This is a genomic window from Pantoea sp. SGAir0175 (assembly GCF_043547855.1).
This window is the reverse complement of the sequence record NZ_CP028081.1, coordinates 3,718,551-3,833,893: the sequence shown is the minus strand read 5'-3', so window position 1 is coordinate 3,833,893 and position 115,343 is coordinate 3,718,551. Positions and strand designations below refer to the sequence as shown.

General features: G+C 57.8%; 96 protein-coding genes, 1 tRNA gene, 3 rRNA genes and 2 riboswitches (2 of these 102 cut by a window edge). Of the genes, 64 read left to right on the top strand and 36 right to left on the bottom strand.

What is annotated here, in order from left to right; translation table 11 throughout:
- Positions 1 to 3,833, top strand: partial view of a DNA-directed RNA polymerase subunit beta' gene (gene rpoC, locus C1N56_RS17910; RefSeq protein WP_021508204.1) — the 3' portion only. 391 nt of this gene lie to the left of the window's left edge; the window shows 3,833 of its 4,224 coding nt (coding positions 392–4,224); its start codon lies off the left edge, out of view; it ends in the stop codon at positions 3,831 to 3,833.
- A 66-nt stretch (positions 3,834 to 3,899) separates the two neighbouring features.
- Here rpoC and C1N56_RS17905 read toward each other — a convergent pair whose 3' ends face one another.
- Complete coding sequence (locus C1N56_RS17905; RefSeq protein WP_058769981.1) at positions 3,900 to 4,085, bottom strand: DUF1127 domain-containing protein; 186 nt, start codon at positions 4,083 to 4,085, stop codon at positions 3,900 to 3,902.
- A 175-nt stretch (positions 4,086 to 4,260) separates the two neighbouring features.
- Here C1N56_RS17905 and C1N56_RS17900 point away from each other — a divergent pair, with 175 nt between their 5' ends.
- Positions 4,261 to 5,718 carry an aminotransferase-like domain-containing protein gene (locus C1N56_RS17900; RefSeq protein WP_283341909.1) on the top strand — a complete coding sequence of 486 codons (1,458 nt, stop codon included), beginning with the start codon at positions 4,261 to 4,263 and terminating at the stop codon, positions 5,716 to 5,718.
- A 162-nt stretch (positions 5,719 to 5,880) separates the two neighbouring features.
- Here C1N56_RS17900 and thiE read toward each other — a convergent pair whose 3' ends face one another.
- The 3 genes from thiE to C1N56_RS17885 form a co-directional block, all read right to left on the bottom strand.
- Entirely contained in the window at positions 5,881 to 6,528 is a 648-nt protein-coding gene (gene thiE / locus C1N56_RS17895; protein ID WP_021508201.1) for a thiamine phosphate synthase, read from the bottom strand.
- Positions 6,528 to 8,450, bottom strand: a complete 1,923-nt coding sequence (gene thiC / locus C1N56_RS17890; RefSeq protein WP_104189827.1) for a phosphomethylpyrimidine synthase ThiC — start codon at positions 8,448 to 8,450, stop codon at positions 6,528 to 6,530. The genes thiE and thiC overlap by 1 nt, the downstream gene beginning before the upstream one ends.
- A gap of 90 nt (positions 8,451 to 8,540) precedes the next feature.
- Positions 8,541 to 8,641: riboswitch (TPP riboswitch) on the bottom strand.
- 152 nt (positions 8,642 to 8,793) lie between these two features.
- On the bottom strand, positions 8,794 to 9,300 hold the full coding sequence (locus C1N56_RS17885; RefSeq protein ID WP_021508199.1) for an Rsd/AlgQ family anti-sigma factor: 507 nt from the start codon (positions 9,298 to 9,300) through the stop codon (positions 8,794 to 8,796).
- Positions 9,301 to 9,388: 88 nt separating this feature from the next.
- Here C1N56_RS17885 and nudC point away from each other — a divergent pair, with 88 nt between their 5' ends.
- The 6 genes from nudC (at position 9,389) to C1N56_RS17855 (ending at position 13,788) form a co-directional block, all read left to right on the top strand.
- On the top strand, positions 9,389 to 10,162 hold the full coding sequence (gene nudC / locus C1N56_RS17880) for an NAD(+) diphosphatase (RefSeq protein WP_021508198.1): 774 nt from the start codon (positions 9,389 to 9,391) through the stop codon (positions 10,160 to 10,162).
- A 39-nt stretch (positions 10,163 to 10,201) separates the two neighbouring features.
- Entirely contained in the window at positions 10,202 to 11,269 is a 1,068-nt protein-coding gene (gene hemE, locus C1N56_RS17875; protein ID WP_141497172.1) for a uroporphyrinogen decarboxylase, read from the top strand.
- Between the two features lie 2 nt (positions 11,270 to 11,271).
- Positions 11,272 to 11,940 (top strand): deoxyribonuclease V, encoded by a 669-nt coding sequence (nfi, locus tag C1N56_RS17870; RefSeq protein ID WP_058781855.1) that lies wholly within the window; start codon positions 11,272 to 11,274, stop codon positions 11,938 to 11,940.
- A 62-nt stretch (positions 11,941 to 12,002) separates the two neighbouring features.
- Entirely contained in the window at positions 12,003 to 12,593 is a 591-nt protein-coding gene (locus C1N56_RS17865) for a YjaG family protein (protein ID WP_031279834.1), read from the top strand.
- A gap of 188 nt (positions 12,594 to 12,781) precedes the next feature.
- Positions 12,782 to 13,054 (top strand): nucleoid-associated protein HU-alpha, encoded by a 273-nt coding sequence (gene hupA / locus C1N56_RS17860; RefSeq protein WP_006121511.1) that lies wholly within the window; start codon positions 12,782 to 12,784, stop codon positions 13,052 to 13,054.
- 68 nt (positions 13,055 to 13,122) lie between these two features.
- Positions 13,123 to 13,788, top strand: coding sequence for a DUF1481 domain-containing protein (locus tag C1N56_RS17855; protein ID WP_241799001.1), 666 nt, complete (start codon positions 13,123 to 13,125; stop codon positions 13,786 to 13,788).
- Between the two features lie 28 nt (positions 13,789 to 13,816).
- Here the strand turns inward: C1N56_RS17855 and purD are convergent, their stop codons facing one another.
- Entirely contained in the window at positions 13,817 to 15,097 is a 1,281-nt protein-coding gene (gene purD, locus C1N56_RS17850; protein ID WP_021508193.1) for a phosphoribosylamine--glycine ligase, read from the bottom strand.
- 18 nt (positions 15,098 to 15,115) lie between these two features.
- Positions 15,116 to 16,705, bottom strand: a complete 1,590-nt coding sequence (gene purH / locus C1N56_RS17845; protein WP_021508192.1) for a bifunctional phosphoribosylaminoimidazolecarboxamide formyltransferase/IMP cyclohydrolase — start codon at positions 16,703 to 16,705, stop codon at positions 15,116 to 15,118.
- Positions 16,706 to 17,334: 629 nt separating this feature from the next.
- Here purH and C1N56_RS17840 point away from each other — a divergent pair.
- The 8 genes from C1N56_RS17840 (at position 17,335) to aceK (ending at position 28,819) form a co-directional block, all read left to right on the top strand.
- Positions 17,335 to 18,876 (top strand): 16S ribosomal RNA (locus C1N56_RS17840).
- Between the two features lie 86 nt (positions 18,877 to 18,962).
- Positions 18,963 to 19,038, top strand: a tRNA-Glu gene (locus C1N56_RS17835).
- A 342-nt stretch (positions 19,039 to 19,380) separates the two neighbouring features.
- Positions 19,381 to 22,284 (top strand): 23S ribosomal RNA (locus tag C1N56_RS17830).
- Between the two features lie 197 nt (positions 22,285 to 22,481).
- Positions 22,482 to 22,597 (top strand): 5S ribosomal RNA (gene rrf / locus C1N56_RS17825).
- Together the 16S, 23S and 5S rRNA genes with 1 tRNA gene alongside form the textbook arrangement of a ribosomal RNA operon.
- Before the next feature lie 299 nt (positions 22,598 to 22,896).
- On the top strand, positions 22,897 to 23,826 hold the full coding sequence (metA, locus tag C1N56_RS17820; protein ID WP_031279798.1) for a homoserine O-acetyltransferase MetA: 930 nt from the start codon (positions 22,897 to 22,899) through the stop codon (positions 23,824 to 23,826).
- A 270-nt stretch (positions 23,827 to 24,096) separates the two neighbouring features.
- Complete coding sequence (aceB, locus tag C1N56_RS17815; RefSeq protein ID WP_394516936.1) at positions 24,097 to 25,695, top strand: malate synthase A; 1,599 nt, start codon at positions 24,097 to 24,099, stop codon at positions 25,693 to 25,695.
- A gap of 16 nt (positions 25,696 to 25,711) precedes the next feature.
- On the top strand, positions 25,712 to 27,016 hold the full coding sequence (aceA, locus tag C1N56_RS17810; protein ID WP_394516935.1) for an isocitrate lyase: 1,305 nt from the start codon (positions 25,712 to 25,714) through the stop codon (positions 27,014 to 27,016).
- Between the two features lie 66 nt (positions 27,017 to 27,082).
- A complete protein-coding gene (aceK, locus tag C1N56_RS17805) occupies positions 27,083 to 28,819 on the top strand; it encodes a bifunctional isocitrate dehydrogenase kinase/phosphatase (RefSeq protein WP_394516934.1) in 1,737 nt (578 codons plus the stop codon).
- Here the strand turns inward: aceK and iclR are convergent.
- Positions 28,816 to 29,646: a glyoxylate bypass operon transcriptional repressor IclR gene (gene iclR, locus C1N56_RS17800; protein WP_059012756.1), complete on the bottom strand. Its 831-nt coding sequence runs from the start codon at positions 29,644 to 29,646 to the stop codon at positions 28,816 to 28,818. The genes aceK and iclR overlap by 4 nt on opposite strands.
- 244 nt (positions 29,647 to 29,890) lie before the next feature.
- Here iclR and metH point away from each other — a divergent pair, with 244 nt between their 5' ends.
- Positions 29,891 to 33,526: a methionine synthase gene (gene metH, locus C1N56_RS17795; protein ID WP_370586271.1), complete on the top strand. Its 3,636-nt coding sequence runs from the start codon at positions 29,891 to 29,893 to the stop codon at positions 33,524 to 33,526.
- A gap of 134 nt (positions 33,527 to 33,660) precedes the next feature.
- Here metH and C1N56_RS17790 read toward each other — a convergent pair whose 3' ends face one another.
- From C1N56_RS17790 to pgi, 5 genes are all read right to left on the bottom strand, one after another.
- On the bottom strand, positions 33,661 to 35,751 hold the full coding sequence (locus C1N56_RS17790; RefSeq protein WP_394516933.1) for a YjbH domain-containing protein: 2,091 nt from the start codon (positions 35,749 to 35,751) through the stop codon (positions 33,661 to 33,663).
- Complete coding sequence (locus C1N56_RS17785) at positions 35,751 to 36,488, bottom strand: capsule biosynthesis GfcC family protein (protein ID WP_394516932.1); 738 nt, start codon at positions 36,486 to 36,488, stop codon at positions 35,751 to 35,753. The genes C1N56_RS17790 and C1N56_RS17785 overlap by 1 nt, the downstream gene beginning before the upstream one ends.
- Positions 36,485 to 37,132: a YjbF family lipoprotein gene (locus tag C1N56_RS17780; protein ID WP_058757594.1), complete on the bottom strand. Its 648-nt coding sequence runs from the start codon at positions 37,130 to 37,132 to the stop codon at positions 36,485 to 36,487. Before C1N56_RS17780 ends, C1N56_RS17785 begins: the two co-directional genes overlap by 4 nt.
- A gap of 78 nt (positions 37,133 to 37,210) precedes the next feature.
- On the bottom strand, positions 37,211 to 37,459 hold the full coding sequence (gene yjbE / locus C1N56_RS17775) for an exopolysaccharide production protein YjbE (protein ID WP_021508031.1): 249 nt from the start codon (positions 37,457 to 37,459) through the stop codon (positions 37,211 to 37,213).
- A 640-nt stretch (positions 37,460 to 38,099) separates the two neighbouring features.
- Positions 38,100 to 39,746 carry a glucose-6-phosphate isomerase gene (pgi, locus tag C1N56_RS17770; protein ID WP_021508030.1) on the bottom strand — a complete coding sequence of 549 codons (1,647 nt, stop codon included), beginning with the start codon at positions 39,744 to 39,746 and terminating at the stop codon, positions 38,100 to 38,102.
- Positions 39,747 to 39,845: 99 nt separating this feature from the next.
- Between pgi and C1N56_RS17765 the strand changes: the two genes are divergently transcribed.
- From C1N56_RS17765 to panS, 3 genes are all read left to right on the top strand, one after another.
- Entirely contained in the window at positions 39,846 to 40,091 is a 246-nt protein-coding gene (locus C1N56_RS17765; RefSeq protein WP_125309290.1) for a hypothetical protein, read from the top strand.
- Between the two features lie 36 nt (positions 40,092 to 40,127).
- Positions 40,128 to 40,322, top strand: a riboswitch (Lysine riboswitch).
- A 110-nt stretch (positions 40,323 to 40,432) separates the two neighbouring features.
- A complete protein-coding gene (lysC, locus tag C1N56_RS17760; protein WP_394516931.1) occupies positions 40,433 to 41,788 on the top strand; it encodes a lysine-sensitive aspartokinase 3 in 1,356 nt (451 codons plus the stop codon).
- A gap of 262 nt (positions 41,789 to 42,050) precedes the next feature.
- Positions 42,051 to 42,974 carry a ketopantoate/pantoate/pantothenate transporter PanS gene (panS, locus tag C1N56_RS17755; protein WP_021508027.1) on the top strand — a complete coding sequence of 308 codons (924 nt, stop codon included), beginning with the start codon at positions 42,051 to 42,053 and terminating at the stop codon, positions 42,972 to 42,974.
- Between the two features lie 301 nt (positions 42,975 to 43,275).
- Here panS and C1N56_RS17750 read toward each other — a convergent pair whose 3' ends face one another.
- From C1N56_RS17750 to C1N56_RS17735, 4 genes are all read right to left on the bottom strand, one after another.
- Positions 43,276 to 43,500 carry a DUF805 domain-containing protein gene (locus tag C1N56_RS17750; RefSeq protein ID WP_230857098.1) on the bottom strand — a complete coding sequence of 75 codons (225 nt, stop codon included), beginning with the start codon at positions 43,498 to 43,500 and terminating at the stop codon, positions 43,276 to 43,278.
- 89 nt (positions 43,501 to 43,589) lie between these two features.
- A complete protein-coding gene (locus tag C1N56_RS17745) occupies positions 43,590 to 44,009 on the bottom strand; it encodes a hypothetical protein (RefSeq protein ID WP_394516930.1) in 420 nt (139 codons plus the stop codon).
- Between the two features lie 14 nt (positions 44,010 to 44,023).
- Positions 44,024 to 44,599, bottom strand: coding sequence for a hypothetical protein (locus C1N56_RS17740; protein ID WP_222985904.1), 576 nt, complete (start codon positions 44,597 to 44,599; stop codon positions 44,024 to 44,026).
- Between the two features lie 334 nt (positions 44,600 to 44,933).
- Entirely contained in the window at positions 44,934 to 45,527 is a 594-nt protein-coding gene (locus tag C1N56_RS17735) for a YhgN family NAAT transporter (protein WP_031279795.1), read from the bottom strand.
- A 218-nt stretch (positions 45,528 to 45,745) separates the two neighbouring features.
- On the opposite strand from C1N56_RS17735, the gene asd reads away from it, so the two are divergent.
- From asd to glgP, 6 genes are all read left to right on the top strand, one after another.
- Positions 45,746 to 46,855 carry an aspartate-semialdehyde dehydrogenase gene (gene asd / locus C1N56_RS17730; RefSeq protein WP_031279794.1) on the top strand — a complete coding sequence of 370 codons (1,110 nt, stop codon included), beginning with the start codon at positions 45,746 to 45,748 and terminating at the stop codon, positions 46,853 to 46,855.
- 358 nt (positions 46,856 to 47,213) lie between these two features.
- Positions 47,214 to 49,400, top strand: a complete 2,187-nt coding sequence (gene glgB / locus C1N56_RS17725; protein WP_059009876.1) for a 1,4-alpha-glucan branching enzyme — start codon at positions 47,214 to 47,216, stop codon at positions 49,398 to 49,400.
- Positions 49,400 to 51,379, top strand: a complete 1,980-nt coding sequence (glgX, locus tag C1N56_RS17720; protein ID WP_394516929.1) for a glycogen debranching protein GlgX — start codon at positions 49,400 to 49,402, stop codon at positions 51,377 to 51,379. Before glgB ends, glgX begins: the two co-directional genes overlap by 1 nt.
- A 10-nt stretch (positions 51,380 to 51,389) precedes the next feature.
- Positions 51,390 to 52,682, top strand: a complete 1,293-nt coding sequence (glgC, locus tag C1N56_RS17715; protein WP_058757590.1) for a glucose-1-phosphate adenylyltransferase — start codon at positions 51,390 to 51,392, stop codon at positions 52,680 to 52,682.
- A 62-nt stretch (positions 52,683 to 52,744) separates the two neighbouring features.
- Entirely contained in the window at positions 52,745 to 54,178 is a 1,434-nt protein-coding gene (gene glgA, locus C1N56_RS17710; protein ID WP_058757589.1) for a glycogen synthase GlgA, read from the top strand.
- Between the two features lie 21 nt (positions 54,179 to 54,199).
- On the top strand, positions 54,200 to 56,647 hold the full coding sequence (glgP, locus tag C1N56_RS17705; RefSeq protein ID WP_394516928.1) for a glycogen phosphorylase: 2,448 nt from the start codon (positions 54,200 to 54,202) through the stop codon (positions 56,645 to 56,647).
- Positions 56,648 to 56,731: 84 nt separating this feature from the next.
- Here glgP and C1N56_RS17700 read toward each other — a convergent pair whose 3' ends face one another.
- Entirely contained in the window at positions 56,732 to 57,289 is a 558-nt protein-coding gene (locus C1N56_RS17700) for a DcrB family lipoprotein (RefSeq protein WP_021508019.1), read from the bottom strand.
- 115 nt (positions 57,290 to 57,404) lie between these two features.
- A complete protein-coding gene (locus C1N56_RS17695) occupies positions 57,405 to 58,070 on the bottom strand; it encodes a 7-cyano-7-deazaguanine/7-aminomethyl-7-deazaguanine transporter (protein ID WP_021508018.1) in 666 nt (221 codons plus the stop codon).
- Between the two features lie 303 nt (positions 58,071 to 58,373).
- Between C1N56_RS17695 and tusA the strand changes: the two genes are divergently transcribed.
- A complete protein-coding gene (gene tusA / locus C1N56_RS17690) occupies positions 58,374 to 58,625 on the top strand; it encodes a sulfurtransferase TusA (protein WP_021508017.1) in 252 nt (83 codons plus the stop codon).
- Between the two features lie 18 nt (positions 58,626 to 58,643).
- On the opposite strand, the gene C1N56_RS17685 is transcribed toward tusA, so the two are convergent.
- The gene (locus C1N56_RS17685) at positions 58,644 to 60,911 is read right to left on the bottom strand and encodes a zinc/cadmium/mercury/lead-transporting ATPase (protein WP_394516927.1); all 2,268 of its coding nucleotides are present in this window, start codon (positions 60,909 to 60,911) and stop codon (positions 58,644 to 58,646) included.
- A gap of 92 nt (positions 60,912 to 61,003) precedes the next feature.
- The gene (locus C1N56_RS17680; RefSeq protein ID WP_021508015.1) at positions 61,004 to 61,633 is read right to left on the bottom strand and encodes a lysoplasmalogenase; all 630 of its coding nucleotides are present in this window, start codon (positions 61,631 to 61,633) and stop codon (positions 61,004 to 61,006) included.
- A 162-nt stretch (positions 61,634 to 61,795) separates the two neighbouring features.
- On the opposite strand from C1N56_RS17680, the gene C1N56_RS17675 reads away from it, so the two are divergent.
- Positions 61,796 to 62,152, top strand: a complete 357-nt coding sequence (locus tag C1N56_RS17675) for a DUF2500 domain-containing protein (RefSeq protein WP_021508014.1) — start codon at positions 61,796 to 61,798, stop codon at positions 62,150 to 62,152.
- 43 nt (positions 62,153 to 62,195) lie between these two features.
- On the opposite strand, the gene C1N56_RS17670 is transcribed toward C1N56_RS17675, so the two are convergent.
- Together C1N56_RS17670 and rsmD are read right to left on the bottom strand one after the other, a co-directional pair.
- Positions 62,196 to 62,462, bottom strand: coding sequence for a DUF1145 family protein (locus C1N56_RS17670; RefSeq protein WP_021313674.1), 267 nt, complete (start codon positions 62,460 to 62,462; stop codon positions 62,196 to 62,198).
- Positions 62,452 to 63,051 carry a 16S rRNA (guanine(966)-N(2))-methyltransferase gene (gene rsmD, locus C1N56_RS17665; protein WP_125309276.1) on the bottom strand — a complete coding sequence of 200 codons (600 nt, stop codon included), beginning with the start codon at positions 63,049 to 63,051 and terminating at the stop codon, positions 62,452 to 62,454. Before rsmD ends, C1N56_RS17670 begins: the two co-directional genes overlap by 11 nt.
- A 231-nt stretch (positions 63,052 to 63,282) precedes the next feature.
- On the opposite strand from rsmD, the gene ftsY reads away from it, so the two are divergent.
- The 4 genes from ftsY to rpoH all read left to right on the top strand — a co-directional run bounded on the left by ftsY (position 63,283) and on the right by rpoH (position 67,557).
- Positions 63,283 to 64,809: a signal recognition particle-docking protein FtsY gene (gene ftsY, locus C1N56_RS17660; protein ID WP_394516926.1), complete on the top strand. Its 1,527-nt coding sequence runs from the start codon at positions 63,283 to 63,285 to the stop codon at positions 64,807 to 64,809.
- A gap of 5 nt (positions 64,810 to 64,814) precedes the next feature.
- Complete coding sequence (ftsE, locus tag C1N56_RS17655) at positions 64,815 to 65,483, top strand: cell division ATP-binding protein FtsE (protein WP_021508011.1); 669 nt, start codon at positions 64,815 to 64,817, stop codon at positions 65,481 to 65,483.
- Entirely contained in the window at positions 65,473 to 66,459 is a 987-nt protein-coding gene (ftsX, locus tag C1N56_RS17650) for a permease-like cell division protein FtsX (RefSeq protein WP_058770000.1), read from the top strand. The genes ftsE and ftsX overlap by 11 nt, the downstream gene beginning before the upstream one ends.
- A 240-nt stretch (positions 66,460 to 66,699) precedes the next feature.
- A complete protein-coding gene (gene rpoH, locus C1N56_RS17645) occupies positions 66,700 to 67,557 on the top strand; it encodes an RNA polymerase sigma factor RpoH (protein WP_021508009.1) in 858 nt (285 codons plus the stop codon).
- A 276-nt stretch (positions 67,558 to 67,833) separates the two neighbouring features.
- On the opposite strand, the gene panM is transcribed toward rpoH, so the two are convergent.
- A complete protein-coding gene (gene panM, locus C1N56_RS17640; protein WP_021508008.1) occupies positions 67,834 to 68,220 on the bottom strand; it encodes an aspartate 1-decarboxylase autocleavage activator PanM in 387 nt (128 codons plus the stop codon).
- 403 nt (positions 68,221 to 68,623) lie between these two features.
- Between panM and C1N56_RS17635 the strand changes: the two genes are divergently transcribed.
- From C1N56_RS17635 to ugpQ, 10 genes are all read left to right on the top strand, one after another.
- Positions 68,624 to 69,751 carry a branched-chain amino acid ABC transporter substrate-binding protein gene (locus C1N56_RS17635; protein ID WP_021508007.1) on the top strand — a complete coding sequence of 376 codons (1,128 nt, stop codon included), beginning with the start codon at positions 68,624 to 68,626 and terminating at the stop codon, positions 69,749 to 69,751.
- 150 nt (positions 69,752 to 69,901) lie between these two features.
- Complete coding sequence (gene livH, locus C1N56_RS17630; protein WP_010615899.1) at positions 69,902 to 70,828, top strand: high-affinity branched-chain amino acid ABC transporter permease LivH; 927 nt, start codon at positions 69,902 to 69,904, stop codon at positions 70,826 to 70,828.
- Positions 70,825 to 72,096 carry a high-affinity branched-chain amino acid ABC transporter permease LivM gene (locus tag C1N56_RS17625; RefSeq protein WP_058770002.1) on the top strand — a complete coding sequence of 424 codons (1,272 nt, stop codon included), beginning with the start codon at positions 70,825 to 70,827 and terminating at the stop codon, positions 72,094 to 72,096. Before livH ends, C1N56_RS17625 begins: the two co-directional genes overlap by 4 nt.
- A complete protein-coding gene (gene livG, locus C1N56_RS17620) occupies positions 72,093 to 72,860 on the top strand; it encodes a high-affinity branched-chain amino acid ABC transporter ATP-binding protein LivG (RefSeq protein ID WP_136546639.1) in 768 nt (255 codons plus the stop codon). Before C1N56_RS17625 ends, livG begins: the two co-directional genes overlap by 4 nt.
- A gap of 1 nt (position 72,861) precedes the next feature.
- The gene (gene livF, locus C1N56_RS17615) at positions 72,862 to 73,575 is read left to right on the top strand and encodes a high-affinity branched-chain amino acid ABC transporter ATP-binding protein LivF (protein WP_010615896.1); all 714 of its coding nucleotides are present in this window, start codon (positions 72,862 to 72,864) and stop codon (positions 73,573 to 73,575) included.
- A gap of 392 nt (positions 73,576 to 73,967) precedes the next feature.
- Positions 73,968 to 75,284, top strand: a complete 1,317-nt coding sequence (gene ugpB, locus C1N56_RS17610) for a sn-glycerol-3-phosphate ABC transporter substrate-binding protein UgpB (protein ID WP_058757579.1) — start codon at positions 73,968 to 73,970, stop codon at positions 75,282 to 75,284.
- A 61-nt stretch (positions 75,285 to 75,345) separates the two neighbouring features.
- A complete protein-coding gene (gene ugpA, locus C1N56_RS17605) occupies positions 75,346 to 76,236 on the top strand; it encodes a sn-glycerol-3-phosphate ABC transporter permease UgpA (RefSeq protein ID WP_058774944.1) in 891 nt (296 codons plus the stop codon).
- Positions 76,233 to 77,075 (top strand): sn-glycerol-3-phosphate ABC transporter permease UgpE, encoded by an 843-nt coding sequence (ugpE, locus tag C1N56_RS17600; protein ID WP_021508002.1) that lies wholly within the window; start codon positions 76,233 to 76,235, stop codon positions 77,073 to 77,075. Before ugpA ends, ugpE begins: the two co-directional genes overlap by 4 nt.
- Complete coding sequence (locus C1N56_RS17595; protein WP_021508001.1) at positions 77,076 to 78,149, top strand: sn-glycerol-3-phosphate import ATP-binding protein UgpC; 1,074 nt, start codon at positions 77,076 to 77,078, stop codon at positions 78,147 to 78,149.
- Positions 78,146 to 78,889 carry a glycerophosphodiester phosphodiesterase gene (gene ugpQ, locus C1N56_RS17590; protein ID WP_394516925.1) on the top strand — a complete coding sequence of 248 codons (744 nt, stop codon included), beginning with the start codon at positions 78,146 to 78,148 and terminating at the stop codon, positions 78,887 to 78,889. The genes C1N56_RS17595 and ugpQ overlap by 4 nt, the downstream gene beginning before the upstream one ends.
- Here the strand turns inward: ugpQ and C1N56_RS17585 are convergent.
- Positions 78,886 to 79,182, bottom strand: coding sequence for a DUF2756 domain-containing protein (locus C1N56_RS17585; RefSeq protein ID WP_058780901.1), 297 nt, complete (start codon positions 79,180 to 79,182; stop codon positions 78,886 to 78,888). The two genes, ugpQ and C1N56_RS17585, sit on opposite strands and share 4 nt — an antisense overlap.
- 203 nt (positions 79,183 to 79,385) lie before the next feature.
- Here C1N56_RS17585 and ggt point away from each other — a divergent pair, with 203 nt between their 5' ends.
- Entirely contained in the window at positions 79,386 to 81,137 is a 1,752-nt protein-coding gene (gene ggt / locus C1N56_RS17580) for a gamma-glutamyltransferase (protein ID WP_021507998.1), read from the top strand.
- Between the two features lie 57 nt (positions 81,138 to 81,194).
- Here ggt and C1N56_RS17575 read toward each other — a convergent pair whose 3' ends face one another.
- Complete coding sequence (locus C1N56_RS17575; protein WP_058770006.1) at positions 81,195 to 81,698, bottom strand: GNAT family N-acetyltransferase; 504 nt, start codon at positions 81,696 to 81,698, stop codon at positions 81,195 to 81,197.
- A 347-nt stretch (positions 81,699 to 82,045) separates the two neighbouring features.
- Here C1N56_RS17575 and gntR point away from each other — a divergent pair, with 347 nt between their 5' ends.
- The 3 genes from gntR (at position 82,046) to gntU (ending at position 85,062) form a co-directional block, all read left to right on the top strand.
- Entirely contained in the window at positions 82,046 to 83,041 is a 996-nt protein-coding gene (gene gntR / locus C1N56_RS17570; RefSeq protein WP_021507996.1) for a gluconate operon transcriptional repressor GntR, read from the top strand.
- A 141-nt stretch (positions 83,042 to 83,182) separates the two neighbouring features.
- On the top strand, positions 83,183 to 83,719 hold the full coding sequence (gntK, locus tag C1N56_RS17565) for a gluconokinase (protein WP_010615889.1): 537 nt from the start codon (positions 83,183 to 83,185) through the stop codon (positions 83,717 to 83,719).
- Positions 83,720 to 83,721: 2 nt separating this feature from the next.
- Positions 83,722 to 85,062: a gluconate transporter gene (gene gntU, locus C1N56_RS17560; protein ID WP_394516924.1), complete on the top strand. Its 1,341-nt coding sequence runs from the start codon at positions 83,722 to 83,724 to the stop codon at positions 85,060 to 85,062.
- 81 nt (positions 85,063 to 85,143) lie between these two features.
- Here gntU and C1N56_RS17555 read toward each other — a convergent pair whose 3' ends face one another.
- The 6 genes from C1N56_RS17555 to C1N56_RS17530 form a co-directional block, all read right to left on the bottom strand.
- On the bottom strand, positions 85,144 to 86,769 hold the full coding sequence (locus tag C1N56_RS17555; protein ID WP_031279764.1) for a Na/Pi cotransporter family protein: 1,626 nt from the start codon (positions 86,767 to 86,769) through the stop codon (positions 85,144 to 85,146).
- Positions 86,770 to 86,877: 108 nt separating this feature from the next.
- The gene (locus tag C1N56_RS17550) at positions 86,878 to 87,870 is read right to left on the bottom strand and encodes an ABC transporter ATP-binding protein (protein WP_021507867.1); all 993 of its coding nucleotides are present in this window, start codon (positions 87,868 to 87,870) and stop codon (positions 86,878 to 86,880) included.
- A 2-nt stretch (positions 87,871 to 87,872) separates the two neighbouring features.
- Positions 87,873 to 88,658 (bottom strand): ABC transporter permease, encoded by a 786-nt coding sequence (locus C1N56_RS17545; RefSeq protein ID WP_058757571.1) that lies wholly within the window; start codon positions 88,656 to 88,658, stop codon positions 87,873 to 87,875.
- Position 88,659: 1 nt separating this feature from the next.
- Entirely contained in the window at positions 88,660 to 89,511 is an 852-nt protein-coding gene (locus C1N56_RS17540) for an ABC transporter permease (RefSeq protein ID WP_394516923.1), read from the bottom strand.
- Positions 89,511 to 90,320: an alkaline phosphatase family protein gene (locus tag C1N56_RS17535; RefSeq protein ID WP_058770008.1), complete on the bottom strand. Its 810-nt coding sequence runs from the start codon at positions 90,318 to 90,320 to the stop codon at positions 89,511 to 89,513. Before C1N56_RS17535 ends, C1N56_RS17540 begins: the two co-directional genes overlap by 1 nt.
- A 141-nt stretch (positions 90,321 to 90,461) precedes the next feature.
- Positions 90,462 to 91,523: an ABC transporter substrate-binding protein gene (locus C1N56_RS17530; protein ID WP_394516922.1), complete on the bottom strand. Its 1,062-nt coding sequence runs from the start codon at positions 91,521 to 91,523 to the stop codon at positions 90,462 to 90,464.
- A 225-nt stretch (positions 91,524 to 91,748) separates the two neighbouring features.
- Between C1N56_RS17530 and C1N56_RS17525 the strand changes: the two genes are divergently transcribed.
- The 4 genes from C1N56_RS17525 (at position 91,749) to ubiA (ending at position 94,430) form a co-directional block, all read left to right on the top strand.
- On the top strand, positions 91,749 to 92,447 hold the full coding sequence (locus tag C1N56_RS17525) for a UTRA domain-containing protein (protein ID WP_394516921.1): 699 nt from the start codon (positions 91,749 to 91,751) through the stop codon (positions 92,445 to 92,447).
- Between the two features lie 70 nt (positions 92,448 to 92,517).
- Positions 92,518 to 92,928, top strand: coding sequence for a phosphate-starvation-inducible protein PsiE (gene psiE / locus C1N56_RS17520; protein ID WP_010616618.1), 411 nt, complete (start codon positions 92,518 to 92,520; stop codon positions 92,926 to 92,928).
- 92 nt (positions 92,929 to 93,020) lie between these two features.
- Positions 93,021 to 93,539, top strand: a complete 519-nt coding sequence (ubiC, locus tag C1N56_RS17515; RefSeq protein ID WP_010616617.1) for a chorismate lyase — start codon at positions 93,021 to 93,023, stop codon at positions 93,537 to 93,539.
- Between the two features lie 24 nt (positions 93,540 to 93,563).
- The gene (gene ubiA / locus C1N56_RS17510) at positions 93,564 to 94,430 is read left to right on the top strand and encodes a 4-hydroxybenzoate octaprenyltransferase (RefSeq protein WP_394517487.1); all 867 of its coding nucleotides are present in this window, start codon (positions 93,564 to 93,566) and stop codon (positions 94,428 to 94,430) included.
- Between the two features lie 135 nt (positions 94,431 to 94,565).
- Here the strand turns inward: ubiA and plsB are convergent, their stop codons facing one another.
- Positions 94,566 to 96,989 (bottom strand): glycerol-3-phosphate 1-O-acyltransferase PlsB, encoded by a 2,424-nt coding sequence (gene plsB, locus C1N56_RS17505; RefSeq protein WP_031279763.1) that lies wholly within the window; start codon positions 96,987 to 96,989, stop codon positions 94,566 to 94,568.
- A 125-nt stretch (positions 96,990 to 97,114) separates the two neighbouring features.
- Here plsB and C1N56_RS17500 point away from each other — a divergent pair, with 125 nt between their 5' ends.
- The 4 genes from C1N56_RS17500 to C1N56_RS17485 all read left to right on the top strand — a co-directional run bounded on the left by C1N56_RS17500 (position 97,115) and on the right by C1N56_RS17485 (position 100,029).
- A complete protein-coding gene (locus C1N56_RS17500) occupies positions 97,115 to 97,483 on the top strand; it encodes a diacylglycerol kinase (protein WP_166719754.1) in 369 nt (122 codons plus the stop codon).
- Between the two features lie 105 nt (positions 97,484 to 97,588).
- Entirely contained in the window at positions 97,589 to 98,203 is a 615-nt protein-coding gene (gene lexA / locus C1N56_RS17495) for a transcriptional repressor LexA (protein WP_031279762.1), read from the top strand.
- 128 nt (positions 98,204 to 98,331) lie between these two features.
- Positions 98,332 to 99,657: an MATE family efflux transporter DinF gene (gene dinF / locus C1N56_RS17490; protein WP_088515746.1), complete on the top strand. Its 1,326-nt coding sequence runs from the start codon at positions 98,332 to 98,334 to the stop codon at positions 99,655 to 99,657.
- A gap of 159 nt (positions 99,658 to 99,816) precedes the next feature.
- The gene (locus tag C1N56_RS17485) at positions 99,817 to 100,029 is read left to right on the top strand and encodes a CsbD family protein (RefSeq protein WP_021507857.1); all 213 of its coding nucleotides are present in this window, start codon (positions 99,817 to 99,819) and stop codon (positions 100,027 to 100,029) included.
- Positions 100,030 to 100,099: 70 nt separating this feature from the next.
- Here C1N56_RS17485 and zur read toward each other — a convergent pair whose 3' ends face one another.
- Positions 100,100 to 100,621: a zinc uptake transcriptional repressor Zur gene (gene zur, locus C1N56_RS17480; RefSeq protein ID WP_058780894.1), complete on the bottom strand. Its 522-nt coding sequence runs from the start codon at positions 100,619 to 100,621 to the stop codon at positions 100,100 to 100,102.
- 448 nt (positions 100,622 to 101,069) lie between these two features.
- Between zur and C1N56_RS17475 the strand changes: the two genes are divergently transcribed.
- The 3 genes from C1N56_RS17475 to pspG all read left to right on the top strand — a co-directional run bounded on the left by C1N56_RS17475 (position 101,070) and on the right by pspG (position 103,879).
- Entirely contained in the window at positions 101,070 to 102,317 is a 1,248-nt protein-coding gene (locus tag C1N56_RS17475) for a conjugal transfer protein TraF (RefSeq protein WP_262264525.1), read from the top strand.
- Between the two features lie 90 nt (positions 102,318 to 102,407).
- Positions 102,408 to 103,403, top strand: coding sequence for a tRNA dihydrouridine(20/20a) synthase DusA (dusA, locus tag C1N56_RS17470; protein ID WP_132465722.1), 996 nt, complete (start codon positions 102,408 to 102,410; stop codon positions 103,401 to 103,403).
- 209 nt (positions 103,404 to 103,612) lie between these two features.
- Positions 103,613 to 103,879 carry an envelope stress response protein PspG gene (gene pspG, locus C1N56_RS17465; RefSeq protein WP_058770016.1) on the top strand — a complete coding sequence of 89 codons (267 nt, stop codon included), beginning with the start codon at positions 103,613 to 103,615 and terminating at the stop codon, positions 103,877 to 103,879.
- A 191-nt stretch (positions 103,880 to 104,070) separates the two neighbouring features.
- Here the strand turns inward: pspG and C1N56_RS17460 are convergent, their stop codons facing one another.
- On the bottom strand, positions 104,071 to 105,054 hold the full coding sequence (locus C1N56_RS17460; RefSeq protein ID WP_348879883.1) for a quinone oxidoreductase: 984 nt from the start codon (positions 105,052 to 105,054) through the stop codon (positions 104,071 to 104,073).
- Positions 105,055 to 105,127: 73 nt separating this feature from the next.
- Between C1N56_RS17460 and dnaB the strand changes: the two genes are divergently transcribed.
- The 7 genes from dnaB (at position 105,128) to C1N56_RS17425 (ending at position 111,923) form a co-directional block, all read left to right on the top strand.
- Positions 105,128 to 106,534: a replicative DNA helicase gene (gene dnaB / locus C1N56_RS17455; RefSeq protein ID WP_021507851.1), complete on the top strand. Its 1,407-nt coding sequence runs from the start codon at positions 105,128 to 105,130 to the stop codon at positions 106,532 to 106,534.
- 128 nt (positions 106,535 to 106,662) lie between these two features.
- Entirely contained in the window at positions 106,663 to 107,154 is a 492-nt protein-coding gene (locus C1N56_RS17450; protein ID WP_058757562.1) for an Lrp/AsnC family transcriptional regulator, read from the top strand.
- Between the two features lie 229 nt (positions 107,155 to 107,383).
- A complete protein-coding gene (locus tag C1N56_RS17445; protein ID WP_394516920.1) occupies positions 107,384 to 107,998 on the top strand; it encodes a YitT family protein in 615 nt (204 codons plus the stop codon).
- A gap of 45 nt (positions 107,999 to 108,043) precedes the next feature.
- Positions 108,044 to 109,237: an amino acid aminotransferase gene (locus C1N56_RS17440; RefSeq protein ID WP_031279758.1), complete on the top strand. Its 1,194-nt coding sequence runs from the start codon at positions 108,044 to 108,046 to the stop codon at positions 109,235 to 109,237.
- A gap of 315 nt (positions 109,238 to 109,552) precedes the next feature.
- Complete coding sequence (locus C1N56_RS17435; protein WP_394517486.1) at positions 109,553 to 111,040, top strand: catalase; 1,488 nt, start codon at positions 109,553 to 109,555, stop codon at positions 111,038 to 111,040.
- A 106-nt stretch (positions 111,041 to 111,146) separates the two neighbouring features.
- Positions 111,147 to 111,563, top strand: coding sequence for a secondary thiamine-phosphate synthase enzyme YjbQ (locus C1N56_RS17430; protein ID WP_021507846.1), 417 nt, complete (start codon positions 111,147 to 111,149; stop codon positions 111,561 to 111,563).
- A gap of 3 nt (positions 111,564 to 111,566) precedes the next feature.
- Positions 111,567 to 111,923 carry an MmcQ/YjbR family DNA-binding protein gene (locus tag C1N56_RS17425; protein ID WP_021507845.1) on the top strand — a complete coding sequence of 119 codons (357 nt, stop codon included), beginning with the start codon at positions 111,567 to 111,569 and terminating at the stop codon, positions 111,921 to 111,923.
- On the opposite strand, the gene C1N56_RS17420 is transcribed toward C1N56_RS17425, so the two are convergent.
- Positions 111,924 to 112,988 carry an NAD(P)-dependent alcohol dehydrogenase gene (locus C1N56_RS17420; protein ID WP_394516919.1) on the bottom strand — a complete coding sequence of 355 codons (1,065 nt, stop codon included), beginning with the start codon at positions 112,986 to 112,988 and terminating at the stop codon, positions 111,924 to 111,926. It lies immediately after the preceding gene.
- Between the two features lie 276 nt (positions 112,989 to 113,264).
- A protein-coding gene (gene uvrA / locus C1N56_RS17415) for an excinuclease ABC subunit UvrA (protein ID WP_021507843.1) crosses the window boundary here: on the bottom strand, positions 113,265 to 115,343 show its 3' portion. The gene runs 750 nt beyond the window's last position; the window shows 2,079 of its 2,829 coding nt (coding positions 751–2,829); the start codon falls outside the window, past its right edge; the stop codon is at positions 113,265 to 113,267.

The window sequence follows — 115,343 nt, the reverse complement described above, 5'->3', positions numbered from 1 at the left end:
CGCTGCGTGATATCGAGCGCGTGCTGTACTTCGAATCTTATGTTGTGGTCGAAGGCGGCATGACCAACCTGGAAAAACGTCAGATTCTGACTGAAGAGCAGTACCTTGACGCGCTGGAAGAGTTCGGTGACGAATTCGACGCGAAGATGGGTGCGGAAGCTATCCAGGCGCTGCTGAAAAATATGGATCTGGAGCAGGAGTGCGAGCAGCTGCGTGAAGAGCTGAACGAAACCAACTCTGAGACCAAACGTAAAAAGCTGACCAAGCGTATCAAGCTGCTGGAAGCGTTCGTGCAGTCTGGCAACAAGCCAGAGTGGATGATCCTGACCGTTCTGCCGGTGCTGCCGCCAGATCTGCGTCCGCTGGTACCGCTGGACGGCGGTCGTTTCGCTACGTCGGATCTGAACGATCTGTATCGTCGCGTGATCAACCGTAACAACCGTCTGAAGCGTCTGCTGGATCTGGCTGCTCCAGATATCATCGTACGTAACGAAAAACGTATGCTGCAGGAAGCGGTAGATGCCCTGCTGGATAACGGCCGTCGCGGTCGTGCCATCACCGGCTCTAACAAACGTCCTCTGAAATCTTTGGCCGACATGATCAAAGGTAAGCAGGGTCGTTTCCGTCAGAACCTGCTGGGTAAACGTGTTGACTACTCCGGTCGTTCGGTTATCACCGTAGGTCCATACCTGCGTCTGCATCAGTGCGGTCTGCCGAAGAAAATGGCACTGGAGCTGTTCAAACCGTTCATCTACGGCAAGCTGGAACTGCGTGGCCTCGCGACCACCATTAAAGCGGCCAAGAAAATGGTTGAGCGCGAAGAAGCGGTCGTCTGGGATATCCTGGATGAAGTGATTCGCGAACACCCGGTACTGCTGAACCGTGCACCAACCCTGCACCGTCTGGGTATCCAGGCGTTTGAACCGGTTCTGATCGAAGGTAAAGCGATCCAGCTGCACCCGCTGGTGTGTGCGGCGTATAACGCCGACTTCGATGGTGACCAGATGGCTGTTCACGTACCGCTGACGCTGGAAGCCCAGCTGGAAGCGCGTGCGCTGATGATGTCTACCAACAACATTCTGTCTCCAGCGAACGGCGAGCCAATCATCGTTCCTTCACAGGACGTTGTTCTGGGTCTGTACTACATGACCCGCGACAAAGTGAACGCCAAAGGCGAAGGCATGGTGCTGACCGGCCCGAAAGAAGCTGAGCGTGTTTACCGCGCTGGCCAGGCCGAGCTGCATGCACGCGTTAAAGTGCGTATCACTGAATACAGCAAAAATGAGCAGGAAGAGCTCGTTGCGAAAACCAGCCTGATCGACACCACCATTGGTCGTGCGATCCTGTGGATGATCGTACCGAAAGGTCTGCCTTACTCCATCGTCAACCAGGCGCTGGGTAAGAAAGCGATCTCTAAGATGCTGAACACCTGTTACCGCATCCTGGGCCTGAAGCCGACCGTTATCTTTGCTGACCAGACCATGTACACCGGCTTTGCCTATGCAGCCCGTTCAGGTGCCTCAGTAGGTATCGACGACATGGTGATTCCTGCCAAGAAAGCAGAAATCATTGCAGAAGCCGAAGCGGAAGTGGCCGAGATCCAGGAGCAGTTCCAGTCTGGTCTGGTTACCGCGGGCGAACGTTACAACAAAGTCATCGATATCTGGGCTGCGGCTAACGAACGCGTATCCAAAGCGATGATGGATAACCTGCAGACCGAAACCGTGATCAACCGTCACGGCGAAGAAGAGCAGCAGGTTTCGTTCAACAGCATCTACATGATGGCCGACTCCGGTGCGCGTGGTTCTGCGGCACAGATTCGTCAGCTGGCAGGTATGCGTGGTCTGATGGCGAAGCCAGATGGCTCCATCATCGAGACGCCAATCACCGCGAACTTCCGTGAAGGTCTGAACGTACTCCAGTACTTCATCTCGACCCACGGTGCGCGTAAAGGTCTGGCCGATACCGCACTGAAAACGGCGAACTCCGGTTACCTGACCCGTCGTCTGGTTGACGTGGCGCAGGACCTGGTGGTCACCGAAGACGACTGTGGCACATTCGAAGGCATCATGATGACCCCGGTCATCGAAGGTGGCGACGTTAAAGAGCCGCTGCGTGAGCGTGTACTGGGTCGTGTGACGGCAGAAGACGTGCTGAAGCCGGGCACTGCGGACATCCTGATCCCGCGTAACACCCTGATCGATGAGCACTGGTGTGACGTGGTTGAACTGAACTCCGTGGACGCGATTAAAGTGCGTTCCGTGGTGAGCTGTGAAACCGACTTCGGTGTGTGTGCACACTGCTACGGTCGCGATCTGGCACGTGGTCACATCATCAACAAAGGTGAGGCCATCGGCGTTATCGCAGCACAGTCCATCGGTGAGCCGGGTACCCAGCTGACCATGCGTACCTTCCACATCGGTGGTGCGGCATCGCGTGCGGCAGCTGAATCCAGCATTCAGGTGAAGAACAAAGGTACTATCAAGCTGACCAACGCCAAGTCAGTAACCAACTCCTCCGGGAAGCTGGTTATCGTCTCGCGTAACGTTGAGCTGAAGATGATCGACGAGTTCGGTCGTACCAAAGAGAGCTATAAAGTGCCTTACGGTGCGGTCATGGCGAAAGGTGATGGCGAGCAGGTTGCCGCGGGCGAAACCGTTGCAAACTGGGATCCACACACCATGCCGGTTATCACCGAAGTGGGCGGTTTCATCCGCTTCACCGACATGATCGACGGTCAGACCATTACCCGTCAGACTGACGACCTGACCGGTCTGTCATCGCTGGTGGTACTGGATTCTGCAGAGCGTACTGCGGGCGGTAAAGACCTGCGTCCGGCACTGAAAATCGTTGATGCCAACGGCAACGATGTACTGATCCCGGGCACCGACATGCCGGCACAGTACTTCCTGCCAGGTAAAGCGATTGTGCAGCTGGAAGATGGCGTGAAGATCAGCTCGGGTGATACCCTGGCGCGTGTTCCGCAGGAATCTGGCGGTACCAAGGACATCACCGGTGGTCTGCCACGCGTTGCCGACCTGTTCGAAGCGCGTCGTCCGAAAGAGCCAGCTATCCTGGCGGAGATCAGCGGTATCATCTCCTTCGGTAAAGAGACCAAAGGCAAGCGTCGTCTGGTGATCACGCCGGTTGACGGTAGCGATCCGTATGAAGAGATGATTCCGAAATGGCGTCAGCTCAACGTATTCGAAGGTGAACGTGTAGAACGTGGTGACGTCGTATCTGACGGCCCAGAGTCTCCGCACGACATCCTGCGTCTGCGTGGCGTCCATGCTGTGACCCGTTACATCACTAACGAAGTGCAGGAAGTTTACCGCCTGCAGGGCGTTAAGATTAACGATAAGCACATCGAAGTCATCGTGCGTCAGATGCTGCGTAAAGCAACCATCATGAACGCGGGTAGCTCGGAGTTCCTGGAAGGCGAGCAGGCGGAAGTCTCTCGTATCAAGATCTCCAACCGCGATCTGGAAGCGAACGGCAAAATCGGCGCGACGTACATGCGTGACCTGCTGGGTATCACCAAAGCCTCGCTGGCAACCGAATCGTTCATCTCTGCGGCATCGTTCCAGGAGACCACCCGTGTCCTGACCGAAGCAGCGGTAGCAGGCAAGCGCGACGAACTGCGCGGCCTGAAAGAGAACGTTATCGTGGGTCGTCTGATCCCGGCCGGTACCGGTTATGCTTACCACCAGGATCGTATGCGTCGCCGTCAGGCGGGTGAAGCACCGGTTGCACCGCAGGTGACTGCGGATGAAGCCTCTGCCAGCCTCGCTGAGCTGCTGAACGCCGGTCTGGGCGGTAGCGACGACGAATAATCGTCTGCTCTGCTGACCATGAAAAAACCCTGCCTCGGCAGGGTTTTTTTTCGTCTGAAATCCACGTTATTTCTGATTGATATCCTGACGCGTCAGCCCGATATCACGCAGCTGCGCATCACTCAGGTGCGAAAGAATCTCCCGCGTTTCCCGTCTGGCCTGCCAGCGTTTTATCGCGCGCACGCCGCCACGAAAGATATCGAGTAAGGTCACGCTGAACGGTTTTGCCGCCCGGTTCTGATCGAATTCCATAATCCCAGCCCTCAGTATGGTGTCTGAGCAACATTTTCCCTCTGAAGGTGAATGCAATACAGATTCAAAAATCACTTATCTTTAACATACAGATTGCGCCCGTACCGATCTGAATGGTAGAAATAGGCGTCATCTGTACTGATTTTTGATCACCGTTAACGCAGCGAGGCACACAATGACGCGCTATCAACATCTGGCCTGTCTGCTTTCAGACCGTATTGAGCAGGGGCTGTATCGCAGCGGCGAACGCTTGCCCTCGGTGCGTACGCTCAGCATTGAGCACGGCGTCAGCATCAGTACCGTGCAGCAGGCTTATCATCTGCTGGAAGAGAAGCAGCTTATCGTGCCGCAGCCGCGTTCCGGCTATTTTGTCGCTACCCGTAAAGCCACGCCGCCGGTACCCGCGATGACCCGACCCGTACAGCGTCCGGTTGAGATCACCCAGTGGGAATCGGTGCTGGAGTTGCTGAGCAGCCGCATTAATGGCGACGTGCTGCAGCTGGGCAGCGGCATGCCGGACCTGACCCAGCCGACGCTCAAGCCGCTGTGGAAAATCATGGGGCGCATGGCGCAGAAGCAGGACATTGATCAGCTCAACTATGACAGCCTGCTTGGCGTGGCAGCGCTGCGCGAGCAGATTGCGCGGCTAACAATTGACAGCGGCTGTCAGCTGACGGCGGAAGATATTGTCATCACCACCGGTTGCCATGAAGCGCTATCGGTGTCGATTCGCGCCGTGTGCGAGCCAGGCGATATCATTGCCGTTGAGTCGCCGGCGTTTCACGGCACCATGCAGACACTGCGCGGTCTGGGCATCCGCGCCATTGAAATCCCTACCGATGCGGTCAGCGGGATCAGTCTTGAGGCGCTGGAGCTGGCGTTTGAGCAGTGGCCAATCAAAGCGGTAGTGGTGGTACCCAACTGCAATAATCCGCTTGGATTTATCATGCCGGAAGCGCGTAAGCGCGCGCTGCTGACGCTGGCGCAGCGCTTTGATGCAGCGATCATTGAAGATGATGTTTACGGCGAGCTGGCGTGGGAGTATCCGCGTCCGATCACCATCAAATCGCTGGATATGGATGGCCGCGTGCTGCTGTGCAGTTCGTTTTCCAAAACCCTGGCGCCCGGCTTGCGCGTGGGCTGGGTCGCGCCGGGACGCTATCGCGATCGCGTACTGCACATGAAATATATTGGCACCGGTTCGACGGCAACGCAGCCGCAGTATGCGGTCGCGGAGTTTATTCGTCAGGGCCATTACCTGCCGCATTTGCGCCGCATGCGCCAGGTGTATCAGCGTAACTATGAGACGTTTAGTTGCTGGGTGCGCCACTATTTTCCCTGCGGCATTTGCGTCTCGCGGCCGCAGGGCAGTTTCCTGATGTGGATTGAGCTGCCGGAAGCCTTCGATGCGGTGCGGCTGAATGCGGAGCTGCGGGAGCTGAAAATCCAGGTGGCGGTCGGTTCGCTGTTTTCGGCGGCGGGTAAATATCGCAACTGCCTGCGCCTCAATTATGGTCTGCCAATGAATGAGCAAACCGAGCAGGCGATTGCCAGCCTCGGCGCAGCCGTGGAGCGTGCCATGCAGGCCTGCAGTGCGGAAACAACGCGCCATATCACCTCCCTGACGGAATAGCGGTGGAAAGGCAGGGCCGGACAGAGAGTCGGGGAAGCCAGCCCTGGCCCGCTGCAAGCGACAGCGGGCAGGCTCACTTTAGCGATTGTCCCCGGTCGCGCCAGCCCTGACTGCTGCCGTTTGCGCGCCGTATTCGCGGATTTTTACCGCCGTTGCAGTCAGTTACAACGCTTTTGCGACATGCTCTGGGGATTCTACCAGCGCCAGCAGCTGGCGGGTGGCCGCCTGCCAGTCTTCCGCCTGGGTAATCGCGCTGACCACGGCAATGCTGCCGACGCCGGTCGCCAGCACCTCCGGCACGCGTGCCAGCGAAATGCCGCCAATCGCTACGGTGGGAATGTGCTGCAGCCGCGCCAGATGGCGCTTCAGCTCGGCTATGCCCTGTGGCGCAGAGGGCATCTCTTTGGTTTGTGTCGGAAAGATGTGGCCGAGCGCAATATAGGACGGACGCAGCGCCAGCGCGCGATCCAGCTCGGCATCATCGTGTGTCGACAGACCCAGGCGTAAGCCGGCGTGGCGGATAGCATCCAGGTCGGCCACATCCAGATCCTCCTGACCAAGATGCACACCATAAGCGTTGTACTTAATCGCTAAGCGCCAGTAATCGTTGATAAACAGCCGCGCACCGTACTGTTTGCCCAGGGCGATGGCATCACGTACTGCGGCTTCAATCTGACGATCATCGCCATCTTTAATGCGCAGCTGGAGGGTGCGCACGCCGGCTGCCAGCAGGCGTTCAATCCACAACACGCTATCGACAACCGGATAGAGCCCCAGTTTTGGCGCGGTGGCAGGGAAGGCTTCAGTCATCATTTTTCCTCTTTCAGGGCATCGGCGGCGTGATACAGCTCGCCGCCACGGCTACGGAAGGCATCGGACATTTGCGCCATCCCCAGCGCTATCGGCTGGGCTTCAGTCTGCTGACGGGCGGCAAATTCGCGCACTTCCTGGGTGATTTTCATTGAACAGAATTTGGGGCCGCACATGGAACAGAAGTGGGCCACTTTGCCGGATTCCTGCGGCAGAGTTTCGTCGTGATAGGCCCGCGCGGTATGCGGGTCGAGCGCCAGATTAAACTGATCTTCCCAGCGGAACTCAAAGCGAGCTTTCGACATGGCGTTGTCGCGGATCTGCGCGCCGGGATGGCCTTTAGCCAGATCGGCAGCGTGCGCCGCGATCTTGTAGGTAATCAGCCCCTGCTTAACATCCTCTTTATTCGGCAGGCCAAGGTGCTCTTTCGGCGTGACGTAGCACAGCATCGCGCAGCCAAACCAGCCGATCATGGCGGCGCCAATCCCGGAGGTGAAATGATCGTAGCCCGGCGCGATATCGGTCGTCAGCGGGCCCAGCGTATAAAACGGCGCTTCATGGCAATGTTCCAGCTGCTCGGTCATATTGCGGCGGATCATCTGCATCGGCACGTGACCGGGGCCTTCAATCATGACCTGCACATCATATTGCCAGGCGATTTGCGTCAGCTCGCCTAAGGTACGCAGTTCGGCAAACTGGGCTTCGTCGTTGGCGTCCTGAATCGAGCCGGGACGTAAACCATCACCGAGCGACAGCGCGACATCATAGGCGGCGCAGATTTCACAGATTTCGCGGAAATGCTGGTAGAGGAAGTTTTCCTGATGATGTGACAGGCACCACTTCGCCATGATGGAGCCGCCGCGCGACACGATGCCGGTCAGTCGTTGTGCGGTCATCGGCACATAGCGCAGCAGCACGCCCGCGTGAATGGTGAAGTAATCAACGCCCTGCTCAGCCTGTTCCAGCAGGGTATCGCGGAAAATGTCCCAGTTAAGATCTTCTGCGATGCCGTTGACCTTTTCCAGCGCCTGATAGATTGGCACCGTGCCGATCGGCACCGGACTGTTGCGCAAAATCCACTCGCGCGTTTCATGGATATAGCGGCCGGTCGACAGATCCATCACGGTATCTGCCCCCCAGCGCGTGGCCCATACCAGTTTTTCCACTTCCTCTTCAATCGACGAACTTACCGCCGAGTTGCCGATGTTGGCGTTAACCTTTACCAGAAAATTGCGGCCGATAATCATCGGCTCTGATTCGGGGTGATTGATGTTGGCAGGAATGATGGCGCGGCCGCTGGCCACTTCGGCGCGTACGAATTCGGCGCTGATATTCTCCGGCAGCTGCGCGCCGAAGCCGTGGCCGGCGTGCTGCTGCAACAGCGTTGCACTGCGGATACGCTCACGTCCCATGTTTTCGCGCAGCGCGATAAACTCCATCTCCGGCGTGATGATGCCCTGACGTGCATAATGCAGCTGCGTGACGCGGCGACCCGCTTTGGCACGGCGCGGCAGCGGCAGGTGTTCAAAACGCAGATGATCCAGCCCGTCATCTGCCAGCCGCTGCTGACTGTAGCTTGAGCTGAGTGCGCTGATGGTTTCGCTGTCGTTGCGTTCGGCAATCCAGCCGGCGCGTAATTTTGCCAGACCCTGATGCACATTGATGGTCGCGTGGGGATCGCCATAGGCACCGGCAGTGTCATACACCGGCACCGGTTCATTTTCTGCGTATTGCGGATGATCTTTGCTGCCGCCGGTGTGCGTCGGGCTGAGCTGAATTTCGCGCATCGGGACGCGGATATCCGCGCGGCTGCCGCTGATCCAGATACGTTTGGAGTTAGGGAAGGCGGTTCCCTGGAGCGAATCGATAAATTTTTGCGCCTGCGCGCGTTGTTCACGACGTGAGGTTTTAGCATCAGACATAGCAAGTTTCCTGAAAACAAGGGGAAGCTGCTTGTCCGGAGTCCGGAAGGAGTAACAGAAACGGTGCGGGCGCCTGACTGCACCGTGCTGATCACATCTACTCTTGTTCCCTTCGCAGGTACTAACCTGATCAGGTTCCGCGGATCCCGAATTAACGGTCTCAGCCCCTAAGGGCACTCCGACAAGTTTACGTTTTACGCGATAAGCGACTTTACTGACTGTTGCACGCTGCGCTTATATCGCAAAGTTTGATTGTGGATTGTCGTTTAAAAAGACAATAAAAAAGCCCATTCAGCATAAAAGGGCTTTTCCTGAATAACAAGTCTTTTACAACTGCAGCGGTTCAGGCCGGACGAGCAATGGTGCTGTCATTGGCCACCGGCGGGCGCGCCAGCTGGTTATCCCAGGCGAGCTGAATCAGTTTGTCTTCCAGCGTAAAGCGTGACTCCAGCGCTTCGCCCACTTCTGACAGCGCCTGCTGGAAATCCACGCAGTTGTCGTCATTAATGGCCTGCTGCAGATGGCTGTCATACAGTTGCATCAGACGTTCAGTATTGCCTTCCAGCGCCGGATAGATCTGCGCCGCCGCAATCATCGGGCTGTCGCCGGACATCTCGCTGATGATGCGCTCGTAAACGCTGAAGTGGCCGGTAGAGAGATAGTCCACCAGACGATGGCAAAACGCATCCAGCGCCTGTTCATCCAGCGCGGTCAGCGCTTCTTTGTTCGGCTTCATGCCAATTAACTCGTAATAGGTGACGAGCAGCTGTCGACGGGCGCGCAACCATGAGTCGACTAATTCATTACCGCCACCTACACGCTCGGTCAGGTTATCTAACTGGGTAAGCATACGGGGCTCCAGGTGAGTTATAGTTGTTTATTACACACTTAACATCAGGATTTCAGCGTGCCATTTGACGCTAAGGACAACGATTAAGATGCAACGTGAGATCTCAAGCGTAGACGCTGGCTGGTGGATTGTCAGCTCCGCGCAGAAACTTTGGTTGCCGCAAGGCGAGTTGCCGCATGGCTTATCCGGCGAGTTTGGCCTGACCGGCAGCAGCGGCAGAGTGATTGGCGAGTGGCAGGGCGAAAACGTCTGGCTGGTATGCGAAGCGCGTCCGGACAATATGGCCTCGGTGCGCCAGCTAATTGACGAAGATGTCGGTCTGTTTCAGCTCGCCGGGCGCGGCGTGCAGCTGGCAGAGTTCTACCGTTCGCATCGCTGGTGCGGCTATTGCGGCCATGAAATGCAGCACAGCAAGCGCGAATTTGCCTGCCTGTGCAGCCACTGCCGCGAGCGCTACTATCCGCAAATCGCCCCCTGCATCATTGTGGCGATTCGTCGCGGTGAGGAGATCCTGCTGGCAAACCATGCGCGCCATCGCAACAGCATCTACACCGTGCTGGCCGGTTTTGTCGAAGTCGGCGAAACGCTGGAGCAGGCGGTGGCCCGCGAGGTGATGGAAGAGAGCAACGTGCGGGTAAAAAATGTGCGTTACGTGACCTCGCAGCCGTGGCCGTTCCCGCACTCGCTGATGATGGCGTTCATGGCGGAGTACGATGGCGGCGAGCTGCAGCACGATGGTAAAGAGCTGCTGGATGCTGGCTGGTATCGCTACGATGATCTGCCCCTGTTGCCGCCGCCGGGCACCGTGGCGCGCCGGCTGATTGAAGATACGGTTGCGCTGTGTCGCGCCAGCGCGGCGTGAAAATGCTACACTGCCGGCCTTAGCATGAGAGAGCCCATTATGAGTGAACTGAAGAACGATCGTTATCTGCGCGCCCTGTTACGCCAGCCGGTGGATATCACCCCGGTATGGATGATGCGACAAGCCGGGCGTTACCTGCCGGAATACAAAGCCACGCGCGCTGAAGCCGGTGATTTTATGTCGCTGTGTAAGAACGCGGAGCTGGCGTGCGAAGTCACCCTGCAGCCGTTGCGCCGCTATGCGCTGGATGCCGCGATCCTCTTCAGCGATATCCTGACCATTCCGGATGCGATGGGCCTGGGGCTCTACTTTGAGACCGGCGAAGGCCCGCGTTTCTCCCATCCAATCACCTGTCGTGCCGATGTGGATAAACTGCCGGTGCCGGATCCAGAGCAGGAGCTGGGTTACGTGATGAATGCGGTGCGCACCATCCGTCACAACCTCAAAGGCGAAGTGCCGCTGATCGGTTTCTCCGGCAGCCCGTGGACGCTGGCAACCTACATGGTAGAAGGCGGCAGCAGCAAGGCTTTCACCAAAATCAAGAAGATGATGTACGCCGAGCCGCAGACGCTGCACGCGCTGCTGGATAAGCTGGCAGAGAGCGTGATCCTTTACCTCAACGCGCAGATTAAAGCGGGTGCGCAGTCGGTGATGGTGTTTGATACCTGGGGCGGCGTGCTGACCGGGCGCGACTATCGCGAGTTCTCGCTCTATTACATGCACAAAATCGTCGACAGCGTACTGCATGAGAACGAAGGAAGACGCGTGCCCATCACCCTGTTTACCAAGGGCGGCGGCCAGTGGCTGGAAGAGATGGCCGCCACCGGCTGTGATGCGCTGGGCCTTGACTGGACCACCGATATTGGCGAAGCGCGGCGCCGCGTGGGCGATAAAGTCGCGCTGCAGGGCAACATGGATCCGTCTATGCTGTATGCACCCCCTGCACGAATTGAGCAGGAAGTGGCGGGGATTCTGGAAGCCTTTGGCGCAGGCGAAGGCCACGTCTTCAACCTCGGTCACGGGATTCATCAGGATGTTCCGCCAGAGCACGCTGGCGCGTTTGTGGAGGCGGTGCATCGGCTATCACGACCATATCACCAGGGATAAGCATGGATTTAGCCGCACTACGACAGCAACAGGTACAGCTCGCCGCCAGCGTGGTGCGGCAGGATGATTTTGACGTACTGCCGCCGCGCTTCATTGGCGGCGCCGATGTTGGTTTTGAACAGGGCGGCGAGGTAACGCGCGCCGCCCTGGTGATCCTCGAATACCCTTCATTAACGCTGGTGGAGCATCGCATCGCGCGTGTCGCGACCACCATGCCTTACATCCCCGGTTTTCTCTCGTTTCGCGAAATTCCAGCCCTGCAGGCGGCGTGGCAGCAATTGTCGCAGCGGCCCGATCTGCTGTTCGTCGACGGCCATGGCATCTCTCATCCGCGCCGGCTGGGCGTTGCTGCGCATTTCGGCTCGCTGCTGGATGTGCCAACCATCGGCGTAGCGAAAAAGCGCCTGTGCGGCCGTTTCGCTGAGCTGGATGCGGCACCGGGCAGTCGTCAGCCGCTGATGGATAAAGGCGAGCAGATTGCCTGGGTGTGGCGCAGCAAGACGCGCTGCAACCCGCTGTTTGTCTCAACCGGCCACCGCGTCAGCCTCGACAGCGCACTGCACTGGGTTGAAGCCTGCATGGCCGGCTACCGCTTGCCGGAGCCAACGCGCTGGGCTGATGCCGTGGCATCTGGCCGTCCCGCTTTTGTGAAGTGGCAAAATGCGCGCTAACGCTGTTTGTGCGCGGCTTTTGCGGTACACTGCCGCCAGCTAATCTACCGAGAGTAAGTTTGATGTTACAGAACCCCGTCCATTTGCGTCTGGCGAAGCTGGAAAGCTGGCAGCACATGACCTTTATGGCCTGTCTGTGCGAGCGGATGTTCCCCAATTACTGGGCCTTCTGTCAGCAGACCGAGTTTGCCGATCCGCAGCTCTATCGCCGCATTCTCGACCTGGTGTGGGAAAGCCTGACGGTGAAGGATGCCAAAATCAATTTCGACAGCCAGCTGGAGAAACTGGAAGCGGCGATCCCAAACGGTGACGACTTTGACGTTTACGGCGTGCACCCGGCGATTGACGCCTGCGTGGCGCTGAGTGAACTCCTGCACGCGCAGCTGAGCGGTGAAACGCTGGAGCACGCCATCGAAGTCAGCCGCACGTCGATCACCACCGTGGCCATCCTCGAAATGACCCAGGCTGGTCGCGAAATGAGCGACGAAGAGCTGCGTGACAACCAGGCGGTAATTGACGAATGGGACCTGCAGTGGGAGATTTTTCGCCTGCTGGCAGAGTGCGAAGAACGGGACCTGGAGCTAATCAAAGGGCTACGTGCAGACCTGCGTGAAGCCGGAATCAGTAACATCGGTATAATTTTTCAGCAATAAGGCGAGAAAACGTGACTTCAGGCCCGAATTACCGCGCCTGGAGGCTTCACATCAGCCCCCTGTCTGGTCTACATTTGGGGGGCTGAAAATTGTGGCTATCGGTGCGTGCAGGCTGAAGAGTGCCAGAATATGGCTTTTCCCTCGCACTCGTTGCTTAGCAAGCGATAAATACACTTTAAGGATAACTTATGAACAAGACTCAACTGATTGATGTGATCGCAGAGAAAGCTGACCTGTCTAAAACCCAGGCTAAAGCTGCGCTGGAATCTACCCTGGCTGCGATCACTGAGTCTCTGAAAGAAGGTGATGCTGTACAACTGGTTGGTTTTGGTACTTTTAAAGTGAACCACCGCGCTGAGCGTACCGGTCGCAACCCGCAGACTGGCAAAGAGATCAAAATCGCTGCAGCTAACGTGCCAGCGTTCGTCTCTGGTAAAGCACTGAAAGACGCTGTTAAGTAAGTTTTCCGCATCGCGGTTTAGCTTTAAAAGAGGGGCGATTTCGCCCCTTTTTGTTACCGGGGCCTGCTATGCTGAACATCTCTCCTCAGCGCCTCTGCGCCATCCTCCTCGGGGTATTACTCACCGGCTGCAGTGCCACTCCCGATCTTCCGGCTTTCACCGCCAGCGGCTATCTGTCTGACCGTGGTACGGTGCGAATCTGGCGTAAAAACGGCGACCACGAAGCCGTCCATCTGCGTACTGTCTATACCCCTTTCAATGGCGATAGCCGGGAAACCACCGACTATATCTGGCAGGCGGATAAACTGCTGAGCGTGGAACGGCACGTCACTGGCCAGCAGCCGGACGACGTAACCCTGCGTTTCGACCATCAGGGCAACCTCAATTTTATGCAGCGACAGTTGGCTGGCCGGCGTGAAGCCGTCAGCGCCGACAGCGTCGAGCTGTACCGGTTTGACGCGCAGCGCATGCTGGCGCAGAGCAATGCACTGCTGAGTGGCCGGGTACTGTTGCGGCAGGGGCACTGGCAGGGCGGTACGCAGGTTCGTGACTGTGAGGGGCAGCAGGTGAATGTGGCGTTCGATCGCGACACGCTGGCGACGCTGTATCGACAGCAGCAGGGGCAGCAACAGCCGATTACCCTGTCGTGGCTGGAAGCGCCAGAGGGGATTCAGCTGCTGCGTGCCACGCCGGAAGATGAGTGCCGCTGGCAGCCGAAAGATGCCGATTTTTAGCGGCGACCGGCTGGCCGCCGCCGGGGGCTTACTTGCGGTTAATCGCGCGGTAACCGATATCATTACGGCAGAAGCTGCCGTTCCATGAGATGTGCTGCGCCAGCGCGTAGGCATTCTTCTGCGCTGCTGCCACATCTTCACCCAGCGCGGTCACGCACAGTACGCGACCGCCGCTGGTCACCACCAGATCATCTTTCAGGGTGGTGCCGGCATGGAATACCTTCCCGTCCGGTACGTCTTCCAGCGGCAGACCGTGGATCTGATCGCCCGTGTTGTAGTCGCCCGGATAACCGCCAGCGGCCAGCACCACGCCGAGTGACGGGCGCGGATCCCACTGTGACTGCTGCTGATCGAGCTTGCCGTCGACAGCGGCGAGGCACAGCGCGACCAGATCCGACTGCAGGCGCAGCATGATCGGCTGCGTTTCCGGATCGCCGAAGCGGCAGTTGAATTCGATCACCTTTGGCTGACCGGCTTTGTCGATCATCAGACCGGCATACAGGAAACCGGTGTAGGTGTTACCTTCCGCTTTCATGCCGTTGACGGTTGGCCAGATGATCTGATCCATCACGCGCTGGTGGATCTCATCGGTCACTACCGGTGCCGGTGAGTAAGCGCCCATGCCACCGGTGTTCGGCCCGGTGTCGCCGTCGCCAACACGTTTGTGATCCTGGCTGGTGGCCATTGGCAGGACATTATCGCCGTCCACCATCACGATGAAGCTGGCTTCTTCACCATCAAGGAATTCTTCGATGACGATGCGGTGACCTGCGTCGCCAAATGCATTGCCGGCCAGCATGTCCTGTACTGCCGCTTCCGCTTCGGCCAGCGTCATGGCGACAATGACGCCTTTACCCGCGGCCAGACCGTCCGCTTTGATGACGATCGGCGCGCCTTTCTCACGCAGGTAAGCCAGCGCGGGTTCCACCTCGGTGAAGTTCTGGTATTCCGCCGTCGGGATCTGCTGGCGGGCAAGGAAATCTTTGGTGAAGGCTTTTGAGCCCTCCAGCTGCGCGGCCGCCTGCGTCGGGCCAAAGATTTTCAGGCCGGCAGCGCGAAACGCATCGACTACGCCAATCACCAGCGGCGCTTCCGGTCCGACGATGGTCAGGTCGATGTTTTCCTGCTGCGCAAACGCCAGCAGTGCCGGAATATCGGTGGCGCTGATGGCCACGTTCTGCAGGGCCGGCTCCAGCGCGGTACCGGCGTTGCCTGGCGCAACAAATACCGTTTCTGCCAGCGGCGACTGTGCTGCTTTCCACGCAAGCGCGTGTTCACGTCCACCATTACCAATCACTAAAATTTTCATCGTTACGGCTCCAGGCTATTAATGGCGGAAATGACGCATGTCAGTGAAGATCATCGCGATGCCGTGCTCGTCGGCGGCAGCAATCACTTCATCATCGCGAATGGAACCGCCCGGCTGGATCACACAGGTGATGCCCACTGCTGCTGCGGCATCAATGCCATCGCGGAACGGGAAGAAGGCGTCGGAAGCCATGGCGGAACCCTTCACCTCCAGTCCTTCGTCAGCGGCTTTGATGCCGGCAATTTTGGCAGAGTAAACGCGGCTCATCTGGCCCGCGCCAATACCGATCGTCATGTTGTCGCGTGCATACACAATGGCGTTGGATTTAACGAATTTCGCCACTTTCCAGCAGAACAGCGCGTCACGCAGTTCCTGTTCGGTTGGCTGACGTTGGCTGACAACGCGCAGCTGGCTGGCATCGACCATACCAAGATCGCGATCCTGAACCAGCAGGCCACCGTTGACGCGTTTGAAGTCGAGACCGGCCACACGGCTCTGCCACTGACCGCACACCAGAACGCGGACGTTCTGTTTGGCTGCGGTCACGCGCAGTGCCGCTTCACTGGCCGATGGCGCAATAATGACTTCCACGAACTGACGGCTGATGATCGCCTGCGCGGTCGCTTCATCCAGCTCACGGTTAAAGGCGATGATGCCGCCGAACGCCGAGGTCGGATCGGTTTTATAAGCGCGCTCGTAGGCGGCAAGAATTGAATCGCCTGCGGCGACGCCGCATGGGTTAGCGTGCTTGACGATAACGCAGGCTGGCTCGCTGAACTCCTTGACGCACTCCAGTGCCGCATCGGTATCGGCAATATTGTTGTAGGACAGCGCTTTGCCCTGCAGCTGCTGTGCGGTGGCGACCGACGCTTCGCTGACTTGCTCTTCAATATAGAAAGCAGCGTCCTGATGGCTGTTCTCGCCGTAACGCATATCCTGCTTTTTAATAAAGTTGAGGTTCAGGGTGCGCGGGAAGCGGCCGGCCGGCGCGGTGCTCTCGCCGTGATAGGCCGGTACCAGGCTGCCAAAGTAGTTGGCAATCATGCTGTCGTAAGCGGCGGTGTGTTCAAAGGCTTTGATGGCCAGATCGAAACGGGTTTCCAGCGTCAGGGAGTTTTCGTTGGCATCGAGCTCCGCGATGATCGCGTCGTAGTCACTGCTCTTTACCACGATCGCCACGTCTTTGTGGTTCTTGGCTGCCGAGCGCACCATGGTGGGGCCGCCGATATCAATGTTCTCAACGGCATCTTCCAGGCTGCAGTCGGCTTTCGCCACGGTCTGGGCAAAGGGATAGAGGTTCACCACCACCATGTCGATAGGATTGATGGCGTGCTCAGCCATGATGGCATCATCGGTGCCGCGACGGCCCAGAATGCCACCGTGCACTTTGGGGTGCAGCGTTTTGACGCGTCCATCCATCATTTCCGGGAAACCGGTGTAGTCAGAAACTTCCGTGACGGGCAGGCCGGCATCTGCCAGCAGGCGCGCGGTACCACCTGTGGAGAGCAGCTCAACACCACGATGGGAGAGGGCCTGAGCAAATTCGAGGATACCGGCTTTGTCAGAGACACTGAGCAGAGCGCGGCGTACAGGACGACGTTGTTGCATGGTGGTTTTATCCCTTGGCTTTGTTTCGCGTAAATAAGAGCGTTACATCAGGCTTAACTTTCTCTCTCTATATATAGAAGAGAACATTTACCTCAGGTAACGCCCCAAAAGGGGCATCCTTGACGTCGCGGGGCATTGTAGCGAAAACGTTTGCGCGATGCTCGCCTAAATTTATTACCGGCTGCAGATGTGGATAACTTTGTGTGTAACCGGGTATAAGGCGGGGTTTTGCTGTGGAATGCAGCGAACGATTGTTTTTATTGAATTTAGCGGTTGCGCGTGCCGAACAACTCCCTATAATGCGCCTCCATCGACACGGCACAACGACTTACGGAATGCGGTGTAGACAGGAAGCTTCGTTAAGAACTTCCGCCGGAGAAAAACGCTGAAAAAAGTGTTTGACTCTGAAGGAGGAAAGCGTAATATACGCCACCTCGCGACAGCAGGCCGAGCGCCGCGTCGCAACGCTCTTTAACAATTTATCAGACAATCTGTGTGGGCACTCGCAGGATTGATATCACAAGCCTACGGGCTTTAAAAAATATCAAGTCTTTGCTGAGTGAACACGTAATTCATTACGAAGTTTAATTCACAGAGCATCGCTGCACTCGTTGCAGCAAATCAAACTTAAATTGAAGAGTTTGATCATGGCTCAGATTGAACGCTGGCGGCAGGCCTAACACATGCAAGTCGAACGGCAGCACAGAAGAGCTTGCTCTTTGGGTGGCGAGTGGCGGACGGGTGAGTAATGTCTGGGAAACTGCCCGATGGAGGGGGATAACTACTGGAAACGGTAGCTAATACCGCATAACGTCGCAAGACCAAAGTGGGGGACCTTCGGGCCTCACACCATCGGATGTGCCCAGATGGGATTAGCTAGTAGGTGGGGTAATGGCTCACCTAGGCGACGATCCCTAGCTGGTCTGAGAGGATGACCAGCCACACTGGAACTGAGACACGGTCCAGACTCCTACGGGAGGCAGCAGTGGGGAATATTGCACAATGGGCGCAAGCCTGATGCAGCCATGCCGCGTGTATGAAGAAGGCCTTCGGGTTGTAAAGTACTTTCAGCGGGGAGGAAGGCGGTGAGGTTAATAACCTCGCCGATTGACGTTACCCGCAGAAGAAGCACCGGCTAACTCCGTGCCAGCAGCCGCGGTAATACGGAGGGTGCAAGCGTTAATCGGAATTACTGGGCGTAAAGCGCACGCAGGCGGTCTGTTAAGTCAGATGTGAAATCCCCGGGCTTAACCTGGGAACTGCATTTGAAACTGGCAGGCTTGAGTCTCGTAGAGGGGGGTAGAATTCCAGGTGTAGCGGTGAAATGCGTAGAGATCTGGAGGAATACCGGTGGCGAAGGCGGCCCCCTGGACGAAGACTGACGCTCAGGTGCGAAAGCGTGGGGAGCAAACAGGATTAGATACCCTGGTAGTCCACGCCGTAAACGATGTCGACTTGGAGGTTGTGCCCTTGAGGCGTGGCTTCCGGAGCTAACGCGTTAAGTCGACCGCCTGGGGAGTACGGCCGCAAGGTTAAAACTCAAATGAATTGACGGGGGCCCGCACAAGCGGTGGAGCATGTGGTTTAATTCGATGCAACGCGAAGAACCTTACCTGGCCTTGACATCCAGAGAACTTAGCAGAGATGCTTTGGTGCCTTCGGGAACTCTGAGACAGGTGCTGCATGGCTGTCGTCAGCTCGTGTTGTGAAATGTTGGGTTAAGTCCCGCAACGAGCGCAACCCTTATCCTTTGTTGCCAGCGGTTCGGCCGGGAACTCAAAGGAGACTGCCGGTGATAAACCGGAGGAAGGTGGGGATGACGTCAAGTCATCATGGCCCTTACGGCCAGGGCTACACACGTGCTACAATGGCGCATACAAAGAGAAGCGACCTCGCGAGAGCAAGCGGACCTCATAAAGTGCGTCGTAGTCCGGATTGGAGTCTGCAACTCGACTCCATGAAGTCGGAATCGCTAGTAATCGTAGATCAGAATGCTACGGTGAATACGTTCCCGGGCCTTGTACACACCGCCCGTCACACCATGGGAGTGGGTTGCAAAAGAAGTAGGTAGCTTAACCTTCGGGAGGGCGCTTACCACTTTGTGATTCATGACTGGGGTGAAGTCGTAACAAGGTAACCGTAGGGGAACCTGCGGTTGGATCACCTCCTTACCTGAAGATACTTTCCCGCGAAGTGCTCACACAGATTGTCTGATGAAAAAGTAATGAGCAAAGCGTCTTACGAAAGAGACTTCAGTGTCCCCTTCGTCTAGAGGCCTAGGACACCGCCCTTTCACGGCGGTAACAGGGGTTCGAATCCCCTAGGGGACGCCACTTGCTGGTAATGAGTGAAAGGCGTTACCGATAATACTTCAGAGTGTGCTGATTAAGCATGCTGCGAAGTATTTGCTCTTTAACAATCCGGAACAAGCTGAAAATTGAAACGACACGTCGTATTCATTCTCCGTAATAAGAATGAAATTTACGATGTGTTCGAGTCTCTCAAATTTTCACATCCCATGTGGAATGCAGGAATCAACGAGCAGGGAAAAAGGCAAGGCGCGTCGGCGCACAGCCAGCGGAGCGTACTGACGTACGTGAGCATGGCGAGCACCGCTGCAACGCAGCATTTTTCCAGCGCAGTGATTCCGGACATGAAACGTCTGTGGGTTGTGAGGTTAAGCGACTAAGCGTACACGGTGGATGCCCTGGCAGTCAGAGGCGATGAAGGACGTGCTAATCTGCGAAAAGCGACGGTAAGGTGATATGAACCGCTACAGCCGTCGATGTCCGAATGGGGAAACCCAGTGCACTTGTGCATTATCGTTAACTGAATACATAGGTTAACGAGGCGAACCGGGGGAACTGAAACATCTAAGTACCCCGAGGAAAAGAAATCAACCGAGATTCCCCCAGTAGCGGCGAGCGAACGGGGAGCAGCCCAGGACCTGAATCAGCTTGTGCATCAGTGGAAGCGTCTGGAAAGTCGCGCGATACCGGGTGACAGCCCCGTACACGAAGATGCATGAGTTGTGAGTCCGACGAGTAGGGCGGGACACGTGGTATCCTGTCTGAATATGGGGGGACCATCCTCCAAGGCTAAATACTCCTGACTGACCGATAGTGAACCAGTACCGTGAGGGAAAGGCGAAAAGAACCCCGGCGAGGGGAGTGAAACAGAACCTGAAACCGTGTACGTACAAGCAGTGGGAGCCTACTTGTTAGGTGACTGCGTACCTTTTGTATAATGGGTCAGCGACTTATATTCTGTAGCAAGGTTAACCGCATAGGGGAGCCGAAGGGAAACCGAGTCTTAATTGGGCGTTAAGTTGCAGGGTATAGACCCGAAACCCGGTGATCTAGCCATGGGCAGGTTGAAGGTTGGGTAACACTAACTGGAGGACCGAACCGACTAATGTTGAAAAATTAGCGGATGACTTGTGGCTGGGGGTGAAAGGCCAATCAAACCGGGAGATAGCTGGTTCTCCCCGAAAGCTATTTAGGTAGCGCCTCGTGAACTCATCTCCGGGGGTAGAGCACTGTTTCGGCTAGGGGGCCATCCCGGCTTACCAACCCGATGCAAACTGCGAATACCGGAGAATGTTATCACGGGAGACACACGGCGGGTGCTAACGTCCGTCGTGAAGAGGGAAACAACCCAGACCGCCAGCTAAGGTCCCAAAGTCATGGTTAAGTGGGAAACGATGTGGGAAGGCACAGACAGCCAGGATGTTGGCTTAGAAGCAGCCATCATTTAAAGAAAGCGTAATAGCTCACTGGTCGAGTCGGCCTGCGCGGAAGATGTAACGGGGCTAAACCATGCACCGAAGCTGCGGCAGCGACGCTTAGGCGTTGTTGGGTAGGGGAGCGTTCTGTAAGCCGCTGAAGGTGTGCTGTGAGGCATGCTGGAGGTATCAGAAGTGCGAATGCTGACATAAGTAACGATAAAGCGGGTGAAAAGCCCGCTCGCCGGAAGACCAAGGGTTCCTGTCCAACGTTAATCGGGGCAGGGTGAGTCGACCCCTAAGGCGAGGCTGAAAAGCGTAGTCGATGGGAAACAGGTTAATATTCCTGTACTTGGTGTTACTGCGAAGGGGGACGGAGAAGGCTAGGTTATCCGGGCGACGGTTGTCCCGGTTTAAGCGTGCAGGTGTGAAGACCAGGCAAATCCGGTCTTCTTTAACACTGAGGCGTGATGACGAGCCGCCACGGCGGTGAAGTAACTGATGCCCTGCTTCCAGGAAAAGCCTCTAAGCTCCAGGTAACACGAAATCGTACCCCAAACCGACACAGGTGGTCAGGTAGAGAATACCAAGGCGCTTGAGAGAACTCGGGTGAAGGAACTAGGCAAAATGGTGCCGTAACTTCGGGAGAAGGCACGCTGGCGCGTAGGTGAGGGGACTTGCTCCCGGAGCCGAGGCCAGTCGAAGATACCAGCTGGCTGCAACTGTTTATTAAAAACACAGCACTGTGCAAACACGAAAGTGGACGTATACGGTGTGACGCCTGCCCGGTGCCGGAAGGTTAATTGATGGGGTTATCCGCAAGGAGAAGCTCTTGATCGAAGCCCCGGTAAACGGCGGCCGTAACTATAACGGTCCTAAGGTAGCGAAATTCCTTGTCGGGTAAGTTCCGACCTGCACGAATGGCGTAATGATGGCCAGGCTGTCTCCACCCGAGACTCAGTGAAATTGAAATCGCTGTGAAGATGCAGTGTACCCGCGGCAAGACGGAAAGACCCCGTGAACCTTTACTATAGCTTGACACTGAACATTGAGCCTTGATGTGTAGGATAGGTGGGAGGCTTTGAAGCGCGGACGCCAGTCTGCGTGGAGCCAACCTTGAAATACCACCCTTTAATGTTTGATGTTCTAACGTAGGCCCGTAATCCGGGCTGCGGACAGTGTCTGGTGGGTAGTTTGACTGGGGCGGTCTCCTCCCAAAGCGTAACGGAGGAGCACGAAGGTTGGCTAATCCTGGTCGGACATCAGGAGGTTAGTGCAATGGCATAAGCCAGCTTGACTGCGAGAGTGACGGCTCGAGCAGGTGCGAAAGCAGGTCATAGTGATCCGGTGGTTCTGAATGGAAGGGCCATCGCTCAACGGATAAAAGGTACTCCGGGGATAACAGGCTGATACCGCCCAAGAGTTCATATCGACGGCGGTGTTTGGCACCTCGATGTCGGCTCATCACATCCTGGGGCTGAAGTAGGTCCCAAGGGTACGGCTGTTCGCCGTTTAAAGTGGTACGCGAGCTGGGTTTAGAACGTCGTGAGACAGTTCGGTCCCTATCTGCCGTGGGCGCTGGAGAATTGAGGGGGGTTGCTCCTAGTACGAGAGGACCGGAGTGAACGCACCGCTGGTGTTCGGGTTGTCATGCCAATGGCACTGCCCGGTAGCTAAGTGCGGAAGAGATAAGTGCTGAAAGCATCTAAGCACGAAACTTGCCCCGAGATGAGTTCTCCCTGACCCTTTAAGGGTCCTGAAGGGACGTTGAAGACGACGACGTTGATAGGCCGGGTGTGTAAGCGCAGCGATGCGTTGAGCTAACCGGTACTAATGACCCGTGAGGCTTAACCTTACAACGCCAGAGGCGTTTTGGTCTGAGAGACCGAAAGAATTTTCAGCTTTGTTCACCGGATTACGTCCAGTGGATTTTGTGCTGTGACAGGGCGGCACGCGAGACGACGTGAAGGAGCATACAGAAGTATGTGACTGAGCGGCGCGAGCGGGGCAACGCAGTCAGAGCGCGAAAGACGCGGACGAAAACAGAATTTGCCTGGCGGCAACAGCGCGGTGGTCCCACCTGACCCCATGCCGAACTCAGAAGTGAAACGCCGTAGCGCCGATGGTAGTGTGGGGCCTCCCCATGCGAGAGTAGGGAACTGCCAGGCATCAAACCAGTGAAGAAGCCCCGGACGAGAGTCCGGGGCTTTTTTACATCCGCACTCCGGCAAATTTGCCGCCAAAAATCCCTCCATAACGACTTATTTAATCCTAAAAAAATTCTAACGCGCTTTTATTCCGACCTTATTGCTGCTGCTCACCGCGCGGCGCTCGGGGCTATTGCCGCTTAATGCTGAAACATTTTCATAAACCGCATGAAGACTCGACATCCAGCGGCAGCCAGGCTAATCTCGGGCATCTGGATGTCTAAACGTTTATATGGTTATCAGCAAGAGGTCAGCAGGTTATGCCAATCAGGATCCCCGACGAATTACCGGCAGTGAATTTTTTGCGTAATGAGAATGTCTTTGTCATGACCTCATCGCGCGCCAGTGTTCAGGAGATTCGTCCGCTTAAAGTATTGATTCTTAACCTGATGCCCAAAAAAATTGAGACCGAAAACCAGTTTCTGCGCCTGCTCTCTAACTCGCCACTGCAGATCGATGTTCAGCTGTTACGCATCGACAGCCGCGAGTCGCGCAACACGCCAAGCGAGCATCTGAACAACTTCTACTGCAACTTCGACGATATCGCTAACGATAACTTTGACGGCCTGATTGTCACCGGCGCGCCGCTGGGGCTGGTTGATTTCAATGATGTTGCCTACTGGCCACAGATTCAGCGCGTGCTGCACTGGGCGAAAGAGCACGTCACTTCTACCCTGTTCGTTTGCTGGGCGGTGCAGGCGGCGCTTAACATCCTGTATGGCATTCCTAAACAGACGCGACAGAACAAGCTGTCTGGCGTCTATGAGCATCAGATCCTTCATCCGCACGCGCTACTGACGCGCGGTTTTGATGACAACTTCCTGGCACCGCATTCACGCTATGCTGATTTTCCCAGCCAGCTGATTCGTGACTATACCGATCTCGAGCTGTTTGCCGAATCAGAGAGCACCGGTGCCTATCTGATGGCGAGTAAAGACAAACGACTGGCGTTTGTCACCGGCCATCCGGAATATGACGCTCTTACGCTGTCGGGTGAGTACCATCGGGACTACGAGGCCGGCCTGCACCCTGAGGTGCCGTTCAACTACTTCCCGCAGGACAACCCGGAATTGCCGCCGCGCGCCACCTGGCGTAGCCACGGCAACCTGCTGTTCTCCAACTGGCTCAACTACTACGTCTACCAGATTACACCATTCGATCTGCGCCACATGAATCCAACGCTCGAGTAAAACGCCTGCTAAAAGCGCGTTTAAACCTGCCGTGACAGCCGCGTGTTGTCGCGGCTTTTTTTTGCCTTTTTTCTATGATGGAACGTATTGCCTTTATTTCGTGAGATTAAATTACAGTTAAATCAGACAAATAAAATCAAATAAACAATAAAATGGAAATAGTTTTTGAAATTAAAATAAAAATGATTATGCTCTGATCTTGCCGGTTAAAAAACACCCTACAGCCCGATCCTGTCGTTAGAAAAAGGATCAAACCAGGAGGCAGCCCGCATGACAGACACGGTTATCAGCCCGACACTGACCTTTAGCCAGCCCTTTACCCACGCGGAGAAGCAGCTGCTGACGCCCGAATCTATTGATTTCCTGCACTCGCTGGTAGTGCGCTTTGCACCCGAGCGCGAGCGTCTGCTGAAAGCGCGTCAGCAGCGCCAGCAGCGCTACGATCAGGGGGCGTTGCCAGACTTCGATTCGGAAACCGCTTCCATTCGGCAAAGTGACTGGCAGGTGAGGCCCATTCCTCAGCTACTGCGCGATCGCCGCGTCGAAATTACCGGTCCGCCAGATCGCAAAATGGTGATCAACGCGCTGAACGCTAACGTCAAAGTGTTCATGGCCGATTTTGAGGATTCGCTGGCACCGACCTGGCAAAAACTGCTTGATGGCCAGCTGGCGCTGCGCGATGCGGTTAACGGCACGCTGAGCTTCACCAGCGAAAACGGCAAGATCTACCAGTTACGATCCGATCCGGCGCTGCTGATGTGCCGGGTTCGCGGCTTACATCTGGATGAGAAGCATGTTGAGTGGCGCGATCGGGCCATTCCCGGCGGGTTATTCGACTTTGCGCTCTATCTGTTTCACAACGTCACCGCGCTGCTGGAGAAGGGCCACGGTCCGTGGTTCTATCTGCCGAAAACCGAGCATGCGGCGGAAGTGGCATGGTGGCGGGAAATCTTCCGTTTCAGTGAAGATCGTTTCGATCTGCCGCGCGGCACCATCAAAGCCACGGTACTGATCGAGACGCTACCCGCGGTATTCCAGATGGATGAGATCCTGTGGGAACTGCGCGATCACGTAGTTGGCCTCAACTGTGGTCGCTGGGATTACATCTTCAGCTATATCAAAACGCTGGGCCAGCATGGTGACCGCATTCTGCCGGATCGTCAGCAGATCAGCATGGACCAGCCGTTCCTCGAGGCTTATTCGCGCCTGCTGATCAAAACCTGCCACCGGCGCGGTGCGCTGGCGATGGGCGGCATGTCGGCGCTCATCCCGGCCAAAGACGCTGAACGCAACGCCTGGGTGATGCAGAAAGTGCAGGAGGATAAGGCGCGTGAAGCGGGCAACGGCCATGACGGTACCTGGGTCGCGCATCCTGGCCTGGCAGACATCGCCATGGCGGAGTTTGACCGCCAGCTGGGCGATCGCCCCAATCAGCTGCACGTCAGTCGTGAACAGGATACGCCGATCACCGCCGAGCGCCTGCTGCGCCCGTGCCGCGGTCAGCGCACCGAAGCCGGGATGCGCGCCAACATCCGCGTTGCGCTGCAGTATCTGGAAGCGTGGATCAGCGGCAATGGCTGCGTGCCTATTGATGGGCTGATGGAGGATGCCGCTACCGCGGAGATTGCCCGCACCTCCATCTGGCAGTGGATTCACCACAAGCAAATCCTCAGCGATGGTCAGCTGGTGACCGCCGCGCTGTTCGAACAGTTTCTTGATGAAGAGCTGGCGGCCCTGCGCCACAGCCAGGGTGACACGCGCTTTGACGCCGGTCGCTATAAAGATGCGGCTGCGCTGATGGCGCAAATCACCACCGACGAACAACTGGTTCCTTTCCTCACCCTGCCGGGCTACCGCCTGCTGCCCTGACTCTGGAGATACTGCTATGTCAAATCGTACCCAACAGATCGCTCATCTGGAAAACAGCTGGCTGACATCACGCTGGCAGGGCATTACCCGTCCTTACAGTGCCGAAGAGGTCATTAACCTGCGCGGCTCCGTCAATCCCGCCTGCACGCTGGCGGATCGCGGCGCGAGAAAGCTGTGGGCACTGCTCAACGGTGATGCGCGCAAAGGCTATATCAATAGCCTCGGTGCCCTGACCGGCGGACAGGCGGTGCAGCAGGCGAAAGCCGGCATTGAGGCGATTTATCTCTCCGGCTGGCAGGTGGCGGCCGATGCAAACCTGGCCGGGCAGATGTATCCGGACCAGTCGCTGTATCCGGTCAACTCGGTGCCAAACGTGGTGGAACGTATCAACCAAAGCTTTCAGCGCGCCGATCAAATCCAGTGGGCGAGCGGACTGTCGCCGGACGATGACGGCTTTATCGATTACTACCTGCCGATTGTCGCCGATGCGGAAGCCGGATTTGGCGGGGTGCTCAATGCTTTTGAGCTGATGAAAGCGATGATTCAGGCCGGCGCCGGCGCGGTGCACTTTGAAGATCAGCTGGCGGCGGTGAAGAAGTGCGGGCACATGGGCGGCAAGGTGCTGGTGCCGACGCAGGAAGCGATTCAGAAACTGGTGGCGGCGCGGCTGGCGGCCGATGTGATGGATGTGCCCACGGTGCTGATTGCGCGCACCGATGCCGACGCTGCCGATCTGATCACCTCCGATTGCGACGAACGCGATGCGCCGTTTATCACCGGGGAACGGACCGCTGAAGGCTTCTTCCGCACCCATGCCGGTATCGAACAGGCGATAGCCCGCGGCCTGGCGTATGCGCCATATGCCGATGTGCTGTGGTGCGAAACTTCCACGCCGGATCTGGCGCTGGCGCAGCGCTTCGCCGAGGCGATTCACGCGCAGTATCCCGGCAAGCTGCTGGCTTACAACTGCTCGCCTTCGTTTAACTGGAAGAAGAATCTCGACGATCGCACCATTGCCCGCTTCCAGCAGGCGCTGAGCGAGATGGGCTACCGCTTTCAGTTCATCACTCTGGCCGGCATTCACAGCATGTGGTTCAACATGTTCGACCTCGCGCACGCTTATGCGCAGGGCGAAGGTATGCGCCACTACGTGGAAAAGGTGCAGCAGCCGGAATTTGCCGCACGCGAACGCGGCTACACCTTCTCTGCGCATCAGCAGGAAGTGGGCACCGGTTATTTTGACCGCATCACCACGGTGATTCAGGGCGGCAGCTCGTCGGTCACCGCGCTGACCGGCTCCACCGAAGCCGCACAGTTCTGATCAGCGTACTCGCGGTGCGCAGCATGGCGCACCGTTTCACTGGCTCACGCTTGCCGGAGATTGCCGATGTCACCGAGAGAATCCCTTATCGCCCACACGATTCTGCAGGGTTTTGATGCGCAGTACGGCCGCTTTCTCGATATTACCGCAGGCGCGCAGCAGCGCTTTGAACAGGCGGACTGGCAGGCGGTGCAGCAGGCGATGAAAGCGCGTATCCATTTGTACGACCATCACGTCGGGCTGGTCGCCAATCAGTTGCGCATCCTCAACGAGATGGCCGACTGGGATGACGCTTTCTGGCTGCGGGTAAAAAGCCACTATGCCACGCTGCTGCCGGGCTATCCGCGTCATGAAATCGCCGAAAGCTTTTTTAATTCTGTCTATTGTCGCTTGCTGGGGCACAGCCACTTACTGCCTGAGCGGCTATTTATCCTGCCGTCACAGCCGTACGCGCCCGCGCCGCCGGCGCAGCGACCGCTGTCGCGCCTGTACCGGCCGCAGCACAGCTGGCATGAGACGCTGCGTCAGGTATTGAATGACATTCCGTTGCGGCTGACGTGGCAGGATCAGACGCGCGACATCGGCTGGATTGTGCGTCATTTGCACGAGCAGTTCAGCGCGGCACAGCTGGCCAATGCCACGCTGGACGTCGCCAGCGAGCTGTTTTATCGCAACAAAACCGCCTGGATTGTGGCGCGGCTGCAGCTGAGCGCGGGCGAGATTGTGCCGTGCCTGCTGCCGATCCAGCGCGACGATGCCGGCCGGTTGTGGATCGATACCTGTCTCACCGACAGCAATGACGCCAGCATCGTGTTTGGCTTTGCCCGCGCCTATTTCATGGTGTACGCGCCGGTGCCAGCCGCGCTGGTGGCCTGGCTGCAGCCGATTTTGCCGGGCAAAACCCTTGCCGAGCGTTACATGGCGATTGGCTGCCAGAAACACGGTAAAACCGAATGCTATCGCGAATATTTAGATTACCTGGCGCACAGTCAGGAAGCGTTCACCATCGCGCCCGGCGTGCGCGGTATGGTGATGTTGGTATTTACGCTGCCCGGTTTTGATCGGGTATTTAAGGTGATTAAAGATCGCTTCGCGCCGCAAAAAGAGGTGACGGATGCGCAGGTGCGCGCCTGTTACCGGCTGGTCAAAGAGCATGACCGCGTCGGGCGCATGGCTGACACCCAGGAGTTTGAGCATTTCGCCATTCCGCGCGCGCGCATTCCGGCGGCGCTGATGGCGGAATTTGAGCGCGAGATTCCGGAAAAAATTGAGCTGCGCGATGACGTCGTGATCATCCGCCACTTATGGCTGGAGCGTCGCATGCAGCCGCTTAACCTGTGGCTGATGCAGGCGACGCCGGAACAGCGCCAGCACGCCATTGAGGAGTACGGCGATGCGATTTGTCAGCTGGCGGCGGCCAATATCTTCCCCGGCGATATGCTGTTTAAAAACTTCGGCATGACGCGCCATGGCCGCGTAGTGTTTTACGACTATGATGAAATCCGCCCGATGACCGAGCTGGTGTTCCGCGATGTTCCGGCGGCGCGTTACGAAGAGGATGAGCTGCAGGCCGAGCCGTGGTACAGCGTCGGGCCGGATGATGTGTTTCCGGAAACCTTCCGCTACGCGCTGTGCAGCGAACCGGCGACCGGAAAATTGCTGCAGGCGCTGCATCCGCAGTTGTTCGATCCCGGCTGGTGGCGCGCACTGCAGACGCGGATCCGTGCCGGGCATATTGAAGAGGTGATGGCGTGGCGCGCCGGACAGCGTTTCAGCGCGCGCTACGCGTCAGTGGCCGCCTAGCGGCCGGCATAGCTCAGCGTTACCTGCTTCGCCGCGCGGATCACCAGCGCCCCGAGTTCGGTAATGCGGTCGTCGGTCATACGCGCAAGCGGGCCGGAGATGGAGATGGCGGCAAACGGTTCGCCGTGTTCATCATAAATCGGTGCCGCCACACAGCGCAGGCCGAGCGCGTGCTCTTCGTCGTCGTGCGAAAAACCCATCTTACGGATCAGCGCCAGATTCTCCTTCAGGCTATGCGGCGACATCAGGGTTTTCGGCGTGTAGTGATGTAATCCCTTCTGATGCAGCAGAGCGGTGACCTGATCATCGCTAAGGTGAGCGAGAAACGCTTTGCCGGCACCGGACGCATGCATCGGCAACTTGCCGCCAATCGGCGCTGACATGCGCATCAGCTGGGTGCACTGTACCTGGTCAATAATCACCGCCTGATAATCACTGAGATCCAGCACCGCCAGATTCACGGTTTCGCCGGCCTCTTCCATCAGTCGGCGCAGGATCGGGTGCACGATCGCCAGCAGATTGCGGCTCTGCAGAAAACTGCTGCCGACCACAAAGGCATGAGCGCCAATGGTCCATAAACCGAGGTCGCCCACCTGATGCACAAATCCCTGCTGCTGCATGGTGGTCAGCAGGCGATGAGTGGTGGAGTTGGGAAGCCCGGCCTGTTGCGCCAGCTCGGTCAGCGCCACGCTACCGTGTGATTCGGCAATCAGCTCCAGCAAACGCAGCCCGCGCGTCAGAGATTGTACCTGGCCGCCGGCAGGGGCACTGGCCACCGGAGCCGTACGGGGTTTTTTGCCGCGTTTCGCGGGCGCAGGGGTTGCCATAATATCTCCACAGTCATTGCAGGTATGGAAACCATTTTCGTTTTTAATGGTATGAATGCAAACGCTGGCTGACTGGTCGGATCTGCTGGTCATTTTGCCGCCGGTGGCCGCAAACGGGTGACTTTTGCTCATTTGAAAGTTGTGCCAGTATGACTGGCTGGCATTTAGCCAGCGTAATGACGTGGATGGGGCAAGAGTGAGCAATAAAACCGCAACGCTACAGCAGCAGCTGGCACAACGCATCATGATTCTGGACGGTGGCATGGGCACCATGATCCAGAGTTACAAACTGGATGAGCAGGATTTTCGCGGCAGCCGCTTCGCTGACTGGCCGTGCGATGTGAAAGGCAATAATGACCTGCTGGTGCTGAGTAAGCCGGACGTCATTCGCGAAATCCACGATGCTTACCTGGCGGCTGGCGCGGATATTCTCGAAACCAACACCTTCAACGCCACCCCGATTGCCATGGCCGACTATGAAATGGCCGCGCTGTCGGCGGAGATCAACTTCGAAGCGGCGAAACTGGCACGCGCCTGCGCCGACGCGTGGACGGCAAAAACGCCCGATCGCCCGCGCTACGTTGCTGGCGTGCTCGGCCCGACCAACCGCACCTGCTCGATCTCGCCTGACGTCAACGATCCCGCGTTTCGTAACATCACCTTCAATCAACTGGTGGACGCCTACCGCGAATCGACCCATGCGCTGATTAGCGGCGGTGCTGACATCATCATGATCGAAACGGTGTTCGATACCCTGAATGCCAAAGCGGCGATCTATGCGGTACAGAGTGAGATGGAAGCGATGGGCGTGACGCTGCCGCTGATGATCTCTGGCACCATTACCGATGCGTCAGGCCGGACGCTCTCCGGCCAGACCACGGAAGGATTCTACAACTCACTGCGCCACGCGGAGCCGCTGTCGTTCGGCCTCAACTGCGCGCTTGGTCCGGACGAACTGCGCCAGTATGTGCAGGAGCTGTCGCGCATTGCCGAAGGCTATGTCAGCGCCCACCCCAACGCCGGTCTGCCAAATGCCTTCGGCGAATATGACCTTGATGCGGCGACGATGGCGGCGCAGATTGGCGAGTGGGCGCGCGCCGGTTTCCTCAACATTATCGGTGGCTGTTGTGGCACCACGCCACAGCACATTGCGGCGATGGCGGCAGCGGTCGAGGGCGTGCCACCGCGGCCGCTACCGGAAATAGCCGTCGCCTGCCGTTTGTCTGGCCTCGAACCGCTCAATATTCAGGCCGATTCACTGTTCGTCAACGTGGGTGAGCGCACTAACGTGACCGGCTCGGCCAAATTTAAGCGCCTGATTAAAGAAGAGAAGTACAACGAAGCGCTGGACGTGGCGCGCCAGCAGGTGGAAAACGGCGCGCAGATTATCGATATCAATATGGATGAAGGCATGCTGGACGCGGAAGCGGCCATGGTGCGCTTTCTCAACCTGATTGCCGGTGAGCCGGATATTGCGCGAGTGCCGATCATGATCGACTCCTCGAAATGGGAGGTGATTGAGAAAGGCCTGCAGTGCATTCAGGGCAAAGGCATCGTCAACTCCATCTCGATGAAAGAGGGCGTCGAGCCGTTTATTGCGCACGCGCGCAAAGTGCGGCGCTACGGCGCGGCGGTGGTGGTGATGGCGTTCGACGAAGTGGGCCAGGCGGACACCCGCGCGCGCAAAATTGAGATTTGCCGCCGCGCCTACCACATCCTCACTGAAGAGGTTGGTTTCCCGCCGGAAGACATCATTTTCGACCCCAATATCTTTGCCGTGGCCACCGGCATCGAAGAGCACAACAACTACGCGATGGATTTCATCGGTGCCTGTGAAGATATCAAACGCGAACTGCCGCACGCGATGATCTCCGGCGGCGTCTCCAACGTGTCGTTCTCGTTCCGCGGTAACGAACCGGTGCGCGAGGCGATTCACGCGGTGTTCCTCTACTATGCCATCCGCAACGGCATGGACATGGGCATCGTCAACGCCGGTCAGCTGGCGATTTATGACGATTTGCCGGCGGAGCTGCGCGATGCGGTTGAGGACGTGATCCTCAACCGGCGCGACGATGGCACCGAGCGACTGCTGGCGCTGGCGGAGAAGTATCGCGGCAACAAAGGCGAGGGTGAGCAGGACAAGCAGCAGGCCGAATGGCGCAGCTGGGACGTGGTGAAGCGACTGGAATATTCGCTGGTGAAAGGCATCACCGAGTTTATCGAGCAGGACACCGAAGAGGCGCGCCAGGCCGCGGCACGGCCGATTGAAGTCATTGAAGGACCGCTGATGTCCGGCATGAATGTGGTCGGCGATCTGTTTGGCGAGGGCAAAATGTTTCTGCCGCAGGTGGTGAAATCGGCGCGCGTGATGAAGCAGGCGGTGGCCTACCTCGAACCCTTTATCCAGGCGAGCAAAGAGGCCGGCCGCAGCAACGGTAAAATCGTGCTGGCGACGGTAAAAGGCGACGTGCACGACATCGGCAAAAATATTGTTGGCGTGGTGCTGCAGTGTAACAACTACGAAATCATCGACCTGGGCGTGATGGTGCCGGGCGACAAAATCCTGAAAACCGCGCGTGAGGAAAACGCCGACATCATCGGACTTTCCGGCCTGATTACCCCGTCGCTCGACGAGATGGTGAACGTGGCGAAAGAGATGGAGCGCCAGGGCTTTACGCTGCCGCTGCTGATTGGCGGGGCCACCACCTCGAAAGCGCACACGGCGGTGAAGATTGAGCAGAATTACAGCGGCCCGACGGTTTATGTGCAGAACGCCTCGCGTACCGTCGGCGTGGTCTCTTCGCTGCTGTCGCCCACGCTGAAAGAGGCGTTCGTGGCGCGCACGCGTAAAGAGTACGAAACCGTGCGGATTCAGCACGCGCGTAAAAAGCCGCGTACGCCGCCGGTCACGCTGCAGGCCGCGCGCGATAATCATTACGTCATTGACTGGCAACGCTACACGCCACCGGTGGCGCATCGTACCGGCGTCAGCGCAGTGGAGGCCAGTATCGATACGCTGCGCAACTACATTGACTGGACGCCGTTTTTTATGACCTGGTCGCTGGCCGGCAAATATCCGCGCATTCTCGAAGATGAGGTGGTGGGCGAGGAAGCCACACGGCTGTTTGCCGATGCCAATGCGATGCTGGATAACCTCAGCGCGCAGGGCACGCTCAGGCCGCGCGGCGTGGTCGGCATTTTCCCGGCTAACCGGGTTGGCGACGACATTGAAATCTACCGTGACGAGACCCGGCGCGAGGTGCTGTGCGTCAGCCATCATTTGCGTCAGCAGACGGAAAAAACCGACTTCGCCAACTACTGTCTGGCGGACTTCGTGGCACCGAAATCCAGTGGTAAAGCGGATTATCTCGGCGCTTTTGCCGTCACCGGCGGGCTGGAGGAGGATGCGCTGGCGGCGGCGTTCGACCAGCAGCACGATGATTACAACAAAATCATGGTGAAAGCGGTGGCGGATCGCCTGGCGGAGGCGTTTGCCGAATATCTGCATGAGCGCGTGCGTAAGGTGATCTGGGGCTATGCCGCCCATGAGAATCTCAGCAACGACGAGCTGATTCGCGAAAATTACCAGGGCATTCGTCCGGCGCCGGGCTATCCGGCCTGTCCGGAACACACCGAGAAGGCACAAATCTGGCAGCTGCTGGATGTGGAGCATCACACCGGCATGAAGCTGACCGAATCTTTTGCCATGTGGCCCGGTGCCGCGGTATCCGGCTGGTATTTTAGTCATCCGGAGAGTAAATATTTCGCCGTGGCGCAGATTCAGCGCGACCAGGTGGAAGATTACGCGGCGCGTAAAGGCATGAGCGTCAGCGATGTGGAACGCTGGCTGGCACCGAATTTAGGCTACGACGCGGATTGATGAATTGCCGGCGCAGAGCGCGCGCAATGAAATGCTGGCAGGCGGTCGCCATCAATGGCGACCCTGTATGGTTCACGTAGGGTGCGCATTAATGCGCACCGTTAAATGGCGCGGGTTTAACCCCGCGCTACGATTTAATTGAAACGCGCATCGCGATCGGCGGTCAGATCGTACAGCTGGTATTTGCGGCCCAGCATCTGACCGCCGTCACGCGTCAGCGGCACCCAGTTCACCTGCGCACGGCCACGGGTTGGCGTGACGGTAAACAGATCCATCGGAATCGAAATATAGAAACCTTTGGTGAAATCCCCTTCGCCATACGCTTCGGCTGACACGTTGGTTTTGGTGGCGTAGAAGCCGACCATCACGCCGCTGTCAAAGCGCTTCGACACATCCAGCGTGACCCCTTTGTCCTTCGCCAGATATTCACCGACGCTGGCTTTCACCAGCACATCCTGCATGAACCACGGACGCCAGTAAGCGGTAAGGTGCCCGGTGGGCGCCTTGTAATCGGTGAACTGCATCATGTTGTCCCAGTCACGCTGCTTCACGTAGTTCGCATCGAGACCGAAAGCCCAGTTGCTGTCCACCGGGCGATACAACAGTTCGCCGCCCACGCCGCCGTACATGGTTTCCAGATAGCCACCGTACACCTGGCCGTAGAAGCCATTGCCGAGATAGCGCATGTAGTTGGCCTGCAGATCATTCACGTAAACGTTGTTCTCCACGTAGTCGCGAATGTGGGTGCGCACGCGCGGCAGCGTCGAGTCGGCTGGCGCGCCGTTGTAGTTGAACTTGTCATAATTGTTGGCGATGTTGCCAAACAGGCTGCCGCCAATCAGCCAGTGATCGGTCAGCCAGTAATCGACATTTCCCATTACGCCGAGCTGGTACATGTAGAAGCTTTCCGGGCCGCCGACCGACTGGTTCAGCACCGGCGACAGGCTGTAGTTAAGGCGATCCTTACGGATGAAATAGCCCTGTTCGGTGGTGCCCGGATCGATCGGTTCTTCACGCGTCTGCTGCAGCGGCTGCTCGTGACCGAGCGGATAGCTGCGCAGTTCGTTATTCAGGCTGGCCACATCGGTGCGCGTGGTGACCTGCGGCATGTTAAAGCGCGACTCGGTGACTTCAATCGTATCAATGCCAGCCGGCAGATTGTTCATGATGATGCGGTTAGCGCGGTCAACGCCTTCGCGCGTGTCGCGATATTTGGTCTGCTCGCCGGAAACGTACAGCGTGCGGCCTTTGGTCTGGATGCGCGGACCATCCAGTCCGGCATTGTATTTCAGATCGGTAAGCTGATTAGCGACCACCGTCGGCTGCAGCAGATCGCCCTGCGGCTGTGGCTGATAAGCCGGTTTTGCGCTATCAAGGTGCGACTGGTGTAACGAATTAAAGTTGGTGCGCACGGTCACGCCAAACATAAAAGTATTGCCGCGCTCGTAGCTGGCGTTGATATCCGCCCAGTCGGTAAGGCGATAGATTGCGCCAACGTTGACCTTACTGCGCTGCTCCAGCCGGCCGGCAAAATCGTCCTGATAATCGTTGCCTTCATACTCCAGCTTGAGACGCAGCGGCTGCCACGGCGTCTGGTATTCGATGCCACCAAACAGTGCCGCCGGGCCGTGGAACATCTGCGAGCCGTTAATGGAACCCGCCGAACCGCCGCCGGTGCGGCTGCAGAAGCTATCGCTGTAGGAGCAGAACGGGTTTTTGATGGTGCCGCTGTTGCCGAGATAGCCCCAGCCCAGCCCGAGGCTGAAATCAAACGGTCCCCAGGCTTTACTCGCCACCAGATATTCACTGTCGAACAGGCCGGTACCGCCCAAATCACGCGAACCGACCGCCACTTCCGGCAGCCAGAAGCTCTCCTGCCACAGGCGCAGCTTCAGGTCGAAGGCTTTGTCTTTATAGCTCTGGTTGCCGCTGAAGCCTTCCACCGCACTGTAGCGGCGGGTGCGTACGTCGGTATAGCGCACCGTGGTTTCCAGCCACGGGAACAGCTGCAATGACGCAGAATAGTAACGATATTGATCGTTATCGCGGAAGTTCAGGCTAAATTCACCCTCTTTTGCCATGCGCGCGGTCGGCGTTTGCATCAGGCCCACGCCGCCAAAATCAGATTGTGAAGGACCGACCGGTTCCGGCCAGGTTTCCGCCTGCACCTGGCATGCGGCGGCGACAGAAGCAGCCAACAGGCTGAGGAGTAATTGTTTTTTCATCAGTCTGGCATCCGGTGAGTCAGAACGGAAAGCATGCGCGCATTCAAATCAGGCTGGCCCCAGGGCAGGCTCCATGTGGAGAAGCCCAGCCAGATGATGCTGCCAGGCTCGACTTCAACATGCCGCTGATTCCAGTAAGCGATCGGCACCTGTTGCGTCTCACCTGACGGCGCAATCACCATGGCCACGCTGCGTTCGGCACCCGATAAACGCGCATGCGGCGCGAGGTAGTCACGCACCGTGCGTCCTGGCTGCCAGCTCTCACTGCCGGGATGGCTGAGTGCGCCCATCACCCGTACCTGCGTCGGCGCTGCCACGATGTACAGGTCGTAGCTGCCCTGCAGTTTACGGTTGGCTTCCGGACGCAGCCGCACCCAGTCGGGATCGAGCGTAGTAAACTGGCGCCCGGTAACCTGCAGGGCGCTGAGCTGCTGGATTACGCTGCCGATGGTCGCGGCCAGTGAAGTACCGCTGTCGGCCTGCCAGGCGCGCAGATCCGCCAGCAGCTGAGCGTGCTGCTGCTGCGCCACGGCGGTCGCACCGCGTTCGGCAATCACCGTGCCCGGCCACCAGCTGTGCAGCGCCGGGTTCGTTACCAGTTCGCTCAGGGTGCTGGCATGATCGATCTGGAAACTGCGCTGATCGTGCGCAGGGTGTACCGTCACCTGGCTATCCGCCAGCGCGTGGCTGGCCGCCGTGAGGGCGAGTGCCGCCAGCAAAGAATTGATTTTTTTCATGATTTCGCCGGCTTCAGAAGGGTGGTTGCAATCGGGAACTGGTCAGCCGCCAGCATCTGCTGCGCCTGCAGCACTGTACCGTCGCGGTTATCGATCCAGAAGGTGTTCTGCCAGCTGACGCCGGGGCTCTCCATCTCTACCGTTTCGTGCCAGACGCGGCAGGGAACCCGCTCGCCGGCGAGGTTCAGCACTTCATCGTCGCCGCGCTGAAAGGTGGAGTGGGCGGTGGCGGCACGCACGTTGTCCTGCTCGCGCCACTGCACGACGCGCGTCCATTGCGCGCCATTTTGCAGCCGCAGCGCATCGGCCAGCGGATCCTGCGCCAGGTTACTGACGGCCTGCAGGTTGTCGCGCAGGCCGAGGGTTTTCACCAGGCGGCCGTGCTGCATCACCAGCATGGCTTTATCCTGGGTTACCCATTTCTGCTGGCCGTTTTCCAGGTAGCCCAGCACCACAAAGATGCGCGGACCGTTGTCGACGCGCGCATACAGGCTGGCATAGGGCAGATTAGCGATTTGTTCATCGCTGACGGTGACATCGTCCGGACCGCTGATGGCGAGCATCACGGTCTGTTCGAGGCCTTTTTGCGTTTGTGTGCAAGCCTGCAGCAACAGGCAAAGAAGCAGCAAAGAGAGTCGGCGCACTGTGTATCCCTGTCTCAATAGAGGCAAAAAAACAAAAAATAACCACACGACTGTGTGGTTATGTTTAAAGGTGCTACATCAACGAGTGGTGCTCGTTGTGGTAGTGGTTGTTGTACCGGTATTTGCACCGTCGCCACCGCCAGCAGCGGCAACGCCGAGACCCACTAACGCACCGAGTGCGCCGATACCCACAGCGGTGGTCGCACCGGTCGAGATTGCTCCCGCCTGCGCGCCTGCTGCAGCACCGGCTTCTTCCGGTGCGGCAATCGCAGCGGAAGAAACGGCAACGTAAAGTAAGGCTGCACCGGCAACCATCAGTTTTTTCATAACAACGTTTCCTGCATCTTGATAAAACGTGAATGAAGGATATTACCCGTCATACCGTACGCTGCCGTCCGATGGCCGCTGGGCCGCATGCAGCTGGCTAACCGTGGTCAGCGCGCAATAATGTTTCCCGGGCCGCCGGGCGACAGCGGGGAAGTATTCAGGGCAGCCTTGAAGGCGCGTTCAGTATAGGGCAACAAATTACCAGAGTTCAGCGCCAGAAAAAGAGGGGGATTAAGCAGGACATTTCTGGTGATAAATAAGGCGAATTGGCGTTAGCTGCTTTTTTTAATTGCGCTTTTTTCGCTGGCTGGAATATTTGCGCAGGACGTTATAGCACAGCAGCATTTTTCACTTTTGCATTAAAAAATGGCACGGAATAGGAATAATCAGATTTTCCTGAAAGGGTTAAAATAGAAAGACAAATTTAATCAGTCGCTTAGGTGGGTGACGTGGACAAATCAGATCCATTTTTTACCAGATAAGCCCGCCACTCATGATGGCATCTTCCGATTTTCCTTAGGCCATTTTAAGAATTATCTAACCGCAGCGTGGCAGCAAAATCTGCTTATTTACGGCGGGGCAGTTCATCGGAGCAAAAAAAAGGCGGCATGTGCTGCCGCCTGATGAGCCTGGGGTGAAATTAACGCCAGGATTTGTAGCGATTAATTAAGCCATTGGTGGAGCTATCGTGGCTGTTAATCTGCGCATCGTTTTCCAGCTCCGGCAGAATGCGGTTAGCCAGCTGTTTGCCCAGCTCAACGCCCCACTGATCGAAGGTGAAGATGTTGAGAATCGCGCCCTGAGTGAAGATCTTGTGCTCGTACAGCGCAATCAGCGCGCCGAGGCTGAACGGAGTGATTTCACGCAGCAGAATCGAGTTGGTCGGGCGGTTACCTTCAAACACCTTGAACGGCACGATATGCGCGACGGACTCTGCCGATTTACCGGCATCGGTAAACTCTTTCTCTACCACCTCGCGGGCTTTACCAAACGCCAGCGCTTCGGTCTGAGCAAAGAAGTTGGAAAGCAGCTTCTGGTGGTGATCGGCCAGCGCGTTGTGGGTCTGCGCCGGCGCAATGAAGTCGCATGGAATCAGTTTGGTACCCTGATGGATCAGCTGATAAAACGCGTGCTGCCCGTTGGTGCCGGGTTCACCCCAGATGATCGGGCCGGTCTGGTAATCCACCGGGTTGCCGTCGCGGTCGACGTACTTACCGTTGGACTCCATGTTGCCCTGCTGGAAGTAAGCGGCAAAACGGTGCATGTACTGGTCGTACGGCAGAATCGCTTCGGTTTCGGCACCGAAGAAGTTGTTGTACCAGATACCGATCAGCGCCAGCAGCACCGGCAGGTTTTGCTCCGCCGGCGTGTTCGCGAAGTGCTGGTCCATGGCATGCGCGCCGCTCAGCAGCTGTTCGAAGTTTTCGAAGCCGATGGACAGGATGATCGACAGACCGATGGCGGACCACAGTGAGTAGCGGCCGCCGACCCAGTCCCAGAACTCGAACATGTTGGCGGTATCAATACCAAATTCGCCGACCGCTTTCGCGTTGGTTGAGAGCGCGGCAAAGTGCTTCGCCACGTGCTGCTGATCGCCGGCGGTGTTCAGGAACCAGTCGCGCGCGCTGTGGGCGTTGGTCATGGTTTCCTGCGTGGTAAAGGTTTTCGACGCCACGAGGAACAGCGTGGTTTCCGGGCTAAGCGGTTTCAGCGTTTCGGCAATGTGCGTGCCATCAACGTTGGAAACAAAATGCATGTTAAGGTGGTTTTTATACGGACGCAGCGCTTCGGTCACCATGAACGGGCCGAGGTCTGAACCGCCGATACCGATGTTCACCACATCAGTAATCGGCTTGCCGGTGTAGCCTTTCCACTCGCCGCTGATGATGCGCTCTGAGAAGGCTTTCATCTTCGCCAGCACCGCGTTCACTTCCGGCATCACATCTTTGCCATCCACGAGGATCGGCGTGTTGCTGCGGTTGCGCAGGGCCACGTGCAGCACGGCGCGATCTTCGGTGCGGTTAATCTTCTCACCGGAGAACATGGATTTGATGGCGCCCGCCAGATCGGTCTCTTTCGCCAGCGCCTGGAGTTTGTCGAGGGTTTCCTGGGTGATGCGGTTTTTTGAGAAATCCACCAGCATCTGATCATCAAAGGTGGCAGAGAATTTCGCAAAACGATCGGCATCCTGCGCAAACAGGTCGGCAATCTCTACCGATTTCATCTGATCAAAATGCTGCTGCAGCGCTTTCCAGGCTGCGGTTTGTGTCGGATTGATATTTTTCATGGCAACACTCTTGTTGATATAAGAACCGTCATTCCATCCGGGCGCATCCTGTCTGGCCCGGCATGCTGAGCATTTGTTACGGCTTGCACGCGTTTCAGTATGACCACAGTTGCAACTGAAAGGAAAAAATTTGTGACGCCAGCCGCAGCGTTTCAGGTAAATCCGGCGGCGATTGTCGGCCGGTTCGCCGCGCATTACTCTGCGCGGCATCAGCAAAACACCGGTTTTTTCGCACCGCTGACTACTTTAGGCGGCTGGCGGCTTCCGGGTTTGTTTAGCAATGCGCTGCATAAGTGTAAAAATGAATTTTCCCGGCGCCGCAAGGCTGGACAGCGGAACAATTAATCAGTATTTTGTGCGCGCGACTTGCACCTCCGGGTGCAAGCCAGAAGAGGCGCGTCGCCCAGGCAGTGTGTTTGAGGATCCGTATCCAGCGAGAACACATCAGGGGGTGCGACGCCGAGGTGGTGCAACACGCGGAGTGTTGTGCTGTCGGCTGCAGGGGCTGAATCCTCTGGGTTGTCACCAGAAGCGTCCGCAGTCGGACGTTTCGCAAGGTGAAGTGCTTTTGGTGACTCATCTCCTGATCTTGTCTGTCCAATTCTGCTCTTCTCTTGTGCCAAGGCTGTTACCCGATCTTCTCTTCCGCGAATGGGAGGAGATAACCTGACACGAGGTTTTGTTACATGTCTCAATCGTTGATCGTGGCAAAATTTGGCGGCACCAGCGTTGCCGATTTCGATGCCATGAACCGCAGCGCGGACGTCGTGCTGTCTGATGCCAATACCCGTCTGGTGGTGCTCTCTGCCTCGGCGGGCGTGACTAACCTGCTGGTTTCGCTGGCTGAAGGCCAGGAACTCGAGCAGCGCGCTTATCTGCTGGATCAAATCCGCACCATTCAATATGCCATCATCGATCGCCTGCAGTCGCCGGACGTCATCCGTCAGGAGATTGATCGCATGCTGGAGAACATCATCATGCTGGCGGAAGCGGCGGCATTAGCCCGTTCGACCGCGCTGACCGATGAGCTGGTGAGCCACGGCGAACTGATGTCGAGCCTTCTGTTTGTGGAGATTCTGCGCGAGCGCCAGGTGAATGCCGAGTGGTTTGACGTACGCAAAGTGATGCGCACCAGCGACCGTTTCGGCCGCGCCGAGCCGGATGTAGCCGAACTGAAAACGCTGGCAGCGGCTCAGCTGCAGCCGCGCACCGCAGAAGCGCTGGTGATCACGCAGGGCTTCATCGGCAGCGAAGGCAAAGGTCGCACCACCACGCTGGGCCGTGGCGGCAGCGATTACACCGCTGCGCTGCTCGGCGAAGCGCTGCAGGCGACGCGCGTGGATATCTGGACCGACGTGGCGGGCATCTACACCACCGACCCGCGCGTGGTGCCGCAGGCGAAACGCATCGAAGAGATCACCTTTGAAGAAGCGGCGGAGATGGCGATCTTCGGCGCGAAAGTGCTGCATCCGGCGACGCTGCTGCCGGCGGTGCGCAGTGATATTCCGGTGTTTGTCGGCTCCAGTAAAGATCCGGCGGCGGGCGGCACGCGCGTCTGCAACGAGACTAAAAATCCGCCGCTGTTCCGCGCGCTGGCACTGCGGCGCAAACAGACGCTGCTGACGCTGCACAGCCTGAACATGCTGCACGCGCACGGCTTCCTGGCGGAAGTGTTTGCTATCCTGGCGCGCCACAGTATTTCGGTTGATCTGGTTACCACCTCGGAAGTGAGCGTGGCGCTGACGCTGGATACCACCGGTTCAACCAGCACCGCCGACAGTCTGCTGACCCAGGCGCTGCTGACCGAGCTCTCTTCCCTGTGCCGGGTAGAAGTGGAAGAGAATCTGGCGCTAGTGGCGATCATCGGCAACAACCTGTCGAAAGCCTGCGGCGTCGGCAAAGAGGTGTTCGGCGCGCTGGATCCGTTTAACCTGCGCATGATTTGCTACGGCGCAAGCAGCTACAACCTGTGCTTCCTGGTGCCAACGCCGGACGCGGAAGAGGTGGTGCGCGCGCTGCATAAGAATCTGTTCGAATCTTAATTGACGCGTAAGTCACCCGAAGCCGGACAATGTCCGGCTTTTTTTATCTCTGCCGTTCAGCCTGACGCTATTTCGGACAAATGCCAGCGGAATGCCTATGCCTGTCAGGCGATCTTTAGCAGCCGATAGGCATTTTCTGTCGTCGGCCACGCTTATGATAATGAAATGTTATGATCCGGCGCAGGTCGCTGTGGTCGTTCCCCGCGCGCCGTTTCATCTGTGGCAAAAAACCAATTAAGTAAAACGCTAAGGACATTTCTTCATGCTCGCCAAACTCACCCGCCTGTTTCCGCTCTGGGCCGTACTGCTGTCCGTTGCAGCCTATTATTCTCCGTCCACCTTCCTCGGCATCGGGCCGTGGGTAACCTACCTGCTGATGCTGATAATGTTCGGCATGGGCGTGACGCTCAACATTGATGATTTCAAACGCGTGCTGGTGCGTCCGGCACCGGTGATTGCCGGCACGTTCCTGCACTATCTGGTAATGCCGCTGGCGGCCTGGGCGCTGGCGAAACTGTTCCAGATGCCGCCGGATCTGGCCGCCGGGATGATTCTGGTCGGCAGCGTGGCCAGCGGGACAGCCTCGAACGTGATGATTTATCTGGCGAAGGGCGACGTGGCGCTGTCGGTGACCATCTCGTCGGTTTCGGCGCTGGTGGGGGTGTTCGCGACGCCGCTGCTGACGCGCTTCTACGTAGATACCCACATTCAGGTCGATGTGGTGGGCATGCTGCTCAGCATCGTCAAAATCGTGGTGATCCCGATTGGGCTTGGCCTGATTATTCACCACTCCATGAACAGCGTGGTGCGCCGCGTTGAGCCGTATCTGCCGGCGTTTTCGATGGTGTGTATTCTGCTGATCATTAGCGCGGTGGTCGCCGGTAGCCAGGGCTTTATCGGCTCGGTAGGGCTGATGGTGATCGCGGCGGTAATCCTGCACAACGCCATTGGGCTGCTCGGCGGCTACTGGGGTGGCAAGCTGTTTGGCTTTGACGAATCCACCTGCCGCACGCTGGCGCTGGAAGTCGGTATGCAGAATTCCGGACTGGCGGCCACGCTGGGCAAACTGTACTTCTCACCGCTGGCCGCACTGCCCGGCGCACTGTTCTCGGTGTGGCACAACCTCTCCGGTTCGCTGCTGGCGGGTTACTGGTCGGGTAAAACGATTGAGAAGAAGCAGAAATAACGGGGCATGCGTACCGGTGGTCATCAATGACGATCGGTTACGCACCATCGTCCTGTTGATGCCGGTGCGCATAAATGCGCACCCTACAAAAAACACGCGATAACCTTGCAGAGGGCGCAATAAATGCGCCCTCTGCAAAAACGCGCAATAATCTTGTAGGGTCGCCATTCATGGCGACCGCAAACACTCAACGGGCAGCGTGGCGTCATAAATAGTCATTCAAAAATATTCCACTGGCGCACTAATCCTCACCTCATATAAATATGCAAGCACCAGGAACCCCTACACGGGCCAGCCCGATTTATTCTTTTTTTACTGATGCAGGAAAAGCCAGAAAAGGAAACAGTAAATAAGGCGCAACGATCAAAAGAATAAATACTCCCCGTGAATATCCCGCATCGTTTATTCTTCTGCTGCCACAAGCCAGCGATGGCAGAACGAAAAGCAGTAAAGGAATCCATGCTATTTCATTCGTGGATGAAGCGAACACACTGAGATAACAACAAAACCAGATAATCTGGAACATCATAAAAATGATGTAGCATAAGCGGCTATCTTTGCCACTATAATCAAACGTCTTAATCAATCCATTCTTTATGGATGTTAGTAAGAGGGTCAGCGCCATTTTATTCTAACCACCACAAAAATGATGAGAGACAGCAAGGCTGCTAAAGCATAAGCTGTAACAAGGTTCAGATTATCAACCTGTAAGAGTTGAGTAGCTTTGCCCGGATTTTCTGCGACTCTCCAGATGGAGATTTTAAAAGAGGATAGAGACAATAAACCGTTAAGAATTAAAAAAAAGAATTGAAATGCCAATTCTTTTTTAGGCGTAATTTGTTTTATTTTTCTGAAAAGTAGAATGCTGGCAACATAGTATACCAGGTAAAAAAGAGCAACCAGAATTGGTGCGGTAAATATCTCGCGGATATCATTGGTAATGCCATCAAACACTTCGAGGTACAGACCGATGAAATAATCAAATGATAAATATCCGAATCCGACAAATAGAATGCCAGTAATAATGTAGATCATTAGAAATTTCATCTTTACCTCAATAACGACAATTCTCGCATTAGCGAAGGTAATTCATGAATCGGATCGACAGGTTTAAGCTGTCGAGTGCTCATTTCGTATTTAGCTGCAGCTACGGGATCGTCTTTTCCACCGCTACCCATGACAAATTTTATATCAGGATGCCCATAAAGATTAATGTTCGGGATAGGATCTTTGCCATATGCCATTATTCTTCCGGTTGGTAATTTGTATTCTTTAGTCAGGAATTCTGGTATTGATTTTGAATTCAGGCCTGGAATGTTAACAGGTGTTCCTTTGAAGTTAGAGCCCGCATAATCAAGTGCGAACCGGGTATCATTATCAGCGGAATTGTGTTGAATGAGATGTGCACCAGATAAGATTTTTATTCGCTGCCACAAGGAAATGTTATCTGCAGTAATTTTTTGACCTTCGAGATACACGTCCTGTTTGCGATAAAGCTGGTAAACCATTCTGTGAACCTGGATCAGCGAGGCGCCAATACCATGCCAGTTAAGCGCATCACGGTTGTAGATCCGTTCGACGATAATGAATATCCCGGTTCCTTTATAAGATTCAATATTGTTCATAGCGTAATCCTCCTTGAGTAGAGGGATTATAACTAATGATTAGAGTTGCTTACAATAAAAAATCATAAATCCTGGCTATTGTATACCAGGAGATAGCAATGGTTGACTCATGTTATCCCTGGTACTGCACTGTTTATAAAGGGCTTATTCACTTTTTATGATGATTTTCTGTAAACAGGCAACCCATTTTTAATTATTTGGATCACTAATTTTTATAATATTACTATTAGCGTTTTAGAGAATTCTGCGTCGCAATTCCGAAGCATCGCGGTACTACTCTCGTCAGCCCGCCAGGGCTGCCAGCGAATCCGCAGAGCCGCCAGCATGCGAAACATTACAGCTTCAGGTAAACCCGAATCCCGTCCAGGAACATCTGCGTCGCCAGCATAATCAGGATCAGGCCCATTAATCGCTCCAGCGCGTTGACGCCTTTATCCCCCAGCAGGCGCAGGAACAGGCCGGACATCAGCAGAATCACCACCGTGACGCCCCAGGCAATCAGCAGGGCGCCGACCAGATGCGTCATCTGATTGGGATACTGATGTGACAGCAGCATCAGGGTAGCGAGCAGTGAGGGCCCGGCGACCAGCGGGATCGCCAGCGGCACCAGGAACGGCTCTTCGCCGGCGGGCAGGCCGCTGGTGCTGGTCTCGCCGGACGGGAAAATCATGCGAATGGCGATCAGAAACAGAATGATGCCGCCGGAAATCGACACCGTTTCGGTGCGCAGATTAAGAAACGCCAGGATGCGTTCACCGGCGAACAGGAACAGCAGCATCAGAATCAAGGCGATCAGCATCTCGCGCATCAGCACCACGCGGCGGCGCTTCGGCTCCAGGTGCTTCAGCACCGACATGAAAATCGGCAGGTTGCCCAGCGGGTCCATAATCAACAGCAACAATATGGTCGCGGATATCATTTCAGTCATCAGAGGTAAACCATCCCTTCAGGTCGGCCACAGCCGTTATAAGTTGTACTGCTGAAAAAGTTAGCGCAATCGAATTAATTCACTTGCCAGAAGTGCTGCATTTTGTAGAGTTGTGGGTCATAGGTAAACCTGATTATTACGCAGACTGGCGCGTTGCTGGCGCTGGTCTTTTTTCGCACCACCCAGGCCCCGGCCCGAGTTCCTGAGACGGACAGAAAATGAAGAATGTAGGTTTTGTTGGTTGGCGTGGCATGGTCGGCTCTGTGCTGATGTCACGTATGAGCGAAGAACGCGATTTCGATGTGATCAATCCGGTCTTCTTCTCCACTTCGCAACTGGGTCAGGCTGCGCCGACGTTTGGCGGTAAGTCGACCGGTGCGCTGCAGGATGCGTTTGATATTGAGGCGCTGAAGGCGCTGGATATCATCATCACCTGCCAGGGCGGCGATTATACCAGTGAAGTCTACCCGAAGCTGCGCGAGAGCGGCTGGCAGGGCTACTGGATTGATGCGGCCTCCACGCTGCGCATGAAAGATGACGCCATCATTATTCTTGATCCGGTCAACCATCAGGTGATTCGTCAGGGCCTCGACAGCGGCATCAAAACCTTTGTCGGCGGTAACTGCACCGTCAGCCTGATGCTGATGTCGCTGGGCGGACTGTTCGCTAACGACCTGGTCGAGTGGGCCTCCGTCGCGACGTATCAGGCGGCTTCCGGCGGCGGCGCGCGCCATATGCGCGAACTGCTGACCCAGATGGGCATGCTGCACGACCACGTTGCGACTTCGCTGCAAAATCCGGCCTCCGCCATTCTCGACATTGAGCGCAGCGTGACTGACTTTACCCGTTCCGGTACGCTGCCGACCGACAACTTCGGCGTACCGCTGGCCGGCAGCCTGATCCCGTGGATCGACAAGCAGCTGGACAACGGCCAGAGCCGCGAAGAGTGGAAAGGCCAGGCGGAGACCAACAAAATTCTCTCGACCCGTCACACCATTCCGGTCGATGGCCTGTGCGTGCGCGTCGGCGCGCTGCGCTGCCACAGCCAGGCGTTCACGTTGAAGCTGAAGAAAGATGTGCCGCTGAACGAAATCGAACAGTTGCTGGCCGCGCACAACGAGTGGGTGAAAGTGGTGCCGAACGATCGCGACATCACCATGCGTGAACTGACGCCCGCCGCGGTGACCGGCACGCTGACGACGCCGGTGGGCCGTCTGCGTAAGCTGAACATGGGGCCGGAGTATCTGTCGGCCTTTACCGTCGGCGATCAGTTACTGTGGGGCGCTGCCGAACCGCTGCGTCGCATGCTGCGTTTGCTGATTGACTAAGCGCAGCGCGAATCCAGACAGGCCGGGGTTTCCCGGCCTTTTTTCTTTCCACGGGAGTGCAAAACTTAACCCAAATTGCGCCCGACAAGTGATCAGCTTCCCCTTTTTGCTCGCCCGATAACAATTTTTTGCGTTCCACCCTGGCTTCTGCCAACCCCAAGCTATGATTTAACAGTGATGTGCCGGTTGTTAACTGTTTTTACTTTGCGAATGGAATAGTTGTTGTACACGGCCAGGATCTTTCCCACGGAGGGTGTCCTTCCTTGCTGCTGTATGTATGGCTCATGAAAAGCAGCGCACCTATAGCGACAATCCTGTCTCTCCGGTCGCCTGCGCAAAAAATCATAGGAAGAAAGTCATGTCAGAGCTTCCCGATCGCCATGCGATCAATGCCCTTTTCGCCGGGAATTATGCCGACCCCTTCTCAGTACTGGGGATGCACCAGACCACACAAGGTCTTGAAGTGCGTGCGCTGTTACCGGATGCATCCGAAGTCTGGGTGATTGAAACCAACACCGGCCGCAAATGCGCCCAGCTTAAATGTCTTGATTCGCGCGGCTTCTTCAGCGGCGTGATCCCGCGCCGTAAAAACCTGTTTCGCTACCAGCTGGCAGTCAACTGGCACGGCCAGCAAAACCTGATCGACGATGCCTACCGCTTTGGCCCGCTGCTGGCGGAAATGGATGCCTGGCTGCTGGCCGAAGGCACGCACCTGCGGCCGTATGAAACGCTCGGCGCGCACGGCACCACCATTGATGGCGTTGCCGGCACGCGCTTCGCCGTCTGGGCCCCGAACGCGCAGCGCGTTTCGGTGGTGGGCGAATTTAACTTCTGGGATGGCCGCCGCCATCCGATGCGTTTCCGCCGCGAACTCGGCATCTGGGAGCTGTTTGTCCCCGGCGCGGTTAACGGCCAGCTGTACAAATTCGAGATCATTGATGCGCACGGTCAGATGCGCATCAAAGCCGATCCGTTCGCCTTCGAGGCGCAAATGCGCCCGCAGACCGCCTCGATGATCTGCGGCCTGCCGCCGAAGCTGGAGATGCAGCCACAGCGCAAAATTGCCAACGGCTTTGACCAGCCGATCTCCATTTACGAGGTGCATCTCGGTTCGTGGCGTCGCCACACCGACAACAATTTCTGGCTGAGTTACAAAGAGCTGGCCGAACAGCTGGTGCCCTATGTCAAAGAGATGGGGTTTACCCATATCGAACTGTTACCGATCAATGAGCATCCGTTTGACGGCAGCTGGGGCTATCAGCCACTCGGCATGTACGCGCCGACGCGCCGCTTCGGCACGCGCGATGAGTTTCGTCACTTTATCGCCGCTGCCCACGAGGCAGGTCTCAACGTGCTGCTCGACTGGGTGCCGGGCCATTTCCCCAGCGACGATTTTGGCCTCGCCAAATTCGACGGTACCGAGCTGTACGAGCACAGCGATCCGCGCGAAGGCTACCATCAGGACTGGAATACGCTGATCTACAACTTTGGCCGACGCGAGGTCAGCAACTATCTCTCCGGCAATGCGCTGTACTGGATGGAGCGCTTCGGCATTGATGGCCTGCGCGTCGATGCGGTGGCGTCGATGATCTATCGCGACTACAGCCGCAAAGAGGGTGAGTGGGTGCCTAACCAATTTGGCGGCCGTGAAAACCTCGAAGCCATCGCCTTCCTGCGCCATACCAATCGCACGCTGGGCCGCACCGCACCCGGCAGCATCAGCGTGGCGGAAGAGTCTACCGATTATCCGGGCGTGACGCGGCCATCCGAAGATGGCGGCCTGGGCTTCTGGTTCAAATGGAACCTCGGCTGGATGCATGACACCCTCGACTACATGAAGCTCGATCCGGTGCATCGCCGCTACCATCATCAGCTGATGACCTTCGGCATGCTGTACAACTACACGGAAAACTTCGTGCTGCCGCTGTCGCACGACGAAGTGGTACACGGCAAAAAGTCGATCCTCGACCGCATGCCGGGTGATACCTGGCAGAAATTCGCCAACCTGCGTGCCTATTACGGCTGGATGTGGGGCTTTCCCGGCAAAAAACTGCAGTTTATGGGCAATGAATTCGCTCAGGGACGCGAGTGGAACCACGACACCAGCCTCGACTGGCATCTGCTGGAGGGGCTGGATAACTGGCACCACGGCGTGCAGCGACTGGTACGTGACCTGAACCACAGCTATCGCCACTTTTCGCCGCTCTATCAGCTCGATTTCGATGCCAGCGGCTTCGAGTGGCTGGTGGTCGACGATCACGAAAACTCGGTCTTTGTGTTTGTGCGCCGCGACCGCGAGGGCAACGAACTGATTGTCGCCAGTAACTTTACGCCGGTGCCGCGTCACAACTATCGCTTCGGCGTGAATCAGCGTGGCGGCTGGCGCGAAGTGCTGAACACCGATCAGCATGATTATCACGGCAGCGATCTGCGTAATCACGGTATCGTCCATACCGATGACATCGCCAGCCACGGGCGCGCGCAGTCGCTAAGCCTGACGCTGCCGCCGCTCGCCACGCTGTGGCTGGTGCGGGAGGGCGATTGATGCTCCAGCCGGGCCAGCCGGTACCGCCGGGTGCCCATTATGACGGGCGCGGCGTCAACTTTACGCTGTTCTCGCGCCACGCGGAGCGGGTGGAGCTGTGCCTGTTTGATGAACAGGGGAGTGAACAACGCTTCCCTCTGCCGGCGCGCAGCGGTGACATCTGGCACGGCTATGTTCCGGCGCTAAAGCCGGGCCAGCGCTATGGCTACCGCGTGCATGGACCGTGGCAGCCAGAGCGCGGTCATCGTTTCAACCCGGCCAAACTGCTGGTCGATCCCTGTGCCAAAGCGGTATGCGGCGCGGTGCCTGACGACGCGCGCCTGCTGGGTGGAGAGTGGCAGCAGGATGATGCCGACAGCGCCGCTGTGGCACCCAAATCGCTGGTGATCGCCGACGATTTTGACTGGCAGAACGATTGTGCGCCGCGCACGCCGTGGGGCAAAACGGTGATTTACGAGGCGCACGTTCGCGGCCTGACGCAGCAGCATCCGGAAATTCCGGAAAGGCTACGCGGGACATATGCGGCGCTGGGGCATCCTGCTATGGTGAGCTATCTGCGCCGGCTGGGTATCACCGCGCTGGAGCTGCTGCCGATAGCCGCGTTTGCCAGCGAACCGCGCCTGCAACGGCTCGGCCTGAGCAACTACTGGGGCTACAACCCGTTTGCGCTGTGGGCGCTGCATCCGCATTACACGGCGGGTGAAGCGGGCCAGACGCCGCTGCAGGAGTTTCAGCAGGCGGTAAAAGCGCTGCACGCGGCGGGCATTGAAGTGATTCTGGACGTGGTGTTCAACCACAGCGCCGAGCTGGAAGAGATTGGCCCGACGCTGTCGCTGCGCGGCGTCGACAACGCCAGCTATTACTGGCTGGGCGATAACGGTGAATATCACAACTGGACCGGCTGCGGTAATACGCTGAACCTCAGCGATCCGCAGGTGCTTGACTGGGCGCTGGGCGCGCTGCGTTACTGGGTGCAAACCTGCCACGTTGACGGCTTTCGTTTCGATCTGGCCAGCGTGCTCGGGCGCACGCCGGATTATCGCCAGGATGCGCCGCTGTTTGTGGCCATGCAGGCCTGTCCGGTGCTGTCGCAGGTGAAACTGATCGCTGAACCCTGGGATATTGGGCCCGGCGGCTATCAGGTGGGCAACTTTCCGCCCGGCTTCGCCGAATGGAACGACCACTTTCGCGATACGGCGCGCCGCTACTGGCTGCACGGTGAGTTGAGTAACGGTGATTTTGCCCGCCGCTTTGCCGGCTCCAGCGATGTATTTCAGCGCGCGGCGCGTCTGCCGCACGCCAGCATTAATCTGATCACCGCGCACGACGGCTTCACGCTGCGTGACGTGGTGAGTTATAACCAGAAGCATAATCAGGCCAACGGCGAGGATAATCGCGACGGCAGCAGCAGTAATTTCAGCCATAACCATGGTTTTGAAGGGCTGCAGGGCAACTTCGATGTGGTCGAGCGGCGGCGGCGCAGCGTGCACGCGTTGCTGACCACGCTGCTGCTGGCGCAGGGCACGCCGATGCTGCTGGCCGGTGACGAACGCGGTCACAGCCAGCACGGCAACAATAATGCGTACTGTCAGGATAACCCGCTCACCTGGCTGAACTGGCAACAGGATGATTTTGGACTGGTCGACTTCACTGCCGCGTTAATCCGGCTGCGTCAGCGTATTCCCGCGCTGACGCAGGACAGCTGGTGGCAGGAGGGCGATGGCAACGTGCAGTGGTTAAATGCCAGCGGCAAACCACTGGAAAGGGATGAGTGGGAACAGGGGATGCACAGACTGCAGATCCTGCTCTCCGGCCGCTGGTTACTAACGATAAACGCCACGGATTCGGTGAGTGACCTTGCCTTACCAGACGGAGAATGGCGAGCCATTCCTCCTTTCGCCGGGGAAGATAACCCCATCCTGACAACTGTCTGGCACGGGCCCGCACACGGCGTGTGTGTGTTCCTAAAGCAATCATAAGGAGTCAGACATGGTGAAATTAGATAGAAACGACCCCCTGATGCTGGCGCGCCAGCTCCCTACACAGACGGTTGCCCTGATCCTTGCTGGCGGGCGCGGTACGCGCCTGAAAGATCTTACCGCCAAACGCGCCAAGCCTGCCGTGCACTTCGGCGGCAAGTTCCGCATCATCGACTTTGCGCTCTCCAACTGTATCAACTCCGGGATTCGGCGCATCGGCGTCATCACCCAATATCAGTCACATACGCTGACGCAGCACATTCAGCGCGGCTGGTCCTTGTTCAACGAAGAGATGAATGAGTTTGTCGATCTGCTGCCGGCGCAGCAGCGCGCCTCGACCGAACACTGGTATCGCGGTACCGCCGATGCGGTCACGCAGAATCTCGACATCATTCGCCGCTACAACGCGCAGTACATCGTGATTCTCGCCGGGGATCACATCTACAAAATGGATTACTCGCGCATGCTGCTCGACCACGCCGATCGTGGCGCTAAGTGCACCATCGCCTGTCTGCCCGTACCGCTGCATGAGGCCACCGCGTTTGGCGTGATGGCAGTCGATGCGGACAACAATGTAATCGATTTCGTTGAGAAACCGGCGCAGCCGCCGTCCATGCCGGGCGACGACAGCAAAGCGCTGGCCAGCATGGGCATCTACGTGTTCAACGCCGATTACCTCTATGAGCTGCTGGAGGAGGATTTGCAGATCGCCGACTCAAGCCACGATTTCGGTAAAGATCTGCTGCCGAAGATCGTCGCCAGCGGCGAAGCCTACGCGCACTCCTTCACGCTGTCGTGCGTACAGAACGACGAAAACGCGGAACCTTACTGGCGCGACGTCGGTACGCTGGAAGCTTACTGGCGCGCCAACCTCGATCTGGCCTCGGTGACGCCCGAACTTGATATGTATGACCACGAATGGCCGATTCGTACCCACATGGAGCCGCTGCCGCCGGCCAAATTTGTCCAGGATCGATCCGGCAGTCACGGCATGACCATGAACTCGCTGGTCTCCGGCGGCTGCATTATCTCCGGCTCGGTGGTGGTGAATTCGGTGCTGTTCCCACGCGTGCGCGTTAACTCGTTTTGCAATATTGATTCGGCGGTGCTGCTGCCCGATGTGGTTATCGGGCGATCGTGCCGTTTGCGTCGCTGCGTCATAGACCGTGCCTGCGTCATTCCGGAAGGCATGGTGATTGGCGAAAATCCGGATGAGGATAGTCGCCGTTTTTACCGTTCAGAAGAGGGCATCGTACTGGTGACGCGCGCCATGCTGGCCAAATTGGCCGCTGCGGGTCAGTAAGTGACGAAAGGCAAAGAACATTGCCGCGTGGAACGCGGGCGATAACACAATAGGGGTTCAGGATGCAGGTTTTACATGTCTGTTCAGAGCTTTTCCCGCTGCTAAAAACCGGCGGACTGGCTGATGTCGTCGGCGCATTGCCTCAGGCACAAATTGCCGAAGGTATGGACACGCGGGTGCTGATTCCGGCGTTTCCGGATCTGCGTAAAGGGATTCCTGATACCGAAGTGGTGGCGGAGCTGCAAACCTTTGCCGGACCGGTCCGCTTGCTGTTTGGGCCCTTCAACGGCGTGGGGATATATTTGATTGATGCGCCGGGACTGTACGATCGTCCCGGCAGCCCGTACCACGATACGTCGCAGTTTGCCTATGTCGATAACTACCTGCGCTTTGCGCTGCTCGGCTGGATGGCGGCCGAGCTGGCCAGCGGGCTGGATACTTACTGGCAGCCGGACATCGTGCACGCGCACGACTGGCACGCCGGTCTGGCTCCGGCCTATATCGCCGCACGCGGACGTCCGGCGAAAACGGTGTTTACCGTGCATAACCTGGCGTATCAGGGGCTGTTTTCCGCGCGGCATCTGGACGAAATCCAGATCCCGCGCGCCTATTTTGAAATGCACGGGCTGGAATTCTACGGCCAGATTTCTTACCTAAAGGCCGGCCTGTTTTATGCCGATCATATAACTGCGGTCAGCCCGACCTATGCGCTGGAGATCACCCGGCCGGAGTTCGGCTACGGCATGGAAGCGCTGCTGGAGCAGCGGCTGCGCGAAGGACGGCTGAGCGGGATTCTCAACGGCGTCGATCCCGGCATCTGGGATCCGGCACACGACCTGCTGCTGACCGCCCGCTACGACCGCGACACGCTGGAGAGCAAAGCGGAGAATAAACGTCAGCTGCAGATTGCCATGGGGCTGAAGGTTGATGACAAAGTGCCGGTGTTCTGCGTTATCAGCCGTTTAACCAAACAGAAAGGGCTGGATCTGGTGCTGGAAGCGCTGCCGGGACTGCTGGCACAGGGCGGGCAACTGGTGCTGCTGGGCCAGGGCGATGCGGAACTGCAGCAGGGCTTCCTCGCCGCAGCCGCTGAGCATCCGGGCAGCGTCGGCGTGCAAATTGGTTATCACGAAGCGTTCTCGCACCGCATTGTCGGTGGCGCGGACGTCATTATGGTGCCCAGCCGTTTCGAACCGTGCGGTCTGACGCAGTTGTACGGCCTGAAATATGGCACGCTGCCGCTGGTCAGGCGCACCGGTGGACTGGCGGATACCGTACAGGACAGCTCGCTGGAAAACCTCGCCGACGGCGTAGCCAGCGGTTTCAGCTTCGAAGACAGCAATGCCTGGTCACTGCTGCGCGCGATTCGTCGTGCTTTTGTTTTATGGTCCCGTCCTTCACTCTGGCGTTATGTTCAGCGCCAGGCGATGGGGATGGATTTTAGTTGGCAGGTGGCAGCACAAGCCTACCGCGATCTTTATCAACGCTTGCTGTAATGAGAGATTGGGATACCGCATATGAACGCACCTTTCACCTATGCCTCACCCACGCTGACGGTTGACGCCCTCAAGCACTCAATCGCCTATAAGCTGATGTTTACCATTGGTAAAGATCCGTCGATCGCCAACAAGCATGAGTGGCTCAACGCCGCGCTGCTGGCGGTACGCGATCGCATGGTGGAGCGCTGGCTGCGCTCCAGCCGTGCGCAACTGTCGCAGGATGTGCGCCAGGTTTATTACCTGTCGATGGAGTTCCTGATGGGGCGCACGCTGGGCAATGCCTTGCTGGCGATGGGTATCTATGACGATCTCAACCAGGCGCTGGATGAGATGGGACTCGACCTCAGCGAGCTGATGGAAGAAGAGAACGACCCCGGGCTCGGCAACGGCGGTCTTGGCCGGCTGGCGGCCTGCTTCCTCGACTCGCTGGCCACGCTAGGCCTGCCCGGACGCGGCTACGGTATTCGCTACGATTACGGCATGTTCAAACAGAACATTGTTGACGGCCAGCAGCGTGAATCGCCGGATTACTGGCTGGAGTACGGCAATCCGTGGGAGTTCCAGCGCTTTAACACCCGTTACAAAGTGCGTTTTGGCGGGCGGTTGCAGCATGAAGGCAGCCGGGTGCGCTGGGTTGAGACCGAAGAGATCGTGGCGATGGCCTACGATCAGATCATCCCTGGCTTCGACACCGATGCCACCAACACGCTGCGGCTGTGGGGTGCGCAGGCCAGTAACGAAATCAACCTCGGCAAGTTCAATCAGGGCGACTACTTCGCGGCGGTGGAAGATAAAAACCACTCGGAGAACGTGTCGCGCGTGCTCTATCCCGACGACTCGACCTACTCCGGGCGCGAGCTGCGTCTGCGCCAGGAGTATTTTCTCGTCTCCGCCACGGTACAGGATATCCTCAATCGCCACTGGCAGATGCATGAAACCTGGGACAACCTGGCCGACAAAATTGCCATCCACCTCAACGATACCCATCCGGTGCTGGCGATTCCCGAGCTGATGCGTCTGCTGATTGATGAGCACAAGTTTACCTGGGACGACGCCTTTGAAGTCACCTGCCAGGTATTCTCGTACACCAACCATACGCTGATGAGCGAAGCGCTGGAGACCTGGCCGGTGGACATGATCGGCAAGATCCTGCCGCGTCACCTCAGCATCATCTTCGAAATCAATGACTACTTCCTGAAGACCATTCAGGACTACTATCCGGACGATTGGGATCTGATGGCGCGCATCTCGATCATCGACGAAAACGATGGTCGCCGCATCCGCATGGCGTGGCTGGCGGTGGTGGTTAGCCACAAAGTTAACGGCGTGTCGGAGCTGCACTCTAATCTGATGGTGCAGTCGCTGTTCGCCGATTTTGCCCGCCTGTTCCCGGGGCGCTTCTGCAATAAAACCAACGGCGTGACGCCGCGCCGCTGGCTGGCGCTGGCCAACCCGGCCTTGTCAGAAGTGCTGGATGACGCCATTGGCCGCACCTGGCGTACTGATCTGGCTCAGCTGAGCGAGCTGGTGCCGCACATTGACTATCCGGCGTTTATTGAACAGATTGCCGATGCCAAGTTCGCCAACAAAAAGCGCCTCGCGGAGTGGGTGGCGAAGAATATGGATATCGTGCTGGATCCGCAGGCGCTGTTCGACGTGCAGATCAAGCGTATTCACGAATACAAACGTCAGCTGCTGAACGTGCTGCACGTCATCACGCGTTACAACCGCATCAAAGCCGATCCGACCACGGAGTGGGTGCCGCGCGTCAATATCTTCGCCGGGAAAGCGGCGTCGGCCTATTACGTCGCCAAGCACATCATTCACCTGATCAACGATGTCGCCAACGTGATCAACAACGATCCGCAGGTGAAGAACAAGCTGAAGGTGGTGTTTATCCCTAACTACGGCGTCAGCCTGGCGCAGATCATCATTCCGGCGGCGGATCTCTCCGAGCAGATCTCTACCGCCGGCACCGAAGCCTCCGGCACCAGTAACATGAAGTTTGCGCTAAACGGCGCGCTGACCATCGGTACGCTGGACGGGGCCAACGTGGAGATGCGCGAGCACGTCGGCGCAGAGAATATCTTTATTTTCGGCAACACCACGCCGCAGGTGGAGAAGCTGCGCACTGAGGGCTATAACCCGCGCAAATACTATGAAGAGGATGCGGAACTGCACCAGGCGCTGACGCAAATCGCCAGCGGCGTCTTCAGCCCGCAGGAGCCAGGGCGCTACCGTAACCTGTTCGACGCGCTGGTCAACTTTGGCGATCATTATCAGCTGCTGGCGGATTACCGCAGTTACGTGGATACCCAGGATAAGGTGGATAAGCTTTATCGTCAGCCGGAAGAGTGGCAGCGGCGTGCGGCGCTGAACATCGCTAATATGGGCTATTTCTCCGCCGACCGTACCATTCAGGAGTATGCGGATGAGATCTGGCATATTTCGCCGGTGAGGTTATAAACGAGGCACATTCTGTAGCGGCGCAATTCATTGCGCGGTTTTTAACAACGCGCGATAAATCGCGCCGCTACCGTTGGTGCAAACTTACTTCAGGGTAATACTCTTCACAATCGCATCGGCATCGCTCTGCGCCTGCTGCTGATTGTCGGCGGGCAGGGTGATCTGCAGCGTCAGCAGTTTACCGTCCACCTTCGCCAGAATAACCGAGGACCAGGAGGTCTGGTTATTGGCGGAAATCACCGTATCCAGCTGCTGTGCCGGCTGGTCTTTCAGCGTCACCGCTTTATTCGACACCACCTGCAGCTGCGGATCGCGGTTGCGCTGCTGCTGCTCCAGACGCTGAGCCAGCGCATCCAGTCCTTCACTGGTCGGATCGCCCGCAATCACGATAATTGCGCGCTGGCCGGTTTCATCGGCATACACGTGCATATTGGTGGATTCCGAACCCAGCTTGCCGCTCTTATCTGACATGCCTGCTGGCAGGCTGAAACTCAGCTTACCGTCCATCAGGTTTACTGTCTGTGCTGACTGACTGGCGCTGGCGCCGTTGCTGTTTGCCGCCGTGTCGTCTTTCTTCTGATCACACGCCGCCAGGCCTAACACCAGCAGGCCGATGCCCGCATATTTCACTAAGTTACGCATTCTTATCCCTTCGTAAGGTTTCCATCAGCCGTTATCAAAACGGAATCGGTGCTTAAAAGCAATCAGCGCTTTGTCAGGAAATCTTAGCGTGCCGTGGCGTTTCGTCTACGTTCAATTAGCCGAAATTCATCTGGCGCTGAGCCGAACGTTCCGCCAGACGCTTAAGTGCCGCATTGAGCAGAACACCATAAGCAGGCAGGAAGAAAACCATGCAGATCAGCACTTTGAAGCTGTAATCCACCAGTGCGATCTCCACCCAGTGGCTGGCCATGAACGGGTCCGGACTCTTATAAAAGGCGATAAAGAAGAAGGCCAGCGTATCGCTGATATTGCCGAGGAACATGGCACAGGCAGGCGCAATCCACCACTGCGGCAGTTTACGCAGGCGGTTGAACACGTGCACATCAAGAATCTGCCCCAGCGCATAGGCCATAAAGCTGGCGCAGGCGATACGCGCCACGAACAGATTGACCTCCTGCAGCGAGGCCCAGCCCTGCCACGCGCCCTGATAAAACACGCATGACACGATGTAGGAGATAAACAGCGCCGGAATCATCACCGCAAGGATAATGCGCCGTGCCAGCGGTGCGCCAAAAATACGCACGGTGAGATCGGTGGCGAGAAAAATAAACGGGAAGCTAAACGCACCCCAGGTGGTGTGGAAACCGAAAATCGCGACCGGCAGCTGCACCAGATAGTTACTGGAGGTAATCACCAGCAGGTGAAACAGCGACAGCCAGAATAGCGCATGCATACGCTGACGAGCAGAGAAGTTGATCATAAAGGCCTTTTTTAAAAATGGGGTGAGGGAACCCATCCTCTTCATACTTCAGGTTTTATGGGCGTTGGCTGCGCCTGCTCACCCCAGTCACTTACTTCAGTAAGCTCCTGGGGTGAGCAGGCTTGCCGCCTTCCTAAAACCTGAATTATTTTGAGGAATTGGCAGTAACATTAAAAAATCGGACGGCATCTTAGCGTGTTGCGCAACAAATGCAATGGTTAATTTTAACGCAATCGTTCTCGCCTTGCGCGCGCGCTGTAGCGCGTTAGAATGAGCGCCCACCCTGAATAAAGACAGAGAATCATGAGCGATCCTTTTTCCGCTGCGGACCATACGCTTGATGCGCTTGGGCTGCGTTGCCCGGAGCCGGTGATGATGGTGCGCAAAACCGTGCGTACCATGCAGGCGGGCGAAACGTTGCTGATCATCGCCGACGATCCGGCGACCACGCGTGATATTCCCGGCTTCTGCCGCTTTATGGAGCATCAGCTGCTGGCACAGCAGACCGAGAGCCTGCCGTATCAGTATCTGATCCAGAAAGGCGCGGATGCCTGATCGCGGCATCCGCCCGCCTCAGCGCTGACGCAGCAGGCGCAGCGCGTTGGCGGTGACCAGCGCGGTGGCACCGGAATCGGCCAGCACCGCCAGCCACAGGCCGGTAAAGCCGAGCAGCGTGGTGACGAGGAAAATCGCCTTCAGCCCCAGCGCCAGCGCAATATTCTGACGGATAATGGCGCGCGTGCGGCGTGCCAGCTGCACGGTGCGCGGCAGAATCGCCAGGTTATTCTGCGTCAGAGCCGCATCGGCCGCTTCCAGCGCCACATCGGTGCCGCTGCCCATGGCAATCCCCAGCGTCGCGGCCTTCATGGCTGGCGCATCGTTGATGCCATCGCCGACCATCGCCAGCGGCTGTTGTTCGCCCAGTTCACGCACGGCGGCTACCTTATCCGCAGGCAACAGACCGGCGCGATAGCTGATGCCGAGTTCGGCGGCTATCGCGGCGGCGGCGCGCGGATTATCGCCGGTCAGCATCACGCTGCGAATTCCCAGCGCCTGCAGCGCCGCCAGCGCACTGCGCGCCTCCTCGCGCAGCAAATCCTGCAGCGCCAGCAGCCCGAGCGGCTGTGCTTCGCGCAACAGCACCACCACGGTTTTGCCCTGTGCCTCCAGCTGCGCAATCTGCTGCTGCTGCGTGTCACTCAGCGCCGCCGCATCACGCGGTGCCAGCAGTTGATGCATCACGCCGTCGATTTGTGCGCGAATGCCGCTGCCGGCCAGCGTTTGCTGATGCTGCGCCGGTGGAATCACCTGCTGCTGGCGCTGCGCTTCCGCCACTATCGCCCGCGCCAGCGGATGGCCGGAGCCCTGCTCGATAGCGGCCGCGAGGCTGAGCAGCTGTTGCTGTGTATCCGTGCCAAACGGCTGCACGTTGGTAACCTGCGGTTTACCGGCGGTCAGGGTGCCGGTTTTATCAAACGCCAGCGCCTGCACCCGGCTGAGGCGTTCGAGCGCCGCGCCGCCTTTAATCAGCGCGCCCTGGCGAGCCGCCGCCGCCAGGCCGGAAGTGATAGCGGCAGGCGTGGAGATCACCAGCGCGCACGGACAGCCAATAAGCAGCAGCGTCAGCCCTTTGTAGATCCACGGCAGCCAGGCGCCGAATCCGAGCAGCGGCGGCAGCACCATCACCAGCAGTGCCAGCAGCATGATGGCCGGCGTGTAGAGGCGGCTGAAGCGATCGATAAAACGCTCCACCGGCGCGCGGTGACTTTCAGCTTCTTCTATCAGCTGCAGAATGCGGTCGATAGCGCTGTGGCCCGGCTGTGAGGTCACGCGCAGCGTCACCAGCCGATCCACGCTGGTGGCGCCTGCCATCACGGCATCGCCCGGCTGATGGGCCACCGGTAGCGATTCGCCGGTCAGCGCGCTTTCATCAAAGCTGGCGCTGGCGTGCAGCAGCTCGGTATCGGCGGGCAGACGACCGCCTGCCGCCACTTCAATCACATCGCCGGGCTGGAGCGCCGCCAGTGCCACCTGCTCACGCTGTGTGCCATTGACGCGCGTGGCGGTGTCCGGACGCAGCGCCATCAGCGCGGTGACGCCACGGCGCGCTCGCGCGGCGGCATAAGCTTCCAGCCGTTCTCCCAGCTGGAACAGCAGCAGCACCATGGCAGCTTCGGCATGGGCGCCAATCACCAGCGCGCCCGCGGCGGCGAGGGTCATCAGGGTTTCAATGCTGAACGGCGAGCCGCTGCGTATGGCCTGCCACGCGCTGCGGGCTACCGGCACCAGACCGACCAGCGTGGTAAGCACAAACAGGCGATCGCCCCACAGCGGCGTGAGCTGGCTCAGCAGCCAGCTGGCAATCATCAACAGCGTGAGCAGCATGAGCGAGGCATTATCGCGCCAGCGGCGCGCCGCCGGTGCGGGGCTCTCAGTGGATTTCAGGCTAAAGCCGGCGTGGTTAACGGCCTGTTCGACAGCAGGACGAATATCACTGTGCGCCTCCACCAGCAGATTTTCACTGGCGAATATCACCCGCGCGCTGGCGACCTGCGGCAGCTTTTGCACGGCGGTTTCGATTTTGCGGGCGCAGCTCGGGCAGTCCATGCCGGCAATCTGCCAGCGGAACTGATAGGACGCGGATGCGCGCCTGTCGCTGTCGGCGTCGCCGCCGCCGGGACTGTCGTCATCGCTGGTGCAGCAGCCGCAATCGCTGGACGCGGCCACCGGTTGCGCGGCGGAAATCTTCAGGGGTGCAGGCTGAACGCTGCGTACCGCGCACAGCGGTTTTGGCTGACGGTGTGATTTGCCACAGCGGCAAGAGTGGGCATGTTGATGCATGTGACCTCCGGTTGCAGAAGCGGGCCGATGCCCGCAGTCTGCATGCTACACTCTGGAGTGGACTCCAGAGTCAAGCGGTGAGGTCACTTTTTTCAGTACAGCCACAGTGAACGCACAATCATGAAGTGACCGGCGAAGTAGCAGGCGGCAACGATGGCGCTGTCAGCGCTGAAGCGGCGGCGATAGTGCGAGATAAACCACACGATATTAGCCAGCAACAGTAGCACGGCACCCACCAGCAGCGAGAAGCTGTAATCGGTCGGACGGAAGAAGTAGTTTTCCGCCGCCATCCAGTTCATCACCAGCGTCATGCCAATCAGCGTACAGATCGGCCAGCGCAGCGTATCCAGTTTTGACCAGATAATGGCGATCACGATGATACCAATCACCAGGAAGGTGAGCGGAATCGGCCAGAAGAAGCTCATGGTCATGTGCGCGGCAAAGCTGATGGTGTACAGCAGATGCGAAAGGAAAAAGGCGCCGAGCGCATACAGCATCTGCTGACGCGGCAGCAGGGTTAACGCATCGCCCACCAGCGTGGCGACCAGGCCAGCCAGAATCAGGTAGTCGGTGGTGTTAAGCGTGGGAGCCTGCCACGCCCAGGCAACCAGCAACAGCAGCGTAACGGGTTTGAACAGCCAGCGCTGCCACTGCGGGCCGCGGTAGGAGGCATCGACATACAGCCAACCGGAAAAAAGGACTGCAAGGAAAGACCAAAGCATTTTTTCTCCCTTTTGTGAACGTGTCGCCCACATTGATGAATTTTCCCAAAATCGCGATCTCAGTTTAAGTTACTGGCGGCAAATGTGACAATCGGGCAACTCTGGTTGTATGCTTTGGCGTCTTTTATCTGTTAACCCCCGACGTAAAGTGCGAGAGAAAACATGAGCAAACCACCGCTAATCTTTTTTATCGTCCTGGCTGTAATTGCCATCCTGGCAACCCGTCAGTTTATCAAGCAGCGCCGCGAAGCCGCGGTCAACGACGCTTCACCGGTGCGCTCAATGAGTGTGGAAGTGAAAACCAAGCGAGAGTTTCCGGCCCCCAATCGCCGTTCGCGTCAGCGCGAAGAGATTGTGGCGGAAGAGATGAAGTATGAAGCCTGGTTCCATCCGCTGAACGGCGCCGGTGATTTTAAGGTCAACGTCAGCGCCAGCGATTATCACCAGATGGACAAAGGCGTGAAGGGCGAGCTGAAAATGCAGGGCACGCGCTTTGTCAGCTTTACCCCGGCGCAATAGGCACTAAAGCGCACGGGGCTGAAGCCGCGCGCGCTGCCTTGCGTTACGACGGATAGTGCTTTTTCTGCCACGCCAGCAGTTCAAATACGCCAAAGAAGAAGATTTTCGCCTGCGTGGCGCGGCTCAGCTTTGGCGCTTCCTTTGGTTGCGTGGCACGCAGCAGCACCAGCTGCAGGCCGTGCATCACCACCATAAAGAACAGCGCAACATGGACAAAGTAGCGCAGCGGCGTCGGGAAGGGGTGCACCAGGTTAAGCAGCAGAAATGCCCAGACGCAAATCATCAGCAAACGTCCCAGATTAAGCCACATCATCGGTCTCCTGTTGGCGTTGATAGAGGCGATAGGCCACCTGACCGGCAATCTTCTCGCGATACAGATCCCAGTTAGCCGGTGCCAGCGGGGTGCCGTGTTCCACTTCGCTCTCAACATAAATCAGCGCGTTGGCGGCGAGCCAGCCATTGTTCTCCAGCAGCGTTAGTGTCTCCTGCAGCAGGCCTTTGCGGAACGGCGGATCAACAAACACCACGTCAAACGGCTCGCCGGGCTGGCTTAGCCACTGCAGCGTATTGGTCTGGACGACGCTGGCGTTACTGGCGCGCAGCGTGTGCAGGTTTTGCGTCAGCTGCTGCGCCACGTGACGTTCCAGTTCCAGCAGGGTCGCGGAGGCGGCATAGCGTGACAGCGCTTCTAAGCCCAGCGCGCCGCTGCCGGCATAGCAATCGAGGCAGCGCGCCTGCTGGATATCCGGCGCCAGCCAGTTGAATAGCGTTTCACGCACGCGATCGGTGGTCGGGCGCAGGCCGGCGCTGTCCGGCACCGGCAATTTGCGGCCGCGCCACTGTCCGCCAATCAGGCGAATCTGGCCTGCCGCGCCGCTGTTGCGGGGGGATTTACTCATTTCGCTCACAACTCGTCATAATTTGTTGCGTAGTTTAACGGGCGTAGCAGGCAGAAGAAACGTTAAAAAAGGGTGCTGTGGTGCGCTGGCAGGAAAGTGTTAGACTACTAAGTTGATAAAGCGGACGTAATTGCCTGATTTTTACGCCGCTCACGCGCGAAAAAGTGAATTTTTTATCCCCTGGGAACAGCGTGCTACCGGGAATAAGCCATCGAGGAGTGTGGTCACACAATGGCAAAAGAGAAAAAACGCGGCTTTTTTTCCTGGCTGGGCTTTGGCAAAGAAGAGCAGCAGCCAGCGGAAGAGCAGGCGCAGCAGCAGCCGACCGATCAACCGGCACCCGCCGCTGAAGAGAGCGCGTTAGCAAGCGCCGAAGCGCAGGCCGCCGAAACCGTGATCGTCACTGAACAGGTGGCAGAACAGCAGGCCGAATCGTCGGTTCACGCCGACGCTGAAACGCATCCCGTTGCGGAAGCAGAAACCGCAGCCGAATCCGATGCTAACGCTGATGACGCAGAAACCGCTGCCGTCAGCGCGATTGAAGAAGAGGTACTGCCGGAAGATCATCCGCAGCCGGAGCTGATGCCGGTTGAAGAGGAGCCGCAGGCTGAAGAACTGATTATTGAAGCACCGGTTTTATCTGAGGAGCCTCAGCCAGAGGACGCAGAGGACGCAGAGGACGCAGACGCACCGCTGAGCGATGAAGAGCTGGAAGCGCTGGCGTTAGCGGAAACCTATGCCGAAGATGCGGCAGAAGAGCGCGTGGCGACAGACACCGTGAGCGATCTGCCGCTGGCGGCCGCGCCGATCGTGGCCCAGGAGCAGGAGCGCCCCACCAAAGAGGGCTTCTTTGCCCGCCTGAAACGCAGCCTGGTCAAAACGCGTGAAAATCTCGGATCCGGCTTTATCAGCCTGTTCCGCGGCAAAAAAATCGATGACGAGCTGTTTGAAGAGCTGGAAGAGCAGCTGCTGATTGCCGATGTCGGCGTGGAAACCACGCGCCGCATCATCACCAGCCTGACGCAACAGGCCAGCCGTAAGCAGCTGCGCGATGCCGAAGCGCTGTATGGCCTGCTGAAGGCTGAAATGGCCGGCATTCTGGAAAAGGTCGATGCTCCGCTGGACGTGGCGGGCAAAACACCGTTCGTTATCCTGATGGTCGGCGTTAACGGCGTGGGTAAAACCACCACCATCGGTAAGCTGGCGCGTCAGTATCAGGCGCAGGGCAAGTCCGTCATGCTGGCGGCGGGGGACACCTTCCGCGCGGCGGCAGTAGAGCAGCTGCAGGTCTGGGGCCAGCGCAACAATATTCCGGTGGTCGCGCAGCATACGGGCGCGGATTCCGCGTCGGTCATTTTTGACGCCATCCAGGCGGCGAAATCGCGCCACGTTGACGTGCTGATCGCCGATACCGCCGGCCGCCTGCAGAATAAAGCGCACCTGATGGAAGAGCTGAAGAAAATCACCCGCGTGATGAAGAAGCTGGACGAAGAGGCACCGCATGAGGTGATGCTGACGATTGACGCCAGCACCGGCCAGAACGCCATCAGCCAGGCGAAGCTGTTCCACGAAGCGGTCGGCCTGACCGGTATCACCCTGACCAAGCTCGACGGCACTGCAAAAGGTGGCGTGATCTTCTCGGTGGCCGATCAGTTTGGCATTCCGATTCGTTATATCGGTGTCGGGGAAGGCATCGAAGATTTACGGCCGTTTAAGGCCGCCGACTTTATTGAGGCACTGTTTGCCCGAGAGGAATAATTGGCATGATTCGCTTTGAAGAGGTCAGTAAGGCTTATCTGGGAGGACGCCAGGCGCTGCAGGGCGTGGATTTCCATTTGCGTCCCGGTGAGATGGCGTTTCTGACCGGCCACTCAGGCGCGGGGAAAAGTACCTTACTGAAGCTGATTTGTGGCATTGAGCGCCCGAGCGCCGGGCAAATCTGGTTCAGCGGTCACGATATTTCCCGGCTGCGTCACAGCGAAGTGCCTTTCCTGCGCCGCCAGATCGGCATGATTTTCCAGGATCACCACCTGCTGATGGATCGTTCGGTCTACGACAACGTGGCGATCCCGCTGATTATTTCCGGGGCCAGCGGCGAGGATATTCGCCGTCGCGTGTCGGCGGCGCTGGACAAAGTCGGCCTGCTCGACAAAGCAAAAAGTTATCCGATTCAGCTCTCTGGCGGTGAACAGCAGCGCGTCGGCATTGCCCGCGCGGTAGTGAATAAACCGGCGGTGCTGCTGGCGGATGAACCGACCGGTAACCTCGATAACGCGCTGTCGGAAGATATTTTGCGCCTGTTTGAAGAGTTCAACCGCGTGGGCGTTACGGTACTGATGGCGACGCACGACATCGGGCTGATCGCACGCCGCAATTATCGCGTGATGACGCTTAATCAGGGACGTCTGCACGGAGGCCACGATGGTCAATAAACGTAACAAGCGTCCGGCTGCGCCGAAAGCGGCGAAGCAGCCGTCAAAGAGCAAAGCGCTGAAGGGCGGCTGGCAGGAGCAGTGGCGCTACGCGTGGCGCGGTACGCTGTCCGACATGTATCGTCAGCCGCTGGCGACGCTGCTGACGGTAATGGTGATCGCGATTTCGCTGACGCTGCCCAGCGTGTGCTACATGGTGTGGAAAAACGTCAGCCAGGCCGCCGCGCAGTGGTATCCGGCGCCGCAGCTGACGGTTTACCTCGACAAAGCGCTGGATGACACGGCGGCAGAGAACGTGACCGCCGAGCTGAAAAAGCTCGATGGCGTGGACAAGGTGAACTACCTGACGCGTGAAGAGGCGCAAAGCGAGTTCCGCAACTGGTCCGGCTTTGGTGGTGCGATGGATATGCTGGAGCAGAACCCGCTGCCGGCGGTGGCGATCATCACGCCGAAGCTGAACTTCCAGAACTCCGATACCATGGCCAATCTGCGCGATCGCGTGGCGAAAGTGCAGGGCGTGGATGAAGTGCGCATGGATGACAGCTGGTTTGCGCGTTTAGCCGCACTCACCGGGCTGGTGGGGCAGGTGGCGTCAATGATCGGCCTGCTGATGGTGGTGGCGGTGTTCCTGGTGATTGGCAACAGCGTGCGCCTGAGCATTTTTGCCCGGCGTGACACCATCAACGTACAGAAGCTGATTGGCGCGACCGATGGCTTTATTCTGCGGCCTTTCCTCTACGGCGGCGCGCTGCTCGGTTTCAGCGGTGCGGTGCTGTCGCTGATTCTGTCGGAAGTGCTGGTACTGCGCCTGCAGTCGGTGGTGGCGCAGGTCGCCTCCGTCTTCGGCACCAGCTTCGCGCTGGAGGGCTTTTCATGGGATGAAGGTCTGCTGCTGCTGTTAATCGCGGCCATCATCGGCTGGATTGCCGCCTGGCTGGCGACGGTGCAACATTTACGTCGTTTTACGCCGCAGTAACCCATAGCAACGATTTTTTGATATACTCTTCCTCTGCTGCCGACGACCTGGGAGCAGAGGATTTCTCCGATTTCCCCCGCCGTCATCTGTGTGTAAAATATTCACTGCTATAATTGAACTTGTGGATAACTTTGACGTCCAAGTAGCACAGATTGCTTTTGGTTTTCACGCGTCGTTGACATAATGTAACGGCTGCGCAGGGAAACGAGCAGCAAGTCCATTGAATTTGTGAGGGTTTGAATGACCAAAGAAATGCAAACTTTAGCGATTGCTCCTCTGGGCAACCTGGAATCTTACGTCCGGGCTGCTAACAACTGGCCGGTATTAACGGCAGAAGAGGAAAAAGCACTGGCTGAGCGGCTGCATTACCAGGGCGATCTGGATGCAGCTAAGACGCTGATCCTGTCTCACCTGCGCTTTGTTGTTCATATCGCTCGTAACTATTCCGGCTACGGCCTGCCGCAGGCGGACCTGATCCAGGAAGGTAACATCGGCCTGATGAAGGCGGTGCGTCGCTTCAACCCGGAAGTCGGAGTGCGTCTGGTGTCGTTTGCCGTGCACTGGATCAAAGCGGAGATTCACGAATACGTGCTGCGTAACTGGCGTATCGTGAAAGTTGCCACCACCAAAGCACAGCGCAAACTGTTCTTTAACCTGCGTAAAACCAAGCAGCGTCTCGGCTGGTTCAATCAGGATGAAGTCGAAATGGTGGCGCGCGAGCTGGGTGTCAGCAGCAAAGACGTGCTGGAAATGGAGTCGCGCATGGCGGCCCAGGATATGACCTTCGACATGTCATCTGATGACGATGCGGGCGAAGGCAAGCCGATGGCACCGGTGCTGTATTTGCAGGATAAAACCTCTGACTTTGCCGACGGCATTGAAGAGGATAACTGGGATGCGCACGCCGCTGACAAGCTGAGCGATGCAATGCTGAGCCTTGATGAGCGTAGCCAGCACATTATCCGCGCCCGCTGGCTGGATGATGACAACAAAACCACGCTGCAGGAGCTGGCCGACCAGTACGGTGTGTCTGCCGAGCGCGTGCGTCAGCTGGAAAAGAACGCCATGAAGAAACTGCGTATGGCGATTGAAGCCTGATTAACGGCTGACAGATAAATGGGGCGACCAGCGGGTCGCCCTTTTTTATGCGCGCAATAACCGGCGCGACGTATGAGCTGTGCGGATTACAGCGCGGTCGCCATGAATGGCGACCCTACAGGACACGCATGCATAGGCATCGTTAATCACGGCCCCACGCAATCTGTACGCTCGTTCGCAATCCCCGTAGGGTGCGCATTCATGCGCACCGTTAATCACGCTCCTGCGCCACATACGCATTCATGCGCACTGCTCTGCACGGCGTAAAATCGCCGCTTAACGCACCCACCCGTCGCTCTGCGCGCGGAAACCACACGCCTGCATAAACGCCGCGCGTACGCGCTGATCGTCTTCGCCGTCATCGGCAACCCACCAGTGATCCAGCGCGCTGTTCTGCGCTATTGTCTCTTCCAGCAGATACTGCCCTACGCCGCGCCGCCGCGTGACTTCACGCACTTCCAGCTGCGTAATCTTGCCCAGCGTGCCGCGAATCTCCAGCCGCAGCGCCCCAAGCAGGCGATCGTTAAAGCGCGCTGCATAAAGCCGCTGCGCTTCACTGAGGCTGGCTTCCAGCTGCGCGATATCCTGCTGCGGCCAGACTTTGGCTAAATCCAGTCGATCCTGCGGCGTCAGCGTGCTGATGCGCTGAATAGTGAGCTTCATAACCCTTACCTGTACTGGCAGAAAGGCCTTAGTGTAGCGAATTTAGACAGTCAGAGCGCTGTCACTTTTTTGCGATGAAAAGAGGTCAAATGCCAGCCACTTTGCCAGGATTGTGGAGTAAGCCAGCATCGATCGCTGAAAAAGCCAGCATAACGCGCTGGCCTGGTGGTGAAAAACCGGCCATAAAAACCAGAGTAATCTGCTGTTCCCGTCAGCTTTTACTGAATATGTCAGTTGATTTACAGAAGAAAGTTCCTGTTTAATAACCTGAAAAATAAAGCCTTCTTAACAAAAAATGCCAGAAAAGAGCGCTAACTCATTATTCTCAAATCAGTTTTGCTCTTAGACTGGCAGATAAATAACCAATCACAACAGACACGACACAACAGATGGGGAAGTTCGCATGAAAATGAGTAAAGGACGCGCATTACTGGCGGGTTGCGTAGCGCTGGCGATGAGCCATGCGGTACTGGCGAAAGACATCAAAATTGCGATTGTCGGTGCGGCAACCGGCCCGGTGGCGCAGTACGGTGATATGCAGTTCACCGGTGCGGCCCAGGCGATCAAGGACATCAACGCCAAAGGCGGCGTAAACGGCGACAAGCTGGTCGGCGTAGAATATGACGACGCCTGTGACCCGAAACAGGCGGTTGCGGTGGCCAACAAAGTGGTCAATGACGGCATCAAATACGTTATCGGCCACCTGTGCTCCTCCTCCACTCAGCCCGCATCAGACATTTATAACGATGAAGGCATTCTGATGATCACCCCGGCGGCTACCGCGCCTGAACTGACCGCGCGCGGCTATGCCGACGTGATGCGTACCACCGGTCTGGATTCCGATCAGGGCCCGACCGCGGCCAACTACATCCTCGATCAGATCAAACCAAAACGTATTGCCGTGGTACATGACAAGCAGCAGTACGGTCAGGGCCTGGCGGAATCCGTGCAGAAAACCCTGAAGGCGAAAGGCGGCAACGTAGTGCTGTTCGAAGGGATCACCGCTGGCGATAAAGACTTCTCCACGCTGATTGCGCGCCTGAAGAAAGAGAATGTTGACTTCGTTTACTACGGCGGTTACTACCCGGAGCTGGGCCAGATTCTGCGTCAGGCTAAAACGGCCGGTCTGAAAGCCGGCTTTATGGGACCAGAAGGGGTCGGCAACGCTTCCCTGTCTAACATCGCGGGTGACGCCTCTGAAGGCCTGTACGTGACGCTGCCGAAGCGCTACGACCAGCTGCCAGACAACAAAGCGATTGTGGACGCGATCAAAGCCAACAGCGCATCAAACCGCAAAGATCCAACCGGCCCGTTCGTCTGGACCACCTATGCGGCTATTCAGTCACTGGTGGCGGGCATTGAGCGCAGCAAAAGCGATGAGCCTGATGCGATTGCTAAAAACCTGAAAGAGGGTGCGCCGGTGCCCACCGTGATGGGTAACCTGAGCTGGGACCAGAAGGGCGATCTGAAGGGCTTCGAATTTGGCGTCTTCAAATGGCACAAAGACGGTTCTTCTACCGCAGTTAAGTAGGCACGCTCCTGAATTGTCCCTCTCCTGATGGGCGAGGGCAGGGTGCGGCACCGCGCACGCGCGCTGAATGAGGCGCTGCGACGCGGTGCTCTTACCCTAACCCGGTGCCGAACGCACCGGGGATTTCCCGTTTACATGCAGGTCCTCACTATGTCCGAGCAGTTTCTCTATTTCATTCAGCAGATGTTCAACGGGGTCACCCTCGGGAGCACCTACGCGCTGATCGCCATCGGTTACACCATGGTTTACGGCATCATCGGCATGATCAACTTCGCCCACGGCGAGGTGTACATGATCGGCAGCTATGTCTCCTTTATCGTGATTGCCGCCCTGATGATGATGGGTATCGACACCTCGTGGCTGATGATTGCCGCCGGGTTCGTGATGGCGGTGATTATCTCCAGCGCCTACGGCTGGAGCATCGAGCGCGTGGCGTATAAGCCGGTGCGCTCCTCCAAACGCCTGATCGCGCTGATCTCGGCGATTGGTATGTCGATCTTTCTGCAGAACTACGTCAGCCTGACGCAGGGCTCGCGCGATCTGGCGCTGCCCAGCTTGATCACCGGCCAGTGGACGCTGGGTGAGAGCAACGGCTTTGCCGCCACGCTCACTACCATGCAGCTGGTTATTTGGGTCGTCACCTTCCTCGCGATGCTGGCGCTGACGCTGTTCATTCGTTATTCGCGCATGGGCCGCGCCTGCCGTGCCTGCGCTGAAGATCTGAAAATGGCCAGCCTGCTGGGCATCAACACCGACCGCGTGATCTCACTGACCTTTGTGATCGGCGCAGCGATGGCGGCCGTGGCTGGCGTGCTGCTGGGGCAGTTTTACGGCTCCATCAACCCGTTCATCGGCTTTATGGCTGGTATGAAAGCCTTTACCGCGGCGGTACTGGGCGGCATCGGCAGCATTCCGGGCGCAATGATTGGCGGCCTGGTGCTGGGCATTGCGGAAGCGCTGACGTCAGCCTATCTGTCGACCGAATATAAAGACGTGGTGTCGTTCGCGCTGCTGATCGTGGTGCTGCTGGTGATGCCAACCGGTATCCTGGGCCGTCCGGAGGTGGAGAAAGTATGAAACGCCTCGGTCTGGTTAACGCCGTGGTCTCCACGGTGATGCTGCTGGTGCTCGCCAGCTTCTTTATGGGTATGCGCCTCGATCTCGACGGCACCAAACTGGTGGTGGCGAATGCGGGCACCGTGCGCTGGAACTGGATCTTCCTCGGCTGCGCAGTGGTGTTTGTGTTCCAGCTGCTGCGTCCGCTGTTGCAGGGCAAGCTCAAACGCAGTGGCAAAGGGCTGGTGCTGCCGGGTTTTGACGGTTCGACACCAAAACAAAAGCTGCTGATGCTGCTGGTGATTGTTGCCGCCGTCGCCTGGCCCTTCTTCGTGTCGCGCGGCAGCGTGGATATTGCCACCCTGACGCTGATCTACGTGATGCTCGGCCTCGGCCTGAATGTGGTAGTGGGCCTGTCCGGCCTGCTGGTGCTGGGCTACGGCGGCTTTTACGCCATCGGTGCTTACACCTTTGCGCTGCTGAATCACTATTACGGCTTTGGCTTCTGGGAGAGCCTGCCGCTGGCCGGCATTGTTGCCGGTGCCTTTGGCCTGCTGCTGGGCTTCCCGGTGCTGCGGCTGCGCGGTGACTATCTGGCGATTGTGACGCTCGGCTTTGGTGAGATCGTGCGTATTCTGCTGCTGAACAGCACATCGATTACCGGCGGTCCCAACGGTATTGCGCAGATCCCCAAGCCGAGCCTGTTTGGTATTGAATTTGGCCGGCGCGTCAGTGAAGGCGGCTGGACCACCTTCCACGATCTGACGGGCCTGGCGTACGATCCCAATCACCGCGTGATTTTCCTTTATCTGGTGGCGCTGCTGCTGGTGGTGCTGACGCTGTTCGTCATCAATCGTCTGCTGCGCATGCCGCTTGGCCGCGCGTGGGAAGCGCTGCGTGAGGATGAGATCGCCTGCCGTTCGCTCGGTCTCAGCCCAACGCGCATCAAGCTGACGGCCTTTACCATCAGCGCGGTGTTCGCCGGTTTCGCCGGTACGCTGTTTGCCGCGCGTCAGGGCTTTGTCAGCCCGGAATCTTTCACCTTTGTCGAGTCCGCGTTTGTGCTGGCGATTGTAGTGCTGGGCGGCATGGGTTCGCAGCTGGCGGTAATCCTGGCCGCGATTCTGCTGGTGGTATCGCGCGAGCTGATGCGTGATTTGAACGAGTACAGCATGCTGGTGCTCGGTGGGTTGATGGTGCTGATGATGATCTGGCGTCCGCAGGGGCTGCTGCCGATGAAGCGTCCGCACCTGAAGCTGAAACAGGCAAAACAAGGAGAGCAGGCATGAGTCAGCCTTTATTAGCCGTTGAAGGCCTGATGATGCGCTTCGGCGGCCTGCTGGCCGTCAACAACGTGGCGCTGGAACTGCATCCGCAGGAGATCGTCTCGCTGATTGGCCCAAACGGGGCGGGGAAAACCACGGTATTCAACTGCCTGACCGGTTTCTATAAGCCAACGGGCGGCACCATCAAACTGCGCGATCAGCCATTGCAGGGCCTGCCGGGGCAGAAGATCGCGCGCATGGGCGTGGTGCGGACCTTTCAGCACGTGCGCCTGTTCCGTGAGATGACGGTGATTGAAAACCTGCTGGTGGCGCAGCATCAGCATCTGAAAAGCGGCGTGTTCTCCGGGCTGTTTAAAACCCCGGCGTTCCGGCGCGGCGAGAGCGAAGCGCTGGACCGCGCGGCCAGCTGGCTGGAGCGCATTGGTCTGCTGGATCTGGCTAACCGCCAGGCCGGCAATCTGGCTTACGGCCAGCAGCGCCGGCTGGAGATCGCCCGCTGCATGGTGACGCGTCCGGAAATCCTGATGCTCGACGAACCGGCCGCCGGCCTCAACCCGCGCGAAACGCACGAGCTGGATGAGCTGATCGCTGAACTGCGTGGCGAACACAAGGTGACGGTGTTGCTGATTGAACACGATATGAAGCTGGTGATGGGCATTTCTGACCGCATTTATGTGGTTAATCAGGGAACGCCGCTGGCCAACGGTACGCCGGAAGAAGTGCGTAACAACCCGGATGTGATCCGTGCTTATTTAGGTGAGGCGTAACATGGCGAACCCGATTTTAACTTTACAGGGTGTCAGTGCGCACTATGGCCCGATCCAGGCACTGCATAACATTAATCTGCACATCAGTCAGGGCGAAATCGTGACGCTGATTGGCGCGAACGGCGCGGGTAAAACCACGCTGCTCGGTACGCTGTGTGGCGAGCCGCGCGCCACCAGCGGCACCATCACCTTTGATGGCAAAACCATTACCGACTGGCAGACGGCAAAAATCATGCGTGAAGCGATTGCCATCGTACCGGAAGGCCGGCGCGTATTTTCGCGCATGACGGTGGAAGAGAACCTGGCGATGGGCGGCTTTTTCGCGACGCGTCAGCAGTATCAGGAGCGCATTGAGCGCGTTTATCAGCTGTTCCCCCGGCTGGCGGAGCGCAAAGTGCAGCGCGCCGGCACCATGTCCGGCGGTGAGCAGCAGATGCTGGCGATTGGCCGCGCGCTCATGAGCCAGCCGCGCCTGCTGCTGCTGGACGAGCCGTCGCTGGGTCTGGCGCCGATCATTATCCAGCAGATTTTCGACACCATCGAACAGCTGCGTAAAGAGGGCATGACCATCTTCCTCGTCGAGCAGAACGCCAACCAGGCGCTGAAGCTGGCCGATCGCGGCTACGTGCTGGAGAATGGTCACGTGGTGCTGGAGGATAGCGGTGAAGCGTTGTTATCCAATGAAGCGGTGCGAAGCGCGTATTTAGGCGCCTGACCTGGCTGTGGTCATGACGTTGGTGCGGTGATTTGCCCTCACCCTAACCCTCTCCCGCACGCGGGAGAGGGAACCGTACGGCAGCGTTTTTCAGGCCAGGTTGCTATCCTGGCATCCTCCCGGACTTCTCTCGCCCTGCAGAAGAAGGCATCAGCGCACCGCCTTTTATCCCCCTCTCCCCGTGGGAGAGGGCCGGGGTGAGGGCATCAGCGCGCACGGCCTTTCATCTCCCTCTCCCTGTGGGAGAGGGCCGGGGTGAGGGCATCAGCGCGCACTAACCCCGTCATATTCCCGTCATAATCCTGTTATTTTTCCGTCATTTCCTCGTGTCATGTTACTTCGCGAACAAAAAATGCGTGATATCGCGCGCGCCACAAGCACAGGAAACCCTTATGTCCGCTTTTACGCTTCGTCCCCGCCTGATGAGTCTGCTGCTCGGTCTGGCGATCAGCGGTAATGCGCTGGCTGCTACCGAAATCCCTTTCTGGCACTCAATGGAAGGCGAGTTAGGCAAAGAAGTCGATTCTCTGGCACAGCGTTTTAACCAGGCTCACCCGGATTACAAAATCGTTCCGACCTACAAAGGCAACTACGAGCAGAGCCTGGCTGCGGGTATCGCTGCGGTGCGCAGCGGTAAGGCACCGGCCATTCTGCAGGTTTACGAAGTGGGCACCGCCACCATGATGGCCTCTAAAGCCATCGTGCCGGTGCATGAAGTGTTTAAAGACGCCGGCGTGCCGATGGACCCGAAACAGTTTGTTCCTGCCGTTGCCGGTTACTACAGCGACAGCAACGGCCAGCTGATCTCACAGCCGTTTAACAGCTCCACGCCGGTGCTGTACTACAACAAAGACGCGTTCAAAAAAGCCGGTCTTAACCCGGATCAGCCACCGAAAACCTGGCAGGCGCTGGCGCAGGATGCCGCCGCGCTGCGTAAAGCCGGCATGAGCTGCGGCTATGCCAGCGGCTGGCAGGGCTGGATTCAGATCGAAAACTTCAGCGCCTGGCATGGCCTGCCGGTTGCCACCAAAAACAACGGCTTTGACGGTACCGACGCGGTGCTGGAGTTCAACAAACCCGTGCAGGTGCGCCACATCCAGCTGCTGGAAGAGATGAATAAGAAAGGTGATTTCACCTACTTTGGCCGTAAAGACGAGTCGACGTCCAAGTTCTACAACGGCGACTGCGGTATCACCACCGCCTCATCCGGTTCGCTGGCCGACATTAAGCATTACGCCAAATTCAACTTTGGCGTGGGCATGATGCCGTACGATGACACCGTGCCGAACGCACCGCAGAACGCCATTATCGGTGGCGCCAGCTTGTGGGTGATGAAAGGCAAAGATGCAGCGACTTACAAAGGCGCGGCGGAGTTCATGAAGTTCCTCGCCCAGCCGGATATTGCGGCAGAATGGCACCAGAAAACCGGTTATCTGCCGATCACCACCGCGGCTTATGAGCTGACCAAACAGCAGGGCTTTTATGACAAAAACCCGGGCGCCGACATCGCCACGCGGCAGATGCTGAATAAAGATCCGCTGCCGTTCACCAAAGGGATGCGTCTGGGCAACATGCCGCAGATTCGTACCATCGTCGACGAAGAGCTGGAAGGCGTGTGGACCGGGAAACAGTCGCCACAGGCAGCGCTGGACAACGCGGTGAAACGCGGCAACGAACTGCTGCGTCGCTTTGAACAGCAAGTGAAGTAACTCCGTAATGGCGGGATGGACGGGTATGTCCGTCCCGCTGTCTCTTTCTGACGAGCCTGCTATGTCCTCATCATCACGTCCGGTTTTCCGCGCCCGTTTGTTGCCGTATCTGCTGGTGGCCCCGCAGCTGGCGATCACCGCGATCTTTTTTCTCTGGCCCGCCGGAGAGGCGCTGTGGTACTCGCTGCAAAGCATCGATCCGTTTGGCATCTCCAGCACCTTTGTTGGCCTTGATAACTTCCGCCGCCTGTTCAGTGACGACTACTACCTTGATTCGTTCTGGACCACCCTCGTGTTTAGCGCGCTGGTGACGGTATGCGGCATGACATTCTCGCTGCTGCTGGCGGCGCTGGTGGATTACGTTATCCGGCTGAAAAAGCTCTATCAGACGCTGCTGCTGCTGCCGTATGCGGTAGCGCCGGTGGTTGCGGCGGTGCTGTGGATGTTCCTGTTCAATCCGGGGCTGGGGCTGTTCAGCCATCTGCTGAACCAGTTTGGCTACAACTGGAACTATGCGCAGAACAGCGGTCAGGCGATGTTCCTGATCGTATTAGCGTCGATCTGGCAGCAAATGAGCTACAACTTCCTGTTTTTCTTTGCCGCGCTGCAGTCCATTCCTAAATCGCTGGTGGAAGCCGCGGCGATTGACGGTGCCGGACCGGTGCGCCGTTTCTTTAATCTGTCGCTGCCGCTGATTACGCCGGTCAGCTTTTTCCTGCTGGTGGTGAATCTGGTTTACGCCTTTTTCGACACCTTCCCGGTGATTGATGCTGCCACCGGCGGCGGGCCGGTACAGGCTACAACCACGCTGATCTACAAAATCTACCGCGAAGGCTTCACCGGGCTCGATCTCTCGTCGTCCGCCGCGCAGTCGGTGGTGCTGATGTTGCTGGTTATCGGCCTGACCATTCTGCAATTCCGCTTTGTCGAGCGTAAGGTGCAATACCAATGATTGAAAATCGACGCGGGCTGGATATCTTCGCCCACACGCTGCTGGCGCTGGGGGTGCTGACCATTCTGTTCCCGCTGTACGTGGCGTTTGTCGCCGCGACGCTGGATAACAACGCGGTGTATCAGGTGCCGATGACGCTGGTGCCGGGCCCGCATCTCATCGACAACATCACCCACATCTGGCGCGATGGCGTCAACGGCAGCGCGGCGTTTGGCCTGATGATGCTGAACAGCCTGATCATGGCGCTGGGCATCACCGTGGGCAAAATCACGGTGTCGATGCTCTCGGCTTTTGCGCTGGTGTGGTTTCGCTTTCCGCTGCGCACGCTGTTTTTCTGGCTGATCTTTATCACCCTGATGCTGCCGGTAGAAGTGCGTATTTTCCCGACGGTGGAGGTGATCTCCACGCTGCACATGCTGGACAGTTACAGCGGTCTGACATTGCCGCTGATGGCCTCCGCGACCGCCACGTTCCTGTTCCGCCAGTTTTTTATGTCGCTGCCGGATGAACTGATTGAAGCGGCGCGCATTGACGGCGCCAGCCCGATGCGTTTCTTCTGGGATATCGTGCTGCCGCTGTCAAAAACCAATCTCGCCGCGCTGTTTGTCATCACCTTTATTTACGGCTGGAACCAGTATCTGTGGCCGCTGCTGATCATCAACGATGCCGGCCTGAGCACTGCCGTGGCGGGGGTGAAAAGTATGATCAACACCAGCGGCGGTCCGACGCAGTGGAACGAAGTGATGGCGGCGATGTTATTAACCCTGATCCCACCGGTGGTGGTGGTGCTTGTGATGCAGCGCGCTTTTGTGCGTGGCCTGGTGGAGAGTGAGAAATAGATGGCAGCGGTAACCCTTCAGACCGTTACGAAATCGTATGACGGCAAAAACCAAATCATTCAGCCGCTGAACATCACCATCAATGACGGTGAATTTATGGTGATGGTCGGCCCATCCGGCTGTGGAAAATCGACGCTGCTGCGCATGGTGGCCGGGCTGGAGCGCGTCACGTCGGGCGATATCTACATCGATGATCGGCGCGTCACCGACATGGAGCCGAAAGATCGCGGCATCGCCATGGTATTCCAGAATTACGCGCTCTACCCGCACATGACGGTGGGAGAAAACATGGCTTACGGCCTGAAGATCCGCGGCATGGGCAAGGAACAGATTACCCAGCGGGTGATGGATGCGGCGCGCAGTCTGGAGCTTGATCACCTGTTGCAGCGCCGTCCGCGCGAGCTCTCCGGCGGCCAGCGTCAGCGCGTGGCCATGGGCCGCGCCATCGTGCGGGAACCGGCAGTGTTTCTGTTTGATGAGCCGCTGTCGAACCTGGATGCGCGCCTGCGAGTGCAGATGCGTCTGGAGCTGCAGCAACTGCACCGCCGGCTGAAAACCACCAGCCTGTACGTCACGCACGATCAGGTTGAAGCCATGACGCTGGCGCAGCGCGTGATGGTGATGAATAAAGGCGTGGTGGAGCAGGTGGGCACGCCGGTGGAGGTGTATGAGCGTCCGGCCAGTCAGTTTGTTGCGTCGTTCATCGGCGCGCCGGCGATGAACCTGCTACCCGGTCAGATCAATAGCGATGGCTCGCGCTTTACGCTCGACGCGCTCAACAGCCTGCCGCTCGGCGCAGGCAAAGCGCGATGGGCCAACCGTCCGCTGACGCTCGGCATTCGTCCCGAGCATATTCAGCTCAGCAGCCGTGAGGCCGGCGGTGTGCCGCTGGTGGTGGATACGCTGGAGATCCTCGGCGCGGACAATCTTGCGCATGGCCACATTGGCAACACGCGGCTGGTGGTGCGTTTGCCGCACAGCGAGCGGCCGCAGGCTGGCAGCAGCCTGTGGCTACAACTGCCGCCAGATGCGTTACACTTCTTCGATTCTACCCATGGAAAGCGTCTGGAATGAGTGTAAAAAACTGGCCCTATCCGCACATTGTTGCGCATCGCGGCGGCGGCAGGCTGGCCCCGGAAAACACCCTGGCGGCGATTGATGTCGGCGCGCACTACGGTCATACCATGATCGAATTCGACGCCAAACTGTCACAGGATAAGCAGATTTTCCTGCTGCACGATGACACGCTGGACCGCACCAGCAACGGCTGGGGCGTGGCGGGCGATCTGCCGTGGCAGCAGCTGGCGCAGCTGGATGCCGGCAGCTGGTTTAGCCGTGAATTTGACGGTGAACCGCTGGCATTGCTGAGCGAGGTGGCCGCGCGCTGCCGCCAGCATCAGATGATGGCCAACATTGAGATCAAACCCAGCAGCGGTACAGAGGTGGAAACCGGACGTGATGTGGCGCTGGCCGCACGAACGCTGTGGCAGGGACAAACGGCACCGCTGCTGTCCTCGTTCTCGTACGCGGCGCTGGAAGCGGCGATGCAGGCCGCGCCGGAGCTGCCGCGCGGCCTGCTGCTGGATGAGTGGCACGACGACTGGCAGGCGCTGACCGCCGCGCTCGACTGCGTCTCCATCCATTTAAATCATCGCTTACTGGACGCCGGACGCACCGCCGCGCTTAAAGCCGCCGGTCTGCGTATTCTGGTGTATACCGTGAATCAGCCCGCGCGGGCGCGCGAGCTGCTGAGCTGGGGCGTGGATGCCATCTGTACCGATCGCATTGATGCTATCGGCCCGGACTTCCGTTAATTGCCGTACTGCGTCTGCGCATTGCTGTTCTGCTGGCCCGGCTGCGACTGAATCACGCGCTGCCGGGCGCTATCGCGCCGCTCCTGCAGCTTGCGCTGCATCTCCTGATTTTGCTGCTGCTGATCCTGACGCAACTGCTGCTGCTGTTGCTGCTGCTGGATCTGCATGCGCGTCTGCATCCGCTGCTGGCTTGGGTTATAGCCGGGTTGATTCGGTTGGTTAGTGTTGTTCAGCATGTTCGCCATGCCGCTCAGCGGCATCAGTGCCGCGATAACAATCAGCCATTTTTTCATGGTGTTCCTCCATCAGTGCGGCCTGCTGTGTGAGGTTGCTCGCCACCCGGCAGCAACCGCCGCAACCATAAGTTTATGCGATATCACAAACCCCAAAACCAGGAGTGCACCTAATTTGGCTTAACTGCTATCTTTTTTACAGTATTTGCAAACACTTGCAGCAATCAATAACAAATGTAAACAACTGAAAGGATGGTGGCGGGATGAGGATACATAACGGTGTGCGCCAGTTCGGCTGGGCGCTGTTAATGAGTTTTACCGTGGTGCAGGGGGCGCAGGCAGCGCCAGCCAGCGCACCGCCGGTGTCATATGGCGTCGACAGCGACACCTTTCACCCGGTGAAAGCGCAGCACGGAATGGTTGCGTCAGTGGACGCCATGGCAACCCGGGTGGGCGTCGATATCCTCAAACAAGGGGGTAACGCGGTAGATGCAGCGATTGCGGTGGGCTTTGCGCTGGCGGTCACTCACCCGCAGGCGGGTAACCTGGGCGGTGGCGGCTTTATGCTGCTGCGCACCGCTGCCGGCCGCACCACCGCCATTGATTTCCGCGAGATGGCGCCGGCGCGTGCCTCGCGCGATATGTTCCTGGATAAGCAGGGCAACGCGGATAGTAAGTTATCACTCACTTCTCATCTGGCGTCCGGCACGCCGGGCACCGTAGCCGGTTTTGCCCTGGCGGCGCAGAAGTACGGCACGCTGCCGCTCAGCACGCTGCTGGCGCCGGCGATCAAACTGGCGCGCGACGGCATCATCGTTAACGATGCGCTGGCTGACGATCTCGCTACCTACGGTAAAGAGAACCTGATCAACCACGACAACAGTCGCGCCATTTTCTACAAAGCCGACGGTCAGCCTTACCAGAAGGGCGATCGCCTGGTGCAGAAAAACCTCGCGCACAGCCTGCAGCTGATTGCCCAACAGGGGCCGGATGCTTTCTACAAAGGCAAAATTGCCGATGAGATCGCTGCCGAAATGGCGCAGCACGGCGGACTGATTGGCAAGGCGGATCTGGCGGCCTACCGCGCAGTGGAACGCAAGCCGGTGAGCGGCAGCTACCGTGGCTACGAGGTGTTCTCCATGCCGCCACCGTCGTCCGGCGGCATTCATATCGTGCAGATCCTCAATATCCTGGAAAACTTCGACCTGGCGAAATGGGGCTTCGGCAGCGCGGACGCGATGCAGGTTATGGCCGAAGCGGAAAAATATGCCTACGCCGACCGCTCCGAGTATCTCGGCGATCCCGACTTCGTTAAAGTGCCGCAGCAGGCGCTGACCAGCAAAGCCTACGCCAAAACGCTGGCCCAGCAGATTGATGTCAACAAGGCGCGCCCCTCAGCCGACATCAAGCCCGGCAAGCTGGCACCGTACGAGAGCAATCAAACCACTCACTTCTCGGTGGTGGATAAAGACGGCAACGCGGTGGCGGTGACCTACACGCTGAATACCTACTTTGGCAGCGGCGTGGTGGCCGGTAACAGCGGCATTCTGATGAACAATGAAATGGATGATTTCTCCGCCAAGCCGGGCACGCCAAACGTCTATGGCCTGGTGGGCGGTGAGGCGAACGCGATTCAGCCGGCCAAACGTCCGCTGTCATCGATGTCGCCAACCATTGTGGCGAAAGACGGTAAAACCTGGCTGGTGACCGGCAGCCCGGGCGGTAGTCGGATTATCACTACCGTGCTGCAAATGGTGGTGAACAGTATCGATTTCGGCATGAACGTGGCGGAAGCCACCAATGCGCCGCGCTTCCACCATCAGTGGCTGCCGGATCAGCTGCGCGTCGAGAAGGGCTTCAGCCCGGATACGCTGCGTCTGCTGGAAGCAAAAGGTCAGCATGTGAAAGTGCTGCCGGCGATGGGCAGCACGCAGAGCATCATGATTGGCCCGGACGGCATGCGCTACGGCGCGTCCGACCCGCGCTCGGTGGATGATTTGAGTGCCGGGTATTAACGTCGCGCAATAAATTGCGCCGCTACCTCACCGTGCACCGGCCGGTAGCGGCGCGATTCATCGCGCATTCCCTTTCAGACGCGCCATGTAGTGCGTATCGATCATCTGGCCGTCGCGGACCGCGAAACCTCTGGCGGTACCTTCAATCTCAAAACCAAACTGCTGATACAAACCCATGGCCTGGTGGTTATCCGCAAACACCGTCAGTTCAATCCGCGTGACCTGCAGCCAGTTGTCGCACAGATCCACCATCGCCGCCATCAGCGCTTTACCCACGCCGCGCCGATGGAATGCCGGATCAACGCCCATGCCGATAGTGGCGCAGTGACGGCGGCGTGCCACCGCCATAACTTCCAGCGTCAGCTGACCGACAACCTGCCCGTCAATACAGGCCACCAGCATGGTGACATGGGGACGGGGATTCGCGAGCCGCTCCTGCCAGAGTGACGGTGACTGATACGGCAGATGCAGCGTGCCCGCCTGAGTTTCCGGCTGGCTATAGATACGCGTCAGAACGGCGGCATCTTCGGGCGTTGCGTGACGAACAGTAACCTGACTCATAAAGCAGCTCCTTGCACTCAGTGAATGAAATCCCCTTTAACATCAGGGAATTCGCACGCAACGTCAACGGTAAAAAAATCGGGAAAGGGCTTTACAGACGCGAATGATAATGATTATTATTGTCAACGCGAATCCGGCAGCGTCTCCTGACAAACCGGGTAAGCACGACATTGCTCACATTGCTTCCAGTGTTTCTTAGCCAGCTCGGGTGCTGGCTTTTTTTTTGCCTGCGCCTCAGCCGAACGCCGTCCTCAGCACTTAATCCCTCTTCTCCTTCCGTGGCCGCAACGGCATAACATGACAAAAAAATGATAAACTCAGCGTATCTCTGACCTCAGGCGCACACGATGAAGAAGAAAAGACCGGTATTACAGGATGTTGCCGATCGCGTCGGCATCACAAAAATGACCGTCAGCCGCTACCTGCGGAACCCCGATCAGGTCTCTGCGGCGCTGCGCGACAAAATCGCCGTGGCGCTGGATGAACTCGGCTATATCCCCAACCGTGCGCCCGACATGCTCTCTAACGCCACCAGCCGCGCGATTGGCGTGCTGCTGCCCTCGCTCACCAACCAGGTGTTTGCCGACGTGCTGCGCGGCATTGAAACCGTGACCGATGAAGCGGGCTATCAGACGCTGGTGGCGCACTTCGGCTATAACCCGCACAAAGAGGAGCTGCAGCTGCGTTCGCTGCTGGGCTGGAACATTGATGGCGTGATCCTCACCGAACGTTCCCATACGCCGGGCACGCTGCGCATGCTGGAAGTGGCGGGCATTCCGGTGATCGAAATGATGGATTGCGTCACGCCGTGTCTTGATATGGCCGTGGGCTTCGACAACGTCGAGGCGGCGCGGCAGATGACGCATGCTATCCTCAGGAAAGGCCATCGTCACACCGTCTATCTGGGCGCGCGCCTCGATGAGCGTACGCTGCAAAAGCAGCAGGGCTACGAACAGGCGATGCGCGAAGCCGGGCTGACGCCACACAGCGTCATGATGGAAGATGCCTCCTCCTTCAGCGCCGGTGCCCAGTTGCTGCGCGAGGCGCAGAAGCGCTATCCGCACACTGACAGCCTGTTCTGTACCAATGATGACCTGGCGGTAGGCGCGATGTTTGAGTGCCAGCGCCAGGGGTTGCGCGTGCCGGAGCAGATGGCGATCGCCGGCTTTCACGGCCACGACATCACGCAGGTGGTCAATCCGCGGCTGGCTACGGTGCTGACGCCACGCGAACGCATGGGGCGTGAATCAGCCGCTATGCTGCTGGCGCGGATTGGCGGCGATCGCAGCGTGACCGCGCCGCTGGATGTCGGTTTTGAGATTGCCGAAGGTGGCAGCATCTGATTTTGGCGATTTTTTGAGTCAGTTCACACTTTCGTGCTTTTCCGCCTGACAAGGGTTGCCAGCGTCTGAGCGCGCTCGGACAATGGCAATCAAAATTGTTATCGGTAACATTGGCAGCTTAACCTGCCGGAGCGCAAAACCATGACCACGCCATCTCCATCGCACCACGTCTTTATCCTGATGGGTGTTTCCGGCAGCGGAAAGTCTGCCGTCGCCAATCAGGTGTCTCATCAGCTCAGCACCGCGTTTCTGGATGGTGATTTCCTGCATCCACGCAGCAACATCACCAAAATGGCGGAAGGCCATCCGCTGAACGACGACGATCGCCAGCCGTGGCTGCAGGCGCTGAATGATGCGGCGTTCGCGATGCAGCGCACCCAGGCGATCTCGATCATCGTCTGTTCAGCGCTGAAAAAGTCCTATCGCGACATCCTGCGTCAGGGCAACCACAACCTGAAATTCATCTATCTGAAGGGCGATTTTGCCACCATTGAGTCTCGTCTCAAGGCGCGCAAAGGCCACTTCTTCAAACCGCAGATGCTGGTGACACAGTTTGAAACCCTGCAGGAACCGGGTGCCGACGAGCCGGATGTGCTGGTTGTCGATATCAATCACTCACTGGATGAGGTAGTTGCGGCCACGGTTGCGACCATCGAGGGCGCAATCAACAAGGGTTAGTCATGAGTACCGCAACGCTGGTGTTAACCGCAGCAGGCTCTGTCCTGCTGCTGCTGTTTTTGGTGATGAAAGCGCGTATGCACGCCTTTGTCGCTCTGATGTTAGTGTCGATGGGTGCCGGTCTGTTCTCCGGTATGCCGCTGGATAAAATTGCTGAGACCATGCAAAAGGGCATGGGCGGCACGCTCGGCTTTCTCGCCATTGTGGTAGCGCTGGGCGCCATGTTCGGCAAAATTCTGCATGAAACCGGTGCGGTCGATCAGATCGCCATTCGCATGCTGAAAACCTTTGGCGAGCGGCGCGCGCACTATGCGATGGGCATTGCCGGGCTGATCTGTGCGCTGCCGCTGTTCTTTGAAGTGGCCGTGGTGTTGTTGATCAGCATCGCCTTCGCTGTGGCACGCCGTACCCACGATAATCTGGTCAAACTGGTGATCCCGCTGTTTGCCGGCGTCGCCGCCGCGGCTGCCTTTTTGCTGCCCGGACCGGCACCGATGCTGCTGGCGGCGCAGATGCACGCTGACTTTGGCTGGATGATCCTGCTGGGATTGTGCGCGGCGATTCCCGGCATGCTGATTGCCGGTCCGCTGTTCGGCAACCTGATTGCGCGCCATGTGACTTTCAGCGCGCCGCCGGAAGATCATCAGCCGGACGTCAGCGAGGGCCAGCTGCCGTCGTTTGGCTTTAGCCTGTCGCTGATTCTGTTCCCGCTGCTGCTGGTCGGGCTGAAAACCATCGGCGCGCGCTTTACCACACCGGATTCACGTCTGTATGCGTGGCTGGAGTTTATCGGCCATCCGTTTACCGCCATCCTGCTGGCGCTGCTGGTAGCGATTTACGGCCTGGCTTACCGTCAGGGCATGGATAAAGAGAAGGTGATGCAGGTATGCGGCAGTGCGCTGCAGCCGGCGGGGATTATTCTGCTGGTGATTGGTGCGGGCGGCGTGTTCAAGCAGGTGCTGGTGGATTCCGGCGTTGGTCCGGTGCTGGGCCACGCGCTGACCGGTGCCGGCATGCCGGTTGCGCTGGCCTGTTTTATTCTCTCCGGCGCGATTCGGGTGATTCAGGGCTCGGCCACGGTGGCCTGTTTAACCACCGTCGGGCTGGTGATGCCGGTGATTGAACCGTTGCATTACAGCGGTGCGCAGCTGGCGGCGCTGTCGATCTGCATTGGCGGCGGCTCGATTATTATCAGCCACGTCAACGATGCCGGTTTCTGGCTGTTTGGCCGCTTCACCGGTGCCACCGAAGGCGAGACGCTGAAGACCTGGACGCTGATGGAGACGATTCTCGGCACCACCGGCGCCATCGTCGGGATGATCGCGTTTAGTTTGTTGTCGTAATGGCAATGCGCAATAAATTGCGCCGTTACAGATTAATGCACAGCCTGTAGCGGCGCGATTTATCGCGCGTTGTAAAAATGATCAATCCACCTCGCGCTCATCGTCCGGCTGGTCCAGCACGGTGTACGCCACCGCGCAGAACAGCGAATTCAGGCGCTTCATATCTCCCAGCAAACCTAAATGCAGCGAACTGGTTTCGATGCTTTGCACATTCTGCCGGTGCAGGCGCTCGACGTGGGCGTGGGAATAACGGCGAATCAGGATGCGGAAACGGTGCTTGGCACGGCGCAGGCGCTTCGCGCTGGTGACGTCGTGCGACAGAAACACCGACAGGCTCAGGCGCAGGTTGCTTAACACCTGCTCCTGCAGCGAATTCAGCTCTTCCAGCCCTTCCGGCGAAAACGCCCGGCGCGCCTGCAGCGATTTGTCCGCCACGTCGGCGCTCATGCGCTCGATAATGTCGCCTGCCTGCTCCAGATTCAGCGCCATCTCAATCACCTCGGCCCAGCGGCGTGAATCCTCTTCCGCCAGATCCTCCTTCGGCATGCGCGCCAGATAGAGCTTAATGGCGGTGTACAGCACATCCACATCATCATCCAGCCGCCGCACTGCGCGCTCCTCGCGCAGTTCGCCCATCACCACCTTGTTGAAGCTCTCCAGCATCTGCTCCACCACATCGCCAATGCGCAGCGTTTCCCGCGCCGCGTTGGCCAGCGCCAGCGCCGGGGTATCCAGCGCGCTGCTGTCGAGGTGCTTAGGTTTGAGATGGGTCTGGTTTTCCGCATCGTCGGCGATCATGCGGCGGCACAGACGCGCCATCGGTTCGGCAAACGGCACCATCACCAGACAGCGCACCAGGTTGTAGAACACGTGGAAGAAGATCACCATCTCTTCATCGTTAACCGGCAGCTTATCCAGCAGATCGGCGATGTAATCGACAAACGGCAAAATAACGATGCTGCCAATCAGCTTGAACAACAGGCTGCCGAGCGCCACCCGCTTGCCGGCAGCATTGGATCCGCTGGCGTTGATCATCGCCAGCAAGCCGCTGCCGAGGTTAGCCCCAATTACCAGACACAGCGCCACTTTGAACGAGATAACGCCGGTGGCGGTCAGCGTGGCGGTAATCAGCACCGCAGCCAGGCTGGAGTAGCTGATGATGGCGAATACCGCGCCAATCAGCGCATCCAGCATGATATCGCCGGTCAGCGTCGAGAACAGCACCTGCACGCCGGCGGCCTGCGTAATGGGTTTGGCGGCGGCGACAATCAGCTGCAGCGCCAGCAGAATCAGCCCGAGGCCGATAGCTGCGCGTCCGATCTGACCGGCGCGCGTCTGTTTGCGGCTGAGGAAAAATACCACGCCAAAAAAGATAAACAGCGGCGACAGCCAGGAGAGATCGAAGGTCAGGATGCGCGCCATGATGGCGGTACCGACGTCGGCTCCCAGCACCACCACCAGCGCGGGCGTCAGGCTGACCAGATTCTGCGCCACAAACGAGGTGACTAATAACGTGGTGGCGTTACTGCTCTGCACCAGCGCGGTAACGCCAATCCCGGCAAGAAACGCCATCGGTTTTTTTTCCACGCTGCGGCTTAACACGCGACGCAGATCGGCACCGTACACGCGCATCACGCCGGTGCGGACAATGTGGGTGCCCCATACCAGCAGGGCGACGGCGGAGAGAAGGTTAAGCAGGGTTAGCACGAATAAAGGCTCCTATGCGCCAGGCAGAAAACAGGCGGCTGCCTGCCTGGCGATAAGCACAGCCGATAAATACCTGCGTCGCGCTGCGTTGCCAATTTTTCGTTTAATTTAAGCGACCTGGCGCAACGTCGACATCTCTAACTGTAGTCCAATCTGCATGCCGGCGGGGTGTAAATCTGCCACGCTGCGGTTGAGCACATCCACCGACAACTCGACCTGATTCGCCAGCACGCGATAGCGGATCACGTTCCCGAGCAGGCTATGGCTGAGAATGGTGGCCGCGATGCCTGCCTGCGGTGCGCACAGCTGGATGGATTCCGGACGAATCGCCACCTGGCTGCTGAACGGCTGACCGGTCAGCTGCGTTGCCTGTTCGGCACTCAGCAGGTTGTAGTTGCCAATAAAGCCCGCGGCGAACAGATCCACCGGCTGGGTATAGAGCGTTTCCGCGTTGCCGTTTTGCACAATGCGACCGCGGTTCATCAGCACAATACGGTCCGACAGCGTCAGCGCCTCTTCCTGATCGTGGGTGACAAAAATGGTGGTCAGCTTCAGCTCCTGCTGAATGTGGCGAATCTGCTCGCGCAGATGGCGGCGAATGCGGGCGTCCAGCGCCGACAGTGGTTCATCCAGCAGCAGCAGACGCGGCCGCGTCACCAGCGAACGCGCCAGCGCCACGCGTTGACACTGACCACCCGACAGCTGGTGCGGATAGCGGCGCGCGAAGTCGGTCAGCTCCACCAGCGCCAGCGCTTCCATCACGCGTTGCTGAATCTCGCCGGCGGGCAGTTTCTGCATCTTCAGGCCAAACGCGACGTTCTTCTCTACCGTCATATTGGGAAACAGCGCATAGCTCTGGAACACCATGCCAATGGTACGTTTCTGCGGCGGCAACGGCACCAGATCCTGGCCCTGCAGCAGAATGGTGCCGCTGTCGACATCAGTCAGGCCGGCGATGCAGCGCAGCAGTGTTGACTTGCCGCAGCCGCTCGGGCCGAGCAGGGTGACAAACTCACCTTCGTCGGCGCTGAAATCGATGTTTTCAAAAATGGTGGTCGGGCCGTAGCTTTTATTCAGTTGGGTAACGTTCAGGTAACTCATGGTCAGCCTCGTTCAGGATTGAGGGCATTGGCCAGCCAGGTGACCAGCAGGACAACCGCAAAATAAGAGATCACCAGCGCGCTGGTGAAATGCCCGCTGCCGTTGCGCATGTTGTAGAGATAAACCTGCAGCGTTTCATAGCGGGTGCCGACCAGCAGGTTAGCAAAGACAAACTCACCAATCAGAAAGGAGAAGGAGAGCAGCACGGCAATGAACACCCCTTTGCGCAGATTTGGCAGCACCACAAACAGGGCTGCCTGCCAGGTGCTGGCGCCCAGCAGATGAGCCGCGTCAATCAGCTCTTTCAGGTTGATGGCCTGCATATTGTTGGCAATGGCGCGGTAGATAAACGGCAACGCAATGGTGAAGTAACAGCCGATGAGAATCCATGGCGTGCCGGTCAGCATCAGCGGGCCCGAGGAGTAGAGCTGCAGCAGCCCGACCGACGAGACTACCGGCGGCACGGCAAACGGCATCAGAATCAACACGTTCATCACCGCGTCCAGTTTTGGATAGTAGTAAGCGATTACAAACATCGCAGGCAGCACCAGCAGAAGGGAGAACAGCAGCGCACCCACGCAGATCAGCAGCGAATGACCGAGCGCGGTGAGGAAGCGCGGATCGCTCCACAGCTGCGTCAGCCACTTCAGGGTAAAGCCCTGCGGCAGAATGGTATCGCTCCACTCGCTGGAGATGCCGTACAGCAGCGTCGCCAGCAGCGGTGCGGCGAGCACGATCAGCAGCAGCCAGACAATCAGGCGATGGTAGAGTTTTTCGACGCGAGACATGTCAGGACTCCTGTACGCGGGCATGCAGATAGCTGCGACGCACCAGATACTGCTGCACCACGGTAATCAGCGCCATAATCAGCACCAGCAGCATCGCCAGCGCGCCGCCGGTATTGGGATCGAGCGAGATATCGCCTGACACCAGCGCGGCGATGCGCACCGGCACCACGTTGAAGTTGCCGGTGGTCAGCGCGTAAATGGTGGCGTAGGCGCCCAGCGCGTTGGCCAGCAAAATCACAAAGGTGCCGAGCAGCGCCGGAAACAGAATCGGCAGGCCGATGTGCCACCAGTAGCGCCAGCGGCTGGCACCAAGCAGTGCCGCCGACTCTTCCCAGTCTTTCCGCAGCCCGTCAAACGCCGGATAGAGCAGCAGAATACCGAGCGGAATCTGGAACCAGGTGTAAACCAGCACCATGCCGTCGCGCGAAAACAGCTTAAAGCTGTCCAGCCAGCCGTAGTGGCGCAGCAGCAGCGTCAGGCAGCCGTTAAGTCCGAGCAGGATGACAAAGGCGAAGGCCAGCGGCACGCCGGCGAAGTTGCTGGTCATATTAGTGAACGACAGCAAAAAGCGCTGAAAACGCCCGTTGCCGAGCTTGTGCAGCGAATAACCGGCAAGCAGCGCGATCAGCAGGCCGTAAACGCTCGACCACAGCGAAATATCCAGCGACAGGCGAAAGGCCTGCAGGTAGAACGGTGAAGTGAGGATATCGCTGTAGTTATCGATGCCCCAGCGCTCGTTGATATCGCTCCAGAAGCTGTTGATGGCAATCCACAGCAGCGGCGCGAGCTGGAAGGCGATCCAGAACAGCACGAACGGCAGCAGCAGCAGCGAGGCCAGGGTTTTGCCCTTCATCAGCGCGGCTCCGCCAGCAGACCGCGACACAGCGGTTTGTCGTGCGGGACGCCGAGCAGGGTGCAGACGGTGCCGCACAGGTCGGTTTGCTGCGGCTCCAGGTCGGGCTGCAGCGAGAAGCCGCGGCCAAACACAAACAGCGGCACCTGCGTCTCTTCCGGCAGAATACCGCCGTGCGAGCGATCGTCGTTCATGCCGTGATCGGCGGTGACAATCACCTGATAACCGGCGGCCAGCCAGCCGGGCATCCACTGCGACAGATAGCCATCCGCCATTCGTGCCCGGTTACGGTACTGCGGTGATGACAGGCTGTGCTTGTGCCCGGCATCGTCGATGTTCATTGGGTGAATCAGCAGGAAATCGGGATCGTGCTGCAGGCGCAGGCTTTCGGCATCCTCGAACAGATGCGAATCGGGATAACCGTCGTCCCAGTAGAAATGGCCGTACTGGATCGGCAGGTCGGGCGCGTTAGTGTGGCGATCGCGCGCGGCGTTGAACGGCGAGCGGTTATACAGTTCGCTCACCCAGTGATAAGCGGCAGCGGCGGTAGTGAGTCCGGCGTCGCGCGCGTAGTGGAAGATACTGCGCTGATTGCTCAGGCGATTGACGCCGTTGTGAATGATGCCGCTGCGCACCGGCGGAATGCCGGTCAGAATGCATTCGTACAGCGGACGCGACAGCGACGGCAGTTCGCAGGTTAACGTGTAATAGTGGCCGTTGCCCTGTTTGCATTCGGCAAACAGATAGCCCATGGCGTGCTGCGCCACCTGATTACTCAGCCCATCGAGTACCACCAGGATTGTTTTCATCCCCGCTCCCTCAGGTGCGCATGAATGCGCACCCTGTAAAAATTGGTGATAGGTACCGGCGCAATGTATTGCGCATTGCCGGAAAACGGATGCGCGATACATCGCGCCGCTACGGTATGTGCGACTGGCAGAACGTCTGCGTTACTGCTTCATGTTAATAACCACATTCTCCTGCCACAGGCGCGGCAGCAGTTTTGAGGTCTTATCCCAGGCAGCCTGATCTTTGATCGGACGGGCATTTTTATATTCCGACTGCGGCAGCAGTTTGGCCTGCACGTCTGCCGGCAGCGTTAAATGCTCGGCGCGAATCGGGCGTGCATAGCCTTTCGCCAGGTTGATCTGGCCCTCATCCGACAGAATGTATTCACGCGCCAGCTTCGCCGCGTTCGGGTGGCGGGCGTATTTGTTGATAATGGTGGTATAGCCAGAAGTCACGGACCCGTCCGACGGAATCACCACTTCGTAGCGATTTTTATCAATCTGGTCGCGGTAGTTCAGACCGTTGAAGTCCCACACCACGGCGACCTGAATCTCACCTTTTTCGATGTTGGCGATCACCGGATCGGTCACGCCAAGGCGGCCCTGTTTCGCCAGCTCGCCAAAGAACGCCAGCGCCGGCTTGATGTTCTTCTCGTCACCGCCCAGCGCATAGCTGGCGGCGAGGACGCCGTTTGCCGCCTGAGCAGCCGTGCCGACGTCGCCGATAGTGACCACATACTTACCTTTTTTCAGATCGGCCCAGCTGTGCGGTGCGTCTTTCACCTGCTGCTTGTCGATCAGGAAAGCGATGGTGCCGGTGTAGGCCAGCATCCAGTTGCCATCGGCGTCTTTCGCCCATGCCGGAATTTGATCCCAGTGCGTCGGTTTATAGGGTTGCGCCACGCCTTTGGCGACGGCAATCGGGCCGAAAGCGGCGCCCACGTCGCCGATATCGGCGCTGGCGTTATCCTGCTCGGCGGCAAACTTCGCCAGCTCCTGCGCCGAAGACATATCGGTATCGCTTTGCTTCAGACCGTATTTGGTGCTGAGATCGTTCCAGGTATCTTTCCAGTTGGCCCAGGTGTCAGGCATACCGACGCTGTTAACCTGGCCTTCGGCGCGCGCGGCTTTTTCCAGCGCGGCAACATCGTTATCGGCGGCCTGCGCGGCGGGCAGCGCAAGCAGAACGGCACTGGCTACTACAGAAGAGATAAACGCTTTCATCTCGGTTGCTCCGGGTGTAAGTTGTGGGTCGTCGTGGTCTAGTCCAGCAAGAACCGAGCCAATGTAGCCCGGATAGATGAAGGTTTTATGACCGGGGTGTTGAAATGGGATGTGGCGCGTCGTTCCACATGCGGTTACAGCGCGCTAAAGCGTGGGATGTGCCTTGTCACATTGTAGTCATCGAACTGTCATAGTGCAGATTTGCCCCAAAATGAGGCTAAAAAAATGTCGTCGAAAACCGCAGATGTGATCGCCGCCGCACTATGCGTACGGATTGAAAACGGAGAGTTTGTCACCAGACGATTACCGGCCGAGCGCGCGTTGAGCGAACAATATTCCACCACGCGCATCACGCTGCGTGAAGCGCTTGGCCTGCTGGAAGCGCAGGGCGTCATCTACCGCGAACTGCGGCGCGGCTGGTTTATTGCGCCGCCGCGTCTCATCTATAACCCGGCACATCACAGCCACTTTCACGCCATGGCGCTGCAGCAGGGGCGCATTGCCAGCACTGAGGTGATGGAGGCGCGCGAGGTGCCGGCGCAGCTGGCAATTGCGCGTCACCTGCAACTGCTGGAAGGCGATCAGGTGTACCGCATTCGCCGCCTGCGCCGCATTGATGGCCGCGCGGTGCTGTACGTCGAGCATTACCTCAATCCGGCCTTCTTTCCCGGTCTGCTGCGTGAAGATCTCACCCGCTCGCTGACCGATCTGTATGACCAGCGCTACGGCATTCACTATGGCGGCGCACGGTTTACCATTTTGCCCGGTCCGCTTCCGGCGCGGGCGGCGCCCGCACTGAACGTAGCGAGCGGTACGCCCGGCCTGCTGATTACGCGTATCAACCGTGACCAGCATAAGCGGGTGATTGACTGCGACTGTGAGTACTGGCGTTACGACGCGCTGTGTGTTGATGTTGAAGTGTGATGTATTGTGATTTAGATCACATTACAGCATGATAGCGCCAGAAGAATCTCGTCATCTGAGGCGCAAAATAATGACAACAAAACCAGCGGCGGGGCAGCTTATTGCTTCGGTATTACAATGGGTACTGAACATTGGCCTGGTGATTCTGGCCGTTATTCTGGTAGTGTTTCTTGGTAAAGAGACCATTCACCTGGCGAATGTGCTGTTCAGCACCGGTGAGCAGGCGTCCTCGTATCTGCTGATCGAAGGCATTGTGATCTACTTTCTCTACTTCGAGTTTATCGCGCTGATTGTGAAGTACTTTCAGTCCGGCTATCACTTTCCGCTGCGCTACTTCGTCTATATCGGCATCACGGCGATTATTCGTCTGATCATTGTCGACCATAAAAATCCTTTCGATACGTTGTGCTACTCGGCGGCCATTTTGATTCTGGTGGTGACGCTGTGGCTGGCCAACAGTAACCGCCTGAAACGCGAGTAATTCCTCCCGCGACGCCAGCGTGGCACAAGCAGATGTGTCACGCTGAGCGCGGTGCGCTACACTAGGGCAACTTTTTTACCGGAGATGTCCTGATGTCGCATGACGCGCTGCGCCAGTTACGCGCACTGCACTGGCTGCCAGCCTCTTCCCCGTTACTTTCACCGCCGCTGCTTGACTGGCTGCTGGAAGAAGACTCAATGACGCGCCGCTTTGAGCAGCACTGCCAGCAGGTTACCGTACAACTGCTGCGGGAAGCGTTCATTACCGCCGATGAGATGCCGCAGGAAGCGGCGTTTCTGCCTGCCGACACGCGCTTCTGGCTGCGTGAAATCGTGCTGTGCGGTGACAATGAACCCTGGCTGATTGGCCGAACCGTGGTGCCGGAGAGCACGCTGAACGGGCCGGAACAGATGCTGCAAAATCTCGGCACGCGGCCACTGGGACGCTACCTGTTTTCCTCCTCGACGCTGAGCCGCGATTTTATCGATCCGGGCCAGATTGATGACCTGTGGGGACGCCGCTCGCGGCTGCGCCTGTCCGGCAAACCGCTGCTGTTAACTGAACTGTTTTTACCGGCGTCGCCGCTGTACCGCGCGCTGAAGCAAGGATAACGCCCCGTGCAAAAGACTTTAACCATGAGCAAATGGCAGGCCTATAGTCGCCTGATGCGTATTGATAAACCGATTGGCACGCTGCTCCTGCTGTGGCCGACACTGTGGGCGCTGTGGCTGTCCGGCATGGCGATTCCGCCGCTGTCGGTGCTGGTGGTGTTCGTCCCTGGCGTGTTTGTGATGCGTGCGGCGGGCTGCGTGATCAACGATTATGCCGACCGTAACGTCGACGGCCACGTGAAACGCACCGCCGCGCGACCGTTAGCCAGCGGCGCGGTAACGGAGAAAGAGGCGAAACTGCTGTTCGCCGGCCTCGGTCTGCTGGCGTTCCTGCTGGTGCTGACCATGAACCGCATGACCATTCTGCTGTCATTTGGCGGGCTGGCGCTGGCGTGGGTTTATCCCTTTATGAAGCGTTATACCCATCTGCCGCAGGTGGTGCTGGGCGCGGCGTTTGGCTGGGCGATTCCGATGGGCTGGGCGGCGGTTAGTGAGTCCTTACCCTTTGTCTGCTGGCTGGTGTTTCTCGCCAATATTTGCTGGACGGTGGCTTATGACACCCAGTACGCCATGGTTGACCGCGACGACGATCTGAAGATTGGCGTGAAATCGACGGCGATTCTGTTTGGGCGTTACGACAAGCTGATTATCGGGCTGTTACAGCTGGCCGCGCTGGGCCTGATGGCGCTGGTGGGCATTTTACTGCATCTGAACGGTGCGTTTTACTGGTCGCTGCTGCTGGCGGGCGGGCTGTTTGTGCATCAGCAGAAACTGATTGCCGGGCGTGAACGTGAGCTGTGCTTCCAGGCATTCCTCAACAACAACTACGTTGGCCTGGTGCTGTTTATTGGCGTGCTGCTTAATACCCAGCCGTTTGTTGCGCTGTTCTGATGATGGGGTGATTAACCCCGGCGGCGCGCCGGTCGCCGTAGTGGGAAGCGCGTTCTTTTCACGCCTGAATTCTGACAACAAAAACCGCGGCGCAATCTGGCGTGTGACAGATGCGCCGCGGTTTTCAGTCGCCCATTAGTCGTGCGCTACGGCACTCTCAATGGTCAGACGGACATCGCTGGTGACCAGTTCGGCCAGCATCTGCCACATCATATTGGTACGTTCAGCATCCGCATCACCGGAATCACTGATATAGCCTTCATCACGCAGCGACAGCACCAGCGCGGTAAAGACCGCCTTGTCGAAGAACTCCGGCGCATTGATACCGTGCAGCACTGACAGACGCTGAGCCAGCGTGCGGCTCTCTTTCTCCAGCGTGCCACGGTTAATGGTCGGCTTGGCGCTGAGAATGGCGAAGGTGATGGCGAAACGCTGCAGCGTTTCACGAATCCCGGCCGCCAGCAGCTGCAGCGTACGGTAACGCGCCGCACTCATTTTCAGCTGGCCTTCCTGTACGGTGATCAGCCCCTGCCGCGCCATTTCGGCGCAGAGCGCATTCAGCAGGGCTGGCAGTTCGGCACTGTCCCAGCGCAGGAACAGTTCGCTCTTCAGCATCGGATAGACCAGGCTGACCTGGCGCAGCAGTTCCGCCTCGCTGATCTCCCGATGCTGCTGCACGATAGCGGCAATCAGCGACGGCATCACCAGCATATGGTGGATGTTGTTGCGATAGTAGGTCATCAGCACCGCCTGCTCGCGCGGCAGAATGATGATCTCGCCAATACTGTCCTGCTCGGTCTCGAACTTGTTCATGCCCATGGCGTGATCGAGCAGCGCTTCAGCGCTGAGATCCGGCACGGTTGACTCGGGTGAGTACGGCACATTGCGCAGCAGCTGGGTGTAGCACTCCAGCTGTTCCGTCAGCTGTTCACGCGTCAGCGAACGCTGGCGCGATGCCAGCAGCGCGGTCACGCACAGGTTCATGGCGTTGGCCGCGCCGGCTTCGTTGATGCGTACCATCAGACGTGCCGCGATATCGTTCACTACCGGCGTCATCCACGCCGGACGCTGAGGATCGATAGGGTCAATCGCGTCGCGCCACTCCGGAACCTGTTTGTTAAGATAGTTAACCAGCGACAGCGGCTCACCGAAGTTCACATAGCCCTGACCGAGGTTACGCAGCTTGCGCAGGCCGCGCACCATCTGCATGAAACCCTCTTTCTCTTTCGCGGCACCGCGCAGCTCTTTGGCATAAGTGCCGACTTCCATCACGTGCTCATAACCGATGTAGATCGGCACAAAGGTGATAGGACGGCTGCCGCCGCGCAGCAGCGCCTGTAACGTCATCGACAGCGTGCCGGTTTTCGGGTCGAGCAGACGGCCAGTACGTGAGCGCCCGCCCTCAACAAAATACTCAACCGAATAGCCGCGGCTGAACAGCTCGCCCAGATACTCGCGGAACACCGTGGAGTAGAGCTTGTTGCCTTTAAAGGTACGACGAATAAAGAAGGCACCGAGGCGACGGAAAATCGGTCCGGCTGGCCAGAAGTTGAGATTGATACCGGCAGCAATGTGCGGCGGCACCAGGCCCTGATGATAGAGCACGTAGGACAGCAGCAGATAATCCATGTGGCTGCGGTGGCATGGCACGTAAACAATTTCGTGACCATCCTGCGCCAGCTGGCGCACGCGTTCGCCGCCGTGCACGTTAATGCCCTGATAGAGTCGACTCCACAGCCAGCCCATCACACGGTCAGTCACGCGGATCGCTTCGTACGAGAAATCCGCCGCCACTTCTTCCATCATTTCGATGGCGTTCTGCTGGGCTTTTTCATGCGAAATCTTCTTGCTGCGCGCTTCGTCTTCAACCGCTTTCTCAATCGCTTTGGATTGCAGCAGCTTGTTGAACAAATCCTGGCGTGCCGGCAGACGCGGGCCGACGGCTGCCAGCCGCTGGCGGGCAAAATGAATGCGCGCGACACGTGCCAGCTTCTGCGCGATCGACTGATCGGTACCGTGTTCGGTGGCCATCTGACGCAGTGAAACTGTGGGTGAGAAACGGACAAAGCTGTCGCGACCGTGCCACAGGATGGCAAAGAACTTCTGTATACCGTTAAGAATACGCAGATGTGGCGTCGGTTCGCCCTGAATTTCACGGCCTGGCGCACGGCCAAACATCACGGAAACCGGCAGCATCTGTACGTCCAGCGCCGCATTGTTGCGGTGCAGATCGAGGTAGTCATGGAACAGCTTGACCGACTCCGGGTTCGCCACGAAATAGGGGAAGACGCGCGGCCCATCGTGAATAAATACGTGGCGCGGCAGCAGGGTGCCGTCAATCTCCAGCGGCGCCAGCGGATCCGGCAGATCGTGCTTCAGGCACTGTGCGCGTAGCGTGAGCAGGTCCGCCTTTGAATCATAAGGCAAAACATACATCACCGGACGGGTCGGATCGATACCGTGTTCCGAGATCGGATCGGTCGGAATGACCTTACTTTTTACCAAAATAGAGAGTGGTAAATTCAACAATTTGTAATAGAGTTTACGCCAACCTGACATAGACAACTTGAAGCCTCTTGTTAGCAAAGCGCGGCAAGCATACCAGAAAGTGCGGCGAAGATCTGTGGCTGTGCCACCTCGCGCGCCCAGACATTGACGTCAAAAACAGTTAAGGGTTCCACAACATGGCAAATAACGTCACCGGTTTCCTGAGAATCATTAAAGCCGCCGGTTATTCCTGGCAGGGGCTGCGCGCTGCCTGGCAGCATGAAGCCGCTTTTCGCCAGGAGGCGATTGCCGCACTGGTCGCGGTTGCCATCGCCTGCTGGCTGGATGTCGATGTCATCACGCGTGTGTTGCTGATTGGCTCGGTGGTGCTGGTGGTCATTGTTGAGATCCTTAATAGTGCCATCGAAGCCGTGGTGGACCGCATCGGTCAGGAGCGCCATCCGCTGGCGGGACGCGCCAAAGACATGGGCTCGGCGGCGGTACTGCTGGCTATCTTACTGGCTCTGTTTGTCTGGATCGCGCTGCTTTGGTCGCATTTGCGATAAACATTCCACATTCATCAAGCCGCTGATTTTTCCCTCTGTTTCGGTTTTCATTTCGCCAATACCTGTATATACTCACAGCGACTGTATAAACAACCAGGGGGCGGGATGAAAGCGTTAACCAGCAGGCAGCAACAGGTCTATGACCTGATTCGCGACCATATTAATCAGACCGGCATGCCGCCAACGCGTGCTGAAATTGCTTCGCAACTGGGCTTCCGCTCGCCTAACGCTGCTGAAGAGCACCTGAAAGCGCTGGCGCGTAAAGGTGTCATTGAAATCGTCTCCGGTGCATCGCGCGGTATCCGCCTGCTGATGGAAGAAGAGGCGAGTGAAGGGCTGCCACTGATCGGTCGCGTTGCCGCCGGTGAACCGCTGCTGGCGCAGGAACATATCGAAGCCCACTATCAGGTCGACGCCAACCTGTTCAAACCCTCTGCCGATTTCCTGCTGCGCGTCAGCGGTATGTCGATGAAAGATATCGGCATTATGGACGGCGATCTGCTCGCGGTGCATAAAACACAGGAAGTGCGCAATGGCCAGGTGGTGGTTGCGCGTATTGATGATGAAGTCACGGTGAAACGCTGGAAGAAGCAGGGCGCGATTGTCCAGCTGCTGCCGGAAAACAATGATTTCCAGCCGATTGTCGTGGATACCCGTGAACAGTCGCTGACCGTGGAAGGGCTGGCCGTAGGCATCGTGCGCAACGGCGAGTGGCTCTGAAACCCGGTTGATCTCCCCCGCTGCGGCGGCGCTCGCGCGCTGTCCGCAGTCTGCTCTAATCATACTTTTGTTCCCGGCCCGTAAGGCGCTCGCTCAGGCCGACCACCGTAACCCTCGGGATGGGGCTGATGCAGCTATTTTCCTCTTCTGATAAAGCGCTGTGGCGACTGGCGTTGCCAATGATCCTCTCCAATATCACCGTGCCGCTGCTCGGCGTGGTCGATACCGCCGTGATTGGCCATCTTGATAGCCCGATCTACCTCGGCGGCGTGGCCGTAGGCACCACGGCAACCAGCTTCATCTTTATGCTGCTGCTTTTTCTGCGTATGAGCACCACCGGTTTAACCGCGCAGGCCTTCGGGGCCGGCGATAAACAGGCACTGGCGCGCGCACTGATGCAGCCGCTGCTGATCGCCCTCGCCGCCGGGTTGCTGCTGGCGCTGCTGCGTTCTCCTGCCAGTAGTCTGGCGGCAACGCTGATGGGCGGCAGCGCGGAAGTCCAGCAGCAGGCGCAGATCTTCATTGAAATCCGCTGGCTGAGCGCACCGGCTACGCTGGCTAACCTGGTGATTCTCGGCTGGCTACTGGGCGTGCAGTATGCGCGTGCGCCGATGGTTCTGCTGATTGTCGGAAACCTGGTTAACATCCTGCTCGATCTGCTGCTGGTGCTGAAACTGCACTGGGGCGTTGCCGGTGCCGCCGCCGCCACGGCGCTGGCCGAATACGTGACGCTGGCAGTGGGATTATGGATGGTGGCGCGCGTGCTGAAACTGCGCGGTATCGATTTCAAACTGCTGAAAAACAGCTGGCGCGGTGACGCGGCGCGGTTATTTCGCCTTAATCGCGACATCATGCTGCGCTCGCTCATGCTGCAGATCTGCTTCGCCTCGCTGACCCTGCTGGGTGCACGCATCGGACCGGATGTGGTTGCGGTCAATGCGGTGCTGTTGATGTTCCTGACGTTTACTGCCTATGCGCTGGACGGCTTTGCTTACGCGGTGGAAGCCTGCTCGGGTGAAGCGGTAGGGGCAAAAGATCGCAGCCGGCTGCTGCTGATCTGGCATGCCGCCTGTCGCCAGGCGGGTATCGTTGCGCTGCTGTTTGCGCTTATTTATGCGCTCAGCGGGCCGCACATTGTTGCGCTGCTTACCTCGCTGCAGCCGCTGCGTGAGATGGCCGATCGCTTTCTGCTGTGGCAGGTGATTTTACCGCTGGTCGGCGTCTGGTGTTATCTGCTGGACGGCATGTTCATTGGCGCGACGCGCGGCCGCGAAATGCGTAACAGCATGATCATGGCAGCAGCCGGTTTCGGCATCACTTTGCTGACGCTGCCGTGGTTAGGGAATCACGGTTTATGGCTGGCGATCACGGTGTTTCTGGCGCTGCGCGGCCTGACGCTGGGATGGATGTGGCGCCGCCACTGGCAGCGTGACAGCTGGTTCAGCCAGCCATAAGCGCAGCGCAGGCACCAGAATAATCTGTAATTCCGTGCACAATCCGAAGCGGCAACTATAATTATCTCAAACGGCGCAGATAAGCAGCGCGTTATATGGTTATTTCCGGTATTACATGAGAAATACACCATCTCACTCAGGAAGACGTGGAGGATTGTTATGAACAAAGACGAAGCGAGCGGAAACTGGAAGCAGTTTAAAGGGAAGTTTAAAGAGAAATGGGGCAAGTTGACCGACGACGATTTGACCGTGATCGAAGGGAAACGCGATCAGCTGGTGGGTAAAATCCAGGAACGTTACGGTTACGCCAAAGATGAAGCTGAACGTGAATTGAAAGACTGGGAAAGTCAAAACAAAGATTACCGCTGGTAAGTCTCCCGCTTTAAGGATGATGCTCCTACCCGCTGATCGTTACGATCGGCCTGGCATACGGACGTGCCAGTTACCCTTTACGCACCTTCTTCTTAGTTTCCACTTCATGATCGTGCTGACAGCTACCCGGCTGCGTGCAGGCCGCCACTTCGGCACAGTTTTCACACAAGCCGTGCGCCTCAATAACGCTATGACGTAAGGTAAAACCTGCCTGATCGGCCAACCCGGCAATGATCTTTTCCACGCCGTGCGCGTGCTTCTCACTGACGGCGGCACAGTTGTCGCACACCAGCATCACCGATGTGTGCGCCGGCTCGTCGAAATGGTGGCACACCACATAACTGTTATTTGACTCCACCCGATGAATAAATCCCTGCTCCAGCAGGAAATCCAGCGCGCGATAAATAGTTGGTGGTTTCGCCTGGGGTTCACTGATGCGCAGCTGGTCCAGCAAATCGTAAGCGCTAATGGAACCGTTCTGCTCCGCCATCAGGCGCAGCACTTCTGCGCGCTGCGTAGTGAGGCGCACGCCACGGTCAAGGCACAGAGATTCAGCCTGCGTGAGCAGTTGTTCGGGCGTGAGGTTTGGCATAAGCATTCTCCAGGTGATGGGTGATGTTATTTTATCACACAAACTTTTACGCTGCTGCCATTGCTTTTTTACCTTATATCATCCAGGAAATGTCCGGCTTTCAGCCACTTATCTGCCGCGTTGCGTCCTGGTACCTCCTTCTGTTAAGCCATGCTTTTCCTTCCTGAGTTTTTTCTCACAGGTTAACCCATCTTTTTGCTTTGCAACTCACTGACTTAGTGGCTATGGTTCAAAAGGTTTTAAGTAATTTCTGGCATCAATTTAGCTGACGTTCATATTTCTGCATAAAACAACAGCAGAATGGTGCGGGCGTGACCAATTCTGCGAATAGCAATGCTAATTCCTTTCAATTCACAGCAATAAAGCGTTAGCCAGCGTTCAGAATAGGGCTAATAAACTATTCCGTCGTAGAGACAGTCCACGACAATTAAAAGGTGATGGCAGACTCATGGTGAAGACATTATTCAGACGCAAGAAAATTGCTTATGTTGTTGGTTTTAATGCGGTATTTTTTACCTCATCAGCATTTGCTGCTGGCACCTGGTACGATGCGCGTAACGATGCCATGGGGGGAACCGGTGTCGCTTCCTCAACCTGGAGCTCGGCAGTGCTGGCTAACCCGGCATTGATGACCAAAGCGCAGCCTGAAGATAACGTCAGCATCATTTTTCCTTCAGCCGGTGTGCAGATTACTGACAAAGACAAATTAGTGGATCGCGTAGACGAAATTACTGATACGGTGGACCGCTATCGTGACGTGATCAACAACATCACGCTGCCGGAGATCATCAATGGCGCGCCTCAGGTCAGAGCCGCGGCAGGTGATATGGCCAATCAGCTGCGCGATCTGCGCGGTGATAAAGCGAATGGCACCGCAGGCGTGGCGTTAGCCGTCAGCATTCCCAACGAGACCCTTCCTTTCGCCTTCATCACCAAAGCCTACGGCACGGCGCACATCCGCGCTAACGTAGTACAGAGCGATATTGATTATCTGGATCAGGTCGCAAATGGCCGCATTCCTTTGCCGGGCGACCAAAATAATCTGCGATCCAGCGCCAACGGCCTGGCTGCGCTGATCACCGATTACGGCGTCGCAATGGCACATGAGTTCACCATCGCCGGTCACCCGGTCTCCGTTGGCGTCACGCCGAAGCTGCAGAAAACCTGGCTGTATAACTACACCGCCAGCGTTTATAACTACGACAAGAATGATATTAACGACAGCCGCTATCGCAGCACCGATACCGGTTTCAACGTCGATGCCGGTATCGCTACCGACTTCGCGGAGAACTGGACCTTCGGCGTGACCGGGCAGAACCTGGTATCGCGCGATATCGACACCAAAGAGGTTAACGGCTATCGCGATACGTATCAGATTCGCCCGCTGGTAACTACCGGACTGGCGTGGAATCGCGGACCCTTTACCCTGACCGGCGATGTCGATCTGACCGAAACCAAACGTTTTAAATCGCAGGAGAGTAGTCAGTACGCTGGCGTGGGTGGTGAATATCGCGTGCTGGACTGGCTGGCGCTGCGTGCCGGCTATCGCGCGGATATGAAGTCGAATGACACCGATGTGTTTACGGCCGGTCTCGGCGTGTCGCCGTTCAACAATGCGGTGCATCTGGACCTGGCCGGTTCGGTCGGCAAAGACAATACCTGGGGCGCCATGGTGCAGCTCGGGTTTAACTTCTGACCACACGATGACGGGCGGCTGTGTCGCCCGTCACAGCTGTGATATCATTGCGCAGTTTCTCATCACTTAACTGCGGATTTACTGCGTTTCATGACCGATACATTCTCTTCGCAACGTTTCTCCATCGCCCCGATGCTGGACTGGACCGACCGTCACTGTCGCTATTTTCACCGTCAGCTGAGCGGCGACACGCTGCTGTACACCGAAATGGTGACCACCGGGGCCATCATCCACGGCAAAGGCGACTATCTGGCCTATAGCGAGGCGGAGCATCCGCTGGCGCTGCAGCTGGGCGGTAGCGATCCGGCTGCGCTGGCAACCTGTGCAAAGCTGGCAGAAGCGCGCGGATACGATGAGATCAACCTGAACGTCGGTTGTCCGTCCGATCGGGTACAGAACGGCCGTTTTGGCGCGTGCCTGATGGGTGAGGCGGCGCTGGTCGCGGACTGTATCAAAGCGATGCGCGATGTGGTCAGCATTCCGGTCACGGTGAAAACCCGCATCGGTATTGACGACCAGGATAGCTACGCCTTCCTGTGCGATTTTGTCGGCACCGTGGCGCAGCAGGGCGGTTGTGATACGTTCATTATTCATGCGCGTAAAGCGTGGCTATCGGGTCTCAGCCCGAAAGAGAACCGTGAAATTCCACCGCTCGACTATCCGCGCGTGTATCAGCTGAAGCGGGATTTCCCGGCGCTGACCATAGCCATTAACGGCGGCGTTAAGACGCTCGATGAGGCCAAAGCGCATCTGCAGCACCTGGACGGCGTGATGATGGGGCGCGAGGCCTATCAAAATCCCGGCATTCTGGCGCAGGTTGATCGCCAGCTGTTTGGCCGCGAGACACCGGTGGCCGATCCGGTCGCCGTGGTGCGTTCCATGTACCCTTACATCGAAGCCGAACTGGCACAGGGCACCTATCTGGGACACATTACGCGCCACATGCTGGGCCTGTTCCAGGGCATTCCCGGCGCGCGCCAGTGGCGCCGTCATCTGAGCGAAAATGCCCACAAACCGGGCGCAGACGTCCGCGTGCTGGAAGCGGCGCTGGCGCTGGTGGCTGACCGCATCGTGCAGGAAGCCTGATCCCGCGAGCCGGCCTGGTCAGGCTGGCAGGACGGTTTAAACCGCACGGTTTCGTCGTGCGGTTTTTAATTCACCACCAGTTAGTCAATTTCACCAAATCAACTTCTCCTCTGTCCTGCATCAAAGCGATAATTCAATGGCTTAGCGATTGGCACGACCTGGCACGTATCTTGTAATACCTTCTGCATTACTGATACAGGAGAGCGCTCGTGGAAATATTATTCGTTATCGGCTTTTTTATGATGCTGCTGCTGACTGGCGTATCGCTGCTGGGCGTGATCGCCGCGCTGCTGGTGGCCACCGTGGTGATGTTTCTCGGCGGGCTGTTTGCGCTTGTTATAAAATTGTTGCCGTGGCTGGTGCTGGCGGTGGTCGCCGTGTGGCTGTATCGCGCATTTACCACGCCGCAGGGAGAGGTGAAACTTAACCGGCTGAAAAGGAAAATCAGCGACTTAGAGAAGAGAAGCTGGCGCTAAATGCGGTTACGATCACAGAGTTGGTGATTGCTTAGTACGAATTCGCAATTAAACATATTTTTTACTTATGTTTTCTGTCAGGATAGGTAAAGAAATTCAGACGAATTCATCGCCGCTGTCCCTACACCAGCGCGAACTATAAAAAAGAAAGAAAAGGGCTTCCTTCGGGAAGCCCTTCGTCATTTCTGCTATCAGGGAATCAACAGGCTGGAACCCTGAGTGGCACGACTCTCCAGCACCTGATGCGCACGTACCGCATCGCTCAGGGCAAATTTCTGCTGCTCCGGCACGTTAAGCTGAATAGCGCGGCTGGCGATGAGCGAAAACAGTTCGCCGCTGGCGCGATCGAGCTCTTCACGGTTGGTGATATAGCCAAACAGGGAAGGGCGGGTGACAAACAGCGAGCCTTTCTTGTTGAGAATGCCGAGGTCAACGCCGGTCACCGGGCCGGAGGCATTACCAAAGCTCACCATCAGGCCGTGGCGGCGCAGGCTGTCGAGGGAGGGTTCCCAGGTATCTTTACCCACTGAGTCGTACACTACCGCCACTTTTTCACCGTTGGTCAGTTCGCTGACGCGCTGGGCGATATCCTCTTCGCGATAATTGATGGTGGCCCAGGCGCCGGCATCTTTGGCGATCTGCGCTTTCTCCGCAGACCCGACGGTGCCAATCAAATGCGCGCCCAGCGCTTTCGCCCACTGGCAGGCAATCAGGCCCACGCCGCCTGCGGCGGCATGAAACAGGAAAATTTCATCAGCTTTTACTTTGTACGTCTGACGCAGCAGATATTGCACCGTCAGGCCCTTGAGGAAAGAGGCCGCAGCCTGCTCAAAGCTGATGCTGTCCGGCAGAATCACCAGCCGATCTTCTGCCACATTGTGCAGCTCGCTGTAGGCACCGAGCGCGGCCTGGCAATACACCACGCGATCGCCCGGCTTGAAACGCGAAACCGCGCTGCCCACTTTTTTCACGATGCCTGCCGCTTCAGTGCCCAGGCCGGACGGCAGCGAGGAGACCGGATACAATCCGCTGCGCACGTAGGTATCGATGTAGTTAATACCAATCGCCTTGTTCTCCACCTGAACTTCATAGTCGGCGGGATCGGCTAGTGTGAAATCGACCCAGTGCAATACTTCCGGGCCGCCGTGCTGGTTGAACTGAATTCGCTTTGCCATTCTGACTCCTGTGATTGTTCATCCTGGGACGGTATACTTGCGCGTCCCTTTCACGATCGGTAATGCATTCACTATGGCAGGAAATAAACCCACCAACAAATCGAACGAACCCCGCGATCGGCAGCTCGAAGGCGTGAAAATGCCGCCGCATTCTCTCGAAGCGGAGCAGTCGGTGCTCGGTGGGTTGATGCTGGATAACGAACGCTGGGATAACGTCTCCGAGCGCGTGGTCGCGGAAGATTTCTTCAACCGTTCGCACCGCATGATTTTCTCTGAAATGCAGCGCCTGCTGGAAGCCGGTCAGCCTATCGATCTGATCACCCTGTCAGAGTCGCTGGAAACGCGTGGCGAGCTGGAGATGGCGGGCGGCTTTGCCTATCTGGCCGAGCTGGCAAAAAATACCCCAAGTGCGGCAAACCTCGGTGCTTATGCCGACATCGTGCGTGAACGTGCGGTAGTGCGTGAGATGATTTCGGTGGCTAACCAGATCGCTGATGCCGGTTACGATCCGCAGGGCCGCAGCAGCGAAGAGCTGCTGGATTTCGCCGAATCGAACGTCTTTAAAATCGCTGAACAGCGCGCGAATAAAGATGAAGGCCCGCAAAATATTGAGCAGATCCTCGAAGCCACGGTGTCGCGCATTGAAGCGCTGGTATCAACGCCGCATGATGGCGTCACCGGCGTCGATACCGGCTATCAGGATCTCAACAAGAAAACCGCCGGTCTGCAGGGTTCAGATCTGATCATTGTCGCGGCGCGTCCGTCGATGGGTAAAACCACTTTCGCCATGAACCTGTGCGAAAACGCCGCCATGCTGACAGACAAACCGGTGCTGATTTTCAGTCTCGAGATGCCCAGCGAACAGCTGATGATGCGTATGCTGGCCTCGCTGTCGCGCGTTGATCAGACGCGTATCCGTACCGGTCAGCTGGAGGATGAAGACTGGGCGCGCATCTCGGCCACCATGGGCATCCTGTTAGAAAAGAAGAACATGTTCATCGATGACTCGTCCGGTCTGACGCCAACCGAAGTGCGTTCACGCGCGCGCCGCGTGTTCCGTGAAAACGGCGGCCTGAGCATGATCATGATCGACTACCTGCAGCTGATGCGCGTACCGGCGCTCTCTGACAACCGTACGCTGGAGATCGCCGAGATCTCACGCTCGCTTAAAGCGCTGGCGAAAGAGCTCAATGTACCGGTGGTGGCGCTGTCGCAGCTTAACCGCTCGCTGGAGCAGCGCGCCGATAAGCGTCCGGTTAACTCGGATCTGCGTGAATCGGGCTCGATCGAGCAGGATGCGGACCTGATCATGTTCATCTATCGTGACGAGGTGTATCACGAAAACAGCGATCTGAAAGGCATCGCCGAGATCATCATCGGTAAACAGCGTAACGGCCCGATCGGCACAGTACGTCTGACGTTCAACGGCCAGTGGTCACGCTTTGATAACTACGCCGGACCGCAATACGACGACGAATAATCGCGCTTCCGCAGTTGCATGCACGATTTGTGCATGCATTTCACGTCATCAGAAAATAGTGTTGGACAACCTCGTCAATTATCAGGTTATCTGTAGCAAAGCGAATCCTATAACGCTGTGGATACAGAATGACTCAGGTAGACGATTACGACCTTAAGATACTGACACTACTACAATCTAACGGCCGCCTTACCAACCAGGAACTCAGTGATTTAGTCGGACTTTCGGCGTCGCAATGTTCACGCCGGCGCATTAATCTCGAACAGGCAAATCTTATTCTTGGCTATCACGCGCGGCTCTCGCCAGACGCGGTAGGGCTGGGCATGGTCGGCTTGATCGAGGTGCGACTAAAAAATCACACGCCCGATTACGAAGAGAGTTTTCACCGCATGGTGGAGCAGGAAGCGGCGATTGTCGACGCGTTCAAAACCACTGGTGACGCCGACTATCTGTTAAAAGTCGCGGTGGCCGATTTAGCGGCGCTGAGCGCGCTGATCAGTCAGCTCGTCGCTGGCCATCAAAGCGTGGCGCACGTGAAAACCTCGGTGGTACTCAACCGTTTAAAAGAGAACGGCTTGATGATGATCCCCGAGCACAAAGTGCGCCAAAAGAGTGCATGATGTGCCAGCGTGGTGCAGATTTGTGCCGTTTTTCGCGCAAAGCACGCACCAGAAACCGAATTTGTGCATGAATCGATTATTTTACGGCAGATTGATGCACATAAACCTGCAATAAAGCGCCTTAGTTATCAATTGGATAATCGCTGGCACCACATCGGCGGCGACAGGAAGCCGCCGATGTGGTGCGTTTTTTGCAAATAAACGCCATCATTTGCAAAGAGATCGCGCCATGGATAACGCTGTACAACCTTCCCGCATTCCCCACACCCGTACAGAAGATGCGCTGGCTATCGTGCTTGGCACGCTGATGGTGTCGTTTGGCGTCATTTTGCTGAAACAGGCGGGCGCGCTGACCGGCGGTACGGCGGGCGTGGCTTTTCTCATCAGCTACCTGTCACCGCTTTCGTTCGGCAGCGCCTTCTTTCTGATTAACCTGCCGTTTTACTGGCTGGCCATTCGTCGCATGGGCTGGGAATTTACCCTGAAAACCTTCTGTGCGGTGGGGCTGGTATCGCTGTTCACCCATTTGCACCCGCTGTTTATCCATTTTTCTGCGCTAAATCCGTTTTATGCGACATTGTTCGGTAACGTGGTGATGGGGATTGGGTTTATAGTGTTGTTTCGTCACAAAGCCAGCCTCGGTGGTATCAATATTCTGGCGCTCTGGCTGCAGGATCGCTCTGGTCTGCGCGCCGGCAAACTGCAAATGGCGCTGGATACCTGTGTGGTACTGGCCTCGCTTTTTGTGGTATCGCTGTCGATGCTGCTGGCCTCCATCGCCGGCGCGGTGATGCTCAATCTCATCATCGCCATGAATCACCGTCCCGGCCGCTATTTTGTTTGATGACGTCGACCCACACATTTATGAATAATCATGGAGATCTGCACCGTGTTTCAAAACGTTGATGCCTATGCTGGCGATCCGATTCTGTCGCTGATGGAAACCTTCAAACAGGACCCGCGTGACCACAAGGTGAATCTGAGCATCGGCCTCTATTACAACGAAGCCGGCATCATTCCTCAGCTGCAGGCGGTGGCCGCCGCGGAAGAGCGTTTGCAGGCGCAGCCACATCAGGCTTCGCTCTATCTGCCAATGGAAGGGCTGGGTCCGTACCGTAACGCCATTGCGCCGCTGCTGTTTGGTAAAGAGCACCCGATGCTGCAGGCGGGGCGCATTGCTTCCATCCAGACGCTGGGCGGGTCCGGTGCGCTGAAAGTGGGCGCAGATTTCCTGAAGCGTTACTTCCCGGACGCCAGCGTATGGGTCAGCGATCCGACATGGGAAAACCATGTGGCGATCTTTAACGGTGCCGGTTTTAACGTTAACACCTACCCGTGGTACGACGACGCCACCAACGGCGTGAAGTTCGATGCCTTCATCGCCAAACTGAAAACGCTGCCGAAGCAATCCATCGTGTTGCTGCATCCGTGCTGCCACAACCCGACCGGTGCGGATCTGACCAATGCGCAGTGGGATCAAACCGTTGAGGTCCTGAAAGCGCAGGAGCTGATTCCGTTCCTCGATATCGCCTACCAGGGCTTCGGTGCCGGTATGGAAGAGGACGCTTACGCGATTCGCGTGATTGCCGCGGCGGGCCTGCCAGCGCTGGTGAGCAACTCCTTCTCGAAAATCTTCTCGCTGTACGGTGAGCGCGTGGGCGGCCTGTCGATTGTCTGCGACAGCGCAGAAGAGTCGGCACGCGTGCTGGGTCAGCTGAAAGCGACCGTACGTCGCAACTACTCCAGCCCGCCGAACTTCGGTGCTCAGGTGGTTTCCTGCGTGCTGAACGACGAAGCGCTGCTCAACAACTGGCTGGCGGAAGTGGAAGCGATGCGCCTGCGCATCATCGAAATGCGCCAGGTGCTGGTCAATGTGCTGAACAGTAAACTGCCCGGCAAAAACTTTGATTATCTGCTGAAACAGCGCGGCATGTTCAGCTACACCGGCCTGAGCGCACAGCAGGTGGACCGCCTGCGCGAAGAGTTCGGCGTGTACCTGATCGCCAGCGGCCGCATGTGTGTCGCCGGTCTCAACAGCCGCAACGTCAATCAGGTAGCTGAGGCGTTTGCTGCCGTAATGTAATTGACGCGGTGCCTGTCAGCCCGCGGCTGGCAGGCACCCGTTTCAGCCATCCACACATTGTCTGTTCCCGCTGTACCTTCTGCCGCCCCCGCTTTTCCACGCTTCTCTTTGCCAACCATGCTGGCTGGCGGCCGCATTCCGCATGGCTATAACACCTTAACCCCGGGTAATCGGGACGGGTCTTGTGTGTTCCTGTTAGTGAGGGCGCTATTTTTTGCCGGCGCGCTTTGGCGCACTGCCAGAGCGCTCGCCAATCACAATAAGGAACCGCCCATGAGCTATTTCCCTTCCGCACTGAAACCCCTCTGCATTGCCATGACGCTGGCGCTCGCACTGCCTGCTGCGGCCGTTGAGCTGACGCGTGATAACGGCGCGCCGGTCGGCGATAACCAGAATTCACAAACTGCCGGCGCCAATGGCCCGGTGCTGTTACAGGACGTGCAGCTGATTCAAAAGCTGCAGCGCTTTGATCGTGAACGTATTCCGGAACGTGTGGTGCACGCACGTGGCACCGGCGCGCACGGTGAATTTCGCGCCAGCAAAGATATCAGCGATCTGACTATCGCTGAGGTGTTTAAACCGGGAACGGTGACGCCGGTCTTTGTGCGCTTCTCCAGCGTGGTGCACAGCAAGCATTCGCCGGAAACGCTGCGCGATCCGCGTGGTTTTGCCACCAAATTCTATACCAGCCAGGGCAACTGGGATCTGGTGGGCAACAACCTGCCGGTGTTCTTCATCCGCGATGCGATCAAGTTCCCTGATATGGTGCACGCGTTTAAACCGGATCCGCGCACTAACCTCGATAACGATGCGCGCACCTTCGATTTCTTCTCCCACGTGCCGGAAGCCACGCACGCGCTCACCATGCTGTTCTCCAACATGGGCACGCCGGCAACCTATCGCGAAATGGACGGTAACAGCGTGCACGCCTACAAATTTGTGAACAGCAAAGGCGAAGTGCACTACGTGAAGTTTCACTGGAAAACGTTACAGGGCGAACGCAACCTCGATCCGGCTGAATCGGCAGCGATCCAGGGGCGCAGCTACAGCCACATGACAGAAGATCTGGTGGCGGCGATTAACCGCAAAGCGTTTCCGAAGTGGGATCTCTACATTCAGACCATTAAAGCCAGCGAACTGGATAAGTTCGATTTCAATCCGCTCGACTCCACCAAAATCTGGCCGAACGTGCCAGAGGTGAAAATCGGGCAGATGGTGCTGAATCGCAACGTCGACAACTTCTTCCAGCAAACCGAGCAGGTGGCGATGGCGCCGTCCAATCTGGTGCCGGGCATTGAGCCGTCTGAAGATCGCCTGCTGCAGGGCCGCCTGTTCTCTTATGCTGACACCCAACTGTACCGCGTGGGCACTAACGGCCTCAGCCTGCCGGTCAACGCGCCGCGCGTACCGGTCAGCAACGGCAATCAGGATGGCCTGATGGATAGCGGTAACGCCGATGACAAGGGCGTTAATTACCAGCCAAGCCGCATCTATCCGCGTGAAGAGCTGCAAAGCGCGCGTTACAGCCATACGCCGCTTAGCGGCAGTACGCAGCAGGCGATGATCGCCAAACCGCAGAATTTCCGCCAGGCAGGGGAGCTGTATCGTTCCTTTAACGCGAAAGAGCGGGGCGATCTGATCACCTCTCTCGGTGGCGCGCTGAAAAGCGCCGACGCGCAAAGCCGGCTGGCGATGCTCTCGTTCTTTTATAAGGCCGATAGCGAGTACGGCACGCGTCTGGCGGCGGTAACGCAGGACGATATCACCACGGTAAAAGCGCTGGCTGACAAGCTGAGCGACTGATGCGCCGGCGGCAGAGCAAGCGCTCTGCCGCTTTTTCCCGCTGAAGGGTTTACCTTTCGCCGACATGCTGCACACTTAAGTAAACGGTTTAACCCAGGAATGTGGCATGTGGCAGCAACAAACTCTCACGCTGAGCGCGAAGGCGCGCGGCTTTCATCTGATCACCGACGAGATTGTCGGCCAGCTTAATGGCTTAACGGACCTGCGCATCGGCCAGCTGCATCTGCTGTTGCAGCACACCTCAGCGTCGCTGACGCTCAATGAAAATTGCGATCCTACGGTGCGCAGCGACATGGAGCAGCACTTTCTGCGGCACGTTCCAGAGGATGCGCCCTATCAGCACGACTATGAAGGCGCTGACGACATGCCGGCGCACATCAAATCGTCACTGCTTGGCGTATCGCTGCTGATCCCGGTCAGCCGCGGCAAACTGCTGCTCGGCACCTGGCAGGGGATCTGGCTGGGCGAACATCGGGTACACGGCGGCGCGCGGCGCATCGTCGCCACCTTACAAGGGGAATAAAACATGAACACGTCGGATTTACTGACCTACTGCATGAGCAAACCGGGCGCTTCACAAAGTTATAAAGATGAGTGGGACGCAACCCAGGTGAAGAGCGATGGCGTGCTGTTTGCCATGGTGCATGACGTTGAAGGGCGACCGGCGTTGTCGCTGAAGACCTCGCCCGCGCTGGCGGAGTTGTTGCGCGATGAACACCACGATGTGTTTCCCAGTGAACATCTCAATAAGTCGCACTGGAGCACGCTGTGGCTGGATGGATCGCTGAAAGATTCGCAGATTTACTATCTGGTTGATGCATCGTGGCAACAGGCTGACGCCACGCGCGCGGCGGGCGTCAGCCATGATGATGAGACGCGCTGATTAAGCCGCAGACTCTTCACGCAGGGTGTTGATATCAATCACGAAGCGATACTTCACGTCGCTTTTCAGCATGCGCTCGTAGGCATCGTTGATTTGGTTCATGGCGATCAGCTCAATATCTGAGGTGATGCCGTGCTTGCCGCAGAAATCCAGCATCTCCTGGGTTTCGGCGATACCGCCAATCAGTGAACCGGCAATGCTGCGACGCTTGAGGATCAGGTTAAACACCTGCGGTGCCGGGTGATCGTGCTCCGGCGCGCCGACCAGCGTCATGTTGCCGTCGCGCTTCAGCAGGGCGATAAACGGGTTGAGATCGTGCTGCGCGGCGACGGTATTTAAGATGAAGTCGAAGCTGTTGGTATGTTGTGCCATCTGGTCAGCATCTTTCGAAATCACCACTTCGTCAGCGCCGAGGCGTTTGCCATCTTCAATTTTTGACGGTGAAGTGGTGAACAGCACCACGTGCGCACCCATCGCATGCGCGATCTTCACGCCCATATGGCCGAGGCCGCCCAGACCAACGATACCGACTTTTTTGCCGGGACCGACATTCCAGTGACGCAGCGGGGAATAGGTGGTGATACCGGCGCACAGCAGCGGCGCAACGCCCGCCAGATCGAGGTTTTCCGGTACGCGCAGCACAAAGCTTTCATCAACCACCATGCTGGTGGAGTAGCCGCCGTAGGTGATGGCGCCGGTTTCACGATCCTGGCCGTTGTAAGTGCCAACAAAGCCGTTTTCACAGTACTGCTCGAGTCCTTCCTGACAGCTTGGGCAGCTGCGGCAGGAGTCGACCATACAGCCGACGCCGACTAAATCGCCCACTTTATATTGGTGCGTGTGCGCGCCAACGGCGGTGACGCGACCCACGATTTCATGGCCTGGCACCACCGGGAATACGGTGTTGCGCCATTCGTTGCGCGCCTGGTGCAGGTCCGAGTGGCAGACGCCACAGTACAACACTTCAATCTGCACATCATGAGCGCGCAGTTCGCGCGGCTTATAATCGAACGGGGCGAGTTTGGCTTTCGCGTCCTGTGCGGCATAGGCATGCGTAATATTCATGGTGTCTCCAGTCAGATGTGTCGTGAGTATTTTTTGCGAGGGGTCCGTTCAGTGATGACACTGCAGGACAGAGGCGCGTCAGCGGCGCCAAAAAGGAACGCAGTAAGAATAGTCAGCGGGACGCGATGCGTATATGCCTGAAGTTGTCTGTTTCTTGCCTGTTTCTGCATTTGCTAAGGCATTCAGACAATGGCATCGGCTGGCGAGTAACCGGAGCGGTGAGCCGTGGCGAGATCAGAAAAAACGCGCCGCAACAGCGGGTGCGGCGCGTTAAACCTATTTTTTCAGCATCGGCTTGAGGAAGCGTGCAGTATGCGATTTTTCGCACTGTGCAACGGTTTCCGGCGTACCGGCCACCAGGATTTCACCACCGCCGCTGCCGCCTTCCGGACCGAGATCGACAATCCAGTCAGCGGTTTTGATCACGTCAAGGTTGTGCTCAATCACCACGATGGTATTGCCCTGATCGCGCAGCTGATGCAGCACTTCCAGCAGCTGCTGGATGTCGGCAAAATGCAGGCCGGTGGTCGGTTCATCGAGAATATACAGCGTCTGACCGGTACCGCGCTTCGACAGCTCACGCGCCAGCTTAACGCGCTGCGCTTCACCGCCGGACAACGTGGTTGCCGACTGGCCAAGACGAATATACGACAGGCCGACATCAATCAGCGTCTGCAGCTTACGCGCCAGCGCAGGTACCGCATCAAAGAACTCACGCGCCTCTTCGATTGTCATCTCCAGCACTTCGTGAATGCTCTTGCCTTTGTATTTAATCTCCAGCGTTTCGCGGTTATAGCGTTTGCCTTTGCACTGATCGCACGGCACATAAATGTCCGGCAGGAAGTGCATTTCGACCTTAATTACGCCGTCGCCCTGACAGGCTTCACAGCGGCCGCCGCGCACGTTAAAGCTGAAGCGGCCCGGATTGTAGCCGCGCGAACGCGCTTCCGGCACGCCGGCAAATAGTTCACGCACCGGGGTAAAAATCCCGGTGTAGGTGGCCGGGTTTGAGCGCGGCGTCCGGCCGATCGGGCTCTGATCGATGTCGATCACTTTATCGAAGTGCTCCAGCCCGGCGATCTCGCGATACGGCGCAGCTTCACCGCTGGTGGCACCATTCAACTGGCGCTGCGCAATCGGGAACAGCGTATCGTTAATCAGCGTTGATTTGCCGGAACCGGACACGCCGGTGATACAGGTAAACAGCCCAACCGGAACCGTCAGCGTGACATCCTTGAGGTTATTACCGCGTGCGCCGCTCAGTTTCAGTACTTTGGACGGATCGCCTTTCACCCGCTCTGCCGGCACCGCGATTTCACGCTTGCCGCTGAGGAACTGACCGGTGAGAGAATCTTCGTGCGCCATGATGGCATGCACATCGCCCTCGGCTACCACCTGGCCGCCGTGCACGCCAGCGCCCGGACCGATATCGATAATATGGTCAGCGGCGCGAATCGCGTCTTCATCATGCTCAACCACGATCACGGTATTACCGAGATCGCGCAGGTGAATCAGCGTCGACAGCAGGCGCTCGTTGTCGCGCTGATGCAGACCGATGGACGGTTCATCCAGTACGTACATGACGCCAACCAGACCGGCACCAATCTGGCTCGCCAGACGAATACGCTGTGCTTCACCGCCGGACAGTGTTTCCGCTGAACGCGACATCGACAGATAATTCAGGCCGACGTTGACCAGGAAGCTCAGACGGTCGCCAATTTCCTTCAGCACTTTCTCGGCGATTTTGGCGCGCTGGCCGCTCAGCTTCAGATTGCGGAAGAAGTCCATAGCGTGGCCGATGCTCATATCCGAGATGGTCGGCAGGTTGGTGTCTTCCACGAACACATGGCGCGCTTCACGACGCAGGCGCGTCCCTTCGCAGCTGGCGCAGGCGCGGTTGCTGATAAACTTCGCCAGCTCTTCGCGCACCGCGTTGGATTCCGTCTCTTTGTAGCGGCGCTCCATGTTATGCAGCACGCCTTCGAACGGATGACGACGCACCGAGGTATCGCCGCGATCGTTGATATATTTGAACTCAATGTTCTCTTTGCCGGAGCCGTACAGAATCACCTCGCGCGCTTTGTCGCTCAGGCTATTGAACGGCGCTTCGACATCGAAATCCAGATGTTCCGCCAGCGAGCGCAGCATCTGGAAATAGTAGAAGTTACGGCGATCCCAGCCGCGAATGGCGCCACCGGCCAGCGACAGCTCCGGATTTTGAACCACGCGATCGGGATCGAAATATTGCTGAACGCCGAGGCCGTCACAGGTCGGGCAGGCACCGGCCGGGTTGTTGAACGAGAACAGGCGCGGCTCCAGCTCACGCATGCTGTAACCGCACACCGGGCAGGCAAA

Bases quoted from the DNA above. Each gene is read 5' to 3' on its own strand.
- gntU (WP_394516924.1), top strand. From the start codon at position 83,722: ATGAGTACCGCAACGCTGGTGTTAACCGCAGCAGGCTCTGTCCTGCTG.
- dinF (WP_088515746.1), top strand. From the start codon at position 98,332: ATGCAGCTATTTTCCTCTTCTGATAAAGCGCTGTGGCGACTGGCGTTG.
- lysC (WP_394516931.1), top strand. From the start codon at position 40,433: ATGTCTCAATCGTTGATCGTGGCAAAATTTGGCGGCACCAGCGTTGCC.
- C1N56_RS17685 (WP_394516927.1), bottom strand. From the start codon at position 60,911: ATGCATCAACATGCCCACTCTTGCCGCTGTGGCAAATCACACCGTCAG.
- C1N56_RS17585 (WP_058780901.1), bottom strand. From the start codon at position 79,182: ATGAAAAAATGGCTGATTGTTATCGCGGCACTGATGCCGCTGAGCGGC.
- yjbE (WP_021508031.1), bottom strand. From the start codon at position 37,459: ATGAAAAAACTGATGGTTGCCGGTGCAGCCTTACTTTACGTTGCCGTT.
- ftsX (WP_058770000.1), top strand. From the start codon at position 65,473: ATGGTCAATAAACGTAACAAGCGTCCGGCTGCGCCGAAAGCGGCGAAG.
- C1N56_RS17445 (WP_394516920.1), top strand. From the start codon at position 107,384: ATGGATAACGCTGTACAACCTTCCCGCATTCCCCACACCCGTACAGAA.
- glgP (WP_394516928.1), top strand. From the start codon at position 54,200: ATGAACGCACCTTTCACCTATGCCTCACCCACGCTGACGGTTGACGCC.
- C1N56_RS17695 (WP_021508018.1), bottom strand. From the start codon at position 58,070: ATGATCAACTTCTCTGCTCGTCAGCGTATGCATGCGCTATTCTGGCTG.
- lexA (WP_031279762.1), top strand. From the start codon at position 97,589: ATGAAAGCGTTAACCAGCAGGCAGCAACAGGTCTATGACCTGATTCGC.
- C1N56_RS17435 (WP_394517486.1), top strand. From the start codon at position 109,553: ATGACGCTGGCGCTCGCACTGCCTGCTGCGGCCGTTGAGCTGACGCGT.
- C1N56_RS17475 (WP_262264525.1), top strand. From the start codon at position 101,070: ATGGTGAAGACATTATTCAGACGCAAGAAAATTGCTTATGTTGTTGGT.
- C1N56_RS17745 (WP_394516930.1), bottom strand. From the start codon at position 44,009: ATGATCTACATTATTACTGGCATTCTATTTGTCGGATTCGGATATTTA.
- C1N56_RS17500 (WP_166719754.1), top strand. From the start codon at position 97,115: ATGGCAAATAACGTCACCGGTTTCCTGAGAATCATTAAAGCCGCCGGT.
- purH (WP_021508192.1), bottom strand. From the start codon at position 16,705: ATGCAACAACGTCGTCCTGTACGCCGCGCTCTGCTCAGTGTCTCTGAC.
- aceB (WP_394516936.1), top strand. From the start codon at position 24,097: ATGACAGACACGGTTATCAGCCCGACACTGACCTTTAGCCAGCCCTTT.
- C1N56_RS17885 (WP_021508199.1), bottom strand. From the start codon at position 9,300: ATGCTTACCCAGTTAGATAACCTGACCGAGCGTGTAGGTGGCGGTAAT.
- nudC (WP_021508198.1), top strand. From the start codon at position 9,389: ATGCAACGTGAGATCTCAAGCGTAGACGCTGGCTGGTGGATTGTCAGC.
- aceA (WP_394516935.1), top strand. From the start codon at position 25,712: ATGTCAAATCGTACCCAACAGATCGCTCATCTGGAAAACAGCTGGCTG.
- C1N56_RS17430 (WP_021507846.1), top strand. From the start codon at position 111,147: ATGTGGCAGCAACAAACTCTCACGCTGAGCGCGAAGGCGCGCGGCTTT.
- C1N56_RS17865 (WP_031279834.1), top strand. From the start codon at position 12,003: ATGTTACAGAACCCCGTCCATTTGCGTCTGGCGAAGCTGGAAAGCTGG.
- C1N56_RS17735 (WP_031279795.1), bottom strand. From the start codon at position 45,527: ATGACTGAAATGATATCCGCGACCATATTGTTGCTGTTGATTATGGAC.
- ftsY (WP_394516926.1), top strand. From the start codon at position 63,283: ATGGCAAAAGAGAAAAAACGCGGCTTTTTTTCCTGGCTGGGCTTTGGC.
- rsmD (WP_125309276.1), bottom strand. From the start codon at position 63,051: ATGAGTAAATCCCCCCGCAACAGCGGCGCGGCAGGCCAGATTCGCCTG.
- hupA (WP_006121511.1), top strand. From the start codon at position 12,782: ATGAACAAGACTCAACTGATTGATGTGATCGCAGAGAAAGCTGACCTG.
- ftsE (WP_021508011.1), top strand. From the start codon at position 64,815: ATGATTCGCTTTGAAGAGGTCAGTAAGGCTTATCTGGGAGGACGCCAG.
- C1N56_RS17855 (WP_241799001.1), top strand. From the start codon at position 13,123: ATGCTGAACATCTCTCCTCAGCGCCTCTGCGCCATCCTCCTCGGGGTA.
- metH (WP_370586271.1), top strand. From the start codon at position 29,891: ATGATTCTGGACGGTGGCATGGGCACCATGATCCAGAGTTACAAACTG.
- C1N56_RS17595 (WP_021508001.1), top strand. From the start codon at position 77,076: ATGGCAGCGGTAACCCTTCAGACCGTTACGAAATCGTATGACGGCAAA.
- glgB (WP_059009876.1), top strand. From the start codon at position 47,214: ATGTCAGAGCTTCCCGATCGCCATGCGATCAATGCCCTTTTCGCCGGG.
- psiE (WP_010616618.1), top strand. From the start codon at position 92,518: ATGACAACAAAACCAGCGGCGGGGCAGCTTATTGCTTCGGTATTACAA.
- C1N56_RS17700 (WP_021508019.1), bottom strand. From the start codon at position 57,289: ATGCGTAACTTAGTGAAATATGCGGGCATCGGCCTGCTGGTGTTAGGC.
- C1N56_RS17675 (WP_021508014.1), top strand. From the start codon at position 61,796: ATGAGCAAACCACCGCTAATCTTTTTTATCGTCCTGGCTGTAATTGCC.
- C1N56_RS17785 (WP_394516932.1), bottom strand. From the start codon at position 36,488: ATGAAAAAAATCAATTCTTTGCTGGCGGCACTCGCCCTCACGGCGGCC.
- C1N56_RS17740 (WP_222985904.1), bottom strand. From the start codon at position 44,599: ATGAACAATATTGAATCTTATAAAGGAACCGGGATATTCATTATCGTC.
- C1N56_RS17765 (WP_125309290.1), top strand. From the start codon at position 39,846: ATGACCACAGTTGCAACTGAAAGGAAAAAATTTGTGACGCCAGCCGCA.
- gntK (WP_010615889.1), top strand. From the start codon at position 83,183: ATGACCACGCCATCTCCATCGCACCACGTCTTTATCCTGATGGGTGTT.
- hemE (WP_141497172.1), top strand. From the start codon at position 10,202: ATGAGTGAACTGAAGAACGATCGTTATCTGCGCGCCCTGTTACGCCAG.
- purD (WP_021508193.1), bottom strand. From the start codon at position 15,097: ATGAAAATTTTAGTGATTGGTAATGGTGGACGTGAACACGCGCTTGCG.
- panM (WP_021508008.1), bottom strand. From the start codon at position 68,220: ATGAAGCTCACTATTCAGCGCATCAGCACGCTGACGCCGCAGGATCGA.
- ubiC (WP_010616617.1), top strand. From the start codon at position 93,021: ATGTCGCATGACGCGCTGCGCCAGTTACGCGCACTGCACTGGCTGCCA.
- C1N56_RS17425 (WP_021507845.1), top strand. From the start codon at position 111,567: ATGAACACGTCGGATTTACTGACCTACTGCATGAGCAAACCGGGCGCT.
- C1N56_RS17625 (WP_058770002.1), top strand. From the start codon at position 70,825: ATGAAACGCCTCGGTCTGGTTAACGCCGTGGTCTCCACGGTGATGCTG.
- metA (WP_031279798.1), top strand. From the start codon at position 22,897: ATGCCAATCAGGATCCCCGACGAATTACCGGCAGTGAATTTTTTGCGT.
- C1N56_RS17485 (WP_021507857.1), top strand. From the start codon at position 99,817: ATGAACAAAGACGAAGCGAGCGGAAACTGGAAGCAGTTTAAAGGGAAG.
- livG (WP_136546639.1), top strand. From the start codon at position 72,093: ATGAGTCAGCCTTTATTAGCCGTTGAAGGCCTGATGATGCGCTTCGGC.
- asd (WP_031279794.1), top strand. From the start codon at position 45,746: ATGAAGAATGTAGGTTTTGTTGGTTGGCGTGGCATGGTCGGCTCTGTG.
- iclR (WP_059012756.1), bottom strand. From the start codon at position 29,646: ATGGCAACCCCTGCGCCCGCGAAACGCGGCAAAAAACCCCGTACGGCT.
- panS (WP_021508027.1), top strand. From the start codon at position 42,051: ATGCTCGCCAAACTCACCCGCCTGTTTCCGCTCTGGGCCGTACTGCTG.
- dusA (WP_132465722.1), top strand. From the start codon at position 102,408: ATGACCGATACATTCTCTTCGCAACGTTTCTCCATCGCCCCGATGCTG.
- C1N56_RS17420 (WP_394516919.1), bottom strand. From the start codon at position 112,988: ATGAATATTACGCATGCCTATGCCGCACAGGACGCGAAAGCCAAACTC.
- C1N56_RS17450 (WP_058757562.1), top strand. From the start codon at position 106,663: ATGACTCAGGTAGACGATTACGACCTTAAGATACTGACACTACTACAA.
- livH (WP_010615899.1), top strand. From the start codon at position 69,902: ATGTCCGAGCAGTTTCTCTATTTCATTCAGCAGATGTTCAACGGGGTC.
- livF (WP_010615896.1), top strand. From the start codon at position 72,862: ATGGCGAACCCGATTTTAACTTTACAGGGTGTCAGTGCGCACTATGGC.
- dnaB (WP_021507851.1), top strand. From the start codon at position 105,128: ATGGCAGGAAATAAACCCACCAACAAATCGAACGAACCCCGCGATCGG.
- thiC (WP_104189827.1), bottom strand. From the start codon at position 8,450: ATGTCTGATGCTAAAACCTCACGTCGTGAACAACGCGCGCAGGCGCAA.
- glgX (WP_394516929.1), top strand. From the start codon at position 49,400: ATGCTCCAGCCGGGCCAGCCGGTACCGCCGGGTGCCCATTATGACGGG.
- C1N56_RS17540 (WP_394516923.1), bottom strand. From the start codon at position 89,511: ATGAAGGGCAAAACCCTGGCCTCGCTGCTGCTGCTGCCGTTCGTGCTG.
- aceK (WP_394516934.1), top strand. From the start codon at position 27,083: ATGTCACCGAGAGAATCCCTTATCGCCCACACGATTCTGCAGGGTTTT.
- C1N56_RS17750 (WP_230857098.1), bottom strand. From the start codon at position 43,500: ATGTTCCAGATTATCTGGTTTTGTTGTTATCTCAGTGTGTTCGCTTCA.
- C1N56_RS17525 (WP_394516921.1), top strand. From the start codon at position 91,749: ATGTCGTCGAAAACCGCAGATGTGATCGCCGCCGCACTATGCGTACGG.
- C1N56_RS17550 (WP_021507867.1), bottom strand. From the start codon at position 87,870: ATGAGTTACCTGAACGTTACCCAACTGAATAAAAGCTACGGCCCGACC.
- glgC (WP_058757590.1), top strand. From the start codon at position 51,390: ATGGTGAAATTAGATAGAAACGACCCCCTGATGCTGGCGCGCCAGCTC.
- zur (WP_058780894.1), bottom strand. From the start codon at position 100,621: ATGCCAAACCTCACGCCCGAACAACTGCTCACGCAGGCTGAATCTCTG.
- ubiA (WP_394517487.1), top strand. From the start codon at position 93,564: ATGAGCAAATGGCAGGCCTATAGTCGCCTGATGCGTATTGATAAACCG.
- C1N56_RS17670 (WP_021313674.1), bottom strand. From the start codon at position 62,462: ATGTGGCTTAATCTGGGACGTTTGCTGATGATTTGCGTCTGGGCATTT.
- plsB (WP_031279763.1), bottom strand. From the start codon at position 96,989: ATGTCAGGTTGGCGTAAACTCTATTACAAATTGTTGAATTTACCACTC.
- tusA (WP_021508017.1), top strand. From the start codon at position 58,374: ATGAGCGATCCTTTTTCCGCTGCGGACCATACGCTTGATGCGCTTGGG.
- glgA (WP_058757589.1), top strand. From the start codon at position 52,745: ATGCAGGTTTTACATGTCTGTTCAGAGCTTTTCCCGCTGCTAAAAACC.
- ugpB (WP_058757579.1), top strand. From the start codon at position 73,968: ATGTCCGCTTTTACGCTTCGTCCCCGCCTGATGAGTCTGCTGCTCGGT.
- ugpA (WP_058774944.1), top strand. From the start codon at position 75,346: ATGTCCTCATCATCACGTCCGGTTTTCCGCGCCCGTTTGTTGCCGTAT.
- C1N56_RS17545 (WP_058757571.1), bottom strand. From the start codon at position 88,658: ATGTCTCGCGTCGAAAAACTCTACCATCGCCTGATTGTCTGGCTGCTG.
- C1N56_RS17535 (WP_058770008.1), bottom strand. From the start codon at position 90,320: ATGAAAACAATCCTGGTGGTACTCGATGGGCTGAGTAATCAGGTGGCG.
- ggt (WP_021507998.1), top strand. From the start codon at position 79,386: ATGAGGATACATAACGGTGTGCGCCAGTTCGGCTGGGCGCTGTTAATG.
- ugpQ (WP_394516925.1), top strand. From the start codon at position 78,146: ATGAGTGTAAAAAACTGGCCCTATCCGCACATTGTTGCGCATCGCGGC.
- pgi (WP_021508030.1), bottom strand. From the start codon at position 39,746: ATGAAAAATATCAATCCGACACAAACCGCAGCCTGGAAAGCGCTGCAG.
- C1N56_RS17680 (WP_021508015.1), bottom strand. From the start codon at position 61,633: ATGCTTTGGTCTTTCCTTGCAGTCCTTTTTTCCGGTTGGCTGTATGTC.
- C1N56_RS17905 (WP_058769981.1), bottom strand. From the start codon at position 4,085: ATGGAATTCGATCAGAACCGGGCGGCAAAACCGTTCAGCGTGACCTTA.
- thiE (WP_021508201.1), bottom strand. From the start codon at position 6,528: ATGACTGAAGCCTTCCCTGCCACCGCGCCAAAACTGGGGCTCTATCCG.
- C1N56_RS17460 (WP_348879883.1), bottom strand. From the start codon at position 105,054: ATGGCAAAGCGAATTCAGTTCAACCAGCACGGCGGCCCGGAAGTATTG.
- C1N56_RS17575 (WP_058770006.1), bottom strand. From the start codon at position 81,698: ATGAGTCAGGTTACTGTTCGTCACGCAACGCCCGAAGATGCCGCCGTT.
- C1N56_RS17900 (WP_283341909.1), top strand. From the start codon at position 4,261: ATGACGCGCTATCAACATCTGGCCTGTCTGCTTTCAGACCGTATTGAG.
- ugpE (WP_021508002.1), top strand. From the start codon at position 76,233: ATGATTGAAAATCGACGCGGGCTGGATATCTTCGCCCACACGCTGCTG.
- C1N56_RS17635 (WP_021508007.1), top strand. From the start codon at position 68,624: ATGAAAATGAGTAAAGGACGCGCATTACTGGCGGGTTGCGTAGCGCTG.
- nfi (WP_058781855.1), top strand. From the start codon at position 11,272: ATGGATTTAGCCGCACTACGACAGCAACAGGTACAGCTCGCCGCCAGC.
- C1N56_RS17790 (WP_394516933.1), bottom strand. From the start codon at position 35,751: ATGAAAAAACAATTACTCCTCAGCCTGTTGGCTGCTTCTGTCGCCGCC.
- rpoH (WP_021508009.1), top strand. From the start codon at position 66,700: ATGACCAAAGAAATGCAAACTTTAGCGATTGCTCCTCTGGGCAACCTG.
- C1N56_RS17530 (WP_394516922.1), bottom strand. From the start codon at position 91,523: ATGAAAGCGTTTATCTCTTCTGTAGTAGCCAGTGCCGTTCTGCTTGCG.
- gntR (WP_021507996.1), top strand. From the start codon at position 82,046: ATGAAGAAGAAAAGACCGGTATTACAGGATGTTGCCGATCGCGTCGGC.